This window comes from Paraburkholderia sp. GAS38, from assembly GCF_050434965.1.
Taxonomy (GTDB): domain Bacteria; phylum Pseudomonadota; class Gammaproteobacteria; order Burkholderiales; family Burkholderiaceae; genus Paraburkholderia; species Paraburkholderia phenazinium_A.
Genome location: NZ_JBNDJO010000023.1, coordinates 1 through 108688 on the forward strand (window position 1 = coordinate 1; position 108688 = coordinate 108688).

At 62.5% G+C, this 108688-nt stretch carries 85 protein-coding genes; 49 read left to right on the forward strand and 36 right to left on the reverse strand.

Features of this window, described 5'->3' with window-relative positions; genetic code table 11:
• Positions 1-754: 754 nt before the first annotated feature.
• Positions 755-1081 (forward strand): H-NS family nucleoid-associated regulatory protein, encoded by a 327-nt coding sequence (locus P3T42_RS35185; RefSeq protein ID WP_074294209.1) that lies wholly within the window; start codon positions 755-757, stop codon positions 1079-1081.
• 27 nt (positions 1082-1108) lie between these two features.
• Here the strand turns inward: P3T42_RS35185 and P3T42_RS35190 are convergent, their stop codons facing one another.
• The 3 genes from P3T42_RS35190 to P3T42_RS35200 form a co-directional block, all read right to left on the reverse strand.
• On the reverse strand, positions 1109-1414 hold the full coding sequence (locus P3T42_RS35190) for a transposase (protein ID WP_074294210.1): 306 nt from the start codon (positions 1412-1414) through the stop codon (positions 1109-1111).
• Between the two features lie 764 nt (positions 1415-2178).
• A complete protein-coding gene (locus P3T42_RS35195; RefSeq protein WP_074294211.1) occupies positions 2179-2424 on the reverse strand; it encodes a hypothetical protein in 246 nt (81 codons plus the stop codon).
• 188 nt (positions 2425-2612) lie between these two features.
• Entirely contained in the window at positions 2613-3902 is a 1290-nt protein-coding gene (locus P3T42_RS35200) for an MFS transporter (RefSeq protein ID WP_429308605.1), read from the reverse strand.
• Between the two features lie 104 nt (positions 3903-4006).
• On the opposite strand from P3T42_RS35200, the gene P3T42_RS35205 reads away from it, so the two are divergent.
• A complete protein-coding gene (locus tag P3T42_RS35205) occupies positions 4007-4906 on the forward strand; it encodes a LysR substrate-binding domain-containing protein (protein ID WP_074294213.1) in 900 nt (299 codons plus the stop codon).
• 59 nt (positions 4907-4965) lie between these two features.
• Here the strand turns inward: P3T42_RS35205 and P3T42_RS35210 are convergent, their stop codons facing one another.
• The 5 genes from P3T42_RS35210 to msrB form a co-directional block, all read right to left on the reverse strand.
• Positions 4966-5922 (reverse strand): glycoside hydrolase family 6 protein, encoded by a 957-nt coding sequence (locus P3T42_RS35210; protein ID WP_429308606.1) that lies wholly within the window; start codon positions 5920-5922, stop codon positions 4966-4968.
• 8 nt (positions 5923-5930) lie between these two features.
• A complete protein-coding gene (locus P3T42_RS35215; protein WP_429308607.1) occupies positions 5931-6083 on the reverse strand; it encodes a hypothetical protein in 153 nt (50 codons plus the stop codon).
• A 116-nt stretch (positions 6084-6199) separates the two neighbouring features.
• Positions 6200-6949, reverse strand: a complete 750-nt coding sequence (gene msrA, locus P3T42_RS35220; protein ID WP_429308659.1) for a peptide-methionine (S)-S-oxide reductase MsrA — start codon at positions 6947-6949, stop codon at positions 6200-6202.
• Between the two features lie 47 nt (positions 6950-6996).
• Positions 6997-8967 (reverse strand): cytochrome c biogenesis protein DipZ, encoded by a 1971-nt coding sequence (locus P3T42_RS35225; protein WP_429308608.1) that lies wholly within the window; start codon positions 8965-8967, stop codon positions 6997-6999.
• A 41-nt stretch (positions 8968-9008) separates the two neighbouring features.
• Entirely contained in the window at positions 9009-9521 is a 513-nt protein-coding gene (gene msrB / locus P3T42_RS35230) for a peptide-methionine (R)-S-oxide reductase MsrB (protein WP_429308609.1), read from the reverse strand.
• Between the two features lie 221 nt (positions 9522-9742).
• Here msrB and P3T42_RS35235 point away from each other — a divergent pair, with 221 nt between their 5' ends.
• Together P3T42_RS35235 and P3T42_RS35240 are read left to right on the forward strand one after the other, a co-directional pair.
• Complete coding sequence (locus tag P3T42_RS35235; RefSeq protein WP_074294217.1) at positions 9743-10492, forward strand: response regulator transcription factor; 750 nt, start codon at positions 9743-9745, stop codon at positions 10490-10492.
• On the forward strand, positions 10489-11967 hold the full coding sequence (locus P3T42_RS35240; RefSeq protein ID WP_074294218.1) for a sensor histidine kinase: 1479 nt from the start codon (positions 10489-10491) through the stop codon (positions 11965-11967). The genes P3T42_RS35235 and P3T42_RS35240 overlap by 4 nt, the downstream gene beginning before the upstream one ends.
• Positions 11968-12043: 76 nt before the next feature.
• Here the strand turns inward: P3T42_RS35240 and alr are convergent, their stop codons facing one another.
• Positions 12044-13111: an alanine racemase gene (gene alr, locus P3T42_RS35245; protein ID WP_074294219.1), complete on the reverse strand. Its 1068-nt coding sequence runs from the start codon at positions 13109-13111 to the stop codon at positions 12044-12046.
• A 276-nt stretch (positions 13112-13387) separates the two neighbouring features.
• On the opposite strand from alr, the gene P3T42_RS35250 reads away from it, so the two are divergent.
• From P3T42_RS35250 to P3T42_RS35280, 7 genes are all read left to right on the forward strand, one after another.
• The gene (locus P3T42_RS35250) at positions 13388-14506 is read left to right on the forward strand and encodes a metallophosphoesterase family protein (protein WP_429308610.1); all 1119 of its coding nucleotides are present in this window, start codon (positions 13388-13390) and stop codon (positions 14504-14506) included.
• Positions 14503-17130: an AAA family ATPase gene (locus tag P3T42_RS35255; protein ID WP_429308611.1), complete on the forward strand. Its 2628-nt coding sequence runs from the start codon at positions 14503-14505 to the stop codon at positions 17128-17130. Before P3T42_RS35250 ends, P3T42_RS35255 begins: the two co-directional genes overlap by 4 nt.
• A complete protein-coding gene (gene recC / locus P3T42_RS35260) occupies positions 17127-20771 on the forward strand; it encodes an exodeoxyribonuclease V subunit gamma (protein ID WP_429308612.1) in 3645 nt (1214 codons plus the stop codon). The genes P3T42_RS35255 and recC overlap by 4 nt, the downstream gene beginning before the upstream one ends.
• Entirely contained in the window at positions 20768-24652 is a 3885-nt protein-coding gene (gene recB / locus P3T42_RS35265) for an exodeoxyribonuclease V subunit beta (protein WP_429308613.1), read from the forward strand. Before recC ends, recB begins: the two co-directional genes overlap by 4 nt.
• A complete protein-coding gene (gene recD, locus P3T42_RS35270) occupies positions 24649-26790 on the forward strand; it encodes an exodeoxyribonuclease V subunit alpha (protein WP_074294224.1) in 2142 nt (713 codons plus the stop codon). The genes recB and recD overlap by 4 nt, the downstream gene beginning before the upstream one ends.
• Positions 26791-26926: 136 nt before the next feature.
• A complete protein-coding gene (locus tag P3T42_RS35275) occupies positions 26927-27637 on the forward strand; it encodes a response regulator transcription factor (protein WP_074294225.1) in 711 nt (236 codons plus the stop codon).
• Positions 27638-27798: 161 nt separating this feature from the next.
• On the forward strand, positions 27799-28182 hold the full coding sequence (locus tag P3T42_RS35280; protein WP_429308614.1) for a transposase: 384 nt from the start codon (positions 27799-27801) through the stop codon (positions 28180-28182).
• Positions 28183-28234: 52 nt separating this feature from the next.
• Here the strand turns inward: P3T42_RS35280 and P3T42_RS35285 are convergent, their stop codons facing one another.
• On the reverse strand, positions 28235-28981 hold the full coding sequence (locus tag P3T42_RS35285) for a Crp/Fnr family transcriptional regulator (protein ID WP_074294227.1): 747 nt from the start codon (positions 28979-28981) through the stop codon (positions 28235-28237).
• 153 nt (positions 28982-29134) lie between these two features.
• Here P3T42_RS35285 and P3T42_RS35290 point away from each other — a divergent pair, with 153 nt between their 5' ends.
• On the forward strand, positions 29135-30808 hold the full coding sequence (locus P3T42_RS35290; RefSeq protein ID WP_429308615.1) for an acyl-CoA synthetase: 1674 nt from the start codon (positions 29135-29137) through the stop codon (positions 30806-30808).
• Positions 30809-30890: 82 nt separating this feature from the next.
• Here the strand turns inward: P3T42_RS35290 and P3T42_RS35295 are convergent, their stop codons facing one another.
• The 3 genes from P3T42_RS35295 to P3T42_RS35305 all read right to left on the reverse strand — a co-directional run bounded on the left by P3T42_RS35295 (position 30891) and on the right by P3T42_RS35305 (position 32527).
• Positions 30891-31115, reverse strand: a complete 225-nt coding sequence (locus tag P3T42_RS35295) for a hypothetical protein (RefSeq protein WP_074294229.1) — start codon at positions 31113-31115, stop codon at positions 30891-30893.
• 237 nt (positions 31116-31352) lie between these two features.
• Complete coding sequence (locus P3T42_RS35300; RefSeq protein ID WP_012428559.1) at positions 31353-31556, reverse strand: cold-shock protein; 204 nt, start codon at positions 31554-31556, stop codon at positions 31353-31355.
• A gap of 332 nt (positions 31557-31888) precedes the next feature.
• Complete coding sequence (locus tag P3T42_RS35305) at positions 31889-32527, reverse strand: LysE family translocator (RefSeq protein ID WP_429308616.1); 639 nt, start codon at positions 32525-32527, stop codon at positions 31889-31891.
• A gap of 379 nt (positions 32528-32906) precedes the next feature.
• On the opposite strand from P3T42_RS35305, the gene P3T42_RS35310 reads away from it, so the two are divergent.
• The 3 genes from P3T42_RS35310 (at position 32907) to P3T42_RS35320 (ending at position 35859) form a co-directional block, all read left to right on the forward strand.
• On the forward strand, positions 32907-33170 hold the full coding sequence (locus P3T42_RS35310) for an H-NS histone family protein (RefSeq protein ID WP_074294231.1): 264 nt from the start codon (positions 32907-32909) through the stop codon (positions 33168-33170).
• 101 nt (positions 33171-33271) lie between these two features.
• Positions 33272-34777 carry a sugar ABC transporter ATP-binding protein gene (locus tag P3T42_RS35315; RefSeq protein ID WP_429308617.1) on the forward strand — a complete coding sequence of 502 codons (1506 nt, stop codon included), beginning with the start codon at positions 33272-33274 and terminating at the stop codon, positions 34775-34777.
• A 125-nt stretch (positions 34778-34902) separates the two neighbouring features.
• The gene (locus P3T42_RS35320) at positions 34903-35859 is read left to right on the forward strand and encodes an ABC transporter permease (protein ID WP_253190107.1); all 957 of its coding nucleotides are present in this window, start codon (positions 34903-34905) and stop codon (positions 35857-35859) included.
• Here P3T42_RS35320 and P3T42_RS35325 read toward each other — a convergent pair.
• From P3T42_RS35325 to P3T42_RS35340, 4 genes are read right to left on the reverse strand one after another with little or no spacing between them, the layout of a single operon-like run.
• Complete coding sequence (locus tag P3T42_RS35325) at positions 35850-36809, reverse strand: ABC transporter permease (protein ID WP_074294234.1); 960 nt, start codon at positions 36807-36809, stop codon at positions 35850-35852. The two genes, P3T42_RS35320 and P3T42_RS35325, sit on opposite strands and share 10 nt — an antisense overlap.
• On the reverse strand, positions 36802-37827 hold the full coding sequence (locus P3T42_RS35330) for an ABC transporter permease (protein WP_429308618.1): 1026 nt from the start codon (positions 37825-37827) through the stop codon (positions 36802-36804). The genes P3T42_RS35325 and P3T42_RS35330 overlap by 8 nt, the downstream gene beginning before the upstream one ends.
• On the reverse strand, positions 37824-39377 hold the full coding sequence (locus P3T42_RS35335) for a sugar ABC transporter ATP-binding protein (protein WP_429308619.1): 1554 nt from the start codon (positions 39375-39377) through the stop codon (positions 37824-37826). Before P3T42_RS35335 ends, P3T42_RS35330 begins: the two co-directional genes overlap by 4 nt.
• Entirely contained in the window at positions 39374-40411 is a 1038-nt protein-coding gene (locus tag P3T42_RS35340; RefSeq protein ID WP_074294237.1) for a sugar ABC transporter substrate-binding protein, read from the reverse strand. Before P3T42_RS35340 ends, P3T42_RS35335 begins: the two co-directional genes overlap by 4 nt.
• A 239-nt stretch (positions 40412-40650) precedes the next feature.
• Between P3T42_RS35340 and P3T42_RS35345 the strand changes: the two genes are divergently transcribed.
• From P3T42_RS35345 to P3T42_RS35365, 5 genes are all read left to right on the forward strand, one after another.
• The gene (locus tag P3T42_RS35345; RefSeq protein WP_429308620.1) at positions 40651-41889 is read left to right on the forward strand and encodes an SfnB family sulfur acquisition oxidoreductase; all 1239 of its coding nucleotides are present in this window, start codon (positions 40651-40653) and stop codon (positions 41887-41889) included.
• Positions 41890-41893: 4 nt separating this feature from the next.
• On the forward strand, positions 41894-43123 hold the full coding sequence (locus tag P3T42_RS35350; protein WP_429308621.1) for an SfnB family sulfur acquisition oxidoreductase: 1230 nt from the start codon (positions 41894-41896) through the stop codon (positions 43121-43123).
• 46 nt (positions 43124-43169) lie between these two features.
• Positions 43170-44552, forward strand: coding sequence for an LLM class flavin-dependent oxidoreductase (locus P3T42_RS35355; protein WP_429308622.1), 1383 nt, complete (start codon positions 43170-43172; stop codon positions 44550-44552).
• 77 nt (positions 44553-44629) lie between these two features.
• Positions 44630-45700: a substrate-binding domain-containing protein gene (locus P3T42_RS35360; protein ID WP_074294241.1), complete on the forward strand. Its 1071-nt coding sequence runs from the start codon at positions 44630-44632 to the stop codon at positions 45698-45700.
• A gap of 92 nt (positions 45701-45792) precedes the next feature.
• Positions 45793-46371, forward strand: coding sequence for an NnrU family protein (locus P3T42_RS35365; RefSeq protein WP_429308623.1), 579 nt, complete (start codon positions 45793-45795; stop codon positions 46369-46371).
• Positions 46372-46427: 56 nt separating this feature from the next.
• On the opposite strand, the gene tssE is transcribed toward P3T42_RS35365, so the two are convergent.
• The 6 genes from tssE to tssK form a co-directional block, all read right to left on the reverse strand.
• On the reverse strand, positions 46428-46859 hold the full coding sequence (tssE, locus tag P3T42_RS35370) for a type VI secretion system baseplate subunit TssE (RefSeq protein ID WP_074294243.1): 432 nt from the start codon (positions 46857-46859) through the stop codon (positions 46428-46430).
• A gap of 11 nt (positions 46860-46870) precedes the next feature.
• The gene (locus P3T42_RS35375; protein ID WP_429308624.1) at positions 46871-47197 is read right to left on the reverse strand and encodes a hypothetical protein; all 327 of its coding nucleotides are present in this window, start codon (positions 47195-47197) and stop codon (positions 46871-46873) included.
• 138 nt (positions 47198-47335) lie between these two features.
• The gene (locus P3T42_RS35380; protein ID WP_429308625.1) at positions 47336-47821 is read right to left on the reverse strand and encodes an Hcp family type VI secretion system effector; all 486 of its coding nucleotides are present in this window, start codon (positions 47819-47821) and stop codon (positions 47336-47338) included.
• Between the two features lie 113 nt (positions 47822-47934).
• Positions 47935-49701, reverse strand: coding sequence for an OmpA family protein (locus P3T42_RS35385; RefSeq protein ID WP_429308626.1), 1767 nt, complete (start codon positions 49699-49701; stop codon positions 47935-47937).
• On the reverse strand, positions 49701-50489 hold the full coding sequence (locus P3T42_RS35390) for a DotU family type IV/VI secretion system protein (protein WP_429308627.1): 789 nt from the start codon (positions 50487-50489) through the stop codon (positions 49701-49703). Before P3T42_RS35390 ends, P3T42_RS35385 begins: the two co-directional genes overlap by 1 nt.
• On the reverse strand, positions 50486-51835 hold the full coding sequence (gene tssK, locus P3T42_RS35395; RefSeq protein WP_429308628.1) for a type VI secretion system baseplate subunit TssK: 1350 nt from the start codon (positions 51833-51835) through the stop codon (positions 50486-50488). The genes P3T42_RS35390 and tssK overlap by 4 nt, the downstream gene beginning before the upstream one ends.
• A gap of 472 nt (positions 51836-52307) precedes the next feature.
• On the opposite strand from tssK, the gene tssB reads away from it, so the two are divergent.
• The 13 genes from tssB (at position 52308) to tssJ (ending at position 71386) form a co-directional block, all read left to right on the forward strand.
• On the forward strand, positions 52308-52820 hold the full coding sequence (gene tssB, locus P3T42_RS35400; protein ID WP_429308629.1) for a type VI secretion system contractile sheath small subunit: 513 nt from the start codon (positions 52308-52310) through the stop codon (positions 52818-52820).
• Between the two features lie 76 nt (positions 52821-52896).
• Positions 52897-54432 carry a type VI secretion system contractile sheath large subunit gene (tssC, locus tag P3T42_RS35405; RefSeq protein ID WP_429308630.1) on the forward strand — a complete coding sequence of 512 codons (1536 nt, stop codon included), beginning with the start codon at positions 52897-52899 and terminating at the stop codon, positions 54430-54432.
• A gap of 115 nt (positions 54433-54547) precedes the next feature.
• Positions 54548-56881: a type VI secretion system Vgr family protein gene (locus P3T42_RS35410; protein WP_429308631.1), complete on the forward strand. Its 2334-nt coding sequence runs from the start codon at positions 54548-54550 to the stop codon at positions 56879-56881.
• Between the two features lie 38 nt (positions 56882-56919).
• A complete protein-coding gene (locus tag P3T42_RS35415) occupies positions 56920-59550 on the forward strand; it encodes a hypothetical protein (RefSeq protein WP_429308632.1) in 2631 nt (876 codons plus the stop codon).
• 22 nt (positions 59551-59572) lie between these two features.
• The gene (locus P3T42_RS35420) at positions 59573-60226 is read left to right on the forward strand and encodes a hypothetical protein (RefSeq protein WP_429308633.1); all 654 of its coding nucleotides are present in this window, start codon (positions 59573-59575) and stop codon (positions 60224-60226) included.
• A 242-nt stretch (positions 60227-60468) separates the two neighbouring features.
• Entirely contained in the window at positions 60469-60789 is a 321-nt protein-coding gene (locus P3T42_RS35425) for a hypothetical protein (RefSeq protein WP_429308634.1), read from the forward strand.
• A gap of 204 nt (positions 60790-60993) precedes the next feature.
• Entirely contained in the window at positions 60994-61242 is a 249-nt protein-coding gene (locus P3T42_RS35430) for a PAAR domain-containing protein (protein WP_429308635.1), read from the forward strand.
• A 110-nt stretch (positions 61243-61352) separates the two neighbouring features.
• A complete protein-coding gene (locus tag P3T42_RS35435; RefSeq protein WP_429308636.1) occupies positions 61353-62513 on the forward strand; it encodes a hypothetical protein in 1161 nt (386 codons plus the stop codon).
• Entirely contained in the window at positions 62510-66244 is a 3735-nt protein-coding gene (locus P3T42_RS35440; RefSeq protein ID WP_429308637.1) for an ImcF-related family protein, read from the forward strand. Before P3T42_RS35435 ends, P3T42_RS35440 begins: the two co-directional genes overlap by 4 nt.
• Positions 66245-67891: a type VI secretion system protein TssA gene (tssA, locus tag P3T42_RS35445; RefSeq protein WP_429308638.1), complete on the forward strand. Its 1647-nt coding sequence runs from the start codon at positions 66245-66247 to the stop codon at positions 67889-67891. It abuts the gene before it with no gap.
• A gap of 9 nt (positions 67892-67900) precedes the next feature.
• A complete protein-coding gene (gene tssF / locus P3T42_RS35450; RefSeq protein ID WP_429308639.1) occupies positions 67901-69715 on the forward strand; it encodes a type VI secretion system baseplate subunit TssF in 1815 nt (604 codons plus the stop codon).
• Positions 69712-70839, forward strand: a complete 1128-nt coding sequence (gene tssG, locus P3T42_RS35455; protein WP_429308640.1) for a type VI secretion system baseplate subunit TssG — start codon at positions 69712-69714, stop codon at positions 70837-70839. The genes tssF and tssG overlap by 4 nt, the downstream gene beginning before the upstream one ends.
• Before the next feature lie 13 nt (positions 70840-70852).
• Positions 70853-71386, forward strand: a complete 534-nt coding sequence (gene tssJ / locus P3T42_RS35460; protein ID WP_429308641.1) for a type VI secretion system lipoprotein TssJ — start codon at positions 70853-70855, stop codon at positions 71384-71386.
• A gap of 177 nt (positions 71387-71563) precedes the next feature.
• Here the strand turns inward: tssJ and pcaG are convergent, their stop codons facing one another.
• Together pcaG and pcaH are read right to left on the reverse strand one after the other, a co-directional pair.
• Positions 71564-72154, reverse strand: a complete 591-nt coding sequence (gene pcaG, locus P3T42_RS35465) for a protocatechuate 3,4-dioxygenase subunit alpha (RefSeq protein ID WP_429308642.1) — start codon at positions 72152-72154, stop codon at positions 71564-71566.
• A 3-nt stretch (positions 72155-72157) separates the two neighbouring features.
• Positions 72158-72862 (reverse strand): protocatechuate 3,4-dioxygenase subunit beta, encoded by a 705-nt coding sequence (gene pcaH / locus P3T42_RS35470; protein WP_429308643.1) that lies wholly within the window; start codon positions 72860-72862, stop codon positions 72158-72160.
• 108 nt (positions 72863-72970) lie between these two features.
• Between pcaH and pcaQ the strand changes: the two genes are divergently transcribed.
• Positions 72971-73963 carry a pca operon transcription factor PcaQ gene (pcaQ, locus tag P3T42_RS35475; protein WP_074294250.1) on the forward strand — a complete coding sequence of 331 codons (993 nt, stop codon included), beginning with the start codon at positions 72971-72973 and terminating at the stop codon, positions 73961-73963.
• Positions 73964-74192: 229 nt separating this feature from the next.
• Positions 74193-75311, forward strand: coding sequence for a 4-hydroxyphenylpyruvate dioxygenase family protein (locus P3T42_RS35480; RefSeq protein ID WP_429308644.1), 1119 nt, complete (start codon positions 74193-74195; stop codon positions 75309-75311).
• 95 nt (positions 75312-75406) lie between these two features.
• Here the strand turns inward: P3T42_RS35480 and P3T42_RS35485 are convergent, their stop codons facing one another.
• Complete coding sequence (locus P3T42_RS35485) at positions 75407-76339, reverse strand: LysR family transcriptional regulator (RefSeq protein ID WP_171991588.1); 933 nt, start codon at positions 76337-76339, stop codon at positions 75407-75409.
• A gap of 194 nt (positions 76340-76533) precedes the next feature.
• On the opposite strand from P3T42_RS35485, the gene P3T42_RS35490 reads away from it, so the two are divergent.
• Both P3T42_RS35490 and P3T42_RS35495 read left to right on the forward strand, forming a co-directional pair.
• Entirely contained in the window at positions 76534-77562 is a 1029-nt protein-coding gene (locus P3T42_RS35490; RefSeq protein WP_429308660.1) for a DUF1338 domain-containing protein, read from the forward strand.
• A gap of 197 nt (positions 77563-77759) precedes the next feature.
• A complete protein-coding gene (locus tag P3T42_RS35495; RefSeq protein ID WP_429308661.1) occupies positions 77760-80696 on the forward strand; it encodes an FAD-binding and (Fe-S)-binding domain-containing protein in 2937 nt (978 codons plus the stop codon).
• 69 nt (positions 80697-80765) lie between these two features.
• Here P3T42_RS35495 and P3T42_RS35500 read toward each other — a convergent pair whose 3' ends face one another.
• Both P3T42_RS35500 and P3T42_RS35505 read right to left on the reverse strand, forming a co-directional pair.
• Entirely contained in the window at positions 80766-81392 is a 627-nt protein-coding gene (locus P3T42_RS35500) for a helix-turn-helix domain-containing protein (RefSeq protein ID WP_074294252.1), read from the reverse strand.
• A gap of 156 nt (positions 81393-81548) precedes the next feature.
• Positions 81549-82544 carry a helix-turn-helix transcriptional regulator gene (locus P3T42_RS35505; RefSeq protein ID WP_429308645.1) on the reverse strand — a complete coding sequence of 332 codons (996 nt, stop codon included), beginning with the start codon at positions 82542-82544 and terminating at the stop codon, positions 81549-81551.
• A 188-nt stretch (positions 82545-82732) separates the two neighbouring features.
• On the opposite strand from P3T42_RS35505, the gene P3T42_RS35510 reads away from it, so the two are divergent.
• Positions 82733-83530, forward strand: a complete 798-nt coding sequence (locus P3T42_RS35510; protein WP_429308646.1) for a hypothetical protein — start codon at positions 82733-82735, stop codon at positions 83528-83530.
• Positions 83531-83566: 36 nt separating this feature from the next.
• Here the strand turns inward: P3T42_RS35510 and P3T42_RS35515 are convergent, their stop codons facing one another.
• Complete coding sequence (locus P3T42_RS35515; protein ID WP_429308647.1) at positions 83567-84454, reverse strand: isocitrate lyase/PEP mutase family protein; 888 nt, start codon at positions 84452-84454, stop codon at positions 83567-83569.
• Between the two features lie 800 nt (positions 84455-85254).
• Between P3T42_RS35515 and P3T42_RS35520 the strand changes: the two genes are divergently transcribed.
• Positions 85255-87249, forward strand: a complete 1995-nt coding sequence (locus P3T42_RS35520; protein WP_290439568.1) for an arabinofuranosidase catalytic domain-containing protein — start codon at positions 85255-85257, stop codon at positions 87247-87249.
• 160 nt (positions 87250-87409) lie between these two features.
• Here the strand turns inward: P3T42_RS35520 and P3T42_RS35525 are convergent, their stop codons facing one another.
• Positions 87410-88987: a class I adenylate-forming enzyme family protein gene (locus P3T42_RS35525; RefSeq protein ID WP_429308648.1), complete on the reverse strand. Its 1578-nt coding sequence runs from the start codon at positions 88985-88987 to the stop codon at positions 87410-87412.
• Between the two features lie 322 nt (positions 88988-89309).
• Between P3T42_RS35525 and P3T42_RS35530 the strand changes: the two genes are divergently transcribed.
• From P3T42_RS35530 to P3T42_RS35560, 7 genes are all read left to right on the forward strand, one after another.
• Complete coding sequence (locus P3T42_RS35530; protein WP_429308649.1) at positions 89310-90554, forward strand: branched-chain amino acid ABC transporter substrate-binding protein; 1245 nt, start codon at positions 89310-89312, stop codon at positions 90552-90554.
• A 115-nt stretch (positions 90555-90669) separates the two neighbouring features.
• Positions 90670-91617 (forward strand): branched-chain amino acid ABC transporter permease, encoded by a 948-nt coding sequence (locus P3T42_RS35535; RefSeq protein WP_429308650.1) that lies wholly within the window; start codon positions 90670-90672, stop codon positions 91615-91617.
• Positions 91618-91632: 15 nt separating this feature from the next.
• The gene (locus tag P3T42_RS35540) at positions 91633-92934 is read left to right on the forward strand and encodes a branched-chain amino acid ABC transporter permease (RefSeq protein WP_429308662.1); all 1302 of its coding nucleotides are present in this window, start codon (positions 91633-91635) and stop codon (positions 92932-92934) included.
• Positions 92931-93704, forward strand: a complete 774-nt coding sequence (locus P3T42_RS35545) for an ABC transporter ATP-binding protein (RefSeq protein WP_429308651.1) — start codon at positions 92931-92933, stop codon at positions 93702-93704. The genes P3T42_RS35540 and P3T42_RS35545 overlap by 4 nt, the downstream gene beginning before the upstream one ends.
• A complete protein-coding gene (locus P3T42_RS35550) occupies positions 93704-94417 on the forward strand; it encodes an ABC transporter ATP-binding protein (protein ID WP_074294261.1) in 714 nt (237 codons plus the stop codon). The genes P3T42_RS35545 and P3T42_RS35550 overlap by 1 nt, the downstream gene beginning before the upstream one ends.
• Before the next feature lie 25 nt (positions 94418-94442).
• Positions 94443-96482, forward strand: a complete 2040-nt coding sequence (locus tag P3T42_RS35555; RefSeq protein ID WP_429308652.1) for an acetoacetate--CoA ligase — start codon at positions 94443-94445, stop codon at positions 96480-96482.
• 113 nt (positions 96483-96595) lie between these two features.
• A complete protein-coding gene (locus P3T42_RS35560; protein ID WP_429308653.1) occupies positions 96596-97765 on the forward strand; it encodes a fumarylacetoacetate hydrolase family protein in 1170 nt (389 codons plus the stop codon).
• A 46-nt stretch (positions 97766-97811) separates the two neighbouring features.
• On the opposite strand, the gene P3T42_RS35565 is transcribed toward P3T42_RS35560, so the two are convergent.
• A complete protein-coding gene (locus P3T42_RS35565; RefSeq protein WP_429308654.1) occupies positions 97812-99494 on the reverse strand; it encodes a glycoside hydrolase family 13 protein in 1683 nt (560 codons plus the stop codon).
• 285 nt (positions 99495-99779) lie between these two features.
• Positions 99780-100046, reverse strand: coding sequence for a DUF4148 domain-containing protein (locus P3T42_RS35570; protein WP_074294265.1), 267 nt, complete (start codon positions 100044-100046; stop codon positions 99780-99782).
• A gap of 274 nt (positions 100047-100320) precedes the next feature.
• On the opposite strand from P3T42_RS35570, the gene P3T42_RS35575 reads away from it, so the two are divergent.
• Genes P3T42_RS35575 through P3T42_RS35585 form a run of 3 tightly spaced genes read left to right on the forward strand, consistent with a single transcriptional unit; the run spans position 100321 to position 103091 of the window.
• Positions 100321-100998 (forward strand): response regulator transcription factor, encoded by a 678-nt coding sequence (locus tag P3T42_RS35575; RefSeq protein WP_074297043.1) that lies wholly within the window; start codon positions 100321-100323, stop codon positions 100996-100998.
• A gap of 2 nt (positions 100999-101000) precedes the next feature.
• Entirely contained in the window at positions 101001-102368 is a 1368-nt protein-coding gene (locus tag P3T42_RS35580) for a sensor histidine kinase (protein ID WP_429308655.1), read from the forward strand.
• 12 nt (positions 102369-102380) lie between these two features.
• Entirely contained in the window at positions 102381-103091 is a 711-nt protein-coding gene (locus P3T42_RS35585) for a response regulator transcription factor (RefSeq protein WP_074294266.1), read from the forward strand.
• Here the strand turns inward: P3T42_RS35585 and P3T42_RS35590 are convergent.
• The 4 genes from P3T42_RS35590 to rpoD form a co-directional block, all read right to left on the reverse strand.
• Positions 103088-103897, reverse strand: coding sequence for a topoisomerase IV (locus P3T42_RS35590; RefSeq protein WP_429308656.1), 810 nt, complete (start codon positions 103895-103897; stop codon positions 103088-103090). The genes P3T42_RS35585 and P3T42_RS35590 overlap by 4 nt on opposite strands.
• A gap of 34 nt (positions 103898-103931) precedes the next feature.
• Complete coding sequence (locus P3T42_RS35595; protein WP_429308657.1) at positions 103932-104915, reverse strand: XAC2610-related protein; 984 nt, start codon at positions 104913-104915, stop codon at positions 103932-103934.
• Positions 104905-105585 (reverse strand): hypothetical protein, encoded by a 681-nt coding sequence (locus P3T42_RS35600; protein WP_429308658.1) that lies wholly within the window; start codon positions 105583-105585, stop codon positions 104905-104907. The genes P3T42_RS35595 and P3T42_RS35600 overlap by 11 nt, the downstream gene beginning before the upstream one ends.
• Positions 105586-105988: 403 nt before the next feature.
• Positions 105989-107977, reverse strand: a complete 1989-nt coding sequence (rpoD, locus tag P3T42_RS35605) for an RNA polymerase sigma factor RpoD (protein WP_074294269.1) — start codon at positions 107975-107977, stop codon at positions 105989-105991.
• Between the last annotated feature and the right edge of the window lie 711 nt (positions 107978-108688).

Here is a 108688-nt window from a genome sequence, read left to right on the forward strand (position 1 = left end):
TGCGGATTACCCGTGTGAAAGTAGGTAATCGTCAGGCTCCCTAGCAGCAAGCACAAACCCCACCCCGCAAAGGTGGGGTTTGTGCGTTTACGCGCGTTAAGCCACGCAGTGAACGCCGGCAGCCACTCACGCGTTTTCCACGCAGCGCCAATGTCACGCATGGCTCCCGCGAGCGGCGTCAGTGCATACCTCCCACCGCCCGCAACGGACGCAACGGACGGAACACCAGGGCACTCGCCGGCTGGTACCTAAAGCCTTATCGGCGACCCCAATCCCCCATCTTGCACAGCGCGAACCCAAACGTGGGTTAGGTGTTAATGTCCGCTCCAGCGACGCATATCCGACGCTAGCCGGACATTGCGCTATCATGTGCGTATCAAGCGAAAACACCGGCCTGTGCGAGGCACCGCCAACGAAGCGTGCAGATAAGACCAGCCGGTTGGAATCGCCGCATTTCAGCATTATCTTTTCAATTGCAACCGTAACGCCGGGTCAGCGCTATCTTCCGCACCGCGGAGCGCTGGACTAGTCGCTTCTCGGCACGGCGAGCGTGATAGGAATTTTCATTGGGGACAGGTCGTTCTGCAAGCTCTGGGGCGGCCGCACCTGATTTGACCAAACGAGCATTTCCGCTGATGTATCGACCTGTCGCCGCCGGCAACGGCGACGGCATTCATCCAACGCATTCGCCGTATATCGAGCCATCAATGCTCGACGGAAAGCTGCAAGAATCACATTAAGGACGGGTTACTCTATGGACGAAAGGAAGCGAGACAGCATGATTGCTTACCTCCGCCACCGCATGGAAGAGTTCGGCATTACGCCAGACACCCTTGCTACAGCACTGGCAAGCGATGAATCGGAAAAGACCAAAGCGCGCTATCGCGCCGTAACGGGTGAGACCTGGTCGGGCGAAGGCGAGATGCCTCAATGGCTGAGACAGGCCATTAGCGCAGGGCAATCCATCGAACATTTCGCGCTGTCGCCCAAGGCTGCGGAGGCGACGCCGGCTAAACGGGGCGTCGATTGGGAAAAAGATCCGTTCGCGGGAAGCCCGCTCGCACGCTCCGGCGGGCGATAGGAAAGACAGCGCGTTTCGTTTGGCCGCTCAGCAGCAGTCGATTGTCCCTGCACTCGTCACAGGCGTTGCAGTGCAGCCCAATGCCAGCTCGCGAAAAACCGCTTCCATCACGCCCTCACGTTTCCATTTGAGCCATCTGGCGTAACACGTCTGTTGCGCGGGAAATGTCGAAGGGAGGTGATGCCACTTCTCCCCATTGATCAAGACCCACAGGATTCCGTTCAGCAATTGGCGTGGGTCGGACCTGGGCCGGCCCGTTCGGGGTGAAGCGGGTTCAACGAGCAACCGTGAGACCCTTGACCAGTCTTCGTCGGAAAGTGGAATTGCTAGCACGTTGTAATCCTCTGTCTTCGGGGATCTTCTCTATCTATCGCCGAATCATGACGCACTGACGCCGGATAAGCATCGACGCGCCGTCCTCCACGGTTTTGCTTGAATATCAGCACCGGGATGGTGATTTCGGCAATTGCGCACCAAAAAGGGACGCAATTTTTAGACTCTCTCAGGTTCTTGGTATCTTTCAGAAAACACGATACCCGCTTTTTTCGTCGGACGAATTACGTGATCGTTGCAGGCCATGCCCAGCGCCTCGAAGCCGTGTGCCGTGGGGCTCCGCAGCTTGATGCGCTATGCATAACGAGTAATTCTAGTGTTTCTTTGCTATTCGAGTAAGAGCCTTTTGTAATCGTTTTTCGTAGGAAAACGTTTGCGTTTAGGGCCCTAATACAGAAAGTCATTCGATCTCTGAGTTTTTGATCAGGGACGAGCGAAAGTATTTCCAATCAGGTTAAAAACAACCATGGCGTCTTCACGTGCGTTTGCCATCTCCGCGGCGTCGGTTAAAGCCGTGATTCGGCAACGAATGGGACAGCAGATGGGGCGTGCGTGATGAGCGTGTGCGATGGCAGAAATGCCATGCCCGCGAGGGGAGTTGGAGTCTGATAGCGCAAACGCGCTTCCGGTACGATTCGATTCCTGCGCTCTGCAGGTGGCCTTGGCAAAACGATTTCGCGTCTGGCACCGGACAGCACCGTGTGTGGCGCTCCGGCGGCCAGACGAGTTTCTTAAGCGGGGTTCTTAAGCGTCAGGCAGCACGCTCACGCCACTACGTGCCCTTGCTCATAGAAATCGTCGATCAAGGTGACGGCCCGATGCTCGAGCGAGCTGATGGCCATCAACGGATCGATCTTGACGCGGGGAATCGTCAATTCGGGGCCCTCGGGTGCGCCTTTCGCGCGGTCCCCATCAAGCCGCTCGATCACAGCACGGCATACCCACTGAACGCCAAGTTCATCCGGCGTCACATCAACATTTACTCGAAAACCACGGTGTTCGATTGCCACAAAACTCTCCAGACACGACAGACAGGTAGATCGCTCGACACACCACGCGGCGAGCCCAGCAGAAATGCTAGCACGCCACTTCGAACGCTTCAGCGAGCCGGGCAAGCGAGTAACACGAACGATCGTTCCAATGGGCCTAAGTCGCGGCCTGTCTTTCCATTGGCTTTCATGCGACGGCGAGCCCCGCGTTATTTCCGGCTACCCACATCTGCTGTTTGCCTCGCGGCTTGCGCGGGCATCGCATACAACCATAGCGCGATGACAAGTCCCAGCAGCAGTAGCGCGCACGCCATGGAGACGACACCGTGCCAGCCGCGCAGACTCCAGAACACACCGCCGAGCGAACCGATGACGCTGGACCCCATGTAATACGCAAACAGATAAAGCGACGATGCCTGGGCCTTGCCGACCTGCGCACGTGCGCCGACCCAGGCGCTCGCGACCGAATGAGTGCCGAAGAAGCCGATCGTCAATACGGTCACGCCGCAGATGATCAGCCAGAGCTGGTTCGACAGGGTCATGGCCGTGCCGGCGAGCATCAGGATGAACGTGGCGGGCAGCACGACGCGGCGTCCGAGCTTGCCCGAGAGGCTGCCTGCGAGGGTGGAGCTGACGATACCGAACAGATACACCGCGAAAATCAGGCCGATCTGGGTCTGGCTGAGCGAGAACGGTGCGGCGATCAGGCGGTAGCCGACATAGTTGTAGACGGTGACGAAGCTGCCCATCAGCAGGAAACCTTCGACGAACAGCAGCGGCAGGACGCCATCGCGCAGATGGGTGCCGAATGCCCGCACGAGCGGCGCTACGCGCAGTTCGCGCCGCACGAAGTGACGCGACGGCGGCAGACAGCGCCACAGAACGGCCGCACTCAAGATACCCAGCAAGCCAATGACCAGCACGGCGGCGCGCCAGCCCCAGACATCGGTGATCACGCCGGTCAACAGACGGCCCGCCATGCCGCCAAGGCCTGTCCCGCCCACATACAGGCCCATTGCATGACCAAGCGAGCGCGGATGCATCTCTTCGCCGACATAGGCCATCGCCACTGCCGGCAGGCCGCTGAGCGCCACGCCCATCAACGCGCGCATGAACAGCAGCGTCGACCAGTGCGGCACGGCGGCGCAGATCACGGTGAGAACAGCGGAGAGCAGCAGCGAAGCGACCATGATCGGCTTGCGGCCCCAGGCTTCGGAGAGTCCACCCGCCACGAGCATCGAGACCGCGAGCAAGCCCGTGGTCAACGACAGCGCCAGGCTCGCGCCCGCCGCGCTGACGCCGAAATCCGCGGAGAACAGCGGCATCAGCGGCTGGACGCAGTAGAGCAGGGCGAAGGTGGCGAAACCCGCGGCGAAGAGCGCGAAATTGGTTTGCCAGAAGGCCGCTGTACCGTGCTCGATCTTGCCTGCCGGCTCGCGAGGCGCCTCGCCGGCGGCGCTGATAACGCCCGTCAATACGTTGACATTGTGCTTGCCCATGATTCGGCGACTCCATTTGCAGTTTGATGCCTGACTGAATGATGGCGTCGGGTTATGTCGAAGTCCAATATCGATTTGGCCGTTATTGATACATAATCGATATCATGGATCTCCGCCGCATTCGCTACTTCATTGTGTTGTCCGAGGAACTGCATTTCGGGCGGGCAGCGCAACGCCTCAACATCGCGCAGCCGCCGCTTAGCCAGCAGATACGCGTGCTGGAGGAGGAACTGGGGGCGCGGCTGTTCGAGCGCAGCAACCGGCGCGTGGAACTGACCGCCGCCGGCAAGGCGCTGTTGCCTGAGGCGCGCGCGTTGTCGGCGCAGGCCGAGCGAACCGGGGAGGTGGCGCGGCGTGCCCAGCGCGGCGAACTCGGCGAGCTTCGAATCGGCTTCACCGGTTCGGCCGCGTTCAGCGAGGTGATCCCGCAGTTGATCTTCGAATACCGTCGCCGCTTGCCGGGCGTGCACTTGCGGCTCGAGGAACTGACCACCCAGCAGCAATTGACGGCGATGCTGGAGCACCGCATGGAGGTGGCGTTCGTGCGCGGCGCGACGCGCCCCGAGTTACCGCCCACGCTGCAGGCCACGCGGCTCTTCGAAGATGCGCTCGTGGCAGTGCTGCCTGCGCGGCATCCGCTGGCCGCGCAAGGCGGGGCACTGTCCGTGGGGGCGTTGAAGGACGAAGCCTTCGTGATGTATCCGCGCGAGAGCGGCACCGGTGTGTACGACCAGATCATCGCGCTGTGTCAGCAAGCGGGCTTTGCGCCGCAGTTGGCTCAGGAAGCGCGCGAGTCCCCGACCATCGTGGGCCTCGTGGCCGCCGGAATCGGCGTGGCGCTCGTGCCGGCGTCGTTGCGCAGCATCAATGTGAACGGCGTGGCGTACCGGCCGCTGCGCGAAAAGGCCGCGCGCTCCGCGATGTGGCTGGTGTTGCGTGCCGGTGTGTTGACGCCGCAGGAAGCGATGATCGCCGAGCTTGCGCGCGAGATGGGGGCGGGCTGATGCACCAGTGCCAGCGTCAGGGGTGATGGCTGATTGGACGCGGACTTTTTTACGGCGCTTCAATTCCCCTCAATCAAGCGCATCGCCAGATCCGGACTGAATATGCCCGCCCGTACGGACGGCGCGACGCCACAAGGCCCATCGGAATTGCCCGGCTCCTTGATCCAGGCGAGCAGGACCGGCTCCGATGTGGCGCTGGTCGGCTCGCCCAGTCGGGCGCCGGCAGGGTTGCACCATTGGCCGTTGGAGCCATTGCCGTTGCGACTGGTATCGATGACGACCGACTTCGTATAGCCGAACTGTTTTGCGAGTACGTCGTTCACCGCGTTCGCATAGACGATCGATTCTTGCGTCGTATAGAAATTCGACACGTTCAACGCGAATCCCTTGACCTCGGCTATGCCTGCTTTCTGAAGACGGTTCGCCATGACATCTGCGGCGATCCAGTGAGCGTTGCCCGCATCGAGATAGACATCGGCCTCGGGCGCATTGAGTCTTAAGCGCGCAACCGCATAGCGCAGCAGCGCCAGACGGGCCTCCTGTCCTTCGACCGTTTTGTAGCAGTCGAGCTGGGCTAGCGAGTCCGGCTCGACGACGACAATCGCCTTGCCGCCACCAATGCCTTGCGAGAACGCATCGATCCACGCGCGATAGGCCGTGGCGTCGGCGGCTCCGCCGGCGGACGCGCCGCCGCAATCGCGATCGGGAATATCGTAGGCGACCAGCATTGGCACCTGATGGGCGGCACGGGCGGCATCCACGAATTGACTGACCGAGGTACGGACATCGTGATTCCAGTTGCCGAACCATTGAGCCGTAGGCACGCGGGCAATCGACGCAGCGATTTGTGCCGCACGCGGATCATCCGCGTGACCGCGGGCCCAGACGGCGGGCGCGGCGTTGGGGTCGACGTAAAACGAGTCGGCGGCCCATGCTCGTCCCATGACGAACAGCACCGCGAGCACGGTGGACACCAGGAACGTGAAGCGCATCTTCATGACGTAGCGCGAACGCATCAAACGCATCAAACGCTAACGTACACCCACGTTTGCTCATATCCCAACATCGAGTCGGCGCGCCCGTTCAATTCGCGGTCAAAGTTGGCGAGTTGCACGGCGTTGTCCCGCAGCGTGCCACACGAAAAGAGCAGGCCGGGCGCTTGAGTCGATGTCGTCATGAGGTCCTCGGTTTGCGTGCCGGCCTATCCGCAGCATCGCGCAGTATTGACGGAGGTACAGCGTAGCGCGCCGACGTGTTTTTGTATATCGCTCCACACGCCGGGCGCGTTTCCTTCTACGACGCCGCGACCTTCAGCAACACCGGATCGTTGCGATAGAGATCCGGAAACATCCGCTTCAGATCGGTCACCTTCGGCAAATCGTTGATCGCGATATACGGATAGTCGGGATGCAGCACGAGGAAGTTCTGGTGATAGTTTTCGGCGGGGTAGAAGCCCTTGAAGTCCTCCACGCGCGTCACCACCGGCCGTGAAAACACATGGGCCTTGTCGAGCTGCGCGATATACGCCTGCGCGACGATGCGTTGCTCCGGATTGACCGGGAACACGGCCGAACGATACTGCGTGCCGTGGTCCGGACCCTGGTAGTTCAGCTCCGTCGGGTTATGTGCGACCGAGAAGAAAATCTGCAGCAGCCGCCCATACGTGATCTGCGTCGGGTCGTACGTGATCTGCACGGATTCAGCGTGGCCGGTGTCGCCTTCGCTCACCGTTTCGTACTGCGCCGTGCCCGCCGCGCCGCCCGTATAACCGGCCGCCACCTGCTTCACTCCGCGCACGTGTTCGAACACGCCTTGCACGCCCCAGAAACAGCCGCCGGCAAACACGGCGGTTTCGCTATGCGTCGCGACGACTTTCTCGTCCTGGACCGGCGCGGGAACCTGAGTGGCCGCCTCAGCCGAATTGGCGACGCGCTGCACCGCGATCGCGCCGACCGCAAGCACCACGACGCCTGCCAGTTTGGCGAGGGCCGAACGCTTGCGCAGAGAAGATACCTTGCTAAAGATTGTGTTCACGATTGTCAGTCCCTTCGGTGATGGGTAGTTCAAACGTATCGACGTCGCGCCCGGCATCAGCCGAACGTGAATGAATAAGCCTCGACACCCGGGTCCAGAAACTCGATCGAGAAGGTGTGATCCTTGACGTCGCCCGATTGCCGTACCAGTTGATAGAGCCGCTCCTCCGTGACCGTGCCGGTGCCGTCGGCGGCGACGTCGCTGCCGTGTGCGGCGCCCGGCGCGGCGCCGTCGATGCTCACGCGAAAGCGCACGGGCTTGCCGTCCTTGTTCGGGCCCAGCACCAGATGCAGGTCGCGTGCATGGAAGCGGTAGACGATGCCGCCGGACGCCGCCGCCAGCGTGGCGCGCTCGGCGCTCACACTCCATTTGCCTTCGAGACCCCAGTCGTTGAGCGCGGGCTGGACCGGAGCGGTATAGGTATGCGGCTTGTTCTGCGTTTCGCCGCCGGGCGAGGCGAAGTGCTGGGCGCGCCAGTAGCCGATATAAGTTTCCGGCGACTTCATATCGCTGTTGTCGGCAGCGGCCTCCACGCCCTGGGCGCCGGCGCTCGTCAATCCCACGGGAACGTTCTCTGCATTCGCGTGGCCCGCTTCGGCCAACAGTTGCTGGATGACCTTCTCCGACTGCGCATAGTCGCCTTCGCCGAAATGGTGGTAGCGGATGCGTCCCTGTGCATCGACGAAGTAATGCGCGGGCCAGTACTCGTTGTCCAGCGAGCGCCAGATGGCGTAGTTGTTGTCGATGGCCACTGGATAGTCGATGCCGAGGTCGTGCGTCGCCTTCTTCACGTTGTCGATATTGCGCTCAAACGCGAATTCCGGTGCATGCACGCCGATCACGACGAGCCCCTGATCCTTGTACTTGTCGGCCCACGCCTTGACGTAGGGCAGCGAGCGCAGGCAGTTGATGCAGGAGTAAGTCCAGAAGTCGATCAGCACCACCTTGCCGCGCAGGCTCTGCGCGGTCAGCGGGGGAGAGTTGAGCCATTGGACCGCACCGTTGAGCGACGGCAGCTCGCCTTCGACGGGCAGCGGCGGGTTGTCGTTGGCGGCTTGCGAGGCTCGCATCATGCCGCTGGTAGCGGCCATCATGGCGCCCCCGCCGGCAGCGTTCGAGTCGGCGGCGGACATGACGTCGTTCGAGGCGGCGGTGGGATTCGCCGCCATCATCGCGCCGCCATCCGTCGCGACAGGCGTGCCGGCCGTGCCAGCCGTGCCGCTAGCGCTCGCCGTGGCCGTGACCGCTGCATTGCCCGCTGCGGTAGTGGAGGTTGTTGTGCCGCTGCCCGAAGGCGTCGAGCGAGGCGAGAACCGGTCAACCAGCTTCTGCTCGAGGCCACCCGTTGCCACCGTCGACACGCGGGCCAACACGCCCGTATCCAGCCCGAACGCAATCGCCACCACGCCAGCCAGCATCGCTGCGCCGATCCCGCGGCGGATCCATTCGCCCGCGCCGAGCGAGCGCTTCATCGCCGTGAACACCCGGCCGCCAATCAGCAGCGCCACCGCGAGCGAGGTCGCCGCACCGGCCGCGTAGGCGATCAGCAGCAACGTCGTGCCGACGCTCGCGCCGCGCAGCGCGGCACCGGTGAGCACCAGACCGAGGATCGGGCCGGCGCACGGCGCCCACAGCAAGCCGGTGGCGATGCCCAACAGGAACGACGACCCCGCGCGAACCTGCTGGCCGTCGGCCTGGGCGAAGTTCGACAGGCGGTTGCCGGCGCTCACCAGCGGCCGCATCAAATGATCGGCAAAGCGCGGAAACAGCAGGGTCAGGCCGAATACGGCGAGCAGTGCGATGGCGAGCCAGCGGCCATATTGGTTGGCCTGCGTCACCCAGCCGCCGCCGACGGCAGCGAGCGTCGCCACCAGTGCGAAGGTGAGCGCCATGCCGGCAAGCAGCGGCAGGCCGCTGCGCACGAACGGCTGATCGGCGCGCGCAAACACGAAGGGCAGCACCGGCAAGATGCAAGGGCTCAGTATCGTCAGGGCGCCGCCAAGGTAGGCGAGAACGATGAGTAACATGGCTGTTCCTGGTGATATAGGCTTATGTGTGCTGGGTGAGCTCAGGTGGCCGCGGGCGTAAAGCTCATCGCCAGACCGTTCATGCAATAGCGCAGGCCGGTCGGCTTCGGGCCGTCGTCGAATACGTGGCCGAGATGGCCGCCGCAGCGCCGGCAATGCACTTCCGTGCGCGACATGCCGAACGAACTGTCGTCGCGGGTGGCCACGGCGTGGTCGAGCGGCGCCCAGAAGCTCGGCCAGCCCGTGTGACTGTCGAACTTCGTGCGTGACGAAAACAGGTTGAGCTGGCATCCGGCACAGGCAAACACGCCGCTGCGGTGTTCGTCGTTGAGCGGACTCGTGTACGGGCGCTCCGTGCCTTCGTCACGCAGAACCGAGTACTGTGCCGGGGTCAGCAACTGGTGCCATTGCGCGTCCGTGCGGGTGAATTCGAAGCCGGCGGCCGGCTTGCCGGGATTCGCCTGGGCCACGGCCAGTTTGGGCCAGCGGCTGACGGCGGCCAGCGCCGCGACGGCCGCGCCGCCTGCGAACAGAAAGCTTCTTCGACTTTTCATGATGTGCTCCTGGGTGCCAATCTGCGGATAGTGCGGAGAGTTGGGCACATCCTAGGCCGCGGGCGGTGTCGAAGTCCTCACGAAAAGTTAAATTAAATGTGATAACTCCCGGCGCGGAAATTTTGCACAATGACGCAACGGCGGCGTTCCGTTGCCGGCGCAAATGCCCGCGAGCCGCGCTTTTCACGCTAACCAGGACCTGACCTGCGTCCGAAGCCTCCATGGATCATCCGAAACGCGTACTGATCGTCGAAGACGATGTCGACATTGCCAACGTTCTCAGCCTGCACCTGCGGGATGAGCGTTATGAGGTCGTGCACAGCGCCGACGGCAACGAAGGCCTGCGGCTGCTGGAGCAGGGCGGCTGGGACGCCTTGATTCTCGATCTGATGCTGCCCGGCGTCGACGGGCTGGAGATTTGCCGGCGCGCCCGCGCGATGACGCGCTACACGCCCATCATCATCACCAGCGCGCGTTCGAGCGAAGTGCACCGGATTCTCGGCCTGGAACTGGGTGCCGACGACTACCTCGCCAAACCGTTCTCGGTGCTGGAACTGGTCGCGCGGGTGAAAGCGCTGCTGCGGCGCGTCGATGCGATGGCGAAAGACTCGCGCATCGATGCCGGCACCCTGCAGATCGTCGGTCTCACCATCGACCCGCTGACGCGCGAAGCGGCCGTCGAAGGCCGTCGCATCGAATTAACGCCGCGCGAATTCGACCTGCTGTATTTCTTCGCCCAGCATCCGGGCAAGGTGTACTCGCGGATGGATCTGCTCAATGCCGTGTGGGGTTATCAGCACGAGGGCTACGAACACACCGTGAACACGCACATCAACCGGCTGCGCGCGAAGATCGAAGCCGATCCGGCGCAACCCACGCGCATCCTCACCGTCTGGGGCCATGGCTACAAGCTGGCGTCACCGGCTGATGGCCACGTCGCGCAGAGCACTGCGCCGAAGGATGCGCCGTGAACCTGACGCTCACCCAGCGACTGCTGATTGTCTTCTCGCTGCTGCTGCTGGCTTGCTGCGGCGCCTCGGCGTGGCTGCAGATCCGCTCCAGCGACCTGCACGAGAAGGAAGTCGTGCAGGGCTTGTCGCGCGATCTCGCGGGGCACATCGCCCGCAGCACCTCGCTGATGGATGCGAATGGCCTGCGCCCCGACGCCGTGCGGCAATTGTTCGGTCAACTGATGGCGGTCAATCCGAGCGTCGAGGTCTATCTGCTCGACAACGAGGGGCGCATCAAGGGCGACGACGCCCCCGCCGGACGGGTGAAGCGCGAGCAAGTGGACCTCGCGCCGATCCACCAGTTCATCGCTGGCGGCACGCTGCCGATTCTTGGCGACGACCCGCGCAGCATGGACGGACGCAAGGTGTTCAGTGCCGCGCCTTTGCAGATGGACGGGCAGGCGCCGTCGGGCTACATCTATGTGGTGCTGCTCGGCGAGGCTCATGACCAGTTGGCGGCGCGCGTGGCCGCGAGTTCGGTATTGCGCACCACGCTGTGGTCGATGGCGCTGGTGGCGCTGCTCGGGTTGGTCGCCGGACTGGTGGCATTCGGCCTGATCACCCGGCCGCTGCGGCGCCTGACCGAGGCGATGCGCCGTTTCGATGCCGACGGCGAGCCGGATACGCAGCCCCATGTGCCGCGTTCCTCGGCTGCGGGTCAGCGCGACGAGATCGCCGTACTCGAAGCCACTTTCGCGCAGATGGCCAATCGCATCGGCGACCAGTGGCGCGCGCTGCGGCGCCAGGATCAGCAGCGGCGCGAACTGATCGCCAATATTTCGCACGACCTGCGCACGCCGCTGACGTCGTTGCATGGCTACCTCGAAACGCTGTCGCTGAAGGCGGACTCGCTCAGCGAAGTGGAGCGCAAACGCTATCTGGGGATCGCACTGGCGCAAAGCGTCAAGGTGGGGCGGCTCGCGCAGGCGCTGTTCGAACTGGCGCGGCTCGAACATGGCAACGTGCAACCGGCGCTGGAAGATTTCTCGCTGGTCGATCTGGTGCAGGACGTGTTCCAGAAGTTCGAATTGCCGGCCGAGGCGCGCCATATCCAGCTTCGCGCGGGGATTCCGCCTCGTTTGCCGACGGTCTGCGCCGATCTCGGCATGATCGAGCGCGTGCTGACCAATCTGCTCGACAACGCGATTCGCCATACGCCCGCGGAAGGCGCGATCGATGTCGATCTCGCGTACCGCGACGGCAAGGTCCAGGTGACGGTCAGCGATACCGGTCCGGGCATTCCGGCGGAACTGCGCGAAGGACTATTCGAGCGGCCGTTTAGCTCGGGCGGTGCGCATCGCGGTGGCGGGTTCGGGCTGCTGATCGTGCAGCGCATGCTGCAGTTGCATCACAGCCGGATACGTCTGGTCGAACACAACGGGGCGGGGACGACGTTTTCCTTCGAACTGCCGACCACCAGCGCGGTTCATGCCTAGGTCCGGGTAGCGGGGCAGGGGCTGCCTGTTTCCGGCAGCCCGCCAAGGCCACTAAGCCCGCCGCGCGCGCTTGCGTTCAATGCACCTCGACCGGCACCCTGCGAGCGAGGGCACACATCAGCTCATACCCGATCGTCCCCGACGCCTGCGCGACATCGTCGATCTTGACCTGATCGCCCCACAGTTCCACCTGCGAGCCGACGTGAGCCTTGGGACAGGGTGTGAGATCGACCGTCAGCATGTCCATCGACACGCGGCCCACTACACGCGTCAACGTGCCGTCGACGGCGATGGGCGTGCCGGTCGGCGCGTGCCGCGGATAGCCGTCCGCGTAACCGCACGCCACCACGCCGATCCGCATGGGCTCGTTGGCCGCAAAGATGCGTCCATAGCCGACCGTCTCCTGCAGCGACAGCGTCTGGGTGCCGATGATCTGGCTCGTCAGGCTCATCGACGCGCGCAGCGGAATATCGGCGACGTGGCGCGACAAGCCCGACGGCGAGCCGCCGTACAGCACGATCCCCGGCCTCACCCAGTTTCGATGGGTGCGCGGATGCCACAGCACGGCCGCCGAGTTGGCGAGGCTGCGCGGGCCGGGAATCTCGCTGGTGGCGGCGTCGAACCGGTCCACCTGCCAGTCGACATCGCCGTCGTCGGCGCTCGCAAAGTGGCTCATCAAGGTGATCTCGCCGATCGAGGCGGACGAGCGCGCCCGCTCCCACGCGGCGCGAAACACATCCGGCCGGAAGCCCAGCCGGTTCATGCCGGAGTTCATCTTCAGATTGATCGGAATGGGCTGCTTCACCTGCGCCGCACACAGCAGGTCGAGCTGCTCGGTGCAATGCACCGCGACGGTCAGGCCGTATTCGTCGGCAATCGCGACGTCGGCCGGCGTGAAGATCCCTTCGAGCAGCAGAACCGGCTTCTTCCACCCCAGCTCGCGCACGCGCACCGCCTCGTCGAGATCGAGCAGCGCGATGCCGTCGGCCTCGGCCAGCGCCGGATAGATGCGCTCGATCCCATGTCCGTAAGCGTTGGCCTTGACGACGGCCCACACGCGCGAATCGGGCGTCTTCTGCCGGACCAGTTGGAGGTTGTGTCGGACGGCATCGGGATGAATGCGGGCAACAATCGGGCGGGGCATCGATGTCCTCGTCGGAAGTAGGGGTAGGGGCGTGAATTAGCGTTGGCTTTCGTGCTTGAGCCAGTTTCGGGCACTAGGATAAAGCGACGTTTTCAGGTTTTGTTACTGTATTTTTATCGAATTTCAGTATAAAACCCCTGCAGTCGTTCGCGAGCCTGCGGCGCGGGCAGAAAGCGGCGTTCGCCGTACTAGGACACGCTCTGTCCCGACGTCACGGTAACATCCACCATTCATGACGCACGCAGCCTCATACGTCATTCATCGAATGGAGACCCCATGATCAGATTCCTGCACAGCGCAGACTGGCAGATCGGCACGCAATTCGGCCAGTTCGACGCCGAGGAAGCCGCGCATCTCGCCGAAGCGCGTTTCGAAACGGTGCGGCGGATCGCCAGTGAGGCCACCGCGCGCCGCGTCGATGCAGTGCTGGTAGCCGGCGACGTCTTCGATCAGCAGACCGTCTCCGACACGGTCATCCGGCGCCTGTTCGGCGCGCTGGCGGGCTATGCCGGTCCGTGGATCATGCTGCCCGGCAACCACGATGCCGCGCTGGTCGAAAGCGTCTGGACGCGTGCACAGCGCTTGAACTGCATACCAACCAATGTACGCGTCGTACTGACGCCGGGCGTCGTGCTGTTCGACGAACTCAAATGCGCGTTCTTGTGCGCGCCGCTTACGCAGCGCATCACCTATGACGACACCACCACTTTCTTCGACCACGCCGAAAGCCCGACCGACTATTTCCGCGTCGGGCTTGCACACGGCAGCGTGAGCGGCATCCTGCAGGAAGGTATCGATTCGACCAACCCGATCGCACCGACACGGGCTGAGACCGCGCGCCTCGACTATCTCGCGCTGGGCGACTGGCATGGTCACTTCCAGGTGAATGAGCGTACGTGGTACGCCGGCACGCACGAACAGGACCGCTTTCGCGCCAACGACCCGGGCTTCATGCTCGATGTGACGCTGCAGGAGCCAGGCGCGCTGCCGTCGGTGCAGGCTGTGCCGGTGAGCAAGTATCGCTGGCTGCGCTGGGAAGAAGAGATCGTGGTGCCGAGCGACGTCGACGCGTTGACGCTGCGTTTGCAGGCACTGGGCGCGGCCGACGTCCTCAAGCTCGACATCCGCGGCACGACCGATCTCGCCTCCGCCGAGGCCGTGCGTCTCGCGGTGGACGAGACCCGTGCGCGCGTGCGTGCACTGCGCGTCGAAATGACGGAGCTGCAAGTGCAGCCCACAGCGAGCGATCTTGCCGCGCTCGGGGCGCAAAGCGGCTACCTCGGCAAAGTGGTCGCGCGGCTGCGCGATCTGCAGGCGGACCCGCAGCAGGCGACGCTCGCAGCGGAAGCGCTGCTGCTGCTCGCCCAGTTTCAGCGTGAAGCGAGGGCTGCATGAAGCTCGAAAGTATTGCGATTCAGGAATTCAAGCAGTTCAATGGACGTTTGTTTATCGGCGACCTGGAGCCGGGGCTGAACCTCTTCACCGGTCCGAACGAGGCGGGCAAGAGCACGATTGCGGAAGCGGTGCGGACGGTGTTTCTCGAACGCTACAAGGCGTCTCATCTGAAAGACCTCTTGCCTTGGGGCAAGGCGAGCGGACAGCCTTCGGTTGAAGTGAGTTTCAATCTCGACGGTGTGGCTTGCACGCTGGCCAAACAGTTCGTTACCCGGCAACGCTGCGACTTGCGGATCGGTCAGCAGGTCTTCGGCGAGGATGAAGCCGAGGACCGGCTGGCGGCATTGCTCGGCTTCTCGCGCGCAACGCGCGGCGCGATGAAAGCGGACCAGGCCGGTGTGCCGGGTTTGCTATGGGTGCAGCAAGGCGAGACTCACGACTTGCGCGACGCAAGCGGTCACGCGGCGCTGTATCTGCGCGATGCGCTCACGCAGCTTTCGGGCAGCACCGGCTCGGGCGGCGAAGACGTGCTGATCGGCGCGGTGCAACGCGAATTGCGGCAACTGCTGACCGCCCGCACGCAACGCGCAACCGGTCCGCTTGCCGAAGCCGAGCAGGCACTGGCGGCGCTCGCGGTCGAGCGCGATACGCTCGAAGGGCAGCGTCGTCAGTTCGACGAGAACCTCACGCGTCTTGCCACGCAGCAGGAAGCCTTCGAGGACGCGCAACGCAAACGCCCATGGGAAGCGCATGAGCAAAAGGCGGTGCAGGCGCAAGCGCGTGCCGCTGCACTGGCCGAACTCGAGCGTAACGTGCAAGGGTTGGTGCAGACACTGCAAGTGCACGAGGCGGAATTGACGCTCGCGTTGCAGCAGGAGCAAAACGCAGCGGACCAGGAAGCGACGCTCGCTGACGAACGGCAGCAACTCGAACGCGCAAAAGCAGCCGTGCTTGCCGTCGAGGCCGAGTATGGCCAGGCAAGCGAGCGTGTGACGCGTTGCCAGCAGACCAACGATGCCGCGACCCGCGCATTGGAACTCGCGAATGCCGCGATGATGGCGCAGGACCTGCACAGCCAGATCGCGATGTATCGCGCTGAAATCGAGCGGCTCGAAGCATCGATCGCCGCGGCCGAAGCGGCGCAAGCCGCGGTGCTCGAGGCCACGCGTACCGCGGCCTCGCTCGAAATCGACGCGGCCCAGTTGCAGCAACTGCAGGCGCTCGAGTCGCGCACCAGCGTGTTGAAGGCGCGCAAGGAAGCGGCGATGACGCGCATCGACTACCGGCTGAGCGGCGGCGCTATCGTGGTAGGCGGCGAAACGCTGACCGGTGAAGGCGTCTTGCGGCTCGACGATGAGCAGACCATCGAGCTGCCGGGTCTGGGCGAACTGCGTATCGTGCCCGGCGTCTCCGATCTGGCGGCGCTGCGCACCGAACTGTCCGATGCCGAGGCGCAACAGGCAGAACTGCTGCGGGCGCTGGGCGTGGCCTCGCTGGGCGATGCGCAGGCACGTCAAGAGCAATGGAAGGCGCAGCTCGCGCAACTGCAGAGCCAGCAGAAAATTCTCGCGGTGCATGCGCCGAAGGGCATCGAGCCTTTGCGCAACGACCTGGCGAGTGCGACGGCGCGGCGGCAAACCGCAGACCAGCGACTTGCCGCGTTGCCGGATGTCACGGCCGCACCGGCGGTGGACGACGCGCGCCGCGCGGCGGACGACGCACGCCAGGCGCTCGACTCCGCGACGCGCTCGCTGGCCCTGGCGGGCGAGCATCGTTCGAATGCGCAGGCGACGAGCGGCTCGCTCGCCGAGCAGGTGCAGCGTAAAGAAGCCCAGTTGCAGGATGCCGCGTTCCGCGAACGCCGCGCGCAATGGCAGGCGAAAATCGTCGAACAACGCGCGCACGTGGCCGCCTTGACGAAGCAGCGTGACGAGCGCAATCAGGAACTCGGCGCCGCGCGCACCGACGACCCGGTTGCAGAGGCCAAACGCTATCGCGTGTCGGCGGATCTCGCGCGCACCGAGCAGCAGGAACGGCAAGTGCGGATCGCCGAACTGCGCAGCCAGTTGGAGACGATGGGCGCATCGGGGCTTGGCGAGCGGCTCGCCACGGTGTCCGCTTTGCTTGAACAGATGGAGCGGCGCAAGAACGAGCTGAGCGCGCGCGCCGGCGCGTTGAGCCTGCTCGACAAGGTGCTGGTCGAGGAACGCGATGCCGCGGTTGCCCAACTGCGTGCGCCGCTGACCGAACGGCTGGGCCATTACCTGAAACGTATTTTTCCGCAGTCGGCGCTCGAACTGGGCGACGACCTGAGCCCGGTGGCGCTACAACGCGAAGGCCGCATCGATACGCTCGACGCCCTCAGTTTCGGCACCCGCGAACAGATGGGGATTCTCACGCGCCTTGCCTACGCCGACCTGCTGAAGGCCGCGGGTCGTCCCACCTTGCTGATGCTCGACGATGCCGCCGTCCACACCGACGGCACGCGTCGCGATGCCCTCAAGCGCGCCTTGCTCGATGCGGCGACCCGTCACCAGATCCTGCTGTTCACCTGTCACCCGGAGTTATGGGACGATCTGGGCGTCAAGCAACGCGCGATCGACGACCTGAGGGCCGCCGCATGAGTTCGATTCCCGCAGGACTGATGCTCGTTCACGGCAATCAGCCGGAGCGCTTGCGCGACCTGATGGTCCAATGGATCCGCCAGCATCCGTTGGGACCGCTCGAAAAAGAGGTCATCCTCGTTCAGAGCAACGGTATTGCCCAGTGGCTGAAGCTCGCGCTCGCCGCGGATCCGGAAGACGGCGGCTGCGGTATTTCGGCCGCGCTCGACATGTCGCTGCCGGCGAGCTTTCTGTGGCAGGTGTATCGCGCGGTGCTCGGCGACAGCGCCGTGCCGGCGATTTCCCCGTTCGACAAATCACGCCTCGTCTGGCGCCTGACGCGTCTGTTGCCGGAGCTGCTCGAGTCGCCGGGCTATGCGCCGCTCAAGCGCTTCATGGCCCACGACGGCGATCAGCGCAAACGCTTCCAGCTCGCGCAGCGCGTGGCGGATCTGTTCGACCAGTACCAGGTCTATCGTGCGGACTGGCTCGCGGCGTGGGCCGCGGGTGAGGACGTGCAGATCGACGCGCGCAACAAGCGCACGCCGCTGCCGGACGAATACCGCTGGCAGGCCGCGCTCTGGCGGGCGCTGCTGGAGGATGTGGAGACGCACGCCGCAGCGGGCGCCGACACAGCCACGGCCGGCCGCGCCGCAGTCCACGACGAATTTCTGCGCCGTGCCGCGGAGATGTCAGAACACGAGCGGCCGCCGGGGTTGCCGCGCCGGGTCATCATTTTCGGCATTTCGAGCTTGCCGCGTCAGGCCGTGGAAGTGCTCGCCGCGCTCTCGCGCTGGACCCAGGTGCTGATGTGCGTGCATAACCCTTGCGCGCACTACTGGGCCGATATCGTCGCCGATCAGGATCTGTTGCGCGCGCAACGTTCCCGCCAGCAGCGCCGTCACGGCGCGCCGGCCACCATGGACGACGCGCAGTTGCATCTGCACGCGCAACCGCTGCTGGCGGCGTGGGGCAAGCAGGGCCGCGATTTCATCGGCCTGCTCGACGAATACGACAGCGTCGAAGCGCGCGAGCGCTATACGGCGCATTTCACCGGCATCGGGCAGCGCATCGATTTGTTCGAAAGCGACGATGCGTCGACCATGCTGCAGCAATTGCAGGACGACATCCGCGATCTGCGGCCGCTGCCCGAATCGCGCGAGCTGTGGGGCGCGGTGGACGCGAACGCCGACCACTCGATCCGCTTTCACGTCGCGCACAGCCCGCAGCGCGAAGTCGAGGTCCTGCACGACCAGTTGCTGGCCGCGTTTGCCGCCGATCCGACGCTGCGTCCGCGCGATGTGATCGTGATGGTGCCGGACATCGAGGTCTACACGCCCCATATCCAGGCCGTGTTCGGTCTGCTGGATATGGACGACTCGCGTCATATTCCGTTCAGCGTCGCGGACCGTGGCCAACGCGATTTCGATCCGCTGATCGGCGCACTCGAAACGCTGCTCGCGCTGCCGCAATCGCGCCTGACCGTCAGCGATGTGCTCGACCTGCTCGAAGTGCCCGCCTTGCGCGCGCGTTTCGGTATCGATACGGATGATTTGCCGAAGCTGCGTAGCTGGATCAGCGGCGCCAACATTCGCTGGGGACTGCACGCCGAACAACGCGCGAGTCTCGGCTTGCCGCAAGCCGGCGGCGAGAGCGCGCCCAATAGCTGGGCCTTCGGCCTGCGCCGCATGTTGCTCGGCTATGCGGCCGGCGACAAGGCCGGCGCGTGGCACGACATCGAACCGTATGCGGAGATCGGCGGTCTCGATGCGGCCTTGCTTGGACCGCTGACGCGTCTCGTGGATGCGCTCGACGAAACCTGGCAGACGCTGCGCCAACCGGCCACCGTGACTGGCTGGTGCACACGTCTGCGTTGGCTCAAGACTACCTTCTTCGCACCCGACGACAGCGAAGACGCCTACACGCTGGAACGCCTCGACGCCGCGCTCGAAGCGTGGCGCGACGCCTGCGACGAAGCGGCGCTGACCGGCGAATTGCCGCTGTCGATCGTCGGCGATTACTGGCTCTCGCAGTTCGAAGGCGGCGGCCTGACCCAGCGCTTCTTCGCGGGCGCCGTCACCTTCGCCACGCTGATGCCGATGCGCGCGATTCCGTTTCGCATCGTCTGCCTGCTCGGCATGAACGACGGTGACTATCCGCGTAACCGCATGCCGCTCGACTTCGATCTGATGCGGCGCGACTACCGTCCTGGTGACCGCTCGCGTCGCGAGGACGACCGCTATCTGTTCCTGGAGGCGCTGTTGTCGGCGCGCGAGCATCTGCATGTGTCGTGGGTGGGGCGCAGCGTCAACGACAACACGCCGCGACCGCCGTCGGTGCTGGTCGGTCAGTTGCGCGACCATCTGAAAGGCGGCTGGCGTTTGAAAGGCGCGGCAGGGAACGAGCCGGATGCGTTGCTGCATGCGTTGACCGTCGATCACCGGTTGCAGCCGTTTAGCGCCGAGTATTTTCCGGCGAAAACGGGTGCGTCGAAGCTGTTCACGTATGCGCGGGAGTGGAACCAGCCGGTGTCGGAGTCGGAGTCCGGCGCGAGCGTGGATAGGTTGGAAAACGGTAACGACGCCGAGCTGCAACCGCTCGAACGTGACGAGCCGCTGTCGGTGCGCGAACTGGCAGATTTCCTCAAGGATCCGGTCAAGAGCTTCTTCCGCCATCGTCTGCGCGTCGCCTTCGAAACCGAGGATGCCGCCAGCGAGAATCATGAGCCGTTCGAAGTGGATCAGCTCGAAGCGTGGCAACTGCAAAACGAACTGATTCGCGCCCAGGCCGCCGCGCTTGAACGGGGTGAACAGGATCTGCTGCCTGCAGCGCAAAACCGCCTCGAGCGCATGCATCGCAGCGGCGATCTGGCGGCCGGCGGCTTCGGCGAAGTGATAGCCGACGACCTGATGGAGCCGATGGCCGATCTGTTCGAACGCTATCGCGCCGAGTTGCAGCGCTGGCCGGAGCGGCTCGACGAGCAATACGAACTGCGCGTCGATGGTGGCGCGGACCTGGGTGCGCTGAGCGTCGAAGACTGGATCGGCGAGTTGCGCACCAGTCCCGATGGCAGCCACGGTCGGGTCTTTCTCGACCCCGGCACGCTGATCAAGGACCGCAAGTATCGCGGCGACCGGCTCATTGCCTACTGGGTCGGGCATCTGGCCGCGCAGCTCGCCGTAGGTGCGGTGACGACGGTGATCGTCAGCAAGGTGGGCAGCGTCGAATTCGCGCCGCTCGCGACAGAGGACGCGCACGCGCATCTGCTGACCTTGTTGCGTGCATGGGACGAAGGCACGCGTCGGCCGTTACCGCTCGCCGTCAAAACGGCGTTTGCCTGGCTCAGGAAACGGCCTGGCTCGCTCGACTTCGCGGATGCCGAGGACTTCGCCGGTGAATCCGGCGAAAGCGCAGACGTAACCGCTGCGCTCGTCGAAGCGCGCGACGCCGCTCGTATCGCCTACGAAGGCTCGGGCCGCCAGCAGGGCGAGCGCGATACCAATGCCTACCTGTACCGGGCGTACCCGGATTTCAGCGACCTGGCCGCGACCGGCGAATTCGAGCGGCTGGCGGTTGCGTTGCTGCTGCCGCTGCATCGCGCGATTCCGGCGTCGTCGTCGAAATCGAAGAGCACAACTAACAACGCCGGAGACGCGCAATGAACGCCACCTTGACACCGCCGCTCGCCGGGCCTGCCGAGGTGCTACGTCCGCTCGAGTTTCCGCTGCAGGGCAGCAGCCTGATCGAAGCCAGCGCGGGTACCGGCAAGACCTTCACGATCGCGATGCTGTACGTGCGGCTCGTGCTCGGTCACCGTGGAGCGGATAGCGAGGCGCGTCCGCTGACGCCGCCGGAGATCCTCGTCGTCACGTTCACGGATGCCGCCACCAAGGAACTGCGTGAACGTATCCGCGCTCGCCTGATCGAAGCCGCTGAGTACTTCCGCGCCGATCCGGCCAGGGTCGAGGCTGCGGCTGCAGCGCGTCCGGAAGGCGAAGACCTGCTATACGACCTGCGTAAAGGCTACGCGACGGAACAATGGGCCGCCTGCGCCCGCCGCCTGCAACTCGCCGCCGAATGGATGGACGAGGCTGCGGTCTCCACGATTCACGGCTGGTGCAACCGCATGCTGAGCGAGCATGCGTTCGATAGCGACAGCCTGTTTTCGCAGACGCTCGAAACCGACCAGAGCGAGTTGCGCGCGGAAGTCGTGCGCGATTACTGGCGTACCTTCCTCGCGCCGCTCGACGCGCTGTCCGCATCCGAAGTCCGCCAATGGTTCGCTAGCCCGACCGCCTTGCAGGCGGAAATTCGCGGTCTGCTCGGCCATGCCGATCTGCTGCCGAAGGCGCCGCCGCCGCTCGAAGCGCTGCAACAGGCCCGCGAAAAACAGCGCGAACATCTCGACCGTCTAAAGGCCAACTGGCCCGCATGGTGCGATGAAATTCAGGCGCTATTCGACGACGCGCGGGTCAAGAAGCAGTTCAAGGCCACCAGCCTGAACGCGCCGAACTGCAAGAAGTGGATCGACAAGCTGCGCGATTGGGCCAACACCCCCGAGATGCTGCGGCCCGATTTCGAGGATTCCGCAGCGGTGTGGACGCGTTTTACCCCGGCAGGACTCGCCGAAATCTGGCTCATCGGCGAGCCGCCGGCGCATCCCGCCTTCGTCGCGATGGAGACGCTGCGCGATGCACTGGACGCACAACCGACGGCCTACCACGCCCTGTTGTCGCACGCTTCGCGCTGGATCACGCAGCGTTTCGCGGAGGAGGAGGCGCTTCGTTCGCAGATGGGTTTCGACGATCTGCTCACGCGCCTCAACGACGCCTTGCACAAGCCGAACGGTGCGCGTCTCGCCGAGATCATCCGTCAGCAATACCCGGTTGCGCTGATCGACGAGTTTCAGGACACCGACCCGGTGCAGTACCGTATCTTCGATGCCGTCTATCGCATCGCCGACAACGACCCGGACACGGCGATCATTTTGATCGGGGATCCTAAGCAGGCCATCTATGCCTTCCGTGGCGCGGATATCTACACGTATCTCGAAGCGCGGCGTGCCTGTGCCGGACGGCTGTTCACGCTGAAGAAGAATTTCCGCTCGACGCTGGAGATGGTGGAAGCGGTCAATCGTTGCTTCGACGCGGCTGAAGAGCGGCGGGACGGTGAGGGCGCCTTCCTGTTTCGCGGCGCCGAGGGCGGCGATAACCCGCTGCCGTTCATCGCGGCCGAGGCGCAGGGCCGCAAGGACCGGCTGCAAGCCGACGGTCACGATGTGCCCGCGCTGAGCGCATGGTGGCTGCCGTCCGCGGAAGAGGGCAAGCCTCTCAGCAAGGAAGCGTACCTGCGCGGCATGGCCGCCAGTTGCGCGACCGAGATGGTGCGTCTCCTCAACCTGGGCCAGACGGGCGCAGCAGGCTTGCGCGGCGCAGACAGCATGACGCCGCTGCAGCCCGCGCATATGGCGGTGCTGGTCAACAACGGCACCGAAGCGCGCGCGATCCGCATGGCGCTGGCCGAACGCGGCGTGCGCAGCGTCTATCTGTCCGAGCGGGATTCGGTGTTCCAGACCGACGAGGCGGGAGAACTGCGGCTCTGGCTGGCGGCATGCGCGGACCCCGACGATGGACGTCTGGTGCGCACCGCGCTGGCGACGGTGGCGCTCGGACTCGATTGGGCCGCGCTCGACGCCTTCAATCGCGACGAGCTCGCGTGGGAAGAGTGCGTGCTGCAGTTCCGCGGCTATCGCGATTGCTGGCGCAAGAAGGGCGTGCTGCCGATGCTGCGCCGCCTGCTCAACGACTTCCACGTGCCGCAGCGCCTGCTCGGCCAGACCGCGGGCGCTGCGGTCAACGGCGAGCGCGTGCTGACGAACCTGCTGCATCTGGCGGAGCTGCTGCAGCAGGCGAGTTCGCAGCTCGACGGCGAGCATGCGCTGATTCGCTATCTCGACGAACAGCGTCAGGACGAAGGCGGCGGCGCGGGCGGCGATGCGCGGCAACTGCGGCTCGAAAGCGATGCGGGGCTCGTGCAGGTCGTTACGGTCCACAAGTCGAAGGGGCTGGAGTATCCGCTGGTGTTTCTGCCGTTTGCGTGCACCTATCGGCCGGCCAAGGCCGACGACATGCCGCTCAAATGGCACGACGAGGAAGGTCAACTGCATATCACGCTGGGCGATGCTAACGTGCTGCCGCGAGCGGACCGCGAGCGGCTCGGCGAGGACCTGCGCAAGCTCTATGTGGCGCTCACGCGGGCGCGCTACGCGACGTGGGTGGGGATTGCGCCGATCCAGAGCGTCGAGTTGAGCGCGTTCGGTTATCTGCTGAGTGGCGGCAGGCCGATTGTCGCCACTGAGCTTGCAGACCTGCTCACGCAGTTAAAGGGCGAGTGCGCAGAAATCAGCGTCGCCGAAGCGCCGCCCGCGAACGACAAACCGTTCGTGCCGCGCGGCGCGCAACAGGTACGTGGCGACGCGCGCCGCTTGACGCGGCGCGTGCGCGAGCATTGGTGGATTGCCAGCTATTCGAGCCTGCGCAAGGACAACGGCGTGATCGGCGGCACGCTGGTCCATGCCGTTGCGGCACCGGTGATCGACGTGGAGCCGGACGAGTCGCGCGTCGCGCCGGAGACTCGTAGCGAGGACGTGTTTCACGAATTGCGCGAGGCGGAAGCGCTGGATGACGACGAGGCCACACCGCTAGCGTTAGCGGCTGCACCTGGCTCAGCCGCCGCAGCGCTCGCCCAGCAGGCGGATCAAACCTTGCACGGTTTCCAGCGCGGCGCGGATGCCGGCAGTTTCCTGCACGACCTGATGGAATGGGCGGCCAACGAGGGCTTTGCAAAGCTCGCCGCCGACGAACAACTGGTACGCGACACGGTAGCGCGCCGCTGCAATCTGCGCGGCTGGGCGCGCTGGATCGAACCGCTGACGGATTGGCTGCTATATCTGCTGCGCACGCCGCTCGCGCTGCCTGCTGTCGAAGGGGAGGCCGTGCCGCCCGTCGTGCTGGCGAAGCTGACCTCCTACATGGCAGAAATGGAGTTCTGGCTGGCCGCGCATACGGTCGACACGCAAGTGCTCGACCAACTGGTGTGCGACCTGACGCTCGATGGCGCGCCGCGGCCCGCGCTCGAACCGGCCCGGCTGAACGGCATGCTTAAGGGCTTTATCGATCTGGTGTTCGAGCACGACGGTCGCTACTACGTGGCGGACTACAAGTCGAACTGGCTCGGCGCCGACGACACGGCCTACACGCCGGCGAAGATGCGCGCGCAGATCCTGCATTCGCGCTACGAACTGCAGTACGTGCTGTATCTGTTCGCGCTGCATCGGCTGCTGAAAGTGCGGCTACCCGATTACGACTACGACCGCCATGTGGGCGGCGCGGTCTACCTGTTTCTGCGCGGCGGCCGTGCGCCGGGCCAGGGGCTGCATATCGAGCGGCCGCCGCGCGAGTTGATCGAAGAACTGGATGCGCTGTTTGCGCATCGCCCGGACGGCGAAGAGGCCGAGGAGTACGCGTTGAAGGAAGCCGAATGACGACCCGCTCTACTGACACCGTTGCCGTCATCGACGCGAAGGGCGACACCGCGCGCATGCTCGTCGTGCTGGACCAGTGGGTCGAGCGCGGCTGGCTGCGTGCGCTCGATGCCGGCTTCGCGCGCTTCCTGTGGACCGAGGAACCGCAAGCGCCGCCGCTGCTGGTGCTGGCGGCCGCGCTCGCGAGCCATCAACTGGGGCGCGGCCACGTGTGCCTCGACTTGCAGGCAACGCTCGACGACCCCGCCTTCGCGCTCTCGTTGCCGCCCGATGGACCGCAAGCGTTGGCGGCGCCAGAACCGCCTCAAGCGCCCGCCGAGGTGCTGGCCGGCGTCAATCTCGCACGCTGGCTGGCGGCGCTCGATCAACCGGCCCTGGTGGGGACCGAGGCGGGCAATACACCGCTGGTGCTCATCGGCACGCGGCTCTATCTGCGCCGCTATTGGCAATACGAGCAGGACGTGCGCGCCGGTATCGAACGGCGGCTTGCGGCATCCGCGCAAATGGAAGCCTCGCTGCAGGCCGATTCCGCACGCACCGCGCTCGACGCCTTGTTCCCCCCGCGCCCCGCGAATGCGACCGGCGCCGACTGGCAAAAGCTCGCCTGTGCGCTCGCTGCGCGCAGTGCGTTCAGCATCGTCACGGGCGGTCCGGGCACCGGCAAGACGACGACGGTGGTGAGGCTGCTGGCGTTATTGCAGACCCTGGCGCTTGGCGCTGCGGCGGGGAACCCGCTGCGGCCCGCACGGCCTCTGCGGATTCGTCTCGCCGCACCGACCGGCAAGGCCGCCGCGCGCCTGAACGAGTCGATCGCGGGAGCCGTAGAGAAACTGCCGATCGAAGCGCTGCCGAACGGCGCTGCCGTGCGCGAGGCGATTCCCACCGTCGTGGCCACGCTGCATCGCGTGCTGGGCACGCGCCCGGACAGCCGGCGGTTTCGTCACGATGCGGGCAATCCGTTGCCGGTGGACGTGCTGGTGATCGATGAAGCGTCGATGGTCGATCTGGAGATGATGGCGGCTGTGCTTGACGCGCTGCCCGCATCCGCGCGGCTGATTCTGCTGGGCGACAAGGATCAGTTGGCGTCGGTGGAAGCGGGGGCCGTGTTGGGCGAACTGTGTCAGCGCGCGGGCGAAGGGCATTACACGCCGGCCACGCGCGACTGGCTGCTGGCGGCGACCGGCGAGCGGATCGACGCAGCCAGGATCGACGAACACGGCACGGCGCTCGATCAGTCGATTGCGATGCTGCGGGAAAGCCATCGGTTTTCGGCGCAGAGCGGTATCGGCCAGCTCGCTGCGCTCGTCAACGCCGGCGACGCGGCGGGCGTCGCGCAGGTCTGGAAGCACGGGCATGCGGATCTCGCGCTGCTGGTCTGTTCCGCGCAGGACGATGCGTCGTTCCGGGCCTTGGTGATCGATGGATACGGCGGGGCCGCGGCGTCCGATCAGCTATTCGGCGCCAATGGCGAACCGGGCCGCCCGCGGCACGGCTACCGGCACTACCTGCAGACCATGCGCGAGCGCCAGCCTGAGCGTGACGCCGGACCCCTCGCGTTTGACGCGTGGGCCGGCGAGGTGCTGAAGGCGCACGGCGAGTTCCAGTTGTTGTGCGCGCTGCGCCGCGGTCCGTGGGGCGTCGAAGGACTCAACAAGCGCGTCGCGCGGCTGTTGCAGGAAGAGGGCTTGATTGCCGCTCGCGGCGAATGGTATCCGGGCCGGCCCGTGCTCGTGACCCGCAACGACTATGAGCTCGGGTTGATGAACGGCGACATCGGCATCACGCTCGAACTTCCGGGCGCGCCGCAAGAGAGCTCGGTGCTACGGGTGGCGTTTCCCGCCGGCGACGGTATGGGCGGTATCAAGTGGGTCTTGCCGAGCCGCTTGCAAGCGGTGGAAACGGTGCTCGCGCTCACTGTGCACAAGTCGCAGGGGTCGGAGTTCATGCACGCGGCGCTGGTGCTGCCCGATACGTTCAGCCCCATTCTGACGCGCGAACTGGTGTACACCGGCATCACGCGGGCGCGGGCGTTCCTGACGCTGGCGATTCCCGAAGGCAAGCCCGTGCTCGATCAGGCGGTGTGCGCCAACGTGCAGCGAGCGAGTGGGTTGATGGCGGGGTTTGGCAGCGTACAATAAATGCACGCCAATGCGCGGCGTGCCTGTGAACCGAAGGCCCTGGTCGTCAGCAGGCGCGTTGCGCGACGAATTATCCCGGACAGCCAGGAAAGGCTGATGCCGTGGGTATGGCGCCCCGTTACTACAAGAGGCGAGCATGAGAATCGCGGTACTCGATGACGATCCTGCCCAAACTGCTTTCGTGCATGAAACGATGTCAGCGGCCGGTCATGTTTGCCATACCTTCGCCGAAGGTCGTACGTTGGTTCAGCAGTTACACCGCCAGACCTTCGATCTTCTGATTCTCGATTGGGTCGTGCCGGACCTCTCCGGCGAAGAAGTCCTGCGCTGGGTTCGCTCAACACTCGCCGAGCGCGTACCGGTGATCTTCATGACCTCGCGCGGCCGGGAAAGCGACATTGTATCCATGCTGAACGCTGGCGCGGATGACTACGTCGTCAAGCCCGTCGCTGCAAGCGTGCTGCTTGCGCGCGTCGGTTCGCTGCTGCGCCGCACTTACCAGCTCAACACGGCCGCGGTCAAAGCCGCGTTTGGCGATTTCGAATTCGATCTGAACGCTAAACAGGTACACGTGAAGCAACAATTAGTGAGCCTCACGCAGAAGGAATTCGAACTCGCGCTCTTGCTGTTCCAGCATCTGAATCGCCCGTTGTCACGGGCGCATATCGTCGACATGGTCTGGAAACAGACGGTCGACATTCCGACGCGCACCATGGACACCCATGTTTCGATGCTGCGCTCGAAGCTCGGTCTGCGGCCGGAAAACGGCTACCGCCTCACGCCGATCTACGGCTATGGATACAGGCTCGAACAGATCGGCGACGAGGTGGTCGAGACTCGCGAGTAGAACGTGGACACGAATTCGCGCGAATCCATTACGCAGATCTAACAAGATTTGACTTTCTTCGAGTAGCGCTTAAGTTAAGCTGAATGCAAGGCCCTGGCAGGTGGCTGTTGGCCCATTTGCCAAGGCGAACCTCAGTCGCGTAGTACGTGTTCCTCACTTGCATGAATACTCTCGAATCGACTCAATCGCATTCGTCGGCGCCCTTCGCGCTTCCTGTTGAGGACCTGACCGACGCGCAGTGGGAGCGCATTGTTCCCCTGCTGCCCGAGCTGAATCACGGCGTTGTTCGCAGAGGGCGTCCCTGTGTCAATCTGCGTGGTGTCGTCAACAGCGTTCTGTGGGTCTTGCGCACGGGTAAAGCATGGAACGCTATGCCGGCTAATTACCCTCCCTATCAGACATCGCATCGGTATTACCTGCGTTGGCGCGAGACGGGCGTGTTATCGGATATCGCATTCGAACTTTTTCGCACCGATACGGTGTTGACCCGTTACGTTTCGCGCAAGCGCGATCCACACGGAAGGCACGAAAGCAAAGCCGCTTGAGTTCGGGCCTAAGCTTGAGCTTGATTGCGCATAAGGCGCACGTTTGCGCCGGCTAGATCTGTTCCTGGCCAAATGCGCAAAGGCGCTCGAGATCGACCACCTCGATCTGGTTGTACGCGAGCCGCAAAATCCCCTGTTTCTCCAGGCTCTGCAAGGCCTGGTTGATCCGCTGGCGCGAGACGCCGGCAAGCAACCCCACTTCCTCCTGTGAGATCGCGAGTGTGCGCCCCGTCTCGGGGTAAAGATCCGGATTGAACAGTTGCGCGAGCGACTGGGCGACCCGCGCGTCGACGTCGAGCAAGCGGCTATTCTGGATCGAGGCGATAAACTCGCCCATGCGATTGTTAAGCTGACGGATCACGAAGCCGGTGAACGGCAGGCTCGACGACAGCAACGCATGGAACGTGGCCGACGGCACGAACAGCACCAGCGACGGTTGAATGGCCGCCACATCGTATTTGCGCAATTCGCGCTTGATCACGCTTCCCTCGCCGAACCAGCCCCCGGGCGGCACCCCCGAGAGGGTGCAACTGCGACCCGTCGCGTTGTAAATGGCCAGCTTGAGCAGGCCGCTATGCACGCCGATCCAGTAATCGGACGGCGCCTGACGTCGCGCAATCCACGCACCGCTCTCGCGATACTCCGCATGTGAACTCGCGAGGACGAGCGCCTGATGTTCCGCAGCCAGCGCGCGAAACCACGCGCATTGGCCGAACAGGCGGGGTAGATCCGCGCGCGTGAGCTCGTCCGGCCGAATCGCTCTGGGAGCGTCGATGGCGGTATCCGGAGCATCATCCATAGGTCGCTTGAAGAAGAAAAGAATCGGGCAAGGCGCCGCAACACAGGAGTCTGTCATTTGAACGACAGACAGCGCACGATAGAAGTTGTTAGCCTATTTGAACATAAGATGCAGAAACGAATGGGAGCCCCGGGCTCCCGAGGAGACGATCCGATGACGCATATGTTCGACGAAGGCCTTGGCCGCCGTGAGGCCAACTACGTTCCGCTCACGCCGGTCGACTTCATCGCGCGTGCAGCCGAAGTCTACGGCGACCGTCTGGCGGTCGTCCACGGCGCGATTCGCCGCACGTGGCGCGAGACCTACGGGCGCAGCCGGCGCCTCGCCGGCGCGCTGCGGCATGCCGGTATAGGGCGGGGCGACACCGTCGCGGTGCTGCTGCCCAACATTCCTCCGATGATTGAGGCTCACTTCGGCGTGCCGATGGCGGGCGCGGTGCTCAATACGCTCAACACGCGGCTCGATATTCCTTCGATCCTGTTCATGCTGCGGCATGGCGAAGCCAAGGCGTTGATCGTCGATACCGAGTTTGCCGAGCTGGCGCATCGTGCTTCGCTGGAGTTTCCCGATCTGCGGATCGTGAGCGTCAACGACGTGATGCCTGCGGATCCGCACAAGTTTCCGCGTGCCACCGACTACGAGGTCTTTCTGCAGGAGGGCGACCCGCAATTCGCATGGCAACCGCCCGACGACGAGTGGGATGCGATCGCGCTGAACTACACGTCGGGCACGACCGGCGATCCGAAGGGTGTGGTCTATCACCACCGCGGCGCTTATCTGAATGCGGTGAGCAATATCCTCGAATGGGATATGCCCAGGCATGCAGTCTATTTGTGGACGTTGCCGCTGTTCCATTGCAACGGCTGGTGTTTTCCGTGGACGGTGGCGGCGCGCGCCGGCGTCAACGTCTGCTTGCGCAAGTTCGACGCGAAAACCGTGTTCGACCTGATTCGGACCGAGGGCGTCACTCACTATTGCGGTGCGCCGATCGTCCAGAGCGCGTTGGCTAACGCACCCGAAGAATGGCGCGTGGGTATTGGGCACCGGGTCTCCACCATGGTCGCCGGTGCGGCGCCTGCGCCCGCGGTGATTGCCAGGATGAAGGAGATCGGTTTCGATCTGACGCATGTGTATGGCTTGACCGAAGTCTACGGACCGGCGGCGGTGTGCGCCAAACAGGCGCATTGGGACAGCGTGAGCGACGATGAACGCGCGCGGCTCAACGCTCGCCAGGGCGTGCGCTATCACCTGCAGGCGGCCGTCACCGTGCTGGATCCGGACACGCTCGAGCCTGTGCCGAACGACGGCGAGACGCTTGGCGAAATCATGTTCCGCGGCAACATCTGCATGAAGGGTTATCTGAAGAACGAGCGCGCCACTGAAGATGCCTTCAAGGGCGGCTGGTTCCATACGGGCGATCTAGGTGTGCTGATGTCCGATGGCTACGTGCGCATTCGCGACCGCAGCAAGGACATCATCATCTCAGGCGGGGAAAATATCTCGAGCATCGAGATCGAAGACACGTTGTACCGGCACCCAGCCGTTTCGGTGGCCGCCGTCGTGGCGATGCCGGATCCGAAATGGGGCGAGGTGCCGTGTGCCTTCGTCGAACTCAAGGAGGGGGCCGAGGTGACCGCCGACGAGATCATTGCGCATTGCCGTCTGTTTCTGGCCGGTTTCAAGCTGCCCAAAGCGGTTCGCTTCGGAGAGCTACCTAAAACGTCCACCGGGAAGATCCAGAAGTTCGAGCTGCGTGCGCGTGTGAAATCCGGCAGTGCTATCGATCTTGGCGCTGAGAGCGCCAGCCAGCCTCAAGTCAAACCTTGAGGCAGTATTCGCCTGGTTGCGAGCGGCATCCCGCGCCGTATGGGGCGCGGATTTCGCTGCTAACGGATGCGGTCGGGACGTCTTAGCCGCGGCTGTCGACCCACTTGCGGGCCCAGCGGCACGAGTGCTGCAGCGCCTGCTCTTCGTTGTTGAAGTAGTCGAGCGAATAGAACTGGTAGCGCGTTTCCGCAGGTACAGTGCCGGCGCGTTCGAGCAGCAGGTTAGAGGAAAACGACCCGTCAGGCAGACGATGTGCCGAGGGTTGGACGGCATAGCCGTTGTAATGATGAATGTGTTTGTTTTGCATTTTATTTTTAAATAGTCGTACGCGTGCGCGGCGATCTGGACAAGCCAGTTCGAGCCGAAGCGAATGCGTATCGTGAGAGGCGTTTAAGCCGGTCAAGCCAGGGGGGAATGAGGGGGCAAGCGAGGCGTTTGGCGCAACGAAACTGCTTAGCGATTGCACCAGCTGTGGGAGAACAAACTCCGCGAGGGATGTCGCTGCAGCCCGGTACCCGTAGTCGGATACCGGACCCTTCAAACTTTACAGCGGCTTGATGTTAGCCGCTTGCAGACCCTTGGGGCCTTGCTTCGTTTCGAAGCTCACCTTCTGGTTTTCAGCCAGCGTCTTGAAGCCGTCGCCGCTGATTTCCGAGAAGTGAGCGAACAGGTCGTCGCCGCCCTTGTCCGGTGTAATGAAGCCAAAGCCCTTGCTGTCGTTGAACCACTTAACGGTGCCGGTATCCATGAAGAATCCTTGAGGAAAAAAAGTAAATAATCGCTCGCGATGGAGCACGTGAAGCGTCAAGGAGGGAGAGGACAACGAATACCGCTGAGAGAGCGAGCAATTGATGAACAGCAATCGAACTTCTTGAACTTCGATGGCCACAATAGCTGCACGAGGCCACCGCCGTCAAGGATTATCTTGTAAAGTTTTCGTCAGGCTGTGCGTGACGCGGTAGAAAACGGTCAGGCCCCCTTAGGAAAACAGCATGTTGCGATTTCCCTCTATGTCACGCCAGGCATGGTGTTAGGGGACATCGCAACGAAGCTTGCGGGAGCCGCTTTTCGTGCTGCGGCCTACAGGCCGACGCGGTGTGCGGCGAAGATCAGTCGGAGACCCAGCGCGGTGATGGCGCTGGCCGCTACACGGTCGACCCAGGTCTTGGCTCGCAGATACAGTTCACGCGGACGCTTGCTCGAGAAACACAATGCGACCACGGTGTACCAGCCGGCTTCGATCATGAAGATGGCCGGCGGCAGCGCGAAATAACACCACAGCGGCGGATGCTGAGGCAGTAATGCGGCAAAGATACTGCCGTAATAGATGGCGGTTTTCGGATTGCTGAGTTGCGTGCTCAAGCCGATCCAGAAAGATTTGCGCGCATTGCTACCGCCATTGAGTTCGCCTTGATTGAATGCGAGCGGCTTCTTTGCGCTGCGCCATATCTTCGACGCCAGATAGATCAGATAGAGCCCGCCCGCCACCTTGAGGCTCACGTACAGCCAGGTGACGGCGGCGAGCAGGGTGTACAGACCCAGCAGCGCGACGCCACTAAAGAGCACCCCGCCGATTCCCATACCAAGCGCCGTGGCCAATCCGTCGTGACGCGACAGGCCGATCGAATTGCGCGCGACGATGACGAAACTCGGTCCAGGACTCATGGCGCCGATCAGCAGCGCGGTGAGAATGGTGGCGACGGCGGTTGACGGAGACATGGCTGCTTTCCTTTGAAGGTGGGAGATCGAGGCCAGAATCGTAAAATAGCACGTTGGTGCCCGCTTATCGAAGGCTCCAGCCTCGCTTTTGCCGTGCGCGGCGGAAAAAATGGGTGCTAAAATTGTCTGATAGACGCTAAAGCGGCCCTTGAGGCTAAAGGGCCTGACGGGCGACGATTCGAGCCGCTTGCCAAACGGATTTCCTGATCAATAGATGATGTGTCGGGCAACTTTTCCGGGGGCGCATCCACGCGCACACAGGCAACGTGAGGTCGAACGGCGTTCGGCCCACGCGAATCACGTATAGGCTTCGCGTCGGTTAGCGAAGCCTTTATTTTTTCAAAACGCGCGCAATTGCCGCCGTGACATTCGATACGTTATGAAAGAGCGACAAGAACAAGCCACGTTCGATTTCGACGGGAACGCACGCGAGCGCCTGGTTCTGTGGATACGTCACCGCATGGAGGAATACGGCATTACGCTTGAAGCGTTGGCCGAATCGATTGAAGCGGATGCCACTGCGACCCGGGCCGTCATGTACCGGGACGCCTTCGGCAATACCTGGGACGGCCACGGCGAGAAGCCGGACTGGCTCGCACGGGCGATTCACGCCGGTCAGAATATCGATCACTTCCGCTGCTAAACCCAGCTATCGATATGAACAACGCTTCGTTGGCGTACCCCTGGCGGGTCGCTACGATGGACGGTCATCCGCTATGAGCGCAGCCAGGCGCGTCTTCTTCGATGACTGCTCCCATCCTGACCGTTGCCGCCGTTTCCAAACGCTTTGGCCCGACCGTTGCGCTCGATCGCGTCGACCTGTCGATCCGCGCAGGTGAGGTTGTCGCGCTGATGGGCGCGAACGGTGCGGGTAAATCCACGCTCGTGAAGATTCTCAGCGGCGTCTACGGTCCCGACGGCGGCGAGCTTTGGTTGCGCGGACAACCGTTCCGCCCGGCTTCACCCCACGACGCCAAACAGTTGGGCATTGCGACCGTTCATCAATCGATTGCGGATGCGGTGGTGCCGACGCTTTCGATTGCCGACAACCTGTTGCTCGACCGCTTGTGCGATCCAACCTCTCCGTGGCGCGTGCCGCCCGCGGTGCGCCGTCAGACGGCGGCGCCGCTGGCCGCGCGTGTGGGTCTCGATGTCGACCTGACCGCGCCGCTCGCCTCGCTATCGCTCGCCTCGCAGCAGCTTGTGACGTTGGCGCGGGCGCTGGCGACGCGGCCCGCGCTATTGATTCTCGATGAGCCCACCGCCAGCTTGTCGGCGCCCGAGGCCGAGCGGCTCTTTGGACTGATCGACCGGTTGCGCGCCGAGGGCGTGGCGATCTTGCTGGTGTCGCATCGGCTTGGTGACCTGCGGCGCGTCGCCGGGCGCGTGACGATTGTGCGCGACGGTCGCATCGTTGCAGATCTGCCTGCGCCGATCGACTTCGATGCTGCAGTCGAAACGATGATCGGGCGGCCGTTGCGCAGCAAGGCCGCAGCGAATGCGAATGCGACCGCAGCCGCAGCGGCGACCGCAGCATCCTCAGCATGCTTCAGCGTCCGCGATCTGCAGTTGACGTCAGCCAGCGTCCCCTTTGATCTCGATGTGCAGCGCGGTGAAATCGTCGCCATTGCCGGTCCCGTCGGCGGTGGCAAGTCACGTTTCGCGCGGGCGATTTTCGGTGCGGGGCGAGCCGCGAGTGGGACGATGACGCTCGATGGCAAAGCCTGGCGTCCTCGCTCGCCCGCCGACGCGATCCGTGCCGGCGTCTTCCTCGCCGGTGAGGACCGTTGGCGAACCTCGTTGTTTCCCAACAGCGTGCCGTTCGCGTCGATCGCCGGCACGCTCAGTTTTCCGTTCCTGTCGCGCTGGTTCAAGTACGGTGGCCTCAAGCGCGCGCGCGAGCAGCGTGCCGCGCTTGAAGCGATCGAGCGCTTCGGGATTCGCTGTACCGGCCCGGACGATCGTCTCAACCGGCTCTCCGGCGGCAATCAGCAGAAAGTCGTACTGGCGCGCTGGCATACGCAGCCCGCGCGCTTGCTGCTGCTGGATGAACCGTTTCAGGGCGTCGATGCCGGCGCGCGCGCCGATATCGTCGATACGCTGCGGCGCCATGCGCAGGAGCGCGCCACGCTCGTCTTCGTCAGCGATCTTGAAGAGGCGTTCGAGATTGCCGACCGTGTGGTCCGCTTCGACCGTGCGACGCTCGACCGCGTTTCCCAATCCGATTTCACTTCCCACGCTCGCTCATGAAAACCAGCACTTCGATTCCACCCGAGGTCGTCTCCGAGACCCATCCGGTAGAGCATGAACGCAGCGTTCGACGCGGCCGGTTGCGGGGACTGCACGGTCTGCGCGCTCATCTCGAACGAACCGGCATGCTGCTGGTGCTCGCCTTGCTCGTCATCGTATTCGCCGTCAACCAGCCGGCGTTTCTGAATATCGACAATCTCTTCAGCATCTTGCAGGCGGTGTCGATTGTCGCGCTGCTCGGTATAGGCGTGACCGTGACGCTCGCCGCGGGCGGCTTCGATCTTTCGGTGGGCAGTGTGGCGGCGTCGGCGCAGATGGCGGCAAGCTATGTGCTGATCGTCTGGCATGGCAATGCCTTCGAGGCGGTGGTGGCATGCCTCGTACTCGGTATCGCAGCGGGTCTTTTCAACGGATTCCTGATTACCCGTCTGCGTGTGCCAGACCAACTGGCGACGCTCGGCACGCTGTTTCTGCTTGCGGGGCTGCAACTGATTCCGACCGGCGGCCGCTCGCTCGCAACCGGCACGATCCTGCCCGACGGCACCGAAACAACCGGCACTTTCCCCGATGCCTTTCTCGCCCTCGGACGCTTGCGGCTGTTCGATGTCGTGCCGCTGCCGGTAGTCGTGCTGGCGGTCCTGACCGTCGTGGCCTGCATCGTGATGGAAACCACGCGCTGGGGCCGGGTGATCTATGCGATCGGCGGCAACGAAACCGCGGCACGCCTCGCCGGTGCGCCGACTGCGCGCTACCGGATCGCGGCGTATGTCGCGTCGGGTGCGATTGCCTCGCTGGGCGGCGTGCTGATTGCCGCGCGCGTGGGACGTGGCGACGTCAGCGCCGGTCATTCGATGCTGCTCGATGCAGTGGCGGCGGCGCTGGTCGGCTACGCGGTCTGGGGCGCCAAACGGCCGAACGTGTTCGGCACGGTGGTTGGGGCGGTGTTCGTCGGCGTGCTGCTCAACGGCTTGACGATGCTGAACGCGCCGTACTACATGCAGGATTTCATCAAGGGTGTGCTGCTGGTGGGCGCGTTGGCGTTCACGTTCAGCGTGGGACGCGCCGCTGATCGTCACGCATAGCGGCCACGCCGCTGCGCAAAGCTGACGGCCAGCACGGCGAAGATCAGCGCGCCGGTCGCCACCTGCTGCCAGTAGAAATTCCAGCCGATCAGCAACAGGCCGTTTGCGACGAGGCTCAGCAGCAACACGCCAAGCAAGGTGCCGACGACGCCAGGGCGGCGCGTCGGCGACAGCGTCGTGCCGATGAAGGTCGCGCCGATCGCATTGAGCAGATAACCGTTGCCGGCCTGCGGCACATACGCTTTAACGGTCGACGACAGCAGCAAGCCCACCACACCATAGATCAGCGCGCTGACGATAAACGTCGCGGCTGTGATGGCCGCCACCGGCAAGCCCGAATAGCGCGCCACGCCAGGCTGCGCGCCGAGCGCGGTGAGTTGCCTGCCTAACGTGGAATGCGCGAGCGTGACATGCACGGCAAGCGCCAGCATGGCGACGATCCATAACGGCACAGGCAGACCTGCAAGCGTGCCATGCGCCAGTTCGCTAAAGAGCGGCGGCAAGGCAATGTTGAGCAGATAGACGGGCTGACCGCCGTCGGTGGCGAGTTGCTGGACGGTCTGACCGATGAAGAGCGTGCCGAGCGTAGCGAGAAACGGCGCAATGCCGAGCCACCCGGTCAGCACGCCGTTGAATGCCCCGACCAGCAGCGCCGCCGCAAGACCGCCGAGCGCTGCAGGCACCACACCAACGTGATGCGCGCTCAGCAAAACGAAAGCGAGACTGGCCACGTCGATGGACGTACCGAGCGACAGATCAATAGCGCCTGGCGACAACGCCAGCGTCATGCCGAGCGAGGCAATCGCCAGCAGTGCGAAGTTGTTAAGGAGCACGTCGGCAAGATTGTCTACGCGCGCGAAACCGGGTGCGAACAGCGCGAAGAACGCAATCACTGCGATCAACGCTCCGACTAGCGCGAAGCGCTGCAAGCGGCCTATCTGTTCAATCATGAGCGTGATTCCCGGCATGGCGGCGCACGAGCGCGGTAGTGGCGACGACGAACAGGATCAGTGCGCCTTCCACACCGTTGACCCAATAGCTCGACACGTTGTCGAGTTGAAAGCCGTTGCTGATGACACCAATGAAGAGGACTGCGAGCAGCGTGCCGGGAATGGTCGGCACGAGCCGCCGCGAAAACACGACGCCGAGCAATGCGGCGGCGACGGTAGCGAGTAAATTTTCGCCCGCGCCGGGCGAACTGCCGCTGAGTAGCGCGGTAGACGCCAGCGCGGCTAACGCCGCAGCAATGCCGCTCAACACGTAGCTCGCGGCGAGGTAGCGGTTCGTGCGTAGTCCAGCGGCCTGCGCTGCGTCGCGATGCGCGCCGGTGGCGCGCAGCCGCAGACCAAAGGGTGTGTAGTGAACCAGCACAGTGAACAGCAAGGCGACATCAAGCAGCGCGTAGGCCAGATGCGGCACATCGAATGCGCCGTTGTCGAGCAGGAAGCTGAGTAGCACACCGCTTGCCGGCACTGACGTGTTCTGCGTCAGCACCAGTTCGAAGCCGGCGCACAGATTCATCGTGGTCAGCGTGGCGAGCAACGGGAAAATGCGCAGCGCGATCACGGCAAAGGCATTGAGCGCGCCGACTCCTGCGCCCGCTGCAAGCGTCAGCAGGAGGGCGGTGCCTGGTGCTGCGCCTTCGCGTTGCGCCACGGCATAAACCGCCGCACACAGGCCAAGATTGGCCGCAACGGAAAGATCGAGGCCGCCTCTCAGCGGATCCGCGCCGCCGCCGATCAATACCACCGTCAATCCGAAACCGAGAATCCCGACCACCACGGATTGCTGCAATACGTTAGCGAGATTCGCCACGGTGAAGAACAATGGCGAGCTCACCGCAAAGCCGATAAACACCACCGCAAACGCGAGCGCCGCGCCGCTTCTTAACCACCATTGCGCGCCGAACAGCCGCTCGGGTATTTCGAGTTTGCCGGTACGCGGTGCTGCATCGAGTACCTTGCTCATGCTGCGACCTCCTGTTGCGCCGTCTCGCCGTGCGCAGCGCGAGCGCCGGTGGCCCATGCGAGTACGTCCTGGCTATCCGCGTCACGCGAGGCGAGTTCGCGCACGATGCGGCCGCGCGCCATCACGAGCACGCGGTCGGTGACGCCGAGCAGTTCGATCAGGTCGCTGGAAAATAGGAGGACGCCGGCGCCGTCGCGCGCGAGCCGGTCGAGCAGACGATAGATCTCGGTCTTCGCGCCAATGTCGACGCCAACCGTCGGCTCGTCGAGCAGATAGAGCGAGGACGTGCGGCTCAACCACTTGGCGAGCGCGACCTTCTGCTGATTGCCGCCGGAGAGATGCCGCACTGGTGTTTCCGTGCTGGAGGTACGCACTGCCAGTTCGTCGATCAGCCCTTGCACGCTAGTGGTTTCGCGTCGTTGCGCCAGCAGGCCGAAACGGCTGAAACGGGCAAGGCTCGCGAGCGTGATGTTCTCGCGTACCGACAGCGCGGGTGCCACACCGTGCGCACGCCGATCCTCAGGCACGAACGCAATGTGCTGGCGTACTGCATCTTGTGGGCGACGCAGGCGCACCGCCTTGCCGTCGATTTCGACATCGCCCTGCACGCCGCGTTCGAGGCCGAACAGGCTGCGCACGACCGGCTTGCCGCCGGAGCCGAGCAAGCCGGTGACGCCGACAATCTCGCCGCGCCGCACATCGAACGAGACGTCTTCGAAGCGACCCGGCGCGCTCAGATTGCGCACATTCAGGACCACCATCCCGGGCGTGCGTGCCGAAGCCGACGTCTTCGCTTCCGCCTGCGCGCCGATCATCGCCGTGACGAGCGCTTCGGTGGGCGTCGTGCGCGCGTCGACGTGGGCAACGTCCACGCCGTCGCGCAGCACGGTGACGTGATCGCAGATCGCCGCGATTTCGTTCAGGTAGTGCGACACGTACAGGATCGTCAGGCCGCGTTGCCGCAGACGGTCGATAGTTTGCAGCAGTCTGTCCACTTCGCGGCTGACGAGTGCGGCCGTCGGTTCGTCGAACACGAGAATGCGCGGCTCGCGGATCAGCTCGCGGGTGATCTGCACGATCTGCTGTTCAGCGACGCTCAGATCGGCGATGAGCCGGTTCGGCGGGATGTCCACGCCAAAGTGGGTGTGCAACGCTTCACGGGCGTCGCGTTGCATGCGCCGCACGTCGAGCAGCCGGAAGCCGCCCGCGATCCGTGGGCCAACGGTTCTTTCGTCGCCGAGCCAAAGCGCTTCGGCCACCGTGAAGGTGGGCGGCAGCAAGCGTTCCTGGTGAATGAACCCAATCCCCGCCGCGGCCCCGTGAGCGTGGCCCTGGGCGATGCCGTCGACGGCGAGCGTGCCCGAATCGGCCGTGTGAATGCCGGCGAGGATCTTGATCAGCGTCGACTTGCCCGCGCCGTTCTGCCCGATCAGGCCGTGAACGGTGCCGCGCGCAACCTTCAGCGAGGCGCCGCGCAGGGCGGGCACGCCATCGAAATGTTTGACGAGCTCGCGTAACTCGAGCGCGGCGGGGCGGGCGTCGGCACTCATTTTGCGCTGAGCTGACCGAGGGTCTGCTGGATCGTGCCTGCGTTGTCCTTGGTGACGAGAATCGACGGCACATAGGTATACGGCGCCAACGTGTGATCGCCGGCGAGGTAACGCGCAACGTTATCCACCGCGGTCTTGCCGATCAAGGCGGGCTGTTGCGCCACTACAGCCGCCGCACTCGACTTCGGATCCTTCACGAGCGTGACGACGTCCGGGCTGCCGTCGACCGCGTAGGTCTTGATCTCGTCGCGGTGCGCCGCGTCCACGGCCTGGGTGGCGCCGACCTGCGGCACATCCCATGCGGACCAGATCGCGGCAATCTGCCCCTTCGGATACTTCGCGAGCAACTGGCTCACCTGCGCATACGCGCTTTGCACCGTGTTCGGGATCACGTCGCGCAACTCAGGCTGGATGATGTGCACCTTCGGGTAGTACTTCAGCACGGCCTTGAGCTGGTCGTAGCGGATCGCGCACACCGGCACGCCGTAAAAGCCGTTGAAGACGAGAATGTTGCCTTCGCCGTGGATATCGTTGACGAGCTTCAGCGCAAGCTGCTCGCCGATGAAGAAGTTGTCGGAGGTCGTGTCGTTGAGGCTCGACGGCGAAGCGGTGTCGATCGTAAACAGCGGGATGTTAGCCTGGCGGATTTTCTGCAACCACGGCTCCAGCACCGTTGCAGTACCCAATTGCTCGACGATGGCATCCGGCTTCTGCGCGATCAGCGTCTGGATCTGCGCGATCTGGCGGTTGTCGTTGCGGCCGGCGTCGAGTGCGATCGGCGTGCCGCCCAGACGCTTCACTTCATCCACTGCACCCTGGTAAGCCTTCAGATCCCAGTAGTGATCGGTACCGGCAGCCGTAATGCCGATACGCTTGCCTTTGAGCGACGGCACGGATGCCGCGTTGTCGCCGGTGGTGGTTGCATCAGCCGCGGGTGTCGCGCCCTGCGCATAAGCGTAAGTGGCTATACCGCCTGCCATGCCGAAGACGGTGGCGGCCAGCAACGAAGAGAGAGTAGTGTGCAAGCGTGTCATGGTGTCCGAAGAATCAAAGAGGCAAGGGTGTCCAGCTTGCGACGACTCTAATCAACAACCCGCTGCGCATGAAACCATCAAATCGCACTATGGTTATCAGGCAAGAGCCGAAGTGCTTATGCCGGATCGTGCGCAAGTTTGTTTGCCATCCGAAGGAATATCTATTGCTCAAACGTTCAGTTTGCGTGGGTCGTACCCGCTGATAGATTGTGCGAACAGTCACTCAAGCGGAGATTCGTATGGCCGAGCTTTACGAAGCGACCTCATCGCATACAGGCGATGCAGGCCAGCATGCGGCGCGCGTCATTCAGGACGACGCCCAGGCCATTGCCGTGGCGCACGAACTGGCGGCCCGTCTGGCGCAAGGCGCGCCGGAACGCGACCGCGAGCGCCGTCTGCCGCATGAAGAGATCGAATGGTTCTCGCAGTCCGGGTTGTGGGCGATTACCGTGCCGAAGGCTTATGGCGGCGCGGGTGTGTCCTTCGTCACGCTGACTGAAGTGATCAAGATCATCGCGGCGGCCGATCCGTCGTTGGGACAGTTGCCGCAAAACCACTTTGGCCTTGTCGACGTCATTTCGCTGACCGGCACCGAGGAGCAGAAGCGCTATTTCTTCTCCCAGATAGTGAGCGGCAAGCGCTTCGGCAATGGTTTCTCCGAGAAAGGCACCAAGCACGTACTCGATCTGAAAACGCGCGTGCGGCGCGACGGCGACGACTATGTCGTGGACGGCACCAAGTTCTATTCGACCGGTGCGCTGTTTGCGCATTTCGTGCCCGTGCTGGGTCTCGACGATGAGCGCAAGGGCTGGCTCGCCTATATACCGAAGGGCACGCCGGGCCTGAATGTGATCGACGACTGGTCGGGCTTCGGCCAGCGCACCACAGCAAGCGGCACGGTGGTGCTCGAAGCGGTGCGCGTGCCGTCCTCGCATGTCTTTCCGGCCCATCGCGTTTCCGATTTCCCCACGCTGAACGGCCCGATCTCGCAGATCATCCAGGCGGCCATCGACGCCGGCATCGCCCAGGCTGCGATAGCCGACACGCTGACGTTCGTGCGCACGCGTTCGCGGCCGTGGATCGACAGCAGCGTCGAGCGCGCGAGCGACGATCCGTTGACGGTGCGCGAGGTGGGTCACCTGCATATCCAGTTGCACGCAGCGGAAGCGCTGCTTGAACGGGCCGCACGGACACTCGACGTGATCGCCGCCAAGGGCGAAACGACCGAGGACGATGTGGCGTTAGCCTCAGTGGCAGTGGGCGAAGCGAAGGTGTTGACCACCGAAATCGCGCTGCTGGCGAGCGAAAAGCTCTTCGAACTGGCGGGCACCCAGGCGACGCTGGGCGAGCACAACCTCGACCGGCACTGGCGCAATGCGCGCACGCATACGCTGCACGATCCGGTGCGCTGGAAATATCACCTTGTCGGCAACTACTATCTGAACGGCGTCAAACCAGCCCGTCATCCGTGGAATTGACGTTATGAGTGCTTTGGCAGAATCCGTCGCGCCTCAGGTGCCGTACGCGCCCCAGGCCGCGCGCATCGAGAACGATCAGCAGGCGCTTGAGGTTGCGCATACGGTGGCACGCGCGCTCGCCGAGGGCGCTTCGCAGCGTGACCGCGAGCGGCGCTTGCCGTATGCGGAGATCGGTATCTATTCGGCGAGCGGCCTGTGGGGCATTGCCGTGCCGCGCGAGTTTGGCGGGGCCGAGGTTTCGTACGCCACGCTTGCTGAAGTCACGGCCATCATTTCCGAGGCGGATCCCGCGATCGGGCAGATTCCGCAGAACCACTTCTACATGCTCGACGTGCTGCGCGTGAACGGCACGCGCCAGCAGCAGGCGTTTTATTTCCAACGGGCGCTGGCAGGTGAGCGATTCGGCAACGCGCTTTCCGAGCGCGGCACGAAAACGGTAGCGGACTATCGGACCACGCTCACACCGGATGGCGACGGCTTTCGCATCAGCGGCACCAAGTTCTACTCGACTGGCGCCCTGTTCGCGCAGTGGATTCCGATTGTCGCCAAGGCGGCCGACAACACTTTGTACGTGGCCTTCGCCAGCGCGCAGACGCCCGGTTTGTCCGTGGTGGACGACTGGTCCGGCTTCGGCCAGCGGACTACCGGCAGCGGCACGACCACGCTCGACAACATCTACGTCGAGGCGTCCGCCGTCGTGCCGTACAGCGCGGCGTTCGATGCGCGGCCCACGACCGTAGGGCCGATCGGTCAACTGATTCATGCCGCCGTCGATCTCGGCATTGCGCGTGCGGCCGTTGCCGATGCGCGGCGTTTTGTGCGCGAACGCTCGCGTCCGTGGATCGACAGCGGGGTCGAGCGGGCCAGCGACGATCCGCTGACGCTCGAACTGTTCGGCAAGCTCGCGCTGCAATTGCACGCGGCCGAGGCGCTGGTGGAACGTGCGGGCCGCCGCGTGGACGCGGCAGTCAAGGAGTCGACCGCGCAGACTGTCGCGACGGCCTCGATTGCCGTGGCCGAGGCACGCGCCGCGACCACTGAGATCGCGTTGCAAGCCTCGACGCGCCTGATCGAGTTGGCGGGTACGCAGGCCACGCTGGCCGAACACAACCTCGATCGTCACTGGCGCAACGCACGCACCCACACGCTGCACGATCCGGTGCGCTGGAAATACATTGCGGTGGGCAACTACTACCTGAACGACGTGCTGCCGCCGCGGCACGGCGCGATTTAACGCGCGCGTTGCAGGCTCTATCCGTATCACCTAACCGGATCCGATTATGGCCAGACAGATCCGTCTGAACGCATTCGACATGAACTGCGTCGGACATCAGTCGCCGGGATTGTGGGCGCATCCGCGCGACACCTCCTGGCGCTACAAGCACCTCGATTACTGGACCGACCTCGCGAAGCTGCTCGAACGCGGCAAGTTCGACGGCCTGTTCATCGCGGACGTGCTCGGCATCTATGACGTGTTCAACGGCAATGGCGAGGCGGCGATTCGCCAGGCTGCGCAGGTGCCGGTCAACGATCCGATCCTGCTGGTCTCGGCGATGGCCAACGTGACCGAGCATCTGGGCTTCGGCGTGACCTGCTCGTTGTCGTACGAACATCCGTATCCGTTCGCGCGCCGCATGTCGACGCTCGATCACCTGACCAATGGACGCGTTGGCTGGAACATCGTCACGTCGTATCTGGATAGCGCGGCGCGCAATGTCGGACTGCCGAGCCAGGCGAATCACGACGAACGCTATGCGTTAGCCGAAGAGTATCTGGACGTCTGCTACAAGTTGTGGGAGTCGTCGTGGGAAGACGATGCCGTGGTGCGCGATGCGACACGTCAGGTCTTCACGGAACCCTCCAAGGTGCACCCGATCGGGCACCACGGACAGTATTTCGACGTGCCAGGTATCCACTTGTGCGAGCCGTCGCCGCAACGCACACCCGTGCTGTATCAGGCCGGCGCGTCGAAGCGCGGCAAGGATTTTGCCGCACAGCACGCCGAGTGTATTTTCATTGCGGCGCCGTCGCGCACGATTCTCAAGCAGTTCGTTGCCGACATACGCGCGCGTGTGAAGTCGTTCGGCCGCGATCCGCACGATGTGCTGATCTTCAACCTGCATACGGTGATCACCGGAAAAACGTCGGTCGAAGCCCACGCCAAGCATGCGGACTACCGGCGTTATGCCAGCGACGAAGGCGCGCTGGCGCTGATGTCGGGTTGGACCGGCATCGACCTGTCGAAGTACGAACTCGACGAACCGCTGCGTCACGTGGAAAGCAATGCGGTGCAGTCCGCCGTGGAGGCGCTGTCGAGCGCCGATCCGACGCGGGTCTGGACGGTGCGCGAAATTGCGAAGTGGGGCGGCATAGGTGGCCTTGGACCGCTTTCGGTGGGCGATCCGCAGGAGATTGCCGACGAGTTGCAGTCATGGGTGGAAGAGACTGACGTCGACGGCTTCAATCTTGCCTACGCACTGACGCACGAGACGTTTAGCGACTTCGTGGAGCTGGTCGTGCCTGAATTGCAACGCCGCGGCGTGTACAAGACCGAATATGCCGACGGTTCCTTGCGCGAAAAGCTGCACGGCGGCGGCCCGCGCCTCGCCGACCCGCATCCGGGCGCACGCTATCGTGCTCGCCACACGGCGAATGCCGGCTAATTGACTCACTGACTCACGCCTCGTCTTCGATTCGCTACTTCACAAAAACCGTTCAGATACTGCGCTGAGGAATACTCATGAAATCATTGAATCGTCATCAGTCCCGCGCACGCCGCGTGGTCGGCGCATTGGCGCTCTTGTCTGCAAGCGTGTTGCTGGGACAGACGACCCAGGCGGAGCCGCTCAAAGGCGCCCCTGCGCCGTTCAACAAAGGCGGCGTAAAAATCGCACTGGTCAACTACCTGTCGACCGGCGACTTCTTCCAGGCCTATGAGGCCGGCGCGCAGAAGCAGGCCAAGGCGCTTGGCGTCGATTTGCGCATCTACGAGGGGCGGCAGGACGCCGCCGAGCAGCGCGAGCAGATCCAGCAGGCGATCAGCCTGGGCGTGTCGGCCATCATCGTGAACCACGGCTTGCCGGAGTCGCTGAAGGACGTGGTGCAGCGCGCGCTCGACAAGGGCATCAAGGTGGTGGCGTTCGACGTCAATCTGAACAACCCTAAGGTGCCGCAAATCGAGCAGAGCGATCACGATCTGGCTACCTTGCTGCTGAATCAGGCCGTGAAGGATAACGGCGACACATTCGCCGCGGGTTATGTCTACGTGGCGGGTTTCGCGCCGCTCGATCGTCGCGACGAAGTGTGGCGCGACTTCAAGACCGCGCATCCTGGGGTACAGGAGAAGGCGCGCTGGGGGACGGTGGACAATCCGATCGCGCAGTCGGTGGCGAATCAGGCGGCTGCGGCATACCGTGCGCATCCGGAGATTCGCGTGGTGTTCGCCCCTTACGATGAATTCGCGCGTGGCGCGACGCTCGCGGCGAACGAGGCCAACCTCGGCTCGAAGCTCCGTATCTATAGCGCGGACATTTCGACGGCGGACATCGAGGCAATCCGCGCGCCGAACAGCGCATGGGTTGCCACGGCCGCGACCAATCCGGCGGTAGTGGGTGCAGTGTCGGTGCGCGCCGCCGCGCTGGAAGTGGCGGGTCAAGACCCCGGCCATCAGATCGTGGTGAAGCCGACCCTGATCACACGTGACGATCTCGTGAAGAACGACATCAAGACGGTTGCCGAACTGGGCGCCAAATTCCCGGCCTTCCGTACGAGCGACGCAGCCAACGCGGCGTGGATTCCGGCCACCGAGTGATTCCGCAGCGGAGTTGAAACCGTCATTGGCAGGACCGGTATCTTGAGCGACAATCGCGGCCATCGGTCGACACCCGTCGCGAGGAGCTTGCCATGTCGGTACTGGTACTGGGGTTGGTGATTTTTCTGGGCGTACATTCGGTGCGAGTCTTCGCCGAATCATGGCGTACACGGCAGATCGCCCGGCTAGGCGAGAAGGGGTGGAAAAGCGCCTATGCGCTGGCCTCTGCCGTGGGGTTGGTGCTGGTCATCTGGGGCTATGGCATCGCGCTGCGCGATCCGGTCGTACTGTGGGCGCCGCCCGTTTGGGCGCCGCACCTCACTGCGCTGCTGACGCTGATCGCCTTCATTCTCTTTCTTTCCGCTTACATTCCTGCCACTCATTTCAAGGCGTGGGTTCATCATCCGATGGCCTTGAGCGCGGTCTTGTGGGCGTTCGCGCATCTGCTGGCGAACGGCACGTTGAACGCGGTGGTGCTGTTTGGCGCCTTTCTCGTGTGGGCGCTGCTGGATTATCGTGCCGGGCGTCGGCGGGATCTGGCGCTAGGCCAGGTTTATCCGGCTGGGACACTGGCGAAGGATGCGATCGCAGTGGTGGGCGGCGCGGTGGCCTGGGCGGTGTTTGCGTTCTGGTTGCATGCGTGGTTGATCGGGGTTCGGCCGCTAGGGTGATTCTTCGCTCTAGCAACCGCCCGCGTTGCGATGTCTGCGATGTCTGCGGTGTGAGGTCAGCGGTCGGGCTTTGGCTGCTGCACCCGCTCCACTCGCATCCGTCCCGGTGGCTCAAAATACGTTCCGAACCGCACCAGTCCGGCCTTCTTCAGATGACAGGTCATCTCGTAGCTCACGAGGACGCCGGGGTCGGCATTGTCGATATAGTCGACGTCGATGGCCCGGATGCGCGGCTCATAGGCCAGCAGCGTGGCTTCCATCTGCTGCTTGAGCAGATGCGCCGAAGCCGGCAGCGCCTTGTAGATATTCGTGAGGTCCGGTAAGCCGTAGTCGGGCAAGTGCTTGAGCGCTCCGGCTCGCGTATTGAGAATGCGGCGGATGTTTTGCTGGACGCTCATGATCTCTAGCGTCTTGTCGTCGTAGGCGTCGAGCGACTCGCCGCCGATGTGGCCCAGCAGCATGTCGTACAGGGAAGGACCGGGTGGCATCGCGTGTTCTCTCAGGCGCTGAAGCCGGGTGGAACCGGATCGTCGGTGCAGGCGTTGGCCGAAACCGGTGCATCGTTGCGATCGATAAAGTCGACCATGAGTTGCTCGGCCATCCGCGCCAGCAATTCCGGCGACACGGCCGGCTGAAAGTGGGCGACGAGGTGAGGATGAATCGCGTCGAACAGTGCGGCCTGCGAGATGGAAGGGTTCTCCGCCGTTTGCTGCTCGCCTTCCACCGAATGCCGGTCGAGTTCGGGCACCAGCTGCCGGATCAGCGTCGCGCTCGCGCAATGCGGATTGAGCTTGCGAAGCAGGTGAGTGGAGTCGCGCATCGTCATGGAGGTGGGCCGAAGGAAGTCCCCTGTGGGGACAACGAAAAAGCGCCAGTCGACGCGCGGTCGACCGGCGAAACGAAGGCCGGCACACCTTCAACGCGGGGTCGTTGTGCCAGTGCCGGCTTCCGGAGAGACTGGCTCTTACGAGCGCTCGTTCCAGCTATCCGCGTGAATGATGTTGCCGTCCTTGTACGACCACGTGATCTTCTCGTAGCGCAATTCGACGTCTTCGAGGTGGTTGTGCTTTTCGTAGTCCGGATTCTTGATGTCGAGCATCTTCGGATTGACCGCCACGACCTTCACGTTGTCGAGCTTCGTGTTGAAGTACTCCTTCTCCTTGCCCGCGTCGTCGATCTTGTACCACTTGATCTCGATCGACTTGAGCGTTTGACCACTCGTTACGGCCTTGTACAAGTACGGCGTCGAGGCGTCGGTTTCCTTCGTAAGCGTGATCGGCTTGTGCACGCGCGTGCCGGTCAGCTTGCCGGTGTTGTTGTCGGTCGGGATGTTCACGCCATGATTGAACGCCACGAGTTCAACGCTGCCCTCGCGACCTTGCACCGTAACCGAACCCTTGACGTCTGCGCCACCGTCGTCCTTGATCCACATGTATGCGGGAATTGCCATCTTCTTCACTCCTTCACAGGTACTGCGACCATCGCCCGGAGCGTGCCCCCGAGCCTTGAGATCCCGAAGCGGCCATCGTGCTTCCGGGGTTTAAAGCGTTGCGTGTTGGCGGGTTATGGTGGGGGTGCCGCAGCGTTCGGGGCGTCGGGCACGAGCGTGATCTCGACGCGGCGGTTCTTCGCCCGCCCGGCGTTGCTCTCATTGCTGGTGATGGGGTGTGTGTCGCCGTAGCCCTGGGTCGCAAACCGCGTGGCGGCGATGCCAGAGGCTTCGATGAGCCAGTCGCGTACCGCCCCCGCGCGTGCAATCGATAGCCTCAGATTGCTCTCAGGGTTGCCGACGTTGTCGGTATAGCCGGCCACCAGTACTCGCTTGTCCGGATGTGCTTTGATCATCTCGAGCGCACCGATCATCGCGCGGGTCGACCCCGGCTTGAGCTGGGCGTCGCCGCTGTCGAAGAGCGACATGCTGTCCAGCGTGATCACGGCCGGTGGAGGAGCGGGCGGCTGATACGAGGCGATCGCGTCGTTGAGCACGGGCATCAGCGTTGCCCCGCGGTACATGCCGAACGAGAGCCACATCGGAACCCCCGTGCGTGCGTAACGGTCGAGCTGGTCGCGATCGGTGACGAGTGCCTGCAAGGCGTCGCGCCGTGCGTTGTCGCGGTCGGAGGGAATCATGGAGAAGCGTCCAAGGTCGGCGCCGATGTGAGCGAGCAGCGCCTGGTTGTTCCTTGCCGCTCCCCAGATGGCCAGCGCGCCGGCGCAAGCGACGAGCGCCACCGCATGGGCGAGAGCCGCCCTGCGCGGCGACATCCACAGTCTGCGTGGCAGGGCTTCAAGCAACGGCTGCGGCAGTGGCCATGGGGTAGGGGACGCGGCCATTGACGGCGGCACGATGCGCGTCTGCGCCTCGACGTCGCGCGCCCATGGCGTACCCGGACCGCACGCCGGGCCGCAATCGATCCAGCCGGCGCCGAACAGGCGCCACGGTGTGGCCGGCTGTAGCCGGTCGGTTAGTACGTCGATCACGATTCGCTGCGTCCAGCCGATTGCCGCGGCAAGCGCCGCAGCGCGTGCCGCGGGCGGTGCATCGCCACGGGCTTGCTGGACTTCGCCTTCGGCGGCGCGTATGACATCTTCGAACCGCTGCGCGCCTGTGAGTTGGGTGGCCGATGACACGCCATACCACCGGGGTGGGCTTTCGGAGGCGGGGAAGGTCTTTCTTCCTTCGTTCGTTGCGAGGAGACTTCCTTCGTTCGTCAGGCGCTGGTATACCGCGACATAGGCAGGCAGCCTAGCCCCCAGCATGCGCGACGTGTCGCTCGCGGCCTGACGCGCGATACGCAGCATCTGCGTCAACGCGTCCTGGCTGGCGTGCAGGGCGGGTGCAATTGAAAGCACGATGCCGTCGGCGGCCCTTCCGTTGCGCCACTGCTTGACCGCCACGGCGAGCCGCGGCAGGTCCTGTGGACGGTTCACCCGCAGCCAGATCGCACCGTCGCCGACATGGGCGAGCCGTTCCTCGGCCGTCCGATTGAACAGTTGAGCCAGTGCGTCTCCGGTCACCAGTACGAGCGGCATGTGCGTGCGCAGGCTGACCGGCAGGTCGGCCGTCGTGGCGCCGAGTGCGGCCAGCACCGGGGCACTCTGATCGCGTGCGCGCGCGATCTGGCGCGAACGCAACGCCAGAAGCAAGCCGGTGAGCAGAATGATGACGACGGCTAGCGTCCACGCCAGGCCGCGGTTGACCGGCAACACGACGAAGATGACCGCGACCGCGAGTGCGGCCGCGAAGATCGCCATGGTGCGAAAGGGGTAACCGAGGCCCCCCATGGGGACCTCTTTCGACCAGAGGAACGGGGCGCGCAGATCCGACATCACGGCTTCGATGGCAGGTGCGTAGGCAGCAGGTTGGCAAGCTGCAGATCGAGCGCGTGGCCCCAGACCAGAGAGACGATCGCCGCAATCACGCAGCCAAGACTTGCGATCGCCCATGGTGAGATCCGGTAGAACCAATCGGCGAGCCGCCAGCCAGGACGATCGGCGATGAAGGTCCGCCTGTGGGCCGGACGCAGCTTCTCCAGTTGCGCGTCAAGCGAGGCGATCAATGCGGAACGCTTCGCTTCCCCTTCACGTGCGTACCGGCCCATGAAGTCGAGCCCGAGGATGGCCGAATAGCATTCGAGGAGATCGACGTTCGGCGGCACCTCGCGCATGCGCTCCGCCAGCCGGTCGAATACCCGGTCACCGGCATCATGCCGGCCATTGCGCTCGACCTGCAGCGGCCGCGCATCCCATTCGGGCTTGTCCTTGACCGGCAGATGCCGCAGCACGGTCTCGTCCAGCAGCCCGCACTGTGCATTGAGCGCGTCCTCGCGCACGTCGGCTGGGACGCCGCGCTGTTCGAGCGACGCCGAGAATGCCGTCATCAGTTGCTCGCAGCGCGTGCGCAGCGTCGACACCGCTTCGACGTTGCCACCCTGCGAAAGGGTCGTGACCTGTAGCGCCGTGTCGCGCAGCAGGTCGCGAATGCCGGCGCCCGGAGCGCGGCTTCCGGCAGACCGCTCGCCCGTCCGAGCCCCGATCTTCCAGGCGGATTTCCTTTGCGGCGGGGCGCTTCCATCGGGTCGTGGCGCTTCCTTCAGCGCGTTGGCAAATGTTGTCATGGTCGAAGCACCGCGTAGAGTTCGAGTGACGCCTCTGGGACCGCCGTCGGCAAGTAGATCTGGCAGGCGCGGGCGTCCAGCATCCGCGCGTGCGCCGGGTGGTTCGCGTCGAGTGCGAAATAGTGGTTGTCCAGACGCACGGGAATTGCAGCCGGCACGCGCTGAACCGCCTTGAGCGGAATGCCGGCGAGCGCGGAGTTGACGATGTGCTCGACATCGTCCGGTGCGCCGATCTTGCACAGTCGCGGCAACTGCTCGACCAGTTCGAACGGTGTCACTGCCGCGTTGACCGAGAGGTAATAGTCGGCGCCGGCGATGAGCCGTTCGTCCAAAAACTGCCCCGTCCATGTGGTCGGATTCTTGCGCGTCAGGCCGATCGAAATGACCCGCGACGGAATGATTGCGTCGAGCAGATCGCGGATCAACTTCTCGAGCTTCGCAAACGTCTCCTCGGCGCGCGCGTGATCGTAGGGCGGGATATCCGTGAGCTGCGCGCCGGTGGAGAACGTCATTAGCACACTCGCCAGTTGCGCCAGCGTCGTATAGAGGCGCTCGGGCGGCTGGCCCGGATGGGTGGCGAAGAACCGGAGCTGCGGCCAGTACGTGTGAATGGAGTGCAGCAGCCAGAACAGCGATACATCTGCCACGCCGTATTCGGCGACGTCCTCGATGCGCTCGCTTTTGCGTGCGCCCAGTGCGGCGCTTTTCGCCTGCAGGATGTCGGCGAGGCGGCCGACACGTTCGACATGCAGTGGATGGCTAACGAGCGTCAGGCAAGGCGGCACATAAAGAGGATCGAGCTGAAACTGACCGCTTGTGTTTCTCGTGAGACGCGCGATGGCGCACACCGTGTCGTCCGCGTGCGACTCGAAGTCGAACAGCAGCCGTACCGCATGGCGCTCGGCGGCAATCTCGGTTTCACCGGTGCCGTTCAGATCGGTCACCTTCACGAACTCCCGGTATGCACGCCGCGGTCGCGCGAGCGTCGTCTCATCGAAGCGGCAGTTGCTCCCCGTCGCGTTCACGAGCGGCAATGCTGCAAGGACGACAACCGTATGGCAATCGGCCGGCAGCCCTTGCCCTAGATCCCGCGCCGGTGGCAAAGCATCGCTGACCGAGGTGTCGATCAGCGTGCCATCCGGAAAGCGGAGCTTCAGGCTTGTCAGCTTCAGGCGCCGATTGACGAGTGCCTCCTCGTCGATACCGACGCCGAGCGTTCCCCACGGCTCGGCAATCGCGGCCGACGCGAACTGGCGATGCACGAAATCCGTCCATTTTTCCTGCTGCTGAAAATGCTGCTGGCTGAGGATGAGACCTTCGTGCCAAAGCGGTTTGTCGATCCGCATGGTGGGGTGTGCGCCGTGTTGTAGGGGGTAGGGATTGCGAATTTTATACGTCAGTTGGGCACTCGTATACCGTCAAAAATTACTTCGGTATACAAAACAACAGCCGTTTGGATTAATTGAGAGATTGGCGATGCGATAGGCATTTGTGCGTTGAATTTAAAGATGGGATTTTCAAAATGTGCCTGTGTGAAAGTGAGTGGGTAAAGTGGCAAGAGTCGCTTCTGATAAGGATTTTGAGCGAATCCTCGTGCGCAGGGAAGACCCAATATTTCATTGGAGTTTGCTTTAAAAAGATGGGGGATTGTCAACCAAAACGTCGGTCACAAATTTTGACATTCCTCCATTAAATGACCCTTTGACTTTATGTAGGACTACCGTGTTTAATGCAGGGCGGAATTGAGAAATGGCGGACGCCGCGTCGTGAGGAACACGTTCGGCGATACCCCTGCGATCATTGAGTCAAGGACTACCTATGGACAGCTTTCAGAGAGAAATTCCGAAGAGTCGAGTGTCAATCACACTGGATCTGCACACGGGCGGCGCCCAGAAGAAGGTCGAGTTGCCGCTCAAGCTGCTGGTGGCGGGAGACTTCAGCGCGAGCAACGAGCAGGCGCCGCTTGCGGAGCGCAAGAAGACCAACATCGACAAGAATAACTTCGACGCTGTCCTGTCGGACTATTCGCCTCAACTGAAGGTTACAGCAGCGAACACGCTTGTCGACGATGGCTCCGAGCTCCCGGTGTCGCTCAGCTTCCGCTCGATGAAGGACTTTGAACCGGAACAGGTCGCCCGCCAGATTCCCGAGCTGCAGGCCATGTTGGCCATGCGCAATCTGCTGCGCGACCTGAAGTCGAACCTGCTCGACAACGGCACCTTTCGCCGGGAGTTCGAGAAGATCCTGAAGGACAACGTGCTGTCCCGGCAACTGCGCGGCGAGCTTGCGCAGATCGCGACAGTGGCGACTCAGACTGAAGGCCATGCATAAGGCCAGATCCGCCTTTACTGCATCCCCGACAACGACCAACGCGAGTCCCAGCGGGTCCATAGCGATAGGAGCCAACATGTCACGTAACGAAGTCCAGCAAGGCGGCACGACCGAGACCGTCGTGCTGGAAAGTCACAGCGTCTACGAGTCATTGTGCAGCAAGATCAACCTGAGGCCCGTCGCAACGGCGCGCCCGCTTGAAGCGTTCCGCGATAACGACCTGCTTTCCGAATCGTCGGCCGACGAGCGGCTGGCGCGTGGAATGAGCGCATTCCTCGATCTGGTCGGCAGGGCCAGCAAGCCGGTGGACCGGCTCGACAAGTCGCTGCTCGACTTCCACATTGGTCAACTCGACCGGCAGATCGGGCGGCAACTCGATGCCGTCATGCATACGCCCGAATTTCAGGCGCTCGAAGGACGCTGGCGCGGTCTCAAGATGCTCGTGGGTCGCACGGACTTCCGCAAGAACACGCGTATTGAAGTGCTTGACGTGTCGAAGGAAGCACTCCTGCGCGACTTCGAAGACACGCCCGAGATCATCCAGAGCGGGCTGTACCGGCTCACGTATATCGAGGAATACGACACGCCGGGTGGTCAGCCGATCAGCGCGATGATCAGCGACTTCGAGTTCGCGAATTCCCCGCAGGACGTTTCGTTGCTGCGCAATATTTCGAAGGTCGCGGCGGCCGCTCATATGCCGTTCATCGGTTCGGTTGGTCCCGCCTTCTTCGGCAAGCGGTCGATGGAGGAAGTCGCTGCGATCCAGGATATTGGCAACTACTTCGATCGTGCTGAGTACATCAAGTGGAAGAGCTTCAGAGACACTGACGATGCCCGCTATGTTGGCCTGACAATGCCGCGTGTGCTGGGGCGTCTGCCGTACGGTAAGGGCACCACGCCGGTGCGTGCCTTTAACTATGAAGAGGCCGTGAAGGGTCCGGACCACGACCGCTATCTGTGGGTCAACGCGTCGTTCGCGTTTGCGGCCAACATGGTGCGCAGCTTCGTGAGCAACGGCTGGTGCGTGCAGATTCGCGGGCCGCAAGCGGGAGGCAAGGTCGAAGATCTGCCGGTTCACCTGTACGACCTCGGCACGGGCGCTCAACCGAAAATTCCGACGGAAGTGTTGATTCCGGAGACGCGCGAGTTCGAGTTTGCCAACCTCGGTTTTATTCCGCTGTCGTTCTATAAAAACCACGACTTCGCGTGCTTCTTTTCGGCCAGTTCGGCGCAAAAACCGGCGTTGTATGAGACCAAGGAGGCGACGGCGAATAGTCGCATCAATGCGCGCCTGCCGTACATCTTCCTGCTCTCGCGCATCGCTCATTACCTGAAGCTGATCCAGCGCGAGAACATTGGCACGACCAAGGATCGGCGTCTGCTTGAGCTTGAGTTGAATAGTTGGATTAAGGGGCTTGTGACGGAGATGAAAGATCCTGGCGATGAACTGCAGGCGTCCCATCCGCTGCGTGAGGCCAAGGTCACCGTCGAGGATATCGAGGACAACCCCGGTTTCTTCCGCATCAAGCTGTTCATCATCCCGCACTTCCAGGTGGAAGGGATGGACATTGGGCTGTCGTTGGTGTCACAGATGCCGAAGGCGAAAAGCTGAGCTGGCGTGGGTGATGTAGGTCGCTGGGGCGTGTTTGTGTTTGTGTTTGTGTTTGTGTTTGTGTGCGTCCTGGCTTTGTCATCGCTGGCGTGATACGTGTTTGTGGGAGTGGTTCATGGGGTCGATGGTTTTGCCGTCTCAGGCTTACGAGGTCAAGCTCGCGCCGCATCCGGCGCCGTTCTCGGTATTCAGGTTTGAAGGCGAGGAAGCGCTCAGCCGCCTGTACAGGTACGAGATCGAGTTCACGAGTCCTGTGGCTGATATCCCGATGGATCAGGTACTGGGTAGGCCCGCGAAGTTCATGATCGATCCCATTGATCCGGATGCCGACTATCTGCGCAGGATGTTTGGCGAGAACGCGGAGAAGTTCAGCGACAAGCCGCCGGCGTGTACGATCCACGGCATCGTGACGCAGTTCGATGAGCTGGAGACGTCGGTAGATGAGACGCGCTACAGGCTGGTGATCAGGCCGCGCACCGCTGACCTCGACCGCGCGACCACGAGCCGTCTGTTCCAGAAGCAGTCGGTGCAGGAGATCGTTACTGACACGTTGCGTCACTACGGCTTTCGCGAAGGCGTCGATTTCAGGTTCAACCTGCGGGCGAAGTACAAGCGCCACGAGTACATCACCCAGTACGACGAAACCACGTTCGCGTTCATCCAGCGCATCTGTGCCGATGAGGGTGTCTGGTTTCGGTTCGAACAGGCAAAGGACCGCGAGGTGATCGTCTTCGGTGACGACCTCGATGCTTACCTGCGCAATCAGCGCACCGTGCCGTTCCGGCGTGATGCCGGGCTGAACAGCGTCGGGGCCGAGGCCGTCAAGTCGCTCAGGCGTCACATGCAGCGTGTGCCTGAAGCGGTGCAGGTGAACGATTACAACCATCGTCGGGCGGACGTGTCGCTGCTTGTCGAAGAGAACGCGGTGCGCGATGACAGGACCACGAACGCCGTGGATTGCCGCTGGGGTGAGCACTACGAGACGCCGGAAGAAGGCAGGCGCATTGCCCGGCTTCGGCATGAGGCGCATCTGGCGCAGCAGGTCGCTTACACGGGCAAGGGCAACGCTTTTGCTATCGAAGCAGGCGAGGCACTTCGACTAGACCGCAATCCCGAGGACGCGCCGAATGGTCTATTTATCACCTCGGTTTCTTCAAGCGGTGGGCGGCGTGAAACGTATTCGAACACCTTCACCGCGATTCCGTCGGACCGTGTCTGGCGCACACCGGTCGATCCGTGGGCGCGGCCGGTCATCAGCGGCATCCTGCCGGCGCGTGTCACATCGCCCGGGGACTACACCCGCGCGTATCTGACACCGGAAGGCTGGTATGTGATCAAGCTGCCGTTCGACCTTGACGAATGGAGCCCGGGCGGCACCAGCCGACCCGTGCGCCTCGCGAAGCCGTACAGCGGTGACAACTACGGACACCACTTCCCGCTGATCGACGGGGCGGAAGTCGCGATCACCTTTACGCAGGGGAATCCGGACAGGCCCGTCATTATCGGCGCGATGCATGACAGCCTGCATCCGGATCTGGTGAACAACCTGAACCACACCCGGAACCTTATCCGCACCGCGGCGCAGAACGAGATGCGCATGGAGGACAAGGAAGGCAACGAGCATATCCACCTGACCACGCCGTTTCAGACCAGTGAGCTGAACCTTGGGCATATGGTCAACGGCGACCGCAAGGAGCGGGGGCAGGGGGCGGAGCTCACTACCGGCGGACATGTGGCTGTACGCGGCCCCAAGGGTGTGCTGATTACCGCTGACGCCCCCGATACAGCGGGCAAGCAACTGGACATGGAGGCCGCGACGGATCTGCTCGACCAGGCCCTCCAGCAGATGCAGTCGCTTGCCGAAGTCGCCTCGGCGGCGCAAGCGACCGCGGCTGACTACGACAAGCAGAAGGCACTGCTAAACGGCACGCTGGACGGGTTGAAGAAGGCTGGCGTTCTGGTGAGTGCACCGGAAGGCATCGGCCTGGTTTCCGGTGGTCACCTTCAGATGAGCGCTAACCAGAACCTCATCACAACGGCTGGCGGCAATGCTGACATAGGCGTGCTCAAGCGGTTCACCGTTGCTGCGGGCGAGGCTGTATCGCTATTCGCGCAGAAGCTCGGCATGAAGCTCTTCGCCGCGGAGGGCAAGGTGGAGATTCAGGCACAGGGCGATGAAATGGCGCTCGCTGCGCTGAAGGACATCACGATCACCAGCACGGAAGGAAGACTCATTCTGTATTCGCCTAAGGAAGTTTGGATCGGCGCAGGCGGATCGTTCATCAAGATCACGCCAGACAGCATTGTGAACGGCAGTCCTGGTGAAATTTTGGAGAAGTGCGCCTTTTGGGACAAGGTTGGAGCGACCTCCATGATGCGAGATACGAAGCTCGTGACACGACCTGACGTTTCGCTGCCCTCTGCGGGCGGATATGTCTTCTCCGAATGAATGGAAGCTCACGTGCCCAATTGCCCTGAAATCTCATCATGATCATTAGCCCGCCGTTTCTGCCTGCTGGATCAACATCCAGCGCTACTGCCGACGAAGACGCTATCTTTGTTAACAAATGTATGCCAACCGTTAGCAGCGCACACGGTGTTTCCGGACTGTTTCCACTCAGCTACAACTTGAGCTGGCATGGCGGTTCGCACGTTGGAGCTGTTATTGATGCCAGGTCGCTTCCTGTTCGAGCCATCGCCGATGGTGAATTGTGCTTTAAGCGCGCGCCGACGAAAAAACCTGCGGATCCTGCAGCGCTGACTGCTCATCCGCTCAACTACCGTGGGCAGTGGACAGACGACGGCGTGATCGTAATTAAGCACGACACTGAGATCGGCGAGGGTATCTCGGTCGTTTTCTACTCGATCTATATGCATCTTCGCGAGCTTTCAGTGACAGCCGATGTAGGCGGTCCGATATACCGAAAGGACGTACTGGGCAGGGCGGGGTCGATAAACGGCGCAACCGACCGCATTCACCTCGAAATTGTCGCAGATGAGGCGAACATGGGTCTCATGATGCCGGGACTCAAGAATAAATATGATCCGGCTCAAGCAGATGGAGACACGAAGCGTGTATGGGGTGACGTCTTTTTTTATCTGCCCGCGGGACAGCCGGTCTTTGCCGGCAATCCGCAGACGCCGGATGCACAAAGTTATACATTGACGGCAACGGACACGCCCGAACGCGTGGCCGCAAAATTCAACACGACGGTTGAGCGTCTTGCCGTTCTTAACAAAAAGAAAGTGGAACAATTCCCCACTTGGTTCAATTCGAAGCTGAGCCGTATAGCGCATCCCAAACCGCACCCCACTCCAGTGGATACGCAGATCACCGTGCCGCAAATCTACGATCGCAACGTTAGTTCGGAGGAAGACGATACGCCGAATCCAGTCCTTCACCCGGTGAGTCGGACTGGTAAAGCGCTAATTGTGGGGCTGCGTTTATATAAGGACAGCGTCACAACGACCTACTTGGCAAACGGTACGTTGCTAGGCTCAACTGCGCCGCAGATCGACGACGAATACAACCTTTACACCCAAGCAAAGGAGTTTTATCCAAACTGCGCGAGCGCGGGCTACGAATTGCTGCGCTTCGGGCGGATACTCGGTCCTGACGACTTACATACGAACGACACAGATACCGGTGGTTTTCACTCCAATTTCCGAAAGATTAGCTATGTGAATGCAGACGGACAGAGAGGTGAGGGGTGGGTGAACCTGTACGCGACAGACGTTCATGTCTTCAGCGAGGCAGACTTCGCACCAGCATTCGGTTGGACTCGCGTCGATGACGATACGAATGGCGATTCACGCTGCGACTCGAGTGTGGTTTATCAGCAGTTGATTGCCGGATGGTTGGCTACTCATCCCGATCAAATAGCTGCGGGTATCCGAGCGATCACAGCTTTGGGAAAACAGGTGGTTTTGGCGGCCAATCCCGACACTCAGACCAATATCACCACCGCCTTACAAACGTTAAAGCAAGTCCTTAGCACGGCTGATCTGACGAGCCTTCTACAAGACGCGTCCGTGCAAGAACGTCTAAGCAAGCTCGTGTGTCGATTTCCTAGCGAATGGGCATCCGATCATGTGGAGCAGAGATGGGGCTGGCTGAAAGTTCCTAAGTCGCCGGCTGCGAGCGACGCCGCCCAGTCGTCTGCCGCCACCCTTGATGCAGATCAATACGCGCAGTTCATCGCACACGTGCGAGCGTTGTGTTTTTGGGAAGTCGCTAGGGCGAATGGAAAGCTCGATCTGGACGCTAACCAGTGGCATATCGAACCACGGGAATTCATCAAGCAGTTTAGAAAGTGCGGGTGGTACAGCACGAACGAGTTGGCGCAACTGATACCGCGTCAACCCGCAGGGGTGACTTGGGCGACAGCCAGTGCGCGATTTGATACTTATAAGGTGTGGCTGAATAAATGCCTTAGAAAATACATTCTTCACCGACCAATTCGTCTCGCTCAGTTTTTGGCACAGGTATATACGGAAACAGGCTGCATGGGTACTGTCATAGAAGGTACCCTTGGCGCAGGGCATGACTACGCGTCTTTCTACGGAAGAGGCATCATGCAACTCACATGGGCGGGCAATTATTCGGATTATGGGAGGTTTCGAAATCTGCCACTGAATTTGTCCGGGACCTATCTCGACACGGGAAATCACCTCGACCCAATCTCCGCTACGTCGGTGCATGAGTGGCAAGGGCCAATAACGGATGCCAACGGCACGGTCCACCACGACAGACGGCAATGGGCGCCACGATACGACCCAGCGCTGATTGCGTCTGATCTCTTCAATGCTTGTGATAGCGGCGGTTTCTTTTGGGTCACCAAGCACTACACCGGACAAAGCAATATTAATCGGCTTGTGGACACAGGCTTCAATACTGACACTGTTGGTAAGACAAGCGTTCTTGTCAATGGTGGGGTCAACGGCTATAACGAGCGACAAGGCTACGCCGCTTACATTTTTCGTTTTCTTTCCGATATTCCTGACGGCGTTGCCACGCAAAATCTAAATTTCGTTGTGTATGGGATATATCTCGGTCGCTGGCTGACGCACGGTAACGAAACTAGAAACGTTAATTACGCCCCGCAACGTCCGCACTGACGTTTATAGTCAATCTGAATTTATGAAAAATTTTATATTCTCATCATTCGTCTTGATTTTTATATCGGCGACATCTTTGTTGGCTAATGATTCTCTCGCTTATGATGGTGAGGCACGTCCGGGGATTACTTCGAATGTATCTGGGTCAACATTTACTGAATGTAATTTCGATTTTAGCGATGAGGCGCACGTAACTCACCTATCGACGGAAGCGAACAAAAAACTCGCTTACGATAATTTATGCACGATATATCTTGAGTTCAATCTGCATGGGCATTACACCAATGCCGCCAGTGTTTGGGTAAGTATGCTCAGCGTAGATCAACTGGATGAAACGGCGGCATATAATGGGTTTTATCTGGATAAAAATAAGAATTGGAGATTTAAAGGAGCGCCTTTGCAAACTGGTTACTTGAAATTCAGGAAAATTTCGTTCAACCATATTCGGTGCATTGACGAAATTACGCTAATCGGTCGACAAAAGGAATTGGCGAAAGATCAATCCGGATCTCGGGGGATTTTTGACGGTATCAGGATTTTGCGTGTAACGCCAACCTACTTGGTATCAATGAATCTCTCTTTCGCATATCGCACACCAGTGGAAATGCAGGAGGCAATAACGAGAGATGTGATTAGTCTGGTCCAAAGTGTACATATTGTACCGAGGGAAAAATAACGAGTAAACAGCGACGTGCGCACGGCTTAATCTGCTCACATCGTGGAGCCTCAATGGAGTGGAAATGCCGACTGGTATAAAAAGTGAATTATTTGAACGTATTTATTATATTAATTGTTAGTTATTAACTTTTCCGAGTGCTTTGTCTATGAGTATAAGCGCGGCTCCACTTGCGTTCGAACGCAAGGGGGCGAAGATATCAGTTGATATGCCTGACTATATTGCTCTTCCGCGAGCCGGTGATGATCGATGCGTATTTTGGCGAAAAATCGATGATTCGGATTGTTGTGGATTTTATTTCGGAGGGGCATTGTGTGTTGGTAAAAATGACAAAAAAGACATTTAATTTTCAGGGTTTGTCTGACATCAACGAAGGCACGTGGGAAAAGTTGCTGGCCAAACGAACGGTTGTGGTTATGAATAATCCTGATCGATATATGAGGATCGATCAAGGTAATTGCAGGATTGAATTTTTATCGATGATATCCGAGGCGGAGTCGATCGAGAAATACAAAATATTACTCGCATCGAGCGTGAGATTTTCGAGGGTGGAGTTTGGGTGAACCTAAGTTTTTTCGATTCCATATAAAAATCTGACTCGAAAAGGGCAATTGAAATTATTGAATCTGTCAAGGTGCTTGGCGGTTTCGATGTGGATGTCAAAAGGCACTGGCAGTCATGATCTGGACTAAAGCTATCAGAGATATAACTATTTCATGCGGCCGCTTTATCGAAATGCGAACACGTTTTCAGTAATGAGGTAATAAATGATCGATCTTATACGTTTTGGTGATGATACTGACCACGGTGGAAAGGTAATCAGCGCTTCGCAAAGTATGCGTTTCGACGGACAACTCGTCGCCCGCAAAGGCGATGAAGTTTCGTGTCCGATACACGACATTCAGCCGAACTTGATCATCGAAGGCGATGAGGAGATGCAAGACGACGGCGTTCCTATCGCTCGACACGGACACCGGGCGATGTGTGGCTGTCGTTTGATCTCCAGCCTGCGCTAGAAAACATGCCAGTGCAATTGCCTCCCCCAAACACAGACGAACTACCGCCCCGCCCGCCGCGACCTGTTATCTGGGCGGTGTGCTTCGCTGTATTCATACTCGTTGGTGTGTTGTCCACGCTGCTAACGTGGCCGAAGACCGAACCAACGGCTACACCCTGGTTCTGGCTACGCCTGTTTGTTTTCCCCGCGCTGGCATGGTGCGTGGTGTTCGGGTTGCGCAAGCACCTCTACGACGACGAATTGGAGCGGCTGAAAGCCGAAGATGCGGTGCGGGAAGAGGATCGCGCGAAGGCGATTCGCTTTGCCAGCGAACCCCTTGCCGTGCTTGGCCATGCATACCTCTGTGCGATGGGCAGTGTCGATGCAGCAAGGCAACTTTCCCAAGGCAACACCTTACTGAAAGCGCGTCAGTTTTTACCAGTTGGACTAGCAGCGCAATCGTCGAAAGAGCCCATGACCATTCGCGTCACCTCGCTGGATGGGCTTGCGGGCAAGACACGCGTTGAGCGTTGCCGGTCGGCCTTTGAAAGGTTGTTGAAGCTGATCGATGAGTCTGTGTCGACGGTTCCGAGCCACGTTCCGCTCGATGTCCGTTTGCAGTTGCCAGGCGACATGGACGCAAACATGCTGCTGGTTCTATGGCGGGTGTGCTGGCAAGAACAGGGTCTACGCGCGGCGAGAGCCCGGCTCGTTGAAAATGGGCGCGGTCTGATGACGCTTGACGAATGGCTGGATGTCTGGGGAGGACCTGAGTTGGAGAGGGTCGCGCTGTTTGTCTCCCTACAGTTGCACGATACGCCACCTCACAATAGCGCGGAAGCAGGCGTTGCCTTGTTGCTCGGCTGGGCACCGCTGGCCCAGCGATGCGGTTTGGCGCCTATCGCCATGCTTCATCGACCGGTGGAGGTCATTTCGACCTCGCTCGAAGACGCACTTGGCACATCGTTGCTTTGGGGCAATGTGACGGCACCTGATATCAATGATCTATGGCAAACCGGATTGGAAAAATCCGATAAATCTGCACTACTGAAAGGTACGCCGAATCCGTTGCTTGGCCTCGCGCGAAAAGAAGACCTGTCCGGCGTACACGATATAGATTTGGCGCTTGGCCATGCTGGCGCAGCAGCAGGATGGCTAGCTACAGCGATGGCGATCGAAAATGCATCAACGCACGGCGAGCCGCAATTGATCGCGTGGCGAGAAGGGACCCTCCGTTTCTCCGTCGCTCAGCCCGCCACACAAAAAAGCACGTCGGAAACAAGAGCATGAGTAAACGAAACATTCCGGGGTACTCGATAGCCGTAGTCGCGACTACGCTTATCGTGGCGGTCCTCGCATACTTCCGGGGAAATCGCTTCGATCCTTCACCTTATTGGCGCATCACCGTTGTATTGCTTATCGGTGTTGTGATGCTACTGGCGCGCGGGCACCTTTCAGGCTTGTGGAGATTCATCACTCGAACCGCACCCGACCGGAAGAAGGGGCTGTACGAGCGTGATCCGGCTGCAAGAGAGGGTTCCGCCGGCACAGACGACATCGAACTCGCGGCATTGCACGGCGGGCGATTGAGAGAGTCCCTAAGAGAGCGTCATGGATGGCGTTGGCGCTACCGCAGCCGATGGCTTCTGGTCGTCGGTGACGAAGCGCTGGTGAAGCGATTCGCCCCAAGACTCGCCGAGTCTCGATATAGAATTACTGACGACGTTGTCTTGCTGTATGCGAAGCAGACGAACGACCGACTCGACACGGCGTGGCTCGATCAAATCCGGCGTCTGCGACGAAGAAAACCCGTGGACGCGGTTGTGGCGGTCGTGCAGTCGAGCGCTTCCGGCAGACCGCCGTTCGACGCGGGAGATACCGCGAGACAACTGGCGCGCCACTCCCGTGCATTGCGTTGGGCCGCACCTGCTTACGTGTTGAACGCGACAGAATTCGACAGCGACATTTCGGTGCTGGACGAAACTATCGGTCGCGTGTGGACCGGTCGGGTCGATCTGGCCGACGTCGATCGGTCTTTAAGCGAGCTTTCCTGTGAATTAGCTGACGAGGGTGTGATTCGACTCGCGAAGGACCAATCTGACCGCTATGCGGCAGAACTTTCGCACTACATCGTTCGGTACGGCGAAGCCCTTGTGGGTTTTCTGAGGCAGATTGGCGAGTCGCCGATGTGGCGAAACCCGGTGTATGGCGTCTTGTTTGCTCCGCTGCTCAAGGAATATGAACGGGGAGCCATTAGGTTGCCCTCTGGAAACGGCGGCCCAAATCGCGAAGAGGGCCAAGGGAATGAGGGGTTAGCCATTGTGCGAGGGGCATGGCAAACCGTTGCCACGCACAGTCGGCGTACCTATGGCCGTCGCGTTGGCCTCTCGTTCTCGACATCCGCCGCCTGGATCGCCACCGCTCTAGTAAGCTTGTGGATCACCGGAACCCTTCTTTCGGGCTTCACCAACCGATCGACCATGCAGACGGCCGCTGAAACAACTGCGGACCTCTCAACCGTCCAGGACCCCACCCAGGCCGCCCAAACACTCAACACCCTGCAAAAGCAGCTCGATACCCTCGAATTCCGCCAACACGACGGCGCCCCTTGGTACACGCGTTTCGGCCTGAACCGCGACGCAGAGCTATTAGCCGCGCTATGGCCGAGCTACGAAAGCGGAGCAAGCCGCATCATCGTCGCACCCATCCGCTTAAAGCTCGAAGAGCGCCTACGCCAGCTCGCATCCTTGTCGGACGAAGAGATCGCAAGCGGCGGCGACGCGCAGATCAAGTCGGCATACGCGACGCTCAAGGCGTATCTGACGCTTGCGAAGCCCGAACACGCCGACGCGAAGTTCCTCACACCTGAACTGACCGACTCCGGCGCCCCCACACGCCCGCTCCGTTCAACCCTGAGCAACGGCGCCTGGGAAGACTTGCGCCGGCATCTGATCACGTTCTACGCAAACCACCTTGGACAACACGTGAGCGCGGACGGCTCATCGCTCGCGATCATCCCTGACGCGGAACTGGTGAGCGCTACACGCCAGACTGTGATCGGCGTGAGAGGCATCCAGAACTCAACAGACGTGATCTACCAGCAGATCCTGGATGACGCAAAGCCCAAGTACCCCCCTGTATCGCTAGCGACACTGCTCGGCGATACAAGCAGCCGCGGCCTGTTCAACACGACAGCAACGGTGCCCGGCGTCTTCACCCGTGCCGCGTGGGACGAGCGCATCTCGAAGGCAATCGACGACGCCAGCGAGCAGCGCAATGTGACAGGCGACTGGGTACTCTCGGACACCCGAACGACCACGGCGCCAACAGCATCGCTGAAAGCAGAACTACGGCAACGCTATTTCGACGATTACGCCCGCGAGTGGGAGCAGTTCCTCAACAGCTTGAGATGGCAGCCGGCAGCCACGCTTTCAGGCACAGTGGACCAGCTAACCGTGCTCGCCGACCCACAACGCTCGCCACTCGCGGCGCTGATGAACGTAGTCGTATATCAGGCCGGTACGGGCGTGGTTGCACAGTCGCTATCCGATTCGTTGCTTAACAAGGCGCAGCAACTGGTAGGCACAAACGAAAAGGACCCGTTAAAAAAGGCCCAGTCCAAGTCACAAAACGCCGCCCCGCTCGCCGTCGCATTCGGCCCACTGTTGCGCCTCGCCGGCAGCGATCTGGTCGGTCCTGGCAACACCCCCGCCAATGGCAACGCCTCCGCGCAAATGACCATGACGGGCGACCTGAGCGTGCCGCGCTACATGGAGCGTGTCACCGCAATGCGCCTGAAGCTACAGCAGATCATGATGGGCAGTGATCCTGATGCAATGTCGCGCGCCGCGGCGCAATCGGTTCTGCAGGGCAAGACCTCGGACATCGCCGATAGCCGCGACTACGCCAGCCGTGTGTCTGCGAGCCTGGGCGAACAGTGGGCGGGCTTCGGCGATCTCTTCGAAGCACCGCTCGACCAGACCTGGCAGGTTGTCCTGCAACCGGCGGCATCGAGCCTGAATGACACGTGGCGCACCTCGATCGTCGCCGATTGGGACAAAACCTTCGGCGGCCGCTATCCGTTCGCCGATTCGGATAACGATGCCTCATTACCCGAAATGGCGCGTTTCATGCGACTGGACAATGGCGTGATTGCCCAGTTCGTGACGACGCAACTCGCGGGCATCGTCGAGCGGCAAGGCGACCGTTGGGTGCCGGCACAAGGCGCGAACCACAACGCACTCAGCGTCGATCCGGCGTTCCTCGCCGGGTTGAACAGGCTCATGCGCGTTTCGACTGTGCTCTTCCCATCCGGTGACGCACACGTGCGCTACGAGCTTCGCGCCGTGCCGACACCCGGCGTCATCGACATGAAGTTTGTCCTGTCTGGCCGCGAACTGCACTACTTCAACCAGAAGGAGGAGTGGACGCCGTTTGTGTGGCCGGGCGATACGCTTGAGAATCTCACGCACATCGAGTGGCAGACCGAACAGGGTGGATTGCGCTCGGCGCTCGACATGCAGGGACGCTTCGGTTTCATCCGGCTGCTCGAACGTGCGAAGGTGACGCCAGAGGACAGTGCGCGGTATCTGCTGACCTGGATGCCGGATACCGCAAGAGAGCCCACCCATTCGGCCGGCAGTACGTCCGCGACGCCGGAAGATGACGGCGAGGGTCCGCTGGAAGGTACTCCTCTCGCTGATAGTCGATCAGGCGGTTCAGTCAAGGTTAAAGCGGACAACGCGTCACCGTCCAGCGTGACAGCGCCGCATACATCGCCGGAATCCGGTATCGGGACACCGTTGCGTGTGCAACTGCGTAGCGAAGCGGGCGCGGGCCCGCTTGACGTGCTCGTCTTGCGCAATTTCACCCTACCGGGACGCATCTTCGTGACGGCCTCGGCGAAAGGGACTCAGAAGCCCGCGCGGGTAGGTCCACCGCCGTTGCCGCCCTCGGCGGTCGCGGCGGCCAAACACGCCGCCGTGCCGCTGCCGCATGGTGCGCTGCCGGAGTTTGAGTAAATGCTATCCGGACTCCTCAAAAGGCTGTTCCCATCGCAAGACCTGGAGCAGCGGGTACGCGAGCGCCTCGACACATGGGGACCATGGCTAGCCCCTTTGCAAGACGCGTTGGCTCCGCTTGGCGCACCCCAAAACAACGTCCTCAGCAGCGCCCCCCAAGAGGACTCGCTTCGCAGCGTAGGTCGAGACCCCGGCTACGAGGACGCCTTCTTCGCGCTAAAAGACGAGGTCACCAAACTCTCGAACATCGACGATGCACTGATCGTGCGCTCCTGCGAGCAACTGCTCAAGGAGGTCGGCAAAGACCTGCGTGTAGCGGGCTACTACGCATTCGCCAGGCTGCGCCAGGACGGCCCGGCGGGTTTCGCAGACGGCCTCGAATTGACCGCGGCGCTAGTCGACCGCTTCGGCATCTCACTGCTCCCCGCGCGTGCCGAAGCCAAGAAAGGCGCACTCGAATGGCTAGCGGCCACCCGCATGGTGGATCTACTAGCGAGCCACCACGAGTTCGCACCGGCCGATCTCGAACGTGCGATCGCGGCGCTCGATCTGCTCGTCACGCGCACCGGCGAGTGGCCCGAGGCCGCGCGCCCGAACCTGCAGCCGCTGGTGGCCCGCTTCGAACGCCACGACGAACCGCCACGCAGTGCCGAGTCCGGCACCGGCACAGCATCGCGCGCCACACCCGATTCAACGGCAGTTCCAGGCACCGTCTCCTCCACGCGAGACCTGCTCGAACAGACGCGTACGATGGCGAGCTACCTGCGCGATCAGGAAAACGGCTACCTGCCGTCGGCGCGGCTCGTGCGCACCGTACGCTGGGACACGCTGCACGAGGTTCCACCGGCGGACGGCCAGTCGCGCACCCGCCTCGTGCCGCCACGCAGCGAACTGCGTCAGCAGATGAAACGGCTGGTGCTGCAGAAGCAATGGCACGAGCTGCTCGAACGCGTCGAAGGGGCGTTCATGGAAGGCGTCAATCACCTGTGGTTCGACCTGCAGTACTTCCAGCATGTGGCGCTCGATCACGTCGGCACGCCGTACAACACCTGGCGCGAACTGCTGCGGGCCGACTTCGCACTCTTCCTGGAACGTCTGCCCGGCATCGAACGGCTCGCGTTCAACGACGGTACGCCGTTTTCCGACGACGCCACGCTCGAGTGGATCGCGCGCCACGCGGTCGTGCGCGACCTCGAAGCCGGCGAGACGGTTGCGCCGCTGCCGGTGTCGGCGGACAACGAAGACGGCGCCGCCGGCGACTGGCCCGAGATCGAGGCGCAGGCGCGGGACATCGTCGCAAGCCAGAGCCTCGAAGCGGCCTTCGCATGGCTCGAAATGCTGCCCGGTCTCCGAACCGAACGCCAGCGCTACCTGCAACGCCTCGTGATGGCGCGTCTCGCCGATCACGCTGGCCGCATGGATACCGCGCTGCCGCTCCTTGCCGAACTCGACGCCGCCGCGCAAACGGTGCCGCTCGTGCGCTGGGAACCTGCGCTCGCCTTCGAGGTGAAACATCAGTTGCTCAAGGCGCTGACGTCGATGGGCAACCGCAAGGATGCGGACAAGCCGGCGCTGGGCCGCCGTATCGAACAACTGCGGGGCGAGCTGACCGTGCTTGATCCCGCACGCATGCTGACCCTGTCATAAGAACATTCCATGGACCACGACGATCCGATCCTGCGGTACTACGAAGCCGAGATGCGCTACCTGCGTGAAGCCGGCAAGGAATTCGCGAAAGCGCATCCCGACCGCGCTCGCATGCTCAATCTTGATCGCGTCGGCGATCGCGATCCGTACGTCGAGCGGTTGTACGAGGGTTTCGCGTTCCTGACGGGGCGTCTGCAACAGAAGCTCGATGACGAACTGCCCGAGTTGACCGAAGGGCTGGTGAGCCTGTTGTGGCCACACTACCTGCGCATGATTCCGTCGCTATCGGTGGTCGAACTGATGCCGCTCGACGAAAAACTGCAGAAGACGGAAACCGTTCCTGCCGGCGTGCCGGTACGCTCAGCGCCCATTCCCACACCGGTCGCCTCCGGTGCGCAAGGCACAACGCCAAAAACCGTGCAGTGCGTCTATCGCACTACGCAGTCGGTCGCGCTGCAGCCTTTGAGACTTGCCGAGGCGGGTCCCACGGTGCGCCACGACGGCCGCTCGCTCATTCGCCTGCGTTTCCTGATCGACGACTCGGCACGCCGTGAGGCAACCGATCTGTCGCGACTGCGTCTCTACCTGAACGCGGATCTGCCGACCGCGTTCGCGATGCACCTCGCGCTGACGCGCCAGGTGGATTCGGTCGCCTGGCGCATTCCCGAGGTGCGCGATGGCGAGGCCGTGCCGCTCGCGAGCGTGTACCTCGAACCGGCGGGCTTTACGACGGAAGAACGTCTCTGGCCAAAAGCGGAGGCCGCATTCTCCGGCTATCAACTGCTGCTCGAATATTTCACGTTTCGCGAGAAGTTTCTCTTCGTCGATCTGTGCGGTCTGGACGTCGCGAAACTGCCGGCGCAAGCAACGAGCTTCGAGATCGAGGTCCTGCTGACGCATCGTTATCCCGCCGACCAGCGCTTCACAACCGACAACGTGCGGCTTTACTGCACGCCCGTGATCAATCTGTTCACGCTCGATGCAGAGTCGATCCCGGTCGACCATCACGAAACGGAATACCGCGTCGTGCCTGCCGGCCATCAGGGTGAACACGTCGAAACCTACTCGGTGGACGCGGTCGAATCGTTCGACCATGAGAGCGCGGAGCGCTACGAGTATGTGCCGTTCGCCACGTTCCGGCATCGCGGCGGCATGCTGCGGCACGAGGCGCCTGAACGGTATTTCCACACCCGGGTGCGTCCGGGCGTCACCGGTCTGCACGACACGTGGATCATCCTCGGCGGCCACGCGTGGGAAACCATGGAGGATCTGCCGGAGGAAAGCCTGTCGCTGCGCGTGACGGGCACGAACGGCATGCTGCCGCGAAAGGGGCTGCGCGAAGCGAGCATCGACGAACTGGGCGAAAGCACGCCGAACGTTGCCGGCGTGCGCAATCTGGCGGCGCCCACACTGCCGCTCTATCCGCCCACCGGCGACCGCTTCCAGTGGCGGGTGCTATCGCACCTCGCGCCGAACTTCCTGTCGATGATGGACGCCGAAGTGCTGCGCGGTGCATTGGCGCTTTACGACTGGAGCGATGACGAACTGAACCGCCGGCGCCTCGCGGGCATCCTGCATGTGTCGGAAGAACTGCTTGAGGAGGTGTCCGGTGGTTCGGTGGAGCGGGGCGTGCTGATCGAAGTGACGCTCGATTCTCACGCGTTTGCCGGTGAAGGCGACGTGATGCTGTTCGGTGAACTGTTGCACCGGTTTTTCGCGCTGTACGCGGAAATCAACCTGTTCACGAAGCTCGCGATTGTGAGCCTGCCCTCCCAGCAACGTACCGCATGGCCGCGCAGCAAGGCGCTGCGTTCCCCCTTATGAATCCATGCGACCTGCCGAATCTTGAACCGCTCGTTGCCTCGCTGCTGGCGCGCGCGCCGACGATGGGCTTCATGCAGTTGTGCCAGTTGCTCGAAGTGCGCGTACCGGATCATCCCGGCTTCGGTGAGTGCGACACGCTGGAGCATGAGCCGGTGCGATTCCGTCCGCGTCCGCGCCTCGGCTTTCCCGCGGGTGAAGTGTCGTCGGTCGAGTTGGATGACGGCTCCGGCGCATTCGGGTCCAACGCGGCGCCGGCAATCCGCACGACATTCATGGGTCTCTACGGCGTGGATGCCGCGATGCCTTCGCACATGATCGACGACATCGCGCTGCGCGAGGAGGGGCATGAAGCGCTCGAAGCCTTTCTCGACCAGTTCAATCACCGCATCGTGACGCTGCTGTATCGCGCATGGAAGAAGTACCGTTATCCGATCGGTTTCCGGCCCGGCGGTACCGATGGGCATTCCCGCAAGCTGTTGAGTCTCGCCGGTTTCGGCTGGGGGGAGAAGCCGGCGCGGGCGGGGCTGCCGGATTCGCGTGTCCTTGCGCTACTGGGTTTGCTGATCCAGCGCACTCGCACGCCCGAAGGTCTTGCCGGTGTCGTCGCGCTGGCGGTGCCTGGCGTCGAGGTGCGTGTCGACGAGTTCTATCCGACGCTAAAGGGCGCGGGCGCACCTAAGCCGCTGACGTCGACCGGCAGCGCGAGGCATGCGCCGCAGGAGGACGGCAAACGCCGCGGTCTTGCAGGCGGCTATGTGCTGGGAAGTCGCATCGAGTATCGCAGTCGCGCCGCACGCGTGACCTTGCGGCCGGCGAGCGCCGAACAGGCGCACAACCTGTTGCCCGGCGCGTGGCTGCACCGTGAGCTGATGGCCTTCATCCGCCTGTACGTCGGCACGAAGGCGGATGTGTTTCTGCGCATGGAAGTGTCGTCGAAGCACGTGCCGGCGCCCAGGCTCGGTGCAACGTTGCCGGCGTCGCCTGAGCGCGCTGGACCGGCGCCGCGCCTGTCGTGGACCACGGTGCTGCCCTCGGACGACGAGCGCCTCATCACGATCCCGCTCGGCGCCTACGAAGTATTTCCTGCGCCGGGGCTCAACCCGTTCCTCGCGACGCTTGCCTGATTCCGGAGTTTCCATGCCTATCCGTTCAACAGCGCCCCTTCTCGCAGCCAGCTTGCTGCTGTCCGCTTGCGGCGCCTGGCAGTCCGTCTCGAACACGAGCTCGAGCGCGTATCACGCGGTGTTCTTCAAACAGGTCAAGCTGCTCAACGTCGACCTGACCGCTCGCGCGTCGCTCAATCCCGACGAGGCGCAACGCTCGACGTCGGTCGCGGTGCGCGTGTACCAGCTCAAGGACCGCAAGTTATTCGATAGCGCGTCGTACGACGATCTGCTGAAGCACGACAAGACCGTGCTTGCGCAGGATCTGCAGGCGAGTATCGCGACTGTCGTCAACCCCGGCGGTTCTGCAAGCATGTCGCAACCGATGCAGGCCGACACGGAATACGTGGCCGTTGTCGCGTTCTACCGCGACCCGGATTCGAATGGCGCGTGGCGCCGCGTCGTCGCGAAGAAAAAGCTCTCCGCCGATGCACCGCTCAAGCTGGAACTTGTCGCCAACAGACTGGCGAGTCCCGGCGACACGCCCGGCGTGAGGAGCGATCAATGACGCACACTTGTGCCGCACGCTGCGGCAAGGTGTTGCCGCATCAAGCGCCTTAACCAAAGACGCTCATGAGATAAAAAAAAGCCCGCACAGCGCGGGCTCAAAGTACTCGGAGTTTCGCAATCAAGTCGCATCGCGAGCCGCGATCCTATCGCTCGATTGTGAAAGGGCCGTGAAAGCTCATAAATCGAAGAATACGGTTTCCTGCTCGCCTTGCATGCGGATATCGAACCGGTACACCGTTTTGCTGGTGCCAGGCTCGCGTCGTGCGATCAGCGTGGCGCGGCGCTCCGCGGGCACGGTAGCCAGCACCGGATCGCTGTCGTTCGCAGCGGCTTCGTCGTCGAAGTAGATTCGCGTGAAGGTATGCAGCAACATGCCGCGCATCGTCAGGATCACATTCAGATGCGGCGCTTCGTTCGCTGAAGCACGCCCCGGCTTCACGGTCTCGACAATGAACCGCTTCTGCGCATCGGTCCCGGTGCCGACCCGTGCAAAGCCACGAAAGCCGCTGGCCTCCACTTCCGCCCGCGAAGCCGGATAGCGCCCCTCGCTATCCACTTGCGACACCTCGAGCATCGCATCGCCCACCACCTTGCCGTCGCCATCGAACACCTGGCCGACAATCGTGATGTGCTGGCCGGCCGCTTCGTAGTCCGCAACTGCGGTCGTAAAGAGACTCTTGAAATCGAAGTTGTACTGCTCGGGACACAGGCCATACGCAAAGTACGGTCCAACTGTTTGCGAAGGCGTTTGTTTGAGTGCGGTCATGGCTTAGCGCTCCATCGGAGTTTCGTTCGGCCCGCGCAGCACGATGTCGAAATCGTAGCCGAGTGCGTAGGCTTCCTGGGTCGTATCCAGCGAGAAACGCGACACGAGGCGCTCGCGCGCATGCTCGGGCGTGCCCTGGAAAATCGGATCGAAGGCCAGCAGCGGGTCGCCGGGGAAATACATTTGTGTCACGAGCCGCGAGCCGAAGTGATCGCCGAACAGCGAGAAGTGAATGTGATTGGGACGCCATGCATTCGGATGATTGCCCCACGGGTACGCGCCCGGCTTGATCGTCAGAAAGCGATAGCGGCCTTCGTTGTCGGTCAGGCAGCGTCCCGCACCGAGGAAGTTCGGATCCAGCGGCGCGTCGTGCTGGTCGGCCTTGTGCACGTAGCGGCCAGCGGCGTTGGCTTGCCAGATTTCAACCAGCGTATTGCGCACCGGACGGCCGCCTTCGTCGAGCACGCGGCCCGTCACGATGATGCGCTCGCCGAGCGGCTCGCCATTGCGGACGGCATTGCGCGTCAGGTCGTTATCGAGCGCGCCCAGGTCTTCGGCGCCGTACACCGGCACGCGCTGGTCGCGCAGCTTTTCCTTCAGCGGAATCAGCGGACGTGTCGGGCCGCGTTTCACGGACGAACCGTAGCCGGGATAGACGTAAGCGGGGTGCGATTCGAAGTCGCGCGGAGTGAGGATGGACTCGTCCATGCGGTGTCTCCTTGGATCAATTTTGGAATAGCGGGGATGGGAGGACTTTAGCCAATCCAAGAAGTTATGAAAAATGACGTTTTCTCGTGTTTCGTATAACCTCTCGTTATGCAACGAAGTCTCGCGGATAGCCGCGTCAAATTCCGTCATCTCCAATGTTTTCTGGCCGTCGCGCAGTTCGGCGGGGTTCAGAAGGCGGCGGCGAGCTTGTCCATTACGCAGCCGGCCGTCTCGAAGACGGTCGCCGAGCTGGAGGCCATTCTCGGCGTCAGGCTGTTCGAGCGCGGCCGCCACGGGGCGGTGACCACGCGCGAGGGCCAGCTCTTCATGCCGCACGCCAGCGCCTGTGTCAGTGCGCTGCGGCAAGGCGTGGATCTGCTGGCACGGGCTGAGGGCGCGGCCTCGGCCACGCTGGAGATCGGCATTTTGCCCACCGTCGCGAGCGCGCTGGTGCCGCCCGTACTCAAGCTGTTCGCCGCCCAATGGCCGCGCGTAATCGTGCGTCTTGCTACGGGCGCGAACCCGGAACTGCTGGAGCGGCTGAAGGCGGGCAGCATCGAATTCGCCGTGGGGCGTCTGGCCGACCCCGAGCGCATGGTTGGACTCAGCTTCGAGCAACTGTTCAACGAGCCGCTGATTGCCGTGGTGCGCGCCGGGCATCCGCTGGCGGCGAGCGCGGGGTTGCCCGCCGCCTTGCTCGAAGGCTTTACGGTGGTCGTGCCGCCGTTCGGCACGCTGATCCGGCAGTCGGCGGACAGTCTGCTGGCGGCGTGGGGCGTGCCGCCGCTCTCGGCCTTCGTCGAAGTGCTTTCGGTGTCGACCGGCCGGGCGCTGGCGCTTGAGAACGACGCGGTCTGGTTCGTGCCGCAAAGTGCAGTCGAATATGAGTTGGCGCACGGCATGCTGGTGCGTCTGCCGCTGCCGTTCGCGGGGACTGACGAGCCGGTCGGCCTGATCCGGCGCTCGGATACGCAGCCGTCGCCGGTGGGCCTGGCGTTGATCGACGCGCTGCGCACGGTCGCCCGGCAACGCATGGCCGCCGCCGCTGCGGCCGCCATGCCGCCGGCCAAGGCCACGAGGCGCCGCCGCAAGCCGCGCTGAAGCGAATCGAGGCCGCGTCTTCGCAGGGGAAGACGGCGCGAGATGGTGAACCATCTAGTACAAAATGCAGTTGCGGGCGGCCCCGTCCCCGGTGTACAAACACGGTGCGAAAGTTATCGCCAGTTCACGCACCGCGTAGCATCCATAAGATGCCGCCACGTTGCGCAATTGCGCTGGCCTGCATACAACATCAGGAAGAGCGTCGGAACGTATGATCAAGGAGAATGCCATGCCCAGCGACCTGCCCACCCCGAGCGCTGCCCTGCGCGCCGTATCGGACCCGGAGCACAATCCGCTTGGCACCGCTGGCGTCGAGTTCGTGGAGTTCGCCGCGCGCGATCCGCGCGGACTCGGGCAAACCTTCGAGCAACTCGGCTTCAAAGCCATTGCACGCCATATCAGCAAGGACGTCACGCTGTACCGTCAAGGCGAGATGAATTTTCTGCTCAACGCCGAGCCGGATTCGTTCGCCGCACGCTACGCGGAGGAATACGGCGTGGGCATCTGCGCGGTGGGTCTCCGCGTGGCGGATGCCCCGCGTGCCTTCGATCGTGCGATCGAACTCGGCGCATGGGCCTTCGAAGGGGAAAAGATCGGCAAAGGCGAGCTGGTGATTCCGGCGATTCAGGGCATCGGCGATTCGCACATTTACTTCGTCGACCGTTGGCGCGGCCGCGGCGGTTTGCGCGGCGGTGTGGGCGACATCTCGATCTTCGATATCGACTTCCGGCCTATCGAAATCGATACGGCGCAGGCCGACCTGAGCCATGCGGGCACCGGCCTGGTGGCGATCGATCATCTGACGCAAACCGTCGGCGCGGGCCGCATGCAGGAATGGCTCGATTTCTATCGCGACCTGCTGAACTTCCGCGAGATTCACGAGCTGCATGCCAACTGGCACGTCTCCGCCGAATCGCGCGTGATGGTGTCGCCGTGCGGCGCGATCCGTATTCCGCTGTATGAGGAAGGCACGCGCCGCACGAGCCTGATGCACGAGTATTTGCCGGATCATCCGGGTGAGGGCGTGCAGCATATTGCCCTCGCCACCGGCGATATCTTCGGCTGCGTCGAGCAACTGATGGCGAACGGGATCGAGCTCGTCGAGCCGCCGCCGCGCTATTACGATCAGATCGACGCGCGGCTGCCGGGCCATGGCCTCGATATCGAGCGGCTCAAGCGTGGCCGGATCCTGGTGGACGGCGAGATTGGTGCAGACGGTGTGCCGCTGCTGTTTTTTCAGACCTTTGTGCGGCGCCGCGCCGGCGAGATCTTCTTCGAGATCGTGCAGCGCAAGGGACACCATGGTTTCGGCGAGGGCAATTTAAGCGCGCTGGCGCAGGCGCGTTGATCGTGAGCTGGTGTGCTCGCGGGAAAGCCGGGGGAGAGGGGCAAAGTCTGGGCGACCGCCCAGGCCGCCTGGAAGACCGAAGGGCAAACGTCCCCTCACGCCTCATCCATCTCACTGGCCAGCCCCGGGTTCGCCGCCCCATAGGCCGCCGCCTGCCCCAGCAGCCATTCGCGGAAGCTCGCGAGCGGCCTGCCGTGGCTGAGCTCGGTGGGGTACACGAGGTAGTAAGCCGCTTCGGCAAGCGCCGGCGCATCGAAGGGGACAACGAGTCCTAGCCGCTCCAACTGCGCATCCACGAAGAAACGCGGCACCAGCGCGATACCCAGACCCGCAGCCGCGCCGCTGATCAGCATCGTATGCAATTCGTAGCGCACGCCCTGCATCGCGCGGTTGTCGTCCACACCCAGCTTCTCGAACCAGTTGGCCCAGCCGTCCGGGCGCGTCGTCGAATGCAGCAGCGGGTAGTCGAGCAGATCGGCCGGCGTCGTGATCGACCGTGTCAGCAGACTCGCCGCGCAGACCGGAACGACGTCCTCGCGGAACAGAAAATCGGCGGACGTGCCGGGCCAGGTAGGCTTGCCATAGTGAATCGCCGCTTCGAAATGGGTCTCCGCGAACGGAAACGTGCCGGTGCGCACACCCATGTTCACGCGCACGTCCGGGTAGTGCGCGTTGAAGTCGCCCATCCGCGGAATCAGCCAGTGCGACGCAAAGGTAGGCAGTGCGGCCAGTTCCAGATAGCCGCCGCCGCTGCCGTGCGCGATGATCGACAGCGTGTCGCGGTCCAACCCCTCCAACGCACGCCGCACCTGCACGCCGTAGACCTTGCCGGCCTTGGTGAGGACCACGCGCTGCTTGACCCGCACGAACAGGCGCACGCCGAGATTGCTCTCCAGCGTATTGATCTGGCGGGACACCGCGCTTTCGGTCAGGAAGAGCTCGCGCGCCGCGTGAGTGAAACTCTCATGCCGGGCCGCCGCTTCGAAAGCGAGCAGCGCGCCCATGTTGGGGATCTTGAACTTTCGCACGTTGATTCCGAAAACGCATCAAGTCTGAATTTTATCTCGCTTTACGGAAGGGCCGCGGATTTGAATAATCTCGCATCAAACGATGCCGTGCGTGCGTCCCGTCCCGACATGACGCTGCGCCGGCGGCCCCCCAATTCCGCGCGGACTTGCCCCAGCCCGCCCTCCTGAGAAAAACCATGCAGAACCTGCGCACCGTGCGAAATGCGAATGTCGAACAACTGTTGTTCAAACTGATTGGCGCCGAAAAGACCGCAACGTTGTTCAAGACGCTGAATCATCCGCAAGTGCTCAACGAATGGGAACCCGGTGTCGTCACCCGTGCCGAACTCGCGCAGGCAATGAACATGGTGTTGTTCGAAGACCTGCTGGCGCGCTCGGCGAATGGCCGCGCTTACACGCAGGACGCGCTGGCCGCGGGCGGCAGCGTGTACTTCGATCACGGCGCGCTGCGCACGGTACGTTGGGCGCACAGCGGCGCGCTGCCGCCGGGCGAAGCTGCGTTTGCGCGCATCCTGCGACCGCTTGGCTTTAGCATCAACGGCCGTTATCCGCTGGACCGTCTCGGCATGACGGGCCGTGCCTGGGCGCATGACGATGCGCCCGATGAAATCTCCCAGTTCTTCGTGAGCGAACTGCATCCCGAGCGTTTCTCGGCTGAGTTTCAGCAGGCGGTGAGCCACGTGATCGGCACGTCGCGCGATCCGTTGACGCCGGCCGCCACCGCGCAACTGTGGGAGCTCGAACGTGAGGGCGTGCTGCCGCTCGACGCGGCGCATGCATTGCTGCCGGTGATCGTCAGTGCGTTTGCGCGGCAGCATGAGATTCCCCGCGAGGCGGATTACGAAGTATTGTTGAAGGAGTCGGCGGAAATGGCGTGGATCGCCACCGAAGGCAACGCCTTTAACCATGCGACGGATCGCGTCGCGGACGTATTCCAGCTTTCCGATGACGAGAAAGCCAAGGGCCGTCCGATGAAACCGGAAGTCGAGCGTTCGCGTTCGGGCCGGGTGTTCCAGACCGCGTATCGCGCGGACATCGTCAAGCGCGAGTTTCGCGCGGCCGATGGCAGCACGGTGACGCGTGACGTACCGGGCTCGTTCTATGAGTTCATTACCCGCAAGCGCACGTTCGATCAGGACACACGCCGCTGGGAAACCGATCTGCGTTTCGACGCCGGCAATGCCCAGGGGATCTTCAAGATGACCGCGGGCCAGGCGGCTTGAGCGTGACGCAATCATTCACACGAGGTGCCGCCGAGGTGGAATCGTCAACCGATGAAGCGCGGTTCAAGGCCGCTGGGACACACTCCGTAGTGGAGTTGGGCGGCAGCGACGCACAAGACGCTGCGGCTGGATCGGCGCGCGGAGAGAAGGCGGACGGCCGTCATGTGGCCTCGCCGTTTCGCGGCACGGCGGCCGTCATGCAGTCGCTGGAGGCCGATCTGCGCCGGCATGTGCGCGGCGAAGTGCGCTTCGATCAGGCGTCGAAGGCGCTGTATGCCTCGGATGCCTCGAACTACCGGCAGGTGCCGCTGGCGGTGGTCGTCCCCGCTGATGTCGACGATCTGCTCGCCACCGTCGCCGTCTGCCGGCGCAACGACGTGCCGTTTCTGCCGCGCGGCGGTGGGACGTCGCAGAACGGTCAGTGCGTGAATGTCGCGGTGGTTGCGGACGCAAGCAAGTATGTGAACCGCGTCGTCTCGGTGGACCCGGAGGCGCGTACGGCGATTGTCGAGCCGGGTGTGGTCTGCGACACGCTGCGCGACGCGGCGGAGCAACACGGCCTCACGTTTGCCCCCGATCCGGCCACGCACAGCCGCTGTACGCTCGGCGGCATGATCGCCAACAACTCGTGCGGCGCGCATTCGGTGATGGCCGGCAAGACGGTCGAGAACATCGAAGCCCTCGAAGTCGTCACCTACGACGGCGCACGCTTCTGGGTCGGTCCCACCGCGGACGACGAACTCGAACGCATCATCGCCGCGGGTGGCCGTCAGGGCGAGATTTACGCGGCCCTGAAAGCGCTGCGCGACACCTACGCGGAGCTGATCCGCGCCAGATTTCCGCAGATCAAGCGGCGCGTGTCGGGCTTCAATCTCGATCAACTGCTGCCGGAAAACGGCTTCAATGTGGCGCGAGCCTTGGTGGGCACCGAAGGCACGTGTGCGGTGACCTTGCAGGCGAAAGTGCGGCTCGTGAAGAGCCCGGCGAAACGCGTGCTGCTGGTAGTGGGCTTCGTGGATATTTTCACGGCCGCCGATGCCGTGCCGCATTTCATGCAGTGCGGGCCGATAGCAATCGAAGGACTCGACCGCGCGATCATTCGCGGCTTGCAGGCACGTGGCCTGAAAAAGGAAGAGATCGCGCTGCTGCCCGAAGGCGATGCATGGGTCGTGCTCGAATTCGGCGCGGATACGCACGACGAAGCCGTACGGCAGGCTCGCGCGGCGGCTCAGCATTTCGCCTCGGGTGCGGCAGGCGCCAATGTTTCGACCATGGTCGTCGAAGCGCGCGCGTTGCAGGCGAAGGTCTGGTCGATTCGCGAGACGGGTGCGTCGGCGGTGGCGTTGTCGGTTGATCCTGCGCGTCCGGATCCGGTGGTGGGCTGGGAAGACGCGGCCGTCGATCCTTTGCGGCTCGGCGATTATCTGCGCGCGTTTCAGGCGATGGTCGACCGCTACGGTTACGAAACCAGCCTGTACGGTCACTTCGGCGACGGCTGCGTGCATGCCCGCATCACCTTCGATTTGCGCACGGCGGAAGGCATCGCGACGTGGCGCCGCTTTCTGCGCGAAGCGGCGGAACTGGTGGTCGAATTCGGCGGATCGCTCTCCGGCGAACACGGCGACGGCCAGGCGAAGGCCGAGTTCTTGCCGATCATGTACGGCCCGGAATTGATGCGGGCCATGGAGCAGTTCAAGGCGATCTGGGATCCGGCCAACCGTCTCAATCCCGGCAAGGTGGTGCATGCCTACCGCGCTGACGAAAACCTGCGCATGGGGCCGGCGTATCGGCCGGTGAACCTGCAGACCCGGCTGACGTTCGCGAGCCAGGAGGGCGACGGTTTCCAGCGCGCCGTCGAACGCTGTATCGGCATGGGCAAGTGCCGCTCGCTCGACGGCGGAACGATGTGCCCCAGCTACCGGGCCACGCGCGAGGAGAAGTACTCGACCCGAGGTCGCGCGCATCTGTTCTGGGAGATGTTGCAGGGCGAGGTTATTACCGAAGGCTGGCAGAGTCGCGAAGTCAAGGAAGCGCTCGACACGTGTCTTGCCTGCAAGGGCTGCAAATCCGACTGCCCGACGCATACGGATATGGCGTCGTACAAAGCCGAATTTCTTTCGCATTACTACGAAACGAAGCGCCGGCCGCGTCAGGCGATGTTCATGGGCCGGATCGGCGAATGGGCGCCGCTTGCCGCGCGTTTTCCGCGCCTGACCAATTTCATGATGTCGGCGCCGGGTCTTGCGCCGCTCGGCAAGTGGATTGCCGGAGTGGCGCAAGCACGTGAACTGCCGAAGTTCGCGCGGCAGACGTATCGGGAGATTGCACGACGCGCGGCCAGAGCGCGTAATGCAGCGCCTGTGACGGCTGGGTCCACGCCATCCAATCGCAAAGTGATCCTCTGGGTGGACACCTTTAGCGACCATTTCTCGCCCGAGATTGCCGAGGCTGCCGCTGACGTGTTGACGCAACTCGGCTGGCACGTCGTGCTGCCGAAAAAGCGCTTGTGCTGCGGCCGTCCCCTGTATGACTTCGGCCTGCTCGAGCGTGCGCGCGAATTGCTGGTGAATGTGCTCGACGACCTCGCCGACGATATCGCTGCAGGCGTGCCGCTGGTGGGCCTCGAACCGGGTTGCCTGTCCGTCTTCAAGGACGAGCTGCTCAAGCAATTGCCCGATCACGCGCAAGCCAGGCGCCTCGCGGCGCAGACCTTCCTGTTTTCGGATTTCGTGGTGCGCGAGCCGTTCGACTGGCCGAAGCTCGATGCCCAAGTCGTCGTGCACGGTCATTGCCATCAGAAGGCGCTGTTCGGCATGCAAGGCGACACGGCGCTGCTGGAGCGGCTCGGCGTGAAATGGGCATTGCTCGATACGGGATGCTGCGGAATGGCCGGATCCTTCGGCTTTAACGCGGAGCATCACGCGCTGTCCGAGAAGATCGGCGAAGACAAACTGTTCCCGGCGATTCGCGGTGCGGCGGCTGACACCCTTGTGCTGACCAACGGCTTCAGTTGTCGCGAGCAGATCGAGCAGGGTACCGGACGTCACGCGCTGCATATTGCCCAATTGGCGCAGCGGGCGTTGGCGGTGGGCAATGGGACGCAAGCGGCTAGTGAGACTGCTGCTGCTCTCTAGCAGGCTCAGCGCCGCAGTCCCTCGCGTGACATGAAGCGTGTGTGGACCGACGTGCCGGTTGCGGCGGGTCTACTTTTTCGACGCTTCCACCGGCGTTTGCGGAATATCCGCGCTGGTGGCCATCCACAAGACCTCGGCGTCTTCGTCGCTGGTGGAGACCGCGGCGTGGCCGGTGCGGCTGTCGAAATAGATGCTGTCCCCCGCATTCAGATGGGTGGGCGCGTACAGCTCGGAGTACAGGCACACGCTGCCGCTGATCACGTACAGGAATTCTTCGCCTTCGTGCCGTCCCCAGTCGTCGAACGCATCGAGCGTGTGCGCCGAGATGCGGATGCGAAACGGCAGCATGGCCTTGTGCGCGAGATCGGTGGCGAGCAGCTCCATCTGATAGCCGCGATACGCATGACGTTGGCCCGCGTCCTTGCGGGTCAACGCGCGGCGGCCGCCGGCGCTGACCTTCGGCGTCGAGCCGAACAGTTCGCCGATTTCGATCTTCAGGCCGAGCACGATCTTTTGCAGCACGTCGAAGGTCGGCGACATCAGGCCGTTTTCGACTTTCGACAAGGTCGAGCGCGACACGCCGCACAGGCGGCTCGCCGTCTCGAGCGTCAGGTCCTGCGCCTGACGCGCAGCACGTACGCGCCGGCCCAGGTCCGACGTGGAGGGCTCGGCGGGTTTGGTGAGATGGGTATCCATGGGGTGTAGGGGCAAAAGCGCGCCGCATGGCGTGCAATGTTTCCGATCATAACATTGGGGGGACGTCGGAACCTTGCCGGGCAAGAACGGCGCGTAGCTGCGCGGCGAGCGGGTGTATGGGATGAGAACGAGGATGGCGTTTTCCCATCGGAAACTTCAACGGGTCGAAGGGCCGGCAGTTTCCTTATATTCGGAACGCCCCAACGCCTGATGAATGCGGGTGTTCATGCTGCGCAGGAATTCCACCAGTTCGGGAGGCTCCTCGATGTCGAATTCGACTTCCAGCGTGCACAGCCAGGCGGCGATCGAGTGGAGAGAATGCGCCCCCGTGTGGACGATGCATCGCTGCGAATCGAGTGCCGCCAACTGGCCGACGAGCGGGCAGATGCTTTGGGCAAGCGCCTGCATCGGCGCGTGAAGGATCACTTTGGCGCGCACCGGGTACGCCGCGGTGGAAACGGAACGGGAGACGTACGCGGCCAGATCGCCCTTGTCCGGCCCGCGCCGAGGCTCGAAACGCGATCCGGTTGAAATCGGCGGGATCACCCGATCGACGCGGAACGTGCGCCAGTCCGCCCGGCTACAGTCCCAGGCGACGAGGTACCAGCGTGATTCAGCGTTGACCAGGCCTTGGGGCTGGACGGTGCGCTGGCTGACCCTGGCATTGCCATCCGTGTAGCGAAACTGCGCTTCCTCGCGATCGGCACATGCGCCGGCAAGCGCAGCCAGCACGACCGGATCGACCCTGGGCCCCGCCTGGGCCAACTTCTGGATGGAGGCGAAGAACGTCCTCGCCTTGCGGCCATGCCTCGGAGGCATCAAATGCTCTAGCTTGACGAGGGCGGCGAGCGCCGACTCTTCAATGCCCTGCACGCCGCTGGCGGCTAGCGTTCGCAGCGCCAGCGAGACTGCGAGCGCTTCGTCCTCCTCGAAAAGCAGGGGCGGCAAGCTCGTCCCTGCTTCCAGGCTGTAACCCCCGTCGGGCCCCGGCGTCGCGCCGATCCGGTAGCCGAGGCCGCGCAAGTGGTCGACGTCGCGTCGCACGGTCCGCTCAGTGACGCCAAGGCGCTCGGCCAGCACGGCGCCATGCCAGGATTGGGCGCTTCTAAGCATGCCCAGCAGACGCAGCAGCCTTGTGGAGTTTTGCAACATTCGACGTCGGTCTCCCTGGATGCGGACAACCTCTGTCCGCAATGCTCCGTAGATTAGCAGTAACGGCAGGCCCGGACGATTTCGCGCCGGCCGGTAAAGGCAGCGGCAACGTCCGAACGACGAAGCACCGGATCGCTTGCTGGCAGGACTACGAGCGGAAGTCTTTCGCTTTCACTGAGGACACTGTCATGAACATCGATTACCCGAGCGACGTTTCCAGGCAAACCCGCCTCCATCGTGTGCCGGCACGGCCTCTTTCCGGTGGAAGAGAAGTCAATCCTCTACGTATTGCCGACTGGCTGGTGAGCGGCGCGCGTGCCATGAGCAGGCAGCCGGTGCTGTGGCTCAGCGTGTTGCTGGTCTGCGCGGATTGCGTGACGCTGCTGGGGTTCCTGCCGCTGTTGTGTCCGCTGGCGGTGCTGCTGACGCCGCTTGTGGCGGCAGGGCTGATGTTTGTGCAGGATGGCGACCGTAGAGGCCGGTCCAACTTGTTGCGCGAGACCCTCGCGGCGCTGGCGCGGCGCAGCAACGCGCTGTGCGTGATCGGGCTGTACGGCGCAGCGATAGCAGTCGTCGGCTATGGGGTCGTGCTGGCAACCTTGCATGTCTCGCTGAACCTCCTGGCTAACGCGGGCGGCGTGCACAACGTCTTGCTCAAGGATGGCGGCGGCCATGGCATGCGCGCCGCGCTCGAAGCGCTGCTCGGCGCATCGATCTTCGCAGTCGCGATCGCGGGCACCTGCTTCGCTTCGGCACTTGTGATGCTGCAGGACATGATCCCGCGCAGGGCGATGATCGTGGGTCTGCGCGGGCTGGCTCGCAACTGGTCCGTGACGCTGACGTACGTGGTAGCGCTGACGGCGGCCATGGTGTTGGCGCCGATGGTTCCGCTGGCGCTGCGTGCCCTGGTGCTCACACCGCTGCTGACAGCCGTACCGCTGCTGTCGCTCTACGGCGCTTACCGGGACATGTTTGTCGGCCGCTGAGCTTTAACGGCTGACTGCGACGAGCGGCCGTCGCGTTCACTTCTCTTTATCTGCGTATTCGCGATCGAGCCGGTCGTACAAAGGCTTGTTGACGAGCCGTTGCCGCTCGCTGAACGGCGCGACCAGCGAGGCGTCTTCGTCCAGCCGGCCGTTGTCGCGCAGCGTGCCGAGCGCCCGCTGCATGCCAAGTACCGCGCCCTGGAGGGCGGCGTTCGCATAGAGCACGATTGCGTAGCCGAGCTTGCCGAGCGCTTCGCGCGACTGCGTCGGCGTTTTGCCGCCGATCACGATGTTGATCAACTGCGGTGCGTTGATCAGTTTGGGCAAGCGCTCGATGTCGGCGAGCGATTCCGTCGCTTCGATGAACAGGATGTCCGCGCCCGCTTCGACAAAGCGGTGACCGCGCTCGATCGCGTCTTCGATGCCATGCACGGCGGCGGCGTCGGTGCGTGCGACGATCAGCAGGTTGTGGTCCTCGCGGGCATCGACGGCTGCGTGAATCTTGCCGAGCATCTCACCGGTCGCGATCACTTCCTTGCCGGAGAAATGACCGCATTTCTTCGGCATCACCTGGTCTTCAAACTGGATCGCGTCGGCGCCGCTGCGTTCGAGCGTGCGCACCGTATGGCGCACGTTGAGCGCATTGCCGAAGCCGGTATCGGCATCGACGATCAACGGCAGTTCGACTGCGTCGCGCACCCGTGCCGTGTGTTCGGCGATTTCGTGCAAGCCGACGAAACCCAGATCCGGCAGGCCGAGCGACATGTTGGTCACGCCGGCGCCGGTCAGATAGAGCGCTTCGAAACCGGCGTCCTGAATGACGCGCGCGCTCATTGCGTTGAATGCGCCGGGCACGAGCAACCCCTGGCGTTCTTCGACCTTGGCGCGGAAGGCCGCACGGCGAGCAGTGGACGAGGTGGGCATGACGTGTCTCCAGGATGAGTGTCGGGAAGTGATGGATGTTCGCAGAAAGCATACCAATCGTGAACCTGTTACGGCCTACGACCCGTCAGGTTGCGCATGCGGCGCATGCACAACGTAATCCAATCGCAACAAATAATTAAAGATCATATTAGCGATAATATTTTCCTGGCATCTGGTCACCGCTTGTATATGACGATACAGCGCCACAAATGGTCGAACCCCGTATTTTCGACGTAGGGATTGTCCTTAGTAGGTTCGGAGATAATATTGACTAATATTATTACCACGCGAGGCGTCCCCCTGCCGCGCGGCATCGACCGCTGACCCGCTGGGCAGACAGTCGATGCAACGACAATGGAGACGAGGATGATGAGTCGCACAGCGCTGCAACGGATGGTGGCGATGCTGGCCACCGACCTCGTGTACTAGCCACCGGTACCAGCGATACGCGATGAGCGTTACTTTTCCGCGAGCCGTAGGCGAGTACTTGCCTGACGGCCCATCAGTGCCATTCGACGGCCCGCTCGCCGGGCAGCACGCTGGCATCCGCGCGTTCCACCCGAAGTTCAATCTCGTTACCAGGCGCGGCGCGGTCGAGACGGCGCGCTGCATCACCCCGTAGTTCATCTTCTAACCCGTGGTAAGCGACTGACAGTTCCGAAGCATGCTAGCTTGACCCGTGACGATTCTGTATCAGTAAGTTTGCATAACTAAATGTTCTGAATCTAATCCGATGCTTGGTCTTATAGGAGGAGGTCATGATGTCCAGAGGAGTGGGATTAATTTCCGTCTTGTTGGCAATGACTGTCGCGCTTGCTGCGTGCGATGGAGACAGTGGCGGCAGCGCATCGCAGGCCGCCGGGGTATCGAACTCAAGTTTGTCGCCGGCGACTGCCGCAGCCCAGTCAAACGACAGTGCATCGACGGATGAGGCAAGCTCGTCGGTTCCGCTACCGTGCGACGCCGCCGCAACCGCCAACACGCCTTGCTCTGCAGCCCACAGTGTGACGCGCTTGCTGACGAAGAGTTACAAGGGTCCGCTGTTCCAGATCCAGCGGGCGTCCGATAACACCACCTTGAACGTCTATCCGTATACGTCGGGTAGTTTGCCGCGTGGCGCGGACCGCACGCTGATCGGCTCAGCCAATGTCAACAGCGCAAACGCGTTCTGCAACAACACCACCTGTTCCGTCACCTACCTCTACGATCAGATCGACCTGGTGGCGCCGCTGAAGGGTGGCGCGTTCGGCAATGTGCCGGCTACCCTCACGCTCAACGCGGACGGAACCGAGTCGTTGACCGTTCCGAGCACCAGTTCAGCGGCGCAAAAAGCGACGACGGTTCCGGTCCTCAACGGCTTTGCGACGATCACGCTTCCAGGCTCGGGGACGCTGACTGTGCAACTGCTGCAGCCTCCCACCGCGTTGACCACTGCGTCGCCTACCCTGCAGGTATCGATCGGTAACGACTTGCCGGCGCTACCCGGCACGCCCGCCAAGCTCGGCTTCGTACCATCGCAAGGCGCCGAGATTCCGGCCTTGGGGACGTTGGCGGGACAGGCGTATCGCAACCGCTTTGGTACGGTGAACCAGTCGATCGGGGACACCGAGATCGCGGAGTACATGGTGGCAGGCGCGCACTACAGCCAGTCATCGACCTGCTGCGGCACGTACGGCAATATGGAGAGCAGTGCTAACTCCGGCACCTATGCACATGGCGAAGTCGAAGGCGAGATGTTCGCGCTGGCGTTCTCGAATGGCAACGCCGCGGTGTTTGGCTATTGCGATGGCGATTCGAGCCAGGCGCCCAACGTGAAGGACCCGGTGTGCAACGCGCTCGATACCAACTGGCCGGGTGTCGATGCAGAGGCGGGTGTCTATCTCTACGGGCCGCAGCAACCGCCGAAGGACAAGTTCGTCACCGTCCTCTCCAAATACTCACCCGTGACCGCATCAAATGTCTTTGTGGTTAAGGATGGCTCTTCCTCGCAGAGTGTCCTCACCGCAGCCTATGACCAGGCGCCGCCCGAAGCCCTTAACTTTGGCAACGATGCGGGCCATGCCTTTAACGGTCAATGGCAAGGCGGCTTGTCGCTGGGCGAAGGCGGCGACGGTAGCGCGGCTCCCGTTCAGTTCTTCGAAGGCGCGGTGATCACCAAGGCAACCTCGGACACGACCGATAACGCGATCCAGGCGAGCATTGCCAGCTTTTACGGACCGCCGGCCGACAAGACTACGGCTGCCTGCTATGCAAACAACCTGATCGATTCGCCGCTGAGCCTCGCCGAACCGGATACATGGGCCCAACAGAATGGCGGCACCGCCGTGCCGGCGACCGATGTCTCGGGCGTGAACCGGGGCGCCGCAACGGTGACCAGCACCAATGGTTCGTCAGTTTCGAATGTCCGCGAAATCATCCGGGTTCAGGGCGGCCAATCGTATAGCTTTACTGACTATGTGCTTGCGACCACCAATGCGACGGTCTTCCCCGGCGGATCGATCCAGACCGACGACCCGAACGGCACCGAATTCGGCTGGGTGCTCAATACGAACACCGGTGCGATCGTGAGAGGGACATGGGGTGCAGGACAGGCGACCTCGCTGAGCGCTGTGAAGTCGGGCAACTGGTGGAAAGTGACGATGACCCTCACTGCTCCGGCAGGGTCGAACAATGCGCAAGTGTTTATCGATCCGCCGACGTCCAGCGCTGCCGGCGTTCGTTCGCAGCAAGCGGCGTACTTGAGCGCTACGCATTACTGCCCGAGTCTCGCTATCGTGAGCAACCTGGGCATGTAAGTCTGTAGGTATGTAGGCATGAAACCGCGCCGGATTTTGCGGACCTGAGGCGCAATGAAGGAGGGCGGTGCTTTCGAATGAGAACGCGCCGCCTTTTCCTTTGACCTTTGACGCCAGAATTCAGCCCGGGAATCAGCCGGGAAGAGAAGCAGGTTCGGCACTACGCGATAGGCCCTCGCGCCGCTGAATGAAACTGCTCACGCAACTCCCGTTTCAGCACCTTGCCGATCGGACTGCGCGGCAAGGCATCAATGAATCTCAGCGCGGAGAGCCGTTGCATCTTGCCTAAGCGCGCATTGATCCACCCCAGCAACGCATCTTCGTCTAGCACGGCGTGTGGGTGACGCACGACGAACGCCACCGGCGTCTCGCCCCATTGCTCCGACTGCACGCCGACCACGGCCGCGTCCGCCACATCAGGATGCGTACGCAGCTCCGCTTCCAGATCGCTCGGGTACACATTGAAGCCGCCCGAAATGATCATGTCCTTCTTGCGATCGAGCAGCGTGAGGAAGCCGTCTTCATCGAAACGTCCCATATCGCCGGTGCGGATAAAGCGCTTGCCGCCCGGGTCGTACCATTCCGCCTCGGCGGTCTTTTCCGGTTGCCGGTAGTAACCGGTCATCATGGCCGGCGAATGGCCGACGATTTCGCCGACTTCGCCTTGCGTCACCTCGTTGCCTTGCTCGTCGATCAGGCGGATGTCGTGACCTTCCACGGGCTTGCCGACCGTATGCAGTTTGTGAGGGAACGCGTGCGCCTCCAGTTGGCATGAGCCGCCGCCCTCCGTCATGCCGTAGTACTCGGTGAGTTTGCCGGGCCAGCGCCGGACCACGTCCGCCTTCACGCTGGCTGCAAACGGCGCGCTGGTACAGAACTTCGCTTCGAAGCTGGACAGGTCGTAGCGGTCGAAGTCGGGATGGGCCATCAGCCGCTGATACTGGACCGGCACGAGCATCGTGTGCGTCACACGATGTTGCTGCGCGAGCGTCAGGTACTGCGTCGCGTCGAACTTCGGCATCAGCACGACGGTGCCGCCGAACGTGAGCGTCGGCATGAAGCTCACGAGAGTGGTGTTCGAGTACAGCGGTGTCGAGATCAGCGTGGTGGCATGCGGCCCGTAGCCGCGTTCGATGCTACGCTGCGCATAGGCCCAGCGCATGCCGTGCGACTGCACGATGCCTTTCGGCGTGCCGGTCGTGCCGGACGAGTAGATGATGTTGAATGGCCACGCCGGGTTGATCGCCAGCGGCACGGGCTCGGCGCCTTCTGGCGCGAGCCAGGTCCGAAGCGCGCTGGTGCCAGAACTGCCCGAATGCCCATCCAGTGCAATCGCCGTAGTGCCGATCTCGCCGGCGACCGGTTCAAGCAGGCGCGTGACCTCGGCGTCCAGAAAGAGCAGGCGCGCGCCCGAATTGCCGATCATGCTGACGAGGCTCGCCGCGCTCGAAGAAGGCGCGAGCGGCGCCACTGCCGCGCCCGCCCGCAGGCCACCGAGAAAGGCCACGACGTATTCGACCGATGCCGCAGCACACAGCGCAATCGCGTCGCAAGGCTCGAGCCCGTCACGCTGTAACGCGGCCGCAAAGCGATCGACTTGCGCGTCCAGTTCAGCGTACGTCACGACTTTGCCGTCGCAGATCAAGGCAGCATGGTCGCCGCGCTCGGTTGCGAAGCGGCGGATCATATCCGTAATGCAGACGAAGGGTTCGTTCAGCAATGCGTCAAGCCATGTCATGTGCATGTGTCTCCGCGGGTTCCGTTGTGCCGGACGTCCTGATTGTCCAGCGATCATACGTGCGAGCCTTCGCCATGTAAATAAAAGCACGTCCATTCGCTTTCTGATGCGTAGCACCATGCGCTAGGTGTTTTCCCGGCTAAGCCCAGCGAGGGACATCATTTGCACGGTTTGCCCGTTGACATGCTCCGAACGGTCGTGCGAAATTGCATGTTGATTCGCCGGCTAGCCACGGCGCCAACCTGCGCGCTTGAGCCGTCTTCGCACATAGTTAGTTATACCTAAGATAAAGATCGATTCTGAAATCGTAGGAGACAACTGAATGGAAAAGATGCGTTCCCTGGCGGCTGGTGCAACCATGTTCATGGCGCTGGCTTGCGGTACCGCTTCGGCGGAAACGGTCAAGATCGCGTACATCGATACGCTGTCGGGTCTGATGGGTTCGTTGGGAAACAACGAGCTGAAGAGCTGGCAATACGTGACCGAGGTGGCCAACCAGCAGGACTGGGCCGGCGGGCAGAAATTCGAAATGGTTCCGTTCGACAACAAGTTGTCGCCGCAACAAAGTCTCACGCTGCTCAATGAGGCGGCCGACCAGGGCATCCGCTATATCGCGCAGGGCAACGGTTCCTCGGTGGGCCTCGCGCTTGAAGACGCGGTGTCCAAGTACAATGCGCGCAATCCCGGCAAGGAGATCATCTACCTGAATTTTGCCGCAGTGGATCCGGCCATGACGAATAGCAAGTGCGACTATTGGCACTTCCGTTTCGATGCCAACGCCGATATGAAAATGGAAGCGTTGACCACCTTTCTCGCCAAGGATCCCAACGTCAAGAAGGTCTACCTGATCGATCAGGATTACTCCTTCGGCCATGACGTGTCGCGCACCGCGCAGGAGTATCTCAAGCGCAAGCGTCCGGACATCCAGATCGTGGGCGACGATTTTCACCCGCTGGCACAGGTCAAGGATTTCTCGCCGTATGCCAGCAAGATCAAGGCATCCGGCGCCGATACGGTGATCACGGGCAACTGGGGCAGCGATCTCGCACTGCTGATCAAGGCCGGCAAGGACGCAGGCGTGACCGCGAATTACTATACTTACTACGCCTCCACGACCGGCGTGCCGACGGCGATGGGTGCGGCGGGCGCCGGACGCGTCAGGTATGTCGGCTATATGGGCGCGAACACCAGGGACAATCCGCCGCAAGCGGATCAGATCATGGATGGCTTCAAGAAGAAATACGATGACGATTTCTTCGAAATGGCCGCTTATACTGCCGTGGCGATGCTGGGCAAGGCGATGAAGGAAACCAGGTCCACGGATCCGGTCAAGGTGGCCAAGGCCATGGAAGGCATGAAGGTCCAAAGCCTGAACGGCATCGTCGAGATGCGCGCGTCCGACCATCAGGCGCAGCAGCCCCTTGTGATCGCCACCTGGGTCAAGGCGGATGGCAAAGACGTCAAGTATGACCAGGAGAAGACCGGCTATGGCTGGCGAACCGACGCCGTGCTCGACGCTTCGTCGGCGAGCCAGCCGACTACGTGCCAGATGAAGCGACCGAACTAGGCCGGCATGCCGGTCAGCGGATGAAGGATGGGTAGCGGGCCGGGTCAGCCTGGCCGCGCTCCATTGCAAGGCACGCGCTGGCCGACGCTGCCGCAAGAAGTAAGGAACATTGTCCGTGGAATTCTTCGTCATCTCCCTGTTGAACGGCATCAGCTACGGGTTGCTGCTGTTCCTGCTGTCGTCGGGGCTTACGCTGATCTTCAGCATGATGGGTGTGCTCAATTTCGCGCACGCCAGCTTCTACATGCTGGGCGCGTATTTTGCGTATGCCATCGCCAGCAAGCTCGGCTTCTGGCCGGCGCTTGTGTTGGCTCCTTTGCTGGTGGTGGTGGTCGGCGCGCTCGTCGAGCGCTTCGGACTGCGCACCGTGCACAAGTACGGGCATGTGGCCGAACTGCTGTTCACGTTCGGTCTCGCCTATCTGATCGAAGAAGCCGTCAAGCTGGTCTGGGGGCAGTCCGCCGTGCCTTACCGCATTCCGCAGGAACTCGACGGCCCGCTGTTCCAGGTCTTCACGTCGGTGTTTCCCAAGTACCGCGCCTTCATGATGCTCGTGTCGGTGTCGATGCTGATCGCGATGTACGTGGTGCTCACCCGCACGCGCATCGGCCTCGTGATCCAGGCCGCGCTGACGCATCCGCAGATGGTCGAGGCCCTCGGTCACAATGTGCAACGCGTGTTCATGCTGGTGTTCGCCGGCGGTGCTGCGCTCGCGGGTCTGGCCGGTGTGATTGGCGGCAATGCGTTCGTTACTTCGCCGTCGATGGCCGCTTCGGTCGGCACCATTGTGTTTGTCGTGGCGGTAGTGGGCGGCATGGGATCGCTCGCGGGGGCGTTTATCGCGTCGCTGCTGATCGGGCTGCTGCAAACCTTCGCCGTCACCATCGACGCTTCGCTCGCCGACCTGTTCGGCGCAATCGGCCTGCATGTGACGAGCGCCACGTCGCTGTCGTCGGTGTGGAAACTGACCGTGTCGCAGATGGCGCCGGTGCTGCCCTATCTTCTGATGGTGGTGATGATGATTGTGCGCCCACGTGGTCTCATGGGAACCCGGGAGGGCTAGATCATGAAACCCACTATGCGGCAAAGCTACGAACACGCCATGGCCCCGGGCCTTACCGCTGCTTCATCGCGTCATCTCGCGCGCTATCTGATCTGGGGGCTGACGGCCCTTGTGATGGCGGTGGCGCCGCTGATCTTTTCCAGCGGCTTCGCCATCACCCTGTTGTCGCAGATGGGCATCATGATCATCTTCGCGCTCTCGTACAACATGCTGCTCGGCCAGTCGGGCATGCTGTCCTTCGGCCACGCGGTGTATTCGGGCATGGGCGCGTTCATCGCGGTGCATGTGCTCAACCAGGTCGGCGCGGGCGCGTTGTGGTTCCCCGTCTCGTTACTGCCGCTGGTGGGCGGTTTGGGCGGTGCGTTCTTTGGCATCCTGTTCGGCTATGTGACCACACGCAAAGCGGGCACCACGTTCGCCATGATTACGTTGGGGATCGGCGAAATGGTGTTCGCCAGTTCGCTGATGTTTCCGGACTTCTTTGGCGGAGAGGGCGGCATCTCGACTAACCGCGTCGTCGGCAATGCGGTACTCGGCATCACGTATGGGCCAGGGCGTCAGGTGTATTACCTGATCGCGTTGTGGTGCCTGCTGTCGATGGTCGCGATGTATGCGTGGACGCAAACGCCTTTGGGCCGCATCGCCAACGCCGTGCGCGACAACGCCGAGCGGGCCGAGTTCGTCGGCTACAACACCCAGCGCGTGCGCTACCTCGTGGTGATTTTGTCGGCCTTTTTCGCCGGGATTTCCGGGGGGCTGTCGGTGATCAACTTCGAGATCGTATCGGCGGAGAACGTGGGCGCGGTGCATTCCGGCAGCGTGTTGCTGGCCACGTTCATCGGCGGTGGCGGGTTCTTTTTCGGGCCTGTCATCGGCGCGGTGGTGTTTGTGCTGTTCGCCGTTGCGCTGTCCAGCCTGACTCAGGCGTGGCTGCTTTATCTGGGGCTTTTCTTCGTGCTGATGGTGATGTTCGTGCCGGGCGGCGTCTCGAGTCTGTTGATGAAACAGGTGCCGCTGCTCGCGAGGCGCAAGCTGGGCCGCATGCTGCCCTCCTACGCGGTCGCGCTGGGAGCGGGTGTTGTCTTGCTGGCCGCTTTGATCCTCACTGTCGAGCTGACCTACAAACTGCAGATCGACAGCGACAACGGTACCGGCATGACGCTGGTGGGTTTCGCTTTCGATGCCGCCTCGTTCAAGCCCTGGGCGGTGGCCGTGGCGCTGTGGCTAGCCGGAGTGCTGGCCTGGCGCGCGGCGGTAGCGCGGGTGCATCAGGCGTGGGACGCCGTGCAGGCGGAAATGGCAGGAGGCGGGGTATGACGGCCGCACTGGAATTGAGCGAGCTCACCAAGAACTTCGGCCAGACGGAGATCATCCGTGGGGTCAACCTGAGTATTCCTAAAGGTGAGCGCCATGCACTGATTGGGCCCAACGGTGCGGGCAAGTCGACCACCTTCAATCTGATTTCGGGGCGTTGTGCGCCGAGTTCCGGCTCGGTCAAATTGAACGGTGTCGAGATTGGCGGCCTCAAGCCGTTCGTGATCAATCGCATGGGGCTGTCGCGCAGCTTCCAGATCACGAATATTTTTCACCGGCTTTCGGTGTTCGAAAATCTGCGTTGCGCGGTGCTATGGTCGCATGGCTACAAATACTCGTTCTGGCATCGGCTGGCGAAGCTGCATGATGCACGACAGCGCGCCGAAGAAGTGCTGGAACTGATCGGGCTGCAGCGGCGCAGCGAAACGCAGGCAAGCCTCCTGACCTACGCTGAACAGCGTGCGCTGGAAATCGGCATCACGATTGCCGGCGGCGCCGAGGTGATCCTGCTCGACGAACCCACCGCGGGTATGAGCCGTTCCGAATCGGATCAGGCCGTGGAGTTGATTCGCAATGTGACGGTGGGCAAGACCCTGGTGATGGTCGAGCACGACATGGGCGTGGTATTCGGCCTCGCGGATCGTATCTCGGTGCTGGTCTATGGCGAGGTGATCGCGACGGATACCCCCGAGGCGATCCGCAACAACAGCAAGGTCAAGGAGGCCTATCTCGGCGCGTCCCTTGACGAGAGCTCCACCGAAGGAGCGCACTGATGAGCGGGCGCATGCTCGACGTGCAAGGCCTGCACGCCTACTACGGCAAGAGCCACATTCTGCAAGGCGTCGATGTGCATGTCGACGAAGGCGAGATCGTCACTCTGCTCGGGCGCAACGGCGTAGGGCGTTCCACCATGGCGAAAACCATCCTCGGGATGGTTAAGGCCGCGGGTTCGGTGCGCTTTCGCGACGAGGAAATTCTGGGGCGTCGCACCTTCGAGATCGCCCAGTTGGGCATTGGTTATGTTCCTGAGAATCGCGACGTCTTCCCCACGCTAACGGTGCGCCAGAACCTGCTGCTGGGCGAGAAGCGCAGTCGGCGCCAGGGCAAGCCGCGCTGGACGCTGGCGGACATGTACGGCATGTTCCCGCGCCTGAAGGAGCGCGAGAATACTGCCGCGGGCGTGCTCTCAGGGGGCGAGCAGCAGATGTTGACGCTGTGCCGCACGCTGATGGGCGACCCGGACCTGATCCTTATCGACGAGCCCACGGAAGGACTCGCGCCGAAGCTGGTGGCGCTGGTCGCCGAGTATCTGCAGGCGCTCAAGGAGCGCGGCGTGTCGGTGCTGCTGATCGAGCAGAAGCTCGCTATCGCGCTCGACATCTCGCAGCGCGTCTATGTCATGGGTCACGGGAGCATCGTCTTCGAGGGGACGCCTGCCGAGCTGAAATCCAATGCGCAGGTGCGCAAGGAGTGGCTGGAGGTGTAGCGCTGTTTTATTGTCGACCGAACATATGAACTCAACCGATTCTGTCGCCGGATGCCGGCCTGCTAGTCCCGCCTGGATTCCGCAAATCCGCCTGTATCAGGACTGGCTGCATCGAACGCGTGGCCTTGCGTTCGATTCGTACGATGCGCTGTGGCGCTGGTCCGTCACGGATCTCGACGCGTTCTGGGCAAGCGTCTGGGAATACGGCGGCATGCAATCGCCGACACCCTACAGCGCGGTGCTGGCCGAGGAGCGTATGCCCGGCGCGCGCTGGTTTCCAGGCGCCCAGGTGAACTACGCGCAGCAGGTGCTTCGGCACGCCGACGCCGCGCATGCGGCGGGTATGGCGGCCATTATCAGCGAGGACGAGCAGGGCTGGATCAGAGAGCTCAGTTGGCCCGAACTGAAGCGCCAGGTCGCCGCGCTTGCGTTGACGCTAAGAGAGCGCGGCGTGCAACGTGGCGATCGTGTGGTGGCTTATTTGCCCAACGTGCCCGAGACCGTGGTGGCGTTTCTCGCCTGTTGCAGCATCGGCGCGGTGTGGAGCGTGTGCGCGCCGGACATGGGACTGCAGGCCGTGATCGACCGGTTTCGTCAGATCGAACCGCGCGTCCTGATTGCCGCGGACGGTGTCCGCTACGCGGGTCGTTCGATGGATCGCAGCCAGGTGGTGGCCTCGCTGCGTGCGGCGCTGCCGGATGTGCAGACGCTGATCGTGCTGGAAACGCCACATGCGGCATCGCGTGTGGCGGACGCACTGAGTTTCGCCGATACAGTCGCACGCGACGATGCCGCCACGGCGGCCTTTGTTCCCGAGTGGTTGCCCTTCGATCATCCGCTGTGGGTGGTGTACTCGAGCGGCACCACGGGCCTGCCCAAAGCGATCGTGCAAAGCCACGGCGGCGTTCTGGTCACCGGGTTGAGTGTCGTGCTGCATAGCGACTTCGGCGCGAGCTATAGCAGCAACAACCCTGGTGAACGGTTCCACTGGTACAGCTCGACCGGTTGGATCATGTGGAATGTGCAGGTGTCGGGTTTGCTGGCCGGCACGACCATCTGCCTTTACGACGGCAGTCCCAGCGGCAGCAAGGACCATCCGGACTGGGGCGTGTTGTGGCGCTTCGCCGCTCGGCACAAGGTCACTATCCTCGGCGCGGGCGCAGCGTTCCACGGCAATTGCATGAAGGCGGGGTTGTCGCTGGCCGAATGCGGCGACCTCTCACGCTTGCGCGCCGTCGGCACGACCGGCTCGCCGCTGCCGGAAGACGTGCAACGCTGGGGCAGCGCGCAATTCGCCGCCATGGGCACGCCGGACATCTGGTGGCTCAACATCTCCGGCGGCACCGATCTGTGCGGCAATTTCATCACCGGCAACCGTGAACTGCCGCAAGTGCCGGGGCGGATGCAATGCCGTCAACTGGGTGCCGCTGTCGAGGCCTGGAACGAAGCGGGACAAGCGGTGATCGGCGAAGTGGGCGAGCTGGTCTGCACGCGTCCCATTCCCGCGATGCCGCTCCATTTCTGGGGCGATGCGGGCAATGCCCGCTACCTGTCGAGCTATTTCGACGTCTACCCCGGCGTGTGGCGTCACGGCGACTGGCTCAGGATCGACGCGGACGGCGCTTGCACGATCTACGGCCGCAGCGACGCGACGATCAACCGTGCCGGCTTGCGCATGGGCACTAGCGAGATCTATGCCGCGGTCGAGGCGTTGCCCGAAGTGCTCGATTCGATGGTGATCGATCTCGAGTTTCTCGGCCGCGAAAGCTATCTGGCGCTTTTCGTCGTTCTGCGCGAGGGCCTCGTGCTGGATGCGGCGCTGGAAGCGCGCCTGGCGGCGGCCATCAGGACCTCGCTGTCGCCGCGTTTCGTGCCGGATCAGATTCTGCAGGCGCCGGAAATTCCGCGTACCTTGTCCGGCAAAAAACAGGAGGTGCCGGTCAAGAAACTGTTTCTCGGCCATGCGCTTGAGAAGGTGGTCAATCGTGAGGCGATGGCGAATCCGCAGTGCGTGGACTGGTACGTGGGTCAAGCTGCTTTGCACGCGGCGCGTCGTCAGGGTTAGCGGGTTACGTTCCCAGAGAGTGGGTGCGCATCCGCGTTGTACGTCGACAGGGTGGACACTGCGCGATCGCATGGATAGCATCAGGTCTTGGTCAATGTTCAGGACATGACGATATGCGAACCGATTCTGCTGCCTGCCTTCCCGACGACCTCGATCACGCGCTGCTGATAGGCCGCGTCTGGCGTCCCGCGCCGGTTGATGGACCGTCGGTCGTCGTGGTCCGCGGCGGCCATGTGTTCGATATCACGTCCACGGTGTCCACCACGGCCGATCTGTTCGACCGGAGCGACGCTGTGCAAATCGCCCGCAACGCGCCGGGCGAAGCGTTAGGTCCCGTGCATGCGCTGCTTGAAGCGAGTCTCGCGCCCGCCGCTAAAACTGACACGCGATTGCTTGCGCCATGCGATGTGCAGGCCATCAAGGCCTGCGGTGTGACGTTCGCCGTGAGCCTGCTTGAACGGGTGATCGAGGAGCAGGCGGGCGGCGACGCTGCCAAGGCGCTCGACGTGCGCCGGACCATCACGGAACTGATCGGCACCGATCTGGCGAAAATCAAACCCGGCTCGGACGCCGCGATGAAACTGAAGGCGGAACTCGAGCGGCGCGGCGCGTGGTCGCAATACATGGAGGTGGGCATCGGGCCGGACGCCGAAGTGTTTTCGAAGTCGCAACCAATGTCCGCCGTGGGGCTCGGCGCCGACGTCGGTCTGTATCCCACCTCGGTGTGGAACAACCCGGAACCGGAGATCGTGCTGGCCGTGAATAGCGCCGCTCAGATCGTCGGCGCCACGCTGGGTAACGACGTGAACCTGCGCGATATCGAAGGCCGCTCGGCCTTGCTGCTGGGCAAGGCAAAGGACAATAACGGCTCGTGCGCGATCGGGCCGTTTGTGCGCCTGTTCGACGAGCGCTTTACGCTGGATACGGTGCGCGCGGCGAGCTTGTCGCTACACATCGAAGGCACGGACGGTTTCGTGCTCGAGGGTGTGAGCCATATGAAGGAGATCAGCCGCGATCCGGCCAATCTCGTCGCGCAGACCTGCGGCGCACATCATCAGTACCCCGATGGTTTTATGCTGTTCCTCGGCACGATGTTCTCGCCGATCAAGGATCGCGACGCGCCTGGTGCGGGTTTCACGCATCATCTCGGCGATGTCGTGACGATCGCGACGCCTTCGCTCGGGGCACTGGTGAACACGGTGCAGCTTTCGACCGCAATTCCTCCGTGGACCTTTGGCGTGCGAGCGTTGTATCGAAGCCTGGCGAAACGCGGGCTGCTTTGAGGCCCCGACCTCAGCGTCGGCTTCAGCATTGGCCGGCGCTTCAGCCTCAGCTTAAGGTCAGCCACGCCGCCGTGTTGCCGGGCAACTCACCGTGCGTCTCCAGCGGCTCGCTCGCGACGAGCAAGGTGCCGCGCGGCAGCGCAACGGGCTGCATGCCCAGATTGATCACGCCGCGCAGCGTGCCGTTGTCGAAGACCAGCACGTCCGGCGAGCCGGCAGACTGCCACTCTAATAGGCCCGTACCGAGCGCATAGTCGCGCCGCAAGCGTAGAAGCTGGCGATACAGTTCCAGCGTCGAGCCGCTCACACCGTCCTGACGATCCACGGCATAGCGAGCAAAACTATCCGGCTGCGGCAGCCAGCTTTTTTCGCCAGGACCGAAACCGAACGAGGGCGCATCCGCCTTCCAGGGCAGCGGTACCCGGCAGCCATCACGGCCGATCTCGGCGCCCTGCGTGCGGAAAAACGCCGGATCTTGCCGATAGCGCGCATCCAGCGTGGTGTGCTCCGGCAAGCCCAGTTCCTCGCCCTGGTAGATATAGGCCGATCCCGGTAGCGCGAGCGTCAGCAAAGCCGCGGCGCGGGCGCGGCGCAGGCCTAACGCTTCGTCGGGCTGCTCGCCGGCCGCGTCGATGCCCTTGGGGCGCGCGCCCGGCTTGCGCAGACCGTAGCGCGACGTATGGCGGACGGAGTCGTGGTTGGACATCACCCATGTCGTCGGTGCGCCGACCGCCGCCGAGGCCGCCAACGAACTATCGACGACCGCGCGGATTTCGGCCGCGTCCCAGTGGGCAAGCAAGTAGTCGAAGTTGAACGCCTGCTGCATTTCATCGCCGCGAATGTAGCGAGCGAGCCGCGCTTGCGGCGCGATCCACGCTTCGGCCACCATCATCCGTTCACCGGGGTAGGTGTCCAGTAGACGGCGCCAGTGGCGGTAAATCTCATGCACGCCTTCCTGATCCCACATCGGGCTCGTGTTGTTGCCGTGATCCGCGGTGCCTTCCACCATTGCGGCGTGACCGGCCCAGTCGGGTAACCCCGGTGCCTTGATGAGACCATGCGCGACGTCCACCCGGAAGCCATCCACGCCACGGTCCAGCCAGAAGCGCAGCACGTCTTCGAATTCCGCGCGGACCTCGGGGTGATCCCAGTTGAGGTCGGGCTGCTTGCGGTCGAACAGGTGCAGATACCATTGCGAATCCCCCGGCGCGCGAGACCAGGCGTTGCCGCCGAATACGCTCTGCCAGTTGTTCGGCGGAAGGTTGCCATGCGGACCTTTGCCGTCGCGAAACAGATAACGCGCACGTGCGGCGCTGCCGGGCGGCGACTTCAGCGCCGCCTGGAACCAGGCGTGTTCGTCGGACGTGTGATTGGGCACCAGGTCGACGATCACCTTCATCCCCAGCGCATGGGCCTGGTGCCGCATGCGCTCGAAGTCGTCCAGCGTGCCGAACAGCGGATCGACGACGCGATAGTCGGCCACGTCGTAGCCGGCGTCGGCCTGAGGGGAGCGATAGAACGGCGAGAGCCAGATTGCGTCGATGCCGAGGCGGGCGAGATACGGCAGCCTCGCCGTGATGCCCGGCAGATCGCCGATGCCGTCGCCATTCGCGTCGGCGAAAGAGCGCGGGTAGATCTGGTAGATCACCGCGCTGCGCCACCACTCTGCACCGGCAACCGCTTCGCTTTCGCTTTCGGTTTCGGGGAGGGTGAATTCTTTCGTGCGCATGTTCATGTCGTGTCCCTCTTGTTGGTCTGCCCGGACAGGTCCCCATGCCGGCGCGCAACCCCGATTATGAGGGCCGATGCTGCCAGGAATTTATTGCCGGCCGTACGAGCCTGTTTTCTATCGATCCATGCTCAAGCGAGATCGTTCCCGAGGATTGAGCTGCGTTACATCCGGTAGCAAGCGGGCGGGTTAGGGCTCAGACGCCGTTGGATGCGACAGCGCCCCCGTGAACGGGGGCGCTGCGGAATCGTCGCACCGGCGTGGCGCGCTTGCTCGTGCAACGGCTTACTGGACGAAGTTCGCATAGGCGGAATTCACATGTGCTTCCTTGATCCGCTGGGCGGAGAGTTCGGCACGGTCCGAAGCCGGCGATGGGTACGAGGTCTTCTCGTCGGCCGCGGTGGTGCCGTTGAGGAACGACTTGTACAGATCTGCCCGGACCTGTTCGCGCGTCAGACCTTGGGGGGCGGTCTGGGCGGGATCGGCATGGGCCGCGCCGGCAAGGAGGGTGACTGTGCTGGCGAGCAAAAGCGTGGCGAGTTGGCGTTTCATGAATGGCAACCTTTGAATGTGAGCGAAGTGAATGAATGGATCCGCACCCCCCATGTCCGGCGTTTCTGACCGGATACGTGTGGTGTGTTCATATCTTCGCAACGTGATCGCAGGCGCCTGCTTGGCAAAGATTAAGGATTTTTTAGCGATTCACGGGGACGCATCGCGTCTGCGGCTTACCTAAAAGATGTTTCATGTTGCACTGCAGCGAATTTGCGATACTGCAGGTTCGCTTCTTCCTGCGCCGGCCTTTACGACGCCGGCCACGCATATCGTGGTAAAAATTTTGACGATCGAAGACGATCAAATCGTCGGGCGCGACATTGTGGATACACTCAGCGGCGCCGGTTTTGACGTCGAGTGGGTCACGAGCGGCCAGGACGGCATTGCGCGTGCGGTGCATGACGAGTTCGACGTCATCACGCTCGACCGCGTGTTGCCCGGCATCGACGGGTTGACGATTCTGAAGACCATTCGCGGTGTCGGCATCGAGACACCGGTTCTGATGATCAGCGCGTTGTCCGATGTCGATGAACGTGTGCGCGGTTTGCTCGCAGGTGGCGACGACTACATCCCCAAGCCGTTTTCCGCTGAGGAAATGAAGGCGCGTATCGAGGTGCTGCTGCGCAGGCGCGGCCGTCGACAGCAAGCCGCATCGACTGTGCTGCGCGTCGACGATCTCGAACTCGATCTGATTGCCCGTACGGCGACGCGCGGCGAACATGCCGTCGCGCTGCCGCCCGTGGAATTCAAGCTGCTCGAATACTTTGCCCGAAACTCCGGGCAGATCCTGACCCGCACGATGATCTTCCAGTCCGTGTGGGACATGCATTTCGATCCGGGCACTAATCTGATCGAGGTCTACGTCGGTCTGCTGCGCAGAAAGATCGACCTGCCGGGCATGCGTCCGCTGCTCAAGACCGTACGCGGATCCGGCTACATGCTAGGGTAACCATGACAATGAGCCTGTGGCGCAGCACGATATTCCGTTTGCTGATGATCTACGCGCTGGTGTTCGCAGGCTCGGTTGGCGGACTCGTGTGGATCAATTACTGGAACTCGGCGAACTACACGGCCATGCAAGCCGACTACAACATCAACTGGCAGTTCCAGTATTTCGCGGCGTTGCCGCGCAACCTCATGCTGAGCCAGATCGATGCGCGTACCAGAACGACGATACGCAGGCCGGTCAACTTCTACGGCGTGTTTGCACCCAACGGCCAGCACCTGACGGGCGACATCGCAAGCAGTCCTGCCGGCGTCAAGCCCGATGGAGACGGCGTCTGGTTGCGCCCGCAACTGATCTCGCCGACCCTGGAGCGGCCGATGTACATGCGCACCCGGGCCACGCGCCTGCCCGACGGCGATCTGCTCGTGATTGCCCGGGACGTGGACGAAATGGCGCGGCTGCGCAGTTACATGCTGGGCGGCATTGCATGGAGCGGAGCGATCGCGCTGCTGGGCGGTCTCGGCTTCGGCATTCTGTGTTCGGCCGTGCAGTTGCGGCGTATCAACGAGATGCGCCGTCTCACGCATCTGATCGCGCAAGGTAACCTCGACACCCGTTTGCCGGAACGAGGCGGCGATGAGCTCGCGTGGCTGTCGCAGATCGTCAATCATATGCTCGACGAAATATCGCGCCTGATGCATGAGGTCAAAAGCGCGTGCGACGGGATTGCGCACGATCTGCGCACGCCGCTCATTCATATCCGCTCGTTGCTGGCGCGCATCGAACCCGCAACGCTGAGCGACGAGGACGCGCAACGCTTGCAGCGCGCCGCGCAGGAAACCGACGAGGTGCTCACTCGCTTCGCCGCGATACTGCGTATTTCGGAGATCGAAGCATTGCATCGCCGGGCCGGCTTCAGCGATGCGGAGATGCATGTGCTGTGCCGGCAGGTGGGCGAACTTTATGCGCCCGTCGCGGCGGCCAGAAACGTCGAGCTGAAACTTGATTTGCAGCACGTGTTACCGGTGCGAGCCGATCATCCGTTGATGTTCGAGGCCCTCGTCAATATCGTGGATAACGCGATCAAGTTTGCGTCGCACGAGGGCGTCGTGGCGATCAAGGTGCAGCAATGCGCGGAGGGACCGCGCATCACGGTGTGCGACGACGGCCCAGGAATCCGTGCCGATGAGCGGGTCGCCGTGCTGCAGCGGTTCTATCGCAGCGAGCGCACACGCGATACGCCGGGTTCGGGGTTGGGTCTTTCCGTGGTGCAGGCGGTTGCCCATCTGCACGACTTCAGGCTGACGCTGGAGGACGCCAATCCCGGCACCTGTGTCGCGCTCGATTGCTGGTCTGAGCGGCACGCTCCATGAGAGGGTGACGTCATGCGCATCTTGTGTGTGGGAACCGGTGGGCGAGCCGGGTATCTGACGGCCGCGCTGATGGAGGCGAATCACAGCGTGTCGAGCGTCGAGCGGATTGTCGATGCGGCTTATCTGGTGGCAATCGAACAGATCGACGCAGTGATCGCGCTGACCGCCGGCGACCCCGCCGACGCCGCCCGCGCGATGATTGCGCGGCCGGAGCATACGGTGCTGGTAGTGATCGACACGCCCGGCGATCAGGATGCGCGCATCGCCGCGCTCTACGCCGGCGCGGACGTGTGCTTCACCGGTCACTACGAGTACGCCGAACTGGACGCGCGACTGCATGCGTTGTGGCGCGAGGCCGGTCAGTCCGAGGTGGATCCGGTAAGGACGGCTGCGTTGTCGGCCGCGGGCATGACGCTCTCGCGCGCCACGCGCAGTCTGATCGGACCGGGTGAGGTGGCGCTTGCCTTGACGCGGCGCGAGTATCTGCTGATGGAGTGCTTGCTGCGCCAGTCCGGTACCGTCGTGCAGCGCGACGATCTGATCGCCTACGTATTCGGCGATGCCGATGCGGACGGCGTTTCGTTGCAACGCCTGGTGTCGGCGTTGCGGCGCCGGATCACGGAATCCGGATGGTGCTTGCGACTGGATACGGTGCCGCGCATCGGCTATAGCCTCGTTCTCGAGGCAGAAGACGTGCCGCAGGCACCGGTGCAGGCGCGCTAGTATTGCTCGCTGACCGCCTTGGGAACGAGATAGGTTTGCTTCACGGGATCGAAGCGGATCACGTAGTTGGCGTCGATGTTTTTGTCGCCGCGATTGCCTGTCTCGTGAATCTTGAGCGGGTAGACCTCGTCCGTCGACGCCGTATCGGGCTTGATGTCGAATTCCTTTTCCTCGCAGGCTGACGGCTGCTTGCTGCATCTGTCTGAACCCGTATTGCTCATCGAAACGTCGATGTTCTTTGCGGCGAGGACCAGCTTGTTCGGGCGCGGCAGCCAGATGCTTCGCCCAGTCTCCACATAGCCCTGGAGGACGACGCCGTCTTCGATCACGAAACCATAAAGATGCGGACCGAGCTGCTGGATGCTGACGTCGGCCGCGTTGCCGAAGTTACCGGATGCGATATTGGTTTGCTTGATGACGGGTTCAAGACCCTTGCCGTCGCCGGTGGGCTTGAGCACGTAGAGGTCGGTTTGCCCACCGGTCGAATCAGGAGCGGACGTCGCGGCGCCGTCCTGGGCCGTATCGACGAAGTTGCCGCACATGGCCAGCAGATAGCGAGGACCGTCGCCCGTCGTCAGGCGTGTAACGTCGCACACGTGATAGGCGTAGCTATCGTCGTCTGCTCGCCATCCCTTGTTGTGGGCGTCCCACTTGCCATAGGTGGTCTCGATGAACTCGCGCACAGCGGGGGCGATCGGTTTGTTCTTTACCGGTTGCGCGGCTAACGCCTGGGCGCAGAGTGTTGCGCCGAGCAACAGCCAACCCATCCGCTCAATCGCCTGGCGAGAGTGACTCAGGAATTGCACTTCGAGCTCCTTGTTTTGTCCAGCTTGATAGGGTTCATTGATGACGCGGCTCGCCCGCCGCATCCGCGACGCTGACCCAGCCGTTTATCGTGCCTTTGTGTGGATTGCGGTACGCAACCTTCAGCCACTGCGCATCGTCGCTGACATCCACGACCTCGACCGCATCGCCGCGCACCAGGTAGCGCGGTGTCGGATTCTCCGTGGGAGTGGCATGCAACGGCAGCCGCTCGACGCTAACATGAATGACGGGCACCTGCTTGTCGTCCGGATCGCTACGGCTCCGCAGCCTGCGGGAAACGACGTTGCCCTGCTCGTCGTAAGTGCGCAGCAAGTCCTCCGGTACATCGCCCTGCGCGGCGTTTTTGCCCAGCAGCTTTTGCAGGTCGTCGTCGTCGAGGCTTTGGGTGGCCTCGTAAAGGTAGAGCCGACCGTCCGTTCCATAGCGGTAGGCGTCCACGTACCAGCCCGCGCCGCGGCAGGCGCTGTAGAGCGTGTGCGTCTGCTTGTTCAAGGTGACGCCGAAGAGTCCATCGCAGTTGCCGCCGGCCTTTGCATTGCGCTTCGGTTCCAGCGGCACGAATTGCTGCCCCTTTGGGTCGTAGAGGAAAACCTGATAGCTCTCGTCGACGCCGTCGATAGAAGAGACGGAGGCAAAGTCCTGATGCCCGTCGAAATTGAAGTCATTGACCTCGAGACGGTAGTGCGCATCATCGTCGGAGTTGTCGATCTTCAGTCGCTGGGTCTTGCCGCTCGGGGTAAAGCGGACCAGCACCGCGTCCTCGGCTTGCTGAACGCGAGCGGTCACGCCCTGATCGACCTGGATCGTGAGGACTTCCGGTGTTGCATACGCGGAGAGTGCGGCAGAGGCGAGGGCAATCGCAAACGGGATGAGGGCGGGTTTCATCGGCATGGGTTCGTTCTTCTCGATCGCAGTGAGGGATTCGCGCACGGTTAGCGGGCCGGCTTTTACATCGCCTGCATAGCAGCGTAAGCGTTGTGAAGGCCGGTCATTGCGCACCCGCTTTGCACGATGGCGGCAAGCGCCACTTCCACGCTCCGTTGATCTTCACGAGCTTCGCCAGCTCGTTGTTATCGCTGCAATTTACCTTGGCGACGAGTTCCCCGCTGGCGGTCCAGGCCGGTGAGTCTAGCGAAATGGCGCTACTGTGCGGGGTGGATGGTTCGACGAAACTCGGTCCCTTCCACGACACCTTGCCGTCGATGCTATGGATCGTCCACATCGGACCGTCCATACCGTCGATCTGTTCCGAGGCCAGATATGCCCGGCGGTCCGGCGAGAACATCACTTCCTGACCGGCGTCCAAAATGCGCCCGGTGCGCTCGTCGATCAGCTTGCCGGTGAACACGTCGCCCTCGCGATCGGCGATAAGGGAATAGCCTTCCTTGCGACCGCAATAGGTATAGCTGGTGCCATCAAGCGGTTCGTCGTAGGGCGGCGTATCTTTAAACGTCAGTTCCTTGCCGGCCACCGTCAAGCGCAGTTCGTGGATGGAGCGGCGCACCGCCATTCCGTTCGCCGCACGCAACAGCTTCGCTTCCTGCTGTTGATCGCCGATGTCGCAGTCGAGCGACACCGCCGATGTTTGGGACCACGCCGCCTGATTCAATATCAATGTGGACGCTAATACCAGCGGGTAAAGCAAACCATGCAATTTGAATCGCATCATGCGAGTCCCTGAAGCCGTTGTATTTTTTGTGTCGCCGTGGGGCAGCCGTGAAATGGCGGGATGTATGGCCTGGTTTCGCTTTGAATAGGGCGGCTGCGCGGCTTCGTGATTATCGTTGGAAATGTTTCGGCCTTCAATCTAGGCTTTAAGATTGAAGCGGGTGATTCAAGCGGGCGCGGCACACGGCCTATTCTCATCGGCCGTTGTGATGCAAAGCTGGAGTCATTGCCTCGCGCAGCGTCGTAAAGGACGAGGCGATTAACAAGCGGGAGAGGGGGCTACTGCGAAGAGAGAGATGAGGTGCCCGACGGAGTTCGGGCAATAGCGAAGGCCGATTCAGCCGACGCCATCAACAAAAAGGGCCCTGGTTTTCAAACAACATCAACCAGAGCCCTCTTTGCATTTACCGATCGAGGAACGACTTCAGTCGATCCGCGCGGCTAGGATGCATCAGCTTGCGCATTGCCTTGCTTTCGATCTGGCGGATCCGCTCGCGCGTGACGTCGAACTGCTTGCCGACTTCTTCGAGCGTGTGGTCCGACTTCGTGTCGATACCGTAGCGCATGCGCAAAACCTTCGCTTCGCGCGGCGACAGGGAATCGAGCGCGTCGTCGATCGCAATCCGCAAGTCGGCCTGAACCGCAGCTTCCGCCGGCGACGTGGCCGAGGAGTCTTCGATCATGTCGCCCAGCGTGGCGTCGCCGTCTTCGCCCATCGGCGTTTCCATCGAAACCGGCTGGCGGGCGATCTTCAGGATGCTGCGGACCTTCTCTTCCGACAGATCCATCCGTGCAGCCAGCACCGACGGATGCGCTTCCTGTCCGGTCTGTTGCAGGATTTCGCGCGAAATGCGGTTCAGCTTGTTGATCGTCTCGATCATGTGCACCGGCACACGAATCGTGCGCGCCTGATCTGCCAGCGAACGCGTGACCGCCTGACGGACCCACCACGTGGCGTACGTGGAGAACTTCCAGCCGCGACGATATTCGAACTTGTCCACCGCTTTCATCAGACCGATGTTGCCTTCCTGGATCAGATCCAGGAACTGCATGCCGCGGTTGACGTACTTCTTCGCGATCGAGATCACGAGACGCAGATTCGCCTCGATCATCTCGCTCTTTGCCTTGCGCATCTTCGCTTCGGCCGCAACCATCTTGCGGTTGATTTCCTTCAGCTGCTTCAGCGGCAGCGCGACGGTGGCTTCGATGGCGATCAGCTTTTGCTGTTCGGCTTGAATGGCCGGCAGGTTGCGCTCCAGCGCGGCGCCGAATTCCTTGGACTTGGCGGCCATGCGCATGGTCCAGTCCAGATCGGTTTCGTGGCCGGGAAACGACTCGATAAACAGATCGCGCGGCATGCCGCTCTTTTCCAGCACGATTTGCTGGAGGCGCCGTTCAATCGCGCGGACCTGCGTCACCTGGTGGTGCACATCGCCGCACAGACGGTCGATCGTACGTGCGGTGAAGCGCAGTGCGGCCAGTTCTTGCTGGATGTCCTCACGAGCACGCAGGTGCGCCGCGGAAGACGAGCCGTCCTTCGCATGCAGCGAGCTGACTTCTTCGAAACGCGTGCGGACGCGAGCGAAAATCTCGAGGCAGTCGGCTGTCAGCTTCTTCAGACGGGCTTCGTCGACTGCGCTGGAATCTGCGCCGATGTCGTCGTCACCGTCGCTGTCGTCGCTGTCGGCGGCGTCCGTGTCCAGATCCGCGGCGGCTTCGACGCTGTCGTCCGCGACTTCTTCGGCGTTGGTGTTTTCGTTCAGGCCGTCGACCAGTTCGTCGATACGCAGCTCGCCGGCGGCGACCTGGTCGGCGCTGGCCAGAATAGCCGACACCGCCGACGGGCAGGCAGCAATCGCCTGCACCATTTCGTGCAGGCCATCTTCGATGCGCTTGGCAATGGCGATTTCGCCGGCACGGGTCAGCAGTTCCGTCGCACCCATTTCACGCATGTACATGCGCACGGGGTCGGTGGTACGGCCGAATTCAGAATCGACCGTCGACAGCGCGACTTCCGCTTCTTCGTCCGCCTGGTCGTCGGAGACGACCGGCGAGTTGGCGTTCAGCAGCAGCGCTTCAGCGTCGGGTGCCGTCTCGTAGACCGCCACGCCCATGTCGTTGAAGGTGGCGACGATGGTTTCCATCGCCGCGGTTTGCGCGAAGTTGTCGGGCAGGTGGTCGTTGATCTGCGCGTGGGTCAGGTAGCCGCGCTCCTTGCCCAACTGGATCAGCGCGCGCATCTGGCGTTGCTGCTCTTCGACTTGCTGCGACGTTTCGGCTGCAACCGGGATCGCTTTACCCGCGCCCTTGCCTTTGGCGGTTCGCCCGGCAGGGGCCTTGATTGAGTATCCGGCCGTGTTGTCTCCGGAATCATCCCGATCGAAAGGGTTCAATGTCTTCTCCTCGAAGGCTTCGCTATGAGGCGCAAGACGCGGCGCTCAGGCGTTTCGGCTAGGCCGCAACATCACCTGAGTGATACATGCGGCTGGTTTGTCTATGCTCGCAAAGAGCGAAAAGATTGGCCCGCGTGAAGCGGGCCCATAGAGGCGCGCGAAATTCGCGCGGCCAGCGATTATATACGAACTTGGGGGCGAACTCTCGTCAGTCAAGAGATATATATTCAGGAAAGGTCAAGTGGTGCGTGCCCTAGGGGCAGATCATCCGCGCTCACGGCTTCCTCGTCGTCGTGCGGCCTTTCCGCTTGCTGCTATATGTAGGGGCGTCTCACTGCAAGACAAGGTGCCGCCGTGAGATACGTGAGCGGCGCGCGACGCGTGCTCGTGGCGCGCGTCTCTCCTCATGATCAACGCAGCGCACGTCTCGAGCGTTGACCTCGAGGACCTCGCAAACTTTTTCGCGAATGGGGTTGACGTCTCGTAAAGGGCATCGCATAATTCGCCTCCCGTTTGATGACGGACGCGAAGAAAGCAGAGCTTCTGAGCGAATGATCTTTAAAAATTAACAGCCGATAAGTGTGGGCGCTTGATGGCGACGCGAGCCGGATTCTTTGGAATCTGGCATGAAGCGAAAGTATCAAGTCTCACACAGTATTAGAGGAAGGTTAGCCTGTTGAGAAACAGGCGTAATCATCGTCAGTACGTTGA

Excerpts from the sequence above, each read along its gene's own strand:
- tssF (WP_429308639.1), top strand. The coding sequence starts at position 67,901 with ATGGACCACGACGATCCGATCCTGCGGTACTACGAAGCCGAGATGCGC.
- P3T42_RS35325 (WP_074294234.1), bottom strand. The coding sequence starts at position 36,809 with ATGATTGAACAGATAGGCCGCTTGCAGCGCTTCGCGCTAGTCGGAGCG.
- P3T42_RS35360 (WP_074294241.1), top strand. The coding sequence starts at position 44,630 with ATGAAATCATTGAATCGTCATCAGTCCCGCGCACGCCGCGTGGTCGGC.
- P3T42_RS35510 (WP_429308646.1), top strand. The coding sequence starts at position 82,733 with ATGAACATCGATTACCCGAGCGACGTTTCCAGGCAAACCCGCCTCCAT.
- pcaQ (WP_074294250.1), top strand. The coding sequence starts at position 72,971 with ATGCAACGAAGTCTCGCGGATAGCCGCGTCAAATTCCGTCATCTCCAA.
- P3T42_RS35315 (WP_429308617.1), top strand. The coding sequence starts at position 33,272 with ATGACTGCTCCCATCCTGACCGTTGCCGCCGTTTCCAAACGCTTTGGC.
- P3T42_RS35350 (WP_429308621.1), top strand. The coding sequence starts at position 41,894 with ATGAGTGCTTTGGCAGAATCCGTCGCGCCTCAGGTGCCGTACGCGCCC.
- P3T42_RS35200 (WP_429308605.1), bottom strand. The coding sequence starts at position 3,902 with ATGGGCAAGCACAATGTCAACGTATTGACGGGCGTTATCAGCGCCGCC.
- P3T42_RS35215 (WP_429308607.1), bottom strand. The coding sequence starts at position 6,083 with ATGACGACATCGACTCAAGCGCCCGGCCTGCTCTTTTCGTGTGGCACG.
- P3T42_RS35365 (WP_429308623.1), top strand. The coding sequence starts at position 45,793 with ATGTCGGTACTGGTACTGGGGTTGGTGATTTTTCTGGGCGTACATTCG.
- P3T42_RS35555 (WP_429308652.1), top strand. The coding sequence starts at position 94,443 with ATGAACTCAACCGATTCTGTCGCCGGATGCCGGCCTGCTAGTCCCGCC.
- P3T42_RS35515 (WP_429308647.1), bottom strand. The coding sequence starts at position 84,454 with ATGCCCACCTCGTCCACTGCTCGCCGTGCGGCCTTCCGCGCCAAGGTC.
- tssB (WP_429308629.1), top strand. The coding sequence starts at position 52,308 with ATGGACAGCTTTCAGAGAGAAATTCCGAAGAGTCGAGTGTCAATCACA.
- alr (WP_074294219.1), bottom strand. The coding sequence starts at position 13,111 with ATGCCCCGCCCGATTGTTGCCCGCATTCATCCCGATGCCGTCCGACAC.
- recD (WP_074294224.1), top strand. The coding sequence starts at position 24,649 with ATGACGACCCGCTCTACTGACACCGTTGCCGTCATCGACGCGAAGGGC.
- P3T42_RS35335 (WP_429308619.1), bottom strand. The coding sequence starts at position 39,377 with ATGAGTGCCGACGCCCGCCCCGCCGCGCTCGAGTTACGCGAGCTCGTC.
- tssE (WP_074294243.1), bottom strand. The coding sequence starts at position 46,859 with ATGCCACCCGGTCCTTCCCTGTACGACATGCTGCTGGGCCACATCGGC.
- P3T42_RS35280 (WP_429308614.1), top strand. The coding sequence starts at position 27,799 with ATGAATACTCTCGAATCGACTCAATCGCATTCGTCGGCGCCCTTCGCG.
- P3T42_RS35530 (WP_429308649.1), top strand. The coding sequence starts at position 89,310 with ATGGAAAAGATGCGTTCCCTGGCGGCTGGTGCAACCATGTTCATGGCG.
- pcaG (WP_429308642.1), bottom strand. The coding sequence starts at position 72,154 with ATGACCGCACTCAAACAAACGCCTTCGCAAACAGTTGGACCGTACTTT.
- P3T42_RS35550 (WP_074294261.1), top strand. The coding sequence starts at position 93,704 with ATGAGCGGGCGCATGCTCGACGTGCAAGGCCTGCACGCCTACTACGGC.
- P3T42_RS35285 (WP_074294227.1), bottom strand. The coding sequence starts at position 28,981 with ATGGATGATGCTCCGGATACCGCCATCGACGCTCCCAGAGCGATTCGG.
- P3T42_RS35355 (WP_429308622.1), top strand. The coding sequence starts at position 43,170 with ATGGCCAGACAGATCCGTCTGAACGCATTCGACATGAACTGCGTCGGA.
- tssK (WP_429308628.1), bottom strand. The coding sequence starts at position 51,835 with ATGCGGATCGACAAACCGCTTTGGCACGAAGGTCTCATCCTCAGCCAG.
- P3T42_RS35385 (WP_429308626.1), bottom strand. The coding sequence starts at position 49,701 with ATGTCGGATCTGCGCGCCCCGTTCCTCTGGTCGAAAGAGGTCCCCATG.
- P3T42_RS35560 (WP_429308653.1), top strand. The coding sequence starts at position 96,596 with ATGCGAACCGATTCTGCTGCCTGCCTTCCCGACGACCTCGATCACGCG.
- tssC (WP_429308630.1), top strand. The coding sequence starts at position 52,897 with ATGTCACGTAACGAAGTCCAGCAAGGCGGCACGACCGAGACCGTCGTG.
- P3T42_RS35585 (WP_074294266.1), top strand. The coding sequence starts at position 102,381 with ATGCGCATCTTGTGTGTGGGAACCGGTGGGCGAGCCGGGTATCTGACG.
- P3T42_RS35185 (WP_074294209.1), top strand. The coding sequence starts at position 755 with ATGGACGAAAGGAAGCGAGACAGCATGATTGCTTACCTCCGCCACCGC.
- P3T42_RS35330 (WP_429308618.1), bottom strand. The coding sequence starts at position 37,827 with ATGAGCAAGGTACTCGATGCAGCACCGCGTACCGGCAAACTCGAAATA.
- msrB (WP_429308609.1), bottom strand. The coding sequence starts at position 9,521 with ATGAAAAGTCGAAGAAGCTTTCTGTTCGCAGGCGGCGCGGCCGTCGCG.
- P3T42_RS35320 (WP_253190107.1), top strand. The coding sequence starts at position 34,903 with ATGCTGCTGGTGCTCGCCTTGCTCGTCATCGTATTCGCCGTCAACCAG.
- P3T42_RS35540 (WP_429308662.1), top strand. The coding sequence starts at position 91,633 with ATGCGGCAAAGCTACGAACACGCCATGGCCCCGGGCCTTACCGCTGCT.
- P3T42_RS35225 (WP_429308608.1), bottom strand. The coding sequence starts at position 8,967 with ATGTTACTCATCGTTCTCGCCTACCTTGGCGGCGCCCTGACGATACTG.
- P3T42_RS35295 (WP_074294229.1), bottom strand. The coding sequence starts at position 31,115 with ATGCAAAACAAACACATTCATCATTACAACGGCTATGCCGTCCAACCC.
- P3T42_RS35440 (WP_429308637.1), top strand. The coding sequence starts at position 62,510 with ATGAGTAAACGAAACATTCCGGGGTACTCGATAGCCGTAGTCGCGACT.
- P3T42_RS35480 (WP_429308644.1), top strand. The coding sequence starts at position 74,193 with ATGCCCAGCGACCTGCCCACCCCGAGCGCTGCCCTGCGCGCCGTATCG.
- P3T42_RS35380 (WP_429308625.1), bottom strand. The coding sequence starts at position 47,821 with ATGGCAATTCCCGCATACATGTGGATCAAGGACGACGGTGGCGCAGAC.
- recC (WP_429308612.1), top strand. The coding sequence starts at position 17,127 with ATGAGTTCGATTCCCGCAGGACTGATGCTCGTTCACGGCAATCAGCCG.
- P3T42_RS35345 (WP_429308620.1), top strand. The coding sequence starts at position 40,651 with ATGGCCGAGCTTTACGAAGCGACCTCATCGCATACAGGCGATGCAGGC.
- P3T42_RS35525 (WP_429308648.1), bottom strand. The coding sequence starts at position 88,987 with ATGACATGGCTTGACGCATTGCTGAACGAACCCTTCGTCTGCATTACG.
- pcaH (WP_429308643.1), bottom strand. The coding sequence starts at position 72,862 with ATGGACGAGTCCATCCTCACTCCGCGCGACTTCGAATCGCACCCCGCT.
- P3T42_RS35545 (WP_429308651.1), top strand. The coding sequence starts at position 92,931 with ATGACGGCCGCACTGGAATTGAGCGAGCTCACCAAGAACTTCGGCCAG.
- P3T42_RS35205 (WP_074294213.1), top strand. The coding sequence starts at position 4,007 with ATGGATCTCCGCCGCATTCGCTACTTCATTGTGTTGTCCGAGGAACTG.
- P3T42_RS35415 (WP_429308632.1), top strand. The coding sequence starts at position 56,920 with ATGATCATTAGCCCGCCGTTTCTGCCTGCTGGATCAACATCCAGCGCT.
- P3T42_RS35520 (WP_290439568.1), top strand. The coding sequence starts at position 85,255 with ATGACTGTCGCGCTTGCTGCGTGCGATGGAGACAGTGGCGGCAGCGCA.
- P3T42_RS35565 (WP_429308654.1), bottom strand. The coding sequence starts at position 99,494 with ATGCGCACGAAAGAATTCACCCTCCCCGAAACCGAAAGCGAAAGCGAA.
- P3T42_RS35235 (WP_074294217.1), top strand. The coding sequence starts at position 9,743 with ATGGATCATCCGAAACGCGTACTGATCGTCGAAGACGATGTCGACATT.
- P3T42_RS35505 (WP_429308645.1), bottom strand. The coding sequence starts at position 82,544 with ATGTTGCAAAACTCCACAAGGCTGCTGCGTCTGCTGGGCATGCTTAGA.
- P3T42_RS35390 (WP_429308627.1), bottom strand. The coding sequence starts at position 50,489 with ATGACAACATTTGCCAACGCGCTGAAGGAAGCGCCACGACCCGATGGA.
- tssA (WP_429308638.1), top strand. The coding sequence starts at position 66,245 with ATGCTATCCGGACTCCTCAAAAGGCTGTTCCCATCGCAAGACCTGGAG.
- P3T42_RS35410 (WP_429308631.1), top strand. The coding sequence starts at position 54,548 with ATGGGGTCGATGGTTTTGCCGTCTCAGGCTTACGAGGTCAAGCTCGCG.
- P3T42_RS35275 (WP_074294225.1), top strand. The coding sequence starts at position 26,927 with ATGAGAATCGCGGTACTCGATGACGATCCTGCCCAAACTGCTTTCGTG.
- P3T42_RS35300 (WP_012428559.1), bottom strand. The coding sequence starts at position 31,556 with ATGGATACCGGCACCGTTAAGTGGTTCAACGACAGCAAGGGCTTTGGC.
- P3T42_RS35495 (WP_429308661.1), top strand. The coding sequence starts at position 77,760 with ATGCAGTCGCTGGAGGCCGATCTGCGCCGGCATGTGCGCGGCGAAGTG.
- P3T42_RS35425 (WP_429308634.1), top strand. The coding sequence starts at position 60,469 with ATGATCGATGCGTATTTTGGCGAAAAATCGATGATTCGGATTGTTGTG.
- P3T42_RS35600 (WP_429308658.1), bottom strand. The coding sequence starts at position 105,585 with ATGATGCGATTCAAATTGCATGGTTTGCTTTACCCGCTGGTATTAGCG.
- recB (WP_429308613.1), top strand. The coding sequence starts at position 20,768 with ATGAACGCCACCTTGACACCGCCGCTCGCCGGGCCTGCCGAGGTGCTA.
- P3T42_RS35255 (WP_429308611.1), top strand. The coding sequence starts at position 14,503 with ATGAAGCTCGAAAGTATTGCGATTCAGGAATTCAAGCAGTTCAATGGA.
- P3T42_RS35210 (WP_429308606.1), bottom strand. The coding sequence starts at position 5,922 with ATGCGTTCGCGCTACGTCATGAAGATGCGCTTCACGTTCCTGGTGTCC.
- P3T42_RS35375 (WP_429308624.1), bottom strand. The coding sequence starts at position 47,197 with ATGACGATGCGCGACTCCACTCACCTGCTTCGCAAGCTCAATCCGCAT.
- P3T42_RS35580 (WP_429308655.1), top strand. The coding sequence starts at position 101,001 with ATGACAATGAGCCTGTGGCGCAGCACGATATTCCGTTTGCTGATGATC.
- P3T42_RS35500 (WP_074294252.1), bottom strand. The coding sequence starts at position 81,392 with ATGGATACCCATCTCACCAAACCCGCCGAGCCCTCCACGTCGGACCTG.
- P3T42_RS35430 (WP_429308635.1), top strand. The coding sequence starts at position 60,994 with ATGATCGATCTTATACGTTTTGGTGATGATACTGACCACGGTGGAAAG.
- P3T42_RS35420 (WP_429308633.1), top strand. The coding sequence starts at position 59,573 with ATGAAAAATTTTATATTCTCATCATTCGTCTTGATTTTTATATCGGCG.
- tssG (WP_429308640.1), top strand. The coding sequence starts at position 69,712 with ATGAATCCATGCGACCTGCCGAATCTTGAACCGCTCGTTGCCTCGCTG.
- P3T42_RS35570 (WP_074294265.1), bottom strand. The coding sequence starts at position 100,046 with ATGAAACGCCAACTCGCCACGCTTTTGCTCGCCAGCACAGTCACCCTC.
- P3T42_RS35250 (WP_429308610.1), top strand. The coding sequence starts at position 13,388 with ATGATCAGATTCCTGCACAGCGCAGACTGGCAGATCGGCACGCAATTC.
- P3T42_RS35340 (WP_074294237.1), bottom strand. The coding sequence starts at position 40,411 with ATGACACGCTTGCACACTACTCTCTCTTCGTTGCTGGCCGCCACCGTC.
- tssJ (WP_429308641.1), top strand. The coding sequence starts at position 70,853 with ATGCCTATCCGTTCAACAGCGCCCCTTCTCGCAGCCAGCTTGCTGCTG.
- P3T42_RS35290 (WP_429308615.1), top strand. The coding sequence starts at position 29,135 with ATGACGCATATGTTCGACGAAGGCCTTGGCCGCCGTGAGGCCAACTAC.
- P3T42_RS35310 (WP_074294231.1), top strand. The coding sequence starts at position 32,907 with ATGAAAGAGCGACAAGAACAAGCCACGTTCGATTTCGACGGGAACGCA.
- P3T42_RS35305 (WP_429308616.1), bottom strand. The coding sequence starts at position 32,527 with ATGTCTCCGTCAACCGCCGTCGCCACCATTCTCACCGCGCTGCTGATC.